Origin of the sequence: Helicobacter ibis, assembly GCF_027859255.1 — a bacterium.
In the GTDB taxonomy this organism is placed as follows: Bacteria; Campylobacterota; Campylobacteria; order Campylobacterales; family Helicobacteraceae; genus Helicobacter_D; species Helicobacter_D ibis.
On record NZ_JAQHXR010000001.1, the window covers coordinates 342,968 to 458,310 of the forward strand.

Below are 115,343 nucleotides of genomic sequence, written 5' to 3' on the forward strand. Positions count from 1 at the left end.
GGGATTGTTGCATTTTTTGTTGTAAGACCAATTATTGCTAAAGCATTGGAAAAACTAGAAAATAAAAAAGAACATATAAATAGCCTCTTTACCATACCGCTTATTTTTGCTGCTGCATTATTAAGCTTCGCACATGGTGCAAATGATGTAGCAAATGCAATAGGACCGCTAGCTGCTATAAATGATGCATTAAAAGAAGGCTTTGTAATTGGGAAGAGTGCAGGAGTGCCATTTTGGATCATGCTTATAGGTGGACTTGGAATCTCTATTGGACTTGCACTTTATGGTCCTAGATTAATAAGAACAGTTGGTAGTGAGATAACAGAATTAGATCAGATTCGTGCATTTTGTATTGCTATGAGTGCTGCTTTAACGGTGCTTGTAGCTTCAGAGCTTGGTATGCCGGTTAGTTCAACTCATATTGCAGTTGGTGCGGTTTTTGGTGTTGGATTTTTAAGGGAATACTTAAAAAAGCGTTATAAAGAAATGGAAAATAAGATATTAGAAGCACACAAAAATGATGATGCACAAGCATTAAGGGAGTTTTTAGACAAGTTTAGAAGGTCTTCTGTTAGAAAAAAGGCAGCAATGATAAAAATACTAGAAAGAAAAGAAGAAAAAGAATTTGGAATCCCAGAGATGAAGAAGAAGGGTAAAAAGCAACTAAAGAAGGTATATCAAGAAGAGCTAGTTAAGCGTTCAGCAATAAATAAAATAGTAGCAGCATGGCTAATTACCGTTCCGGTATCTGCTATTTTTGGTGCATTTTGTTTTTATGTGTTAAGGTTTTTTTATTAGGATATTTAGATGGTTTATATAATAGGAGATGTGCATGGTTGCTATGATACTTTATGTAGATTAATAGAGAGCCTTCCAGATTCTTATAATAGTGATATTATTTTTGTTGGAGATGTGATAGATAGGGGTGCGAAGTCTTGTGAGGTTATTGATTTAATAATAAAATATAATTATAGATGTCTGCTTGGAAATCATGAAGAGCTAATGCTTAGATATTATAAGAGACTTCAAGGTAGTGGAGTGCATTGGCTTGAGCATGGTGGATATGAGACTTTGCAAAGTTATGAAAGAAATGGTGGGTTTGAGAAAATAGTAGAGCATTTAAATTGGCTTATGGAGTTGCCTTATTACTTGGATTTGCCTATATATGATGAATCTAATAGGAGACTATTTGTTACTCATGGATTTGGACTGCAGTATTATTCTCTAAGAGATACAAGCAAAGATGAGATAATATGGAATAGACTGCATAAGAGTGATGAGGTTTGTAGTTTAGATTCGAGTGTTTTTAATGTGTTTGGTCATGATGTGCAAAAAGATGTGTATTTTGGCAAGAGTTTTGCTGCTATTGATACTGGCTGTGTATATTATGCAAAATTAGAGAGTGCATCTCTTAGTGCATTAGAGTATCCAAGCAAGAGAGTTTTTAAGGTTAGATATTGTGGATAGTCTTTAAGGATAGATTGTAAAGCTTGGTGATTTATTGCTTGAGTGATAAATTGTTGTGTTGTAGTTTTTTGAAAAATATTGCATAAGCAGTTTTTGTAGTGTAGGCTGTATGCTAGGGTAAAACCACGCATTATTGCTAATTGCAATTAGTAATTTTGGGTCATTTTTATAAAATTCATCTCTTGTTGCTTCATAACATATTGCTATATTAAAGTTTTTATTATTTATTGTTGTAGTATTGATTGTATTTGTGTTGTTTGAAGCAAAATCAACAGCACCATTAAAGAAATATTTATTAATCAAATCAACTAGAATCTTAGGTAGCGGTATTTGTTCTCCAAATGGCACTAGGATTATTTTGTTAAAAATTTTTACATCACCATTTTCAAATATATATGCACTATTATAGAAGTTATTATCTTCTTGGTTTATACCGCCACTTATAATTGTTATTTGTTTGCTTTTTTCTTTTAGTGTTTCAATTAGGTTTTCGTATCTATTTAGAGGCAGTGGAAATGCAGTCTCTGGGAGAATTACAATATTGTATTTTTCATTTATTGCTTGTGAGATTTCATTCATATTGCTAATTACTATTTGTTCTAGTTCATTTTTATCCCATCTTAAGTCTTGGTCTATGTTTGTTTGTATTGTTTTTATTTTTAATGTGTCATTTGTGTTTGTTTGTTTTTGTTGTGTGGTTAAAGATATTGATAGTAATGCTACAAAACACACTATTGCCATACTTTTGTAATATTTTTGCCTTAATGCATATATGCAAAATGAACTAAGAGTTAGAATTAAAAATAAAGTTAGTTTTGTTGGTGGAAAATAGCTATTTATTAGCATTGCTTCAGGTATAAACCAATTAAACGAAAATGGGTGAATAAATGATGCTAGTAGTAAAGTTGAGATTCTGTATATATGGCTATCAAAAAAGCATAAAGCTACAAATAAGATTCCATAAACAAATGCTACAAACAAAATAACAAATGGTATTAGATATGTAGCATCATAATATCTAAAGCTAAGAGAAATCCAATAAAACCATAAAATTCCAACCAATGCTCCGCATATAAATGCACTTTTTTTGGTTAGATTCAAGTATAAAAATAAAGCAACAAATGCACAAATGCTAGGAATAATTCTTTGGTGTATGTCAAAATGCTCTACATAAATAAAAGCACTAAAGCTTAAGGCGCATAATATTGCATAAACTATATTTTTCATTAGTTAAAGTTACTAAAACTCACTGCAACTTCAAGCTCCATTCCTTTTATGTGGGCTATTATTTTTTGTAACTCATCTATACTCTTTGACTTTACTCGAATCTCGCTTCCTTGTATCTGTGTTGTAGCTTTGAAATTTTGTACTTTAATCTCTGCAGTTATTTTTTTAGCATTTTTATCATCTAAAACATCGTTGATTGTGTATGTTAGCTTGAGGTTACCGCCACTTGCGTTTTCTTTTGATTTTTCTTTTAGAACCTTTATTGATAGATTTCTTTTTATTAGTTTTGAATCTAAAATATCTTTAATTGTTTTTGCTTTATTTTCGCTTGTGGCAAGTATGTATATTGATTTTTCTTTTTCATTTAGAGATATTTCTTTTGCTTTATCATCTTTAAAATCAAATCTAGTAGAAATTTCCTTTTTTGCTTGTTCTAGTGCATTTTTAAATTCTTGCATGTCTATTTTTGCAGAAATATCAAAACTATGTTCTTTTGTTGCCATCAATTATCCTTGTAAAATTTTGCAATAATTTTATTATAATTTTTGGAAAATTAGGCTTTTTTTGGGTAGAATATTGTCTTTTATTGTGTTTTTATAATTATTTAAGGTTTTTTATATGTCTATGTCTAGTTTTTCTTACTTCGATATTATATTGTTCGTTTTAATATTACTTTTTGGATTCAAAGGTGTTATAAACGGATTTATAAGAGAGTTTTTTGGCTTGGTTGGGATAGTTGGTGGTGTATATATTGCTTCTTTATATTCTGATAGTTTTGGTGGTTGGATTAGTGATAATATTTATAGATTCGACAATCAGTCTGCAATTTCACTTGTAGGGTTTTTTGTTGCTTTGGTTGGTTTTTGGATTCTTTCAGTGTTATTATCTGGAATATTCCAAAAATTAGTTGCATTAAGTTATTTGGGCATTGCAAATAGAATCTTTGGTTTTTGTTTTGGTGCATTAAAGATTTTTATGATATTTGCTATTATTTTTTATGCTTTATCAGGGTTTCAACTCGCTCAATCATTTATAGATAAATATACAAATAATAGCCATTTATACCCAGTGTTAGTAAAGACAGGTGTGGCTATTGTTAAGCTAGATTCAGTTCAGGGGATTGCTGATACTGCTAGTAAAGCTATAGAAAATAATCCTACATTTTAATAAAGGTGCGATAGTTGTTTGAGGGTGATATTTATATACAACAAAGAATACAAAAGTCAGATAAGTTAAGAGAAATTGGTGTTAATCCATATACAAATGGGCTAACTAAGGATTTATCAAATAAAGAGTTTATCCAGAAGTTTGCCTATGTCTTAGACTATGAAGAAGATAATAAAAAAGATATAAGCAAAGTAGTAAAAGTAAGTGGTAGAATTAAATTTGTAAGACTTATGGGCAAGGCTGCATTTATAAAAATAGAGGATAATAGCGGAATCTTACAAGGGTATCTATCTAAAAATGACATAGATGAAGACTTTGAGCTATTTAAAAAATATATTGAAGTTGGAGATATAGTATTATTAAGTGGATATCCTTTTGTTACTAAAACAGGTGAGCTTAGCATACATACTTTAGAATTCAAGCTTCTTACAAAGTCAATAATCCCATTGCCAGAGAAGTATCATGGGTTGGTTGATATTGAAATGAGATATAGACAAAGATACTTAGATTTGATAATGAATAGCGAGGTTAGAGACACTTTTGTTTTGCGTTCAAAGATAATATCTTCAATTAGAAGCTTCTTTGAAGATAAAGGATTCTTAGAAGTAGAAACGCCAATGATGCACCCAATACCGGGTGGAGCCAATGCTAGACCATTTGTTACATTTCACAATGCATTAAATATAGAAAGATATTTAAGAATCGCACCAGAACTTTATTTAAAGAGACTGATTGTTGGTGGGTTTGAAGCTATTTTTGAGATTAATCGTAATTTTAGAAATGAGGGCATGGATCATTCTCATAACCCAGAATTTACAATGATAGAGTTTTATTGGGCGTATAAAGATTATAAGGATTTAATAGAGCTTACAAAGAAGCTATTTAGACATCTTTTTAACACACTTAATCTTCCAAATGTGCTAAAGGTTGGTGATAAAGAAATAGATTTTGGAATCTTTAGAGAGATTAGTTATATAGATTCGATTGTTGAGATAGGTAATGTTCCTAGAGATGTAGTTAATGATTATGATAAGTTATATGAATATCTAAAAAATAGCGGAGTAAAGCTTGAGGGAGATATGGATTTAGGCAAGTTGCAAAGTGAAGCATTTGATGTATTTGTTGAAGATAAGCTTATTAATCCGACCTTTATAACAGAGTTCCCAATATCAATAAGCCCTCTTGCGAGGAGAAATGATAATAACCCAGATATTGCTGATAGATTCGAGCTATTTATTGGTGGTAGTGAAATTGCAAATGGTTTTAGTGAATTAAATGATCCGCTTGATCAATATGAGAGATTCAAGGCTCAAGTTGCTGCAAAAGAGGCAGGAGATGAGGAAGCACAATATATGGACGAGGATTATATCACAGCACTTGGCTATGGTATGCCACCTACTGCAGGGGAGGGGATAGGTATAGATAGGCTTGTTATGCTTCTTAGCGGACATAGTATAATTAAAGATGTAATTTTGTTTCCCGCACTTAGACCACAAAAGCACAATATAGATAAAGGATAGAAAATGGGATATTTAGAGAGTTTGGATAAAGAGATTTTTGATTATATAAATAAAGAGCTAGATAGGCAAAATACGCATTTAGAAATGATTGCTAGTGAGAATTTTACATTTCCTAGTGTTATGGAGGCTATGGGAAGTGTTTTGACCAATAAATATGCAGAGGGCTATCCATACAAGCGATATTATGGTGGTTGTGAATTTGTAGATAAGATAGAAGAAATAGCCATAAATAGAGCAAAGCAACTCTTTGGTTGTGAGTTTGCAAATGTGCAACCACATGCGGGTTCTCAAGCAAATACTGCTGTTTATGCTGCACTGCTTAAGCCTTATGATAAGATCTTGGGTATGGATTTAAGTCATGGAGGGCATTTAACGCATGGTGCTAAGGTTAGTTTTACTGGGCAAATGTATCAAAGCTTTTTTTATGGGGTTGAACTAGATGGCTATATAAATTATGATAAAGTAGCCGAAATTGCACAAGCAACAAAGCCAAATTTGATAGTATGTGGATTTAGTGCATATTCAAGGGAGCTTGATTTTAAGAGATTTAGAGAAATTGCAGATAGTGTTGGGGCTATTTTAATGGCTGATATAGCACATGTAGCTGGACTTGTAGTTGCAGGTGAATATCCTAATCCTTTCCCTTATGCAGATGTGGTTACAACAACTACACACAAAACATTAAGAGGTCCAAGAGGAGGGCTTATACTAACAAACAACGAAGAATATGCTCTAAAGATTAATAAGGCTGTCTTTCCGGGTATGCAAGGAGGACCTCTTATGCATGTAATAGCTGGTAAGGCAGTTGGATTTGGTGAGAATCTAAAGCCATCATGGAAAGAGTATGCAAAGCAAGTAAAGTTAAATGCTAAAGAAATGTCTAAGGTATTACAAGAGAGAGGATATGATATTGTAAGTGGTGGGACAGATAATCATCTCATCTTGCTTTCTTTGTTAAGCAAAGATTTTAGTGGTAAAGATGCTGATTTAGCACTTGGTAATGCTGGTATAACTGTTAATAAAAACACAGTTCCGGGTGAAATTCGAAGTCCTTTTGTAACAAGTGGTGTAAGGATAGGCTCACCAGCACTTACAGCAAGAGGATTTAAAGAAAAGGAATTTAATATTGTTGCAAACAAAATAGCAGATGTCTTAGATGATATAAATAATACTAAAAAGCAAGAGCAAATAAAAAGAGAATTAAAGGATATTGCGTTACAATTTCCTGTATATAATCAGGCGATATTTTAAGGTAGAGGGATTTTATAATGATAACTGATATGGATTTGAAACTAATCAAGATAATAAGCGATCATTATTGGATAAAGGAGGCTGGTATTGGGCAGAAGATACATCACAATGGCAGAATCTTTTATGATAAATTTAAAAGAGTTAATGAACCGCTAAATAGGAATATAATCCAAAGTCATTTAAAAAAAGAAATATTAGTAGCGCATTCTTTGATTAATGATAGAGATAAGGTTGAGAATATCGTGTTTGATTACAATGGCTTTAATGCAGAGAGATTCTGGCATAAGGCACAATTAATGCTGCGAGATGAAGGGTTTATTAATTTTACAGCGTATGAGACTAAAACGCCCGGACATTTACATTTATATATACATAAAGGACATACTACTTTTCAAGAGGCTTGTCAGTTAGCAAAAATGCTAAGTATGAAATTATCACAAAAAATGGCTACTGAATGGAAAGTGTTCCCAAGTGTTGATATACCAAGAAATTTCAATATATTGACCATACCATATAAAGTTTATAAAAAAGAGCGTGGTGCATCTTGGTCAAAACATATGTAAAGGAGTGATTTATGAATGAATTAGATAAAGAGAAAGATTTAGAGCTTGATGATTTGCTAATTAGTAATTCAGATGAGGAAGAAACTAAGGGTTCTCAGGGCAAGAAAATAATTTTGCTTGGTGCTGTGGCTATTGTTTTATTTGCTATTATTATAGTTGTGTTTTATATGTTGCAAGATGATAAAAAGCCTGTGCACAACGCGGTATTGGAGACTGCAAAACCAATAGAAAAAGTAGAGGTAAATACACCTGTTAGCTCACTACCTAAAGAACCAAGCGATTTTGGTCAAATGCCAATTGATAATCAAAATCAAAGTTCTGATGAGCAGTTTCAAAAGATAATAGACCAAATAAAAGCACAACAAAAGGAACAAGCAAAAACTCCTGTTGCCTCTAATGAAACACAAAAACCAAAAGAGCCAGTAAGACAAGAGCAAACCATACAAACTCCAAAGCAAGATAAGCCTGTTCAGAATATACAAAAGCCTGCAACTCCTTCTGAAAGCTTCAAGGATATACAAACAAATGATCCTAAGATTCAAGGCAGTGAAGCTACAACAGGATTTTATGTTCAAGTTGGTTCTTTTTCTAAGTTTTCTCCAAATAAGCAATTATTAGAGACAATTACTCAATCAAACTTTAGTTATCGTATGCAAAAGGCTGGTGATAACAATAGATTATTAATAGGGCCATTTGCAACAAAAAAAGAAGCACAAGATAAGCTTAGTGAAATTAAAGATAGAATAAACAAAGATGCATTTATTAAAGAGATAAAATAACAGAGGTTTTTTAGCCTTTGTTATTAAAACTCTATTAAAAATCCTCTATCAAGTCCTGCCAAGTCTTTATAGAATTCTATTTTTTTATGTTTGTATCCTTTTATAAAATTACTTATTTGTTCTTTTTGATCATATCCCATCTCACATAGCAAGAATCTTGCTTGTTGCTTTATGCTCACTTTTATTATCTCTTTTAGTATTTCGTCTCCTATATTTCCACCAAATAATGCTTTTTGTGGCTCAAATGATAATTCCTTTGGTAGAATTTCGTCATTTTTTATATATGGTGGATTTGATATTATAAGATCAAATTTATACTCTTTATTGAAGTCTAAAAGATTACTTTTGTGAAGCGTTATATTGTGTGTTTTGAATCTTTGTATATTCACATATGCGTTAAATAGTGCTTCTGGCGATATATCACTTGCATGTATATTTAGCTGTTTATCTGATAGCTTTGATATCATTATGCTTAAAATCCCACTACCTATACCTATTTCAGCTATGTTTTTTATATCATGTTTTGATATTAAATCTATTGCAATATATACTAGAATCTCGCTTTCAGGACGCGGTATTAAAGCACCATTGCTGATATAAAAATCATATCCATAAAAGCTAACACTATTTGTTATATATTCTATTGGTTCATGATTTTTTCTTTTTTGTATAAAGCTTTTATATAGCTGTATGTAGAAATTTTCTAGTTTTTTATTATAGTTTGTGTGCAAGTAGATTCTATCTTTATTTAGTGCAAATGATAATAGAATCTCACTCTCTAATAGCGGTCTTTCAAATTGACCTAAGCTATCAAAGCCAAAATTTAGTGCATCTTTAATTGTCATTTTTGGCTAATTCTTTATATCCTAATGCTTCTAGTCTTGCTAATAGTGGCGGGTGAGTGAAGTAGAACTTTGCATAAAGTGGGTGTGATAGTGGAAATGATTTATTTTCTTTAACTAGCACTAATAGTGCGTCTGCTAAATCTTTTTTGCTTGTTAGAGAAGCACTAAATTCATCTGCTTTATACTCTTGTTTGCAACTAAAATAGCTAATAATTGGAGTAAATACAAAACCAACTAAATTACTAAGCAATATTAGGAAAATTATTGTAAAGTGCGGTGTTTGAGAGATGTTTGCTTGTGTAAATATTTCACTTGGCATATTTGCTATTACAAATAATAAAATAGCTATTAAGCATAGCACTAAAGACATCATTTTATATATGTCATTATGTCTGAAGTGTCCTAATTCATGTCCTAAAACTGCTAAAAGAGAATTTTTAGATATTTTTTCTAGTAGAGTGTCAAATAATATCACCCTTTTTGATTTTCCAAACCCTCCAAAATACGCATTTAATCTACCATCTCTCCTTGAAGCGTCCATTACAAATACGCCATTTGAGTTAAATCCAGCCCTTTGTAGTAGATTATTAATTGAATCTTGTAAATCATTATCTTTTAATGGCGTAAATTTATTAAACATTGGAGCAATGATTGTTGGATATAGTAAGTTTGTACCAACGATAAAAATAGCAGTTAGCAAAAACGCATATAAGCTCCAAAATTCTATGTTTATCAAAATCCATGAAAATGCAAGTATAAACAATCCGCCAATTATAATTAGTAACGCTAGAGACTTTAGTTTATCTACTATAAATAATGATAGCCCACTTTTTGTAAAGCCAAATTTTTTATCTACAACTAGCGATGAATAAGCTTCTAGTGGTATTGAAACTAGAGAGCTAATAATTAAAAATAAAAGAACGATTAAAACACTATTAATAAGCTCTCCAAAAGAAAATAGAGATTCTAAAAGTTTTAATCCAAGTGTTATCCAAAATGCAAACATAATAAAATCTATAATCGTGGATATTATTGATAGCTTTTCTTTGATAATTGCGTAGTTGCCTGCATTTTTGAATTCTTCTTTGTTTAGTATGTAAGATTCTTTGTTTTTTTTGTCTTTTAGAAAATTAATTTGAATTAGTGAAAGATAAACTTTTGGAATACTAAAAAGTAAAGCATATATAATTATAAGATACATGGATTCTCCTAATTTTTTGCAATTATACTAAAAGTTAATTATAATTTAATATTTATTTTTTATATATGGATTATTTATGATTTTTAGCAGAAATGATATAGCTATAGATTTAGGAACTGTAAATACAATAGTTCGCAATCAAGATGAAATTTTATTTAATGAACCAACTTGTATAGCCTTAGATAGCCGCAATAGAGAAAGAATTATATGTCTTGGAAGCAAAGCAAAACAAATGATAGGTAGAACACCGCTTGAAATAGAGGTTATAAATCCTTTGCTAAATGGTGCAATTAGTGATTTTGAAACTACAAAATTATTTATGCATGCACTAATAGAATCAGCAAAAACAAGCTCTCTATCTCCAAGAGTTGGTATAAGCATACCGCAGAATCTAACGCAAGTTGAGAGACATTCACTGCATGAAGCAACCATGTTTGCTGGGGCTAAGGAAGTATTTTTAATAGAAGACCCATTTAGTGCTAGTGTTGGTGCTGGGATTGATATTTCTAAAGCAAAGGCTAGAATGGTTATTGATGCTGGTGGAGGGCTTGTTGAAGTTAGTATTATATCGCTTGGAGGGCTTGTTGTTAGCACTTTTACAAAAGAGGCTGGAGATTTTATTGATTATGCCATTGTTGATTATTGTAAATATAATAAAAATATAGGCATAAGCAAAGAAATGGCAGAAAGTATCAAACGGAAGATAAATTTATTTGGCGAGAGTGAGATAATAAATGTTGGTGCTAAGAATCTAATAAATGGTATGCCAATCCACTTTGAACTAAATTTAAATGAATTAAAAAGCGTCTTAATTTCTGGGTTGTATAAGATTAAAGATTCAGTTCTTCTTGCGATAGATAAATCATCACCTGATATGGCAGCAGACTTGATAGAAGAAGGTGCTATTCTAACTGGTGGAATGGCGCTTATAGATGGCACTAGAGAGTTTTTAGAAGAAGAGTTGAATATGAAAATAACTCTATCGAATGATCCTTTGTTAGATATTTCAAAAGGTGCTAGTTTGATTATGCAAGATTATGAATCTTATAGCCTAGAGTGGGGCGGAGGGATTGATTAGTGGCATTGGATTATTGGTTGAGTGAAAGTGGGGTAAATGTAGCCTTCCATGCAGGTTTGGATACAGAATCTAAAGTTATACAAAATAGAAAAGATTCGTTAAAAAATTATCATATAGACAATCTTGCCTATTTAAATCAGATTCATAGCAATATCGTTCTTAAAGGCACTAGTGGTGGGTTAATAGGGAATGGAGATGGGATAATTTTGGATAAAAAGGGGATTGTGGGACTTATAATGACTGCTGATTGCAATCCTGTGCTTTTATATGACAAAAGAAATGATGTCTTAGCAATGCTTCATGTAGGGAGGCTTGGCGTTGAATCTAGAATTGTCTTTGAGGGATTTAAGATTCTATCTTTAGAGTATGGCACAAGAGCTAGTGATGTATTTGTGTATGTAGGACCTTCTATTAGAGCTTGTTGTTATGAAGTTAGAAGTGATGTTTTTTGCGGAGATTCATTAAGTCTAGGCAAAATAATGCGTAAGGATTCTATATATTTGGATTTAATTAAAGTCTTACAAGCACAATTTTTGGAGTTAGGTTTTAGTGATATTGTTATAGATAAAAATTGCACTTGTTGTTCTAGAGAGTATTTTTCTTATAGAAGAGATAAGGATTGTGGCAGGTTAGGATTATTTGCCACAATTATTTAAGATACTTAGTGTAGATTCTATTGTCTCTGTGTTTTGAGAACCATCAAGCATGTTTTTTAGTGTTAGAGTATTTGTTTTCTCTTCTTCTTCTCCTAATATAATTGCCCATTTATAATTTTTATTATTTGCATATTGGAGAGATTTTTTTGGTTTTACTACTTCTCCATATACTTCTATATTTAGTCCATTTTCGCGTAAATTTTTAGCAATTTTATATGCATATTTTAGGTTATTTAGCGGGATTATTATTGCATTTGCTGGATTGTTTGCTTTTATTAATTGTAGAGATTCTAGCCCTGCTAGAAGCCTATCTAGTCCTATACTTGCTCCAACCCCACTTATATTATCACTTGAGAAATTAGAAATTAAATTATCATATCTTCCGCCAGAACATACAGAGCCTAAATCTTGTAAATCATCTAGTGTTGTTTCATAAATTATACCTGTATAATATCCAAGTCCTCTAGCTATAGATAAGTTTATTTTGTAGTTTTTGCTAGGTATTATATTTTCTAATAAATTACATAGTTCCTCTAATTCAGCGATTCCTTCTTGTAGCTTTGAATCTAGAATTTTATATTTTTCTAATTTTGTAAAGATTCCATTTGTGCAACCTTCTTGCTTGATATTTAGAAAATCAATTAAAAATTCTATATCTTTGTCGTTTAGTTTGAGTTTTTCGCTTAGTTCTAGCTTTACAGAATCTAGTCCTATTTTGTCTATTTTGTCTATTATCCTTAGAATCTCAACTACTTGATTTTCTAAGCTTAAATAACTACATAGACCATTAAATATTTTTCTATTATTTATGTTTATTGTAAAGTTTTCTAAGCCAAGATTCTTTAATGAAGCATATATAACTTGTATGATTTCACAATCAGCACCAATGCTATTTGTGCCTAATATATCAAAATCACATTGTGTAAATTCCCTATATCTGCCTCTTTGAGCCCTCTCTCCTCTAAATACATTCCCTATGCAATATCGTTTAAAAGGTAATCCAAGCTCGTTTTTGTATTGTGCTAGGAATCTAGCTAGAGGGACGGTTAAGTCAAATCTCAATGCAACTTCCCTATCTCCGTGGTCTTTAAAGTGATACATTTCTTTTTGTATTTCATCGCTACCTTGTTTTTTGAGTATTTCTGCATATTCTAAGTGTGGTGTTTCAATCGGTGGGAATCCAAAACTCTCAAAGCTTTCTATTAGGCTTTTTATCATTTTTGATTTTGCATATGCTTCATGTGGTAATTTGTCTTTAAAACCGCTTAATGTTCGTGGAGTTATTGGCATTTTTATTCCTTGAAGTAATATAGTTTTTACAATTTTATTATATTTTATGTTTTGTTTTGGTAAAATGGCAACTTTTAATTTTAGAATTTTTGAGGTTTTAATTATGAAAAAGGGAATTCATCCAGAGTATGTTCCATGTAAGGTTACTTGCGTTACAAGCGGTAAGGAAATTGAAGTTATGAGCATTAAGCCAGAGCTAAGAATAGATATTTCTTCTTTTTGTCATCCATTTTACACAGGTTCTGATAAAGTTGTAGATACAGCAGGTAGAGTTGAGAAATTTAAGCAAAGATATAATCTAAATAAATGATCACATTTTTAGCGACACCTATTGGTAATTTAGAAGACATTACCATAAGGACGCTAAATGTGTTGAAAATTAGTGATATCATTCTTTGTGAAGACACGAGAATTGCTAAGAAATTAATACTTCTTCTTATTGATAAGGGGTTTTTGGATATCAAAGAGTATAAATATATCCCATATCACACTCACAATGAAACAGAGTTTCTAAAAAACATAGATAAAGAATTTTTTAATCAAAACATAGTCTTTTTAAGTGATGCAGGTATGCCATGCATTAGCGATCCGGGGGTTATGCTTATTAGGTATTTGCAAGAAAACAATATTAATTATGATGTTTTTGGTGGCATTAGTGCTTCTACTTTAGCAGTTGCATTTAGCGGAATAGTTGAGAAAGAATTTTTATTTTTAGGATTCTTGCCACACAAGCTTCAAGAAAAAACAATATTTTTAAGAAAGATAGTTAATTATTCCTATCCTATTGTTATTTACGAATCTCCGCATAGATTATTAGAGACTTTAGAGATTTTATGTGAGATTGATTCTTCTTTAGAAATATTTTTAGCAAAAGAATTAACTAAAAAATTCCAAGCAACCTATAAAGATAGTGTGCAAAATATATACAATATGTTACAGGATTCTATAATCAAAGGCGAGTGGGTCATGGTGATAAAACCATGCTTTAGAGAGCAAAACACAATAGGAGAGGGTGAGGTGCTATTAATGGATATTCCTCCAAAGATAAAGGCAAAAATACTTGCAAAAATAAATGGCAAGTCTGTAAAAGAAAATTATGATTTATTGTGTGATTAGGGATTTGTTATGATTGTGTATGGTAGGCGTATAGTCGAACTTGTGGTAAAAAGGCACAAAGAGTTAATAAAAACAATTTATCTATCCAAAGAAATTGATAAAAAATTTTTTCATTCCTTAAAGTTACTTAATAAACCAATTATAAAATTAGATTCCAAAAAAGCCCAAAGCCTTGCTAGAGGTGGGAATCATCAAGGATATCTATTAGAGATAGAATCTTTAAAGCAAACATCGCTAAAAGAAGTTTGTCAAATGGAATTTGTACTTGTATTGTGTGGTGTAAGTGATGTTGGTAATATTGGTTCTATTTTTAGAACCGCTTACGCACTTGGTGTATCTAGTATAGTTATTTGTGGTGTTAATAATTTTAAGCAAGAGGGTGCGATTCGTGCATCGGCTGGAGCTATGTTTGATATGCAGTTTTGCGTAGAGAAAAATGCATTAGATGTCATTAATGTTTTAAAGAATTCGCAATTTATTTTGTTCGGAACTAGCATTAATGGTGAAATTTTGGATAATATACCAAGACAAGAAAAGATAGCCTTATTTTTGGGTAATGAAGAAGTTGGGCTTACAAATAAGGTTATATCAAAAATGGATCATGTTCTGACAATCCCATTTAAGCGTGATTTTGACTCTCTTAATGTAGGTATTGCAGGTGGAATTTTAATAGATAGGATAAACTCATGGAAGAATTAGAAAGCTTAAAAAAAATAGGTGCAAAAGAAATATCAAAACATACTCACATGGCATTAAATAAAATTTCTTCTATATTAGAGTGTGATTATGCAGAATTAAAGGATAGGGCTACAACTATAGGGCTTATTAAAATTTTAGAACGAGAGTATGAGGTAAATTTAGAAAAATGGCTTAGTGAGTATGATGAATATTGGAATAGCCATGAAAAAGACGAAGAAGAGTTAGAGAAGTTAATAAATTTCAAAGTAACACATGAGGCAACACAGCAAAAAGATTCCACAGGCTTTGTGGTTATAGCTACTATATTGGCAGTTATTATTGGGGTTGGATTTTATGTTTATTTTAATTTTAGTAATGTTGCTACAAATTTGGACAATCAAATACAAGAACTAGAAGTAAAAACAATAGCTCCAAAAGAATCAAACAAAACAGGAGCATTAGATTCCAATGTAAGCTTAGAAGTTGAAAGACAAATTACAGATATAAACTCTACCATACCAGTTACTACCACTTTAGATTCGTCTGCTTCAACTCCGATAAATGAAGAACCAAAAACAGAAGAAAAAGCAGAAAATAAGCTTACGCTAAAACCACTAGAAAATGTATGGGTTGGAATTATATATCTAGACACCAAAGAAAAAACTTCACTAGTAACTAATGAGCCATTGGAGATAGATACTAAAAGAGAGCAGACGATAATAACAGGTCATGGAATGATTGAAATAGCTACAAAAAATAAAACACTAGGTAGCAAGATGGCTGATAGAATGCGATTTTATGTAGATTCTACTGGAGAGATAAAAGAAATCACTAGTGCAGAATACAACAAATATAATGGAGGAATAGGGTGGTAATAAAATCATTATTTCTCTTCTTTGTCATTTTTAGTCATATAATTTTTGCAAATGAAGTAAATAAAGCCATAGTGTCGTTTATAGGTGATGATAATTATAAAATCAATCAAAAGTTTATAGAGCGTATTTTTGCTAACGAACATGAGTTTTTATATCCTAATAGCAAGGCTAATTTACAAAAAATAGCACAAACCTTAAAACAAAATGGACTTTTGAATCTATCGTTTAACTCCCCAATGGAGCTTGAAGTAGCATTTTATGTATCGCATAATCCAAGTGCATTTATAGGTAGTCTTTATGATATTTTGCAAAGTATGGGATATTATTATTTTTTGGTAAAGCAAAGTGTATTAGAAGGAGATAGGTTTAGATTCGTCCTATCAATGAATACAGAATATGCAATAGACCCAGTATTGTTGCAAGGAAAGCTAAGAGATTATGGCTATGTGGTATCTGATATAGAAAGACGAAGCATAAGTCAATGGATATATAACATTAATGCTACTACTTTTGCAATGCCAAAGTCCATACCATTAATCCCAAATGTAAAATCAAGTGAAGCTAGTTTGCAGGGTGAATATTGGTATAACATAAATGTAGGTTCAAAAATATCTTTGAGTGCTAATTATGGAGTATTATGGTATCCAGAAGTTGTATTTTATGATAAAGACTTGAGGATTTTAGAGATTTTTACTTCACAAAAGCAAACAAGAGCTATAGATATAGATATACCAAAAGATACGAAATTTATCAAAATTAGCGATACATATTTACCAATTATAATTAAAAATGGTCTATCAGTAGTGCTTGAGTAATTTTGGGAGGTAGTTATGTTTAGTGAAATAGAGTTTGATAAGATTAAAAGGTTGCCAAAGTATGTTTTTGCTTCTATTAATGAAATAAAGTTGCAAATGAGACAAAATGGAGAAGATGTAATTGACTTTAGTATGGGGAATCCAGATGGTGCTACGCCTCAACATATAATAGACAAATTAACAGAATCAGCACAAAAACCAAAAAATCACGGATATTCTGCTAGTAAGGGAATCTACAAATTGCGTCTAGCAATAGCTGATATGTATAAGCGAAAATATAATGTAAGTTTAGATCCTGATTTAGAAGTATGTGTTAGTCTTGGTTCAAAAGAAGGCTATGCACATTTAATACAAGCTATCGCAAACTATGGAGATACCGCAATAGTTGCAGAACCAGCATATCCTATACATTACTACGCTTTTATTTTGGCAGGTGCAAATGTAGCTACATTTGGGCTAAAATGGAATGATAATTACGAATTAGATGTTGAATCTTATTTTAATTCACTACAAGAAGCATTAAATAATACAATGCCAAAGCCGAAGTTTGTCGTTACTAACTTCCCGCATAATCCAACAACAATAGTGGTGTATAAGGAATTTTATGAGCGTTTGGTAAAGCTTGCAAAAAAAGAGAGATTCTACATTATTAATGATATTGCATATGCTGATTTGAGCTTTGATGGATATGTAGCACCATCTATTTTAGAAGTAGAAGGCGCAAAAGATGTTGCAGTTGAAAGCTATACGCTATCTAAAAGCTATAATATGGCAGGTTGGAGAGTTGGGTGCATTGTGGGCAATCAAAGATTAGTAGGTGCATTGCAAAAAATAAAAAGTTGGCTTGATTATGGGATATATACTCCTATACAAATTGCATCAACGATAGCTTTAAACGAAGATCAAAGTTGCGTAAAAGAAATATCAGATAAATACGAAAAAAGAGCAGAAGTTTTAATTGATAGCTTTAAAGCTGCAGGTTGGGAAATGAAAAAACCAAGAGCTAGTATGTTTATATGGGCGAAGATTCCAAAATGTGTAGAACATTTGGGTAGTATGGAGTTTTCTACTAGATTATTAAAGGAAGCAAAAATCGCAGTAAGTCCCGGGGTTGGGTTTGGGAATCATGGGGATTTGTATGTGAGGATTGCATTAATTGAAAATGAAAATAGAATCCGTCAAGCTAGTAGGAATCTAAAGCAATTTTTAAAGCAATTTTCATAAGTTATAAATTATGAGAAAATGTGATCATTGTCATTTAGAGTTTGATGATGATTCTTTGCATATTGCAAATATAAATGGTAAAGATAAGTATTTTTGTTGCAATGGATGTGAGGGTGTGTATAGACTTTTAGATAGTGAGGATTTAGGTGGGTTTTATGATAAGCTTGGGAGTAATACGCTAAGTCCGGTATCTAAAAATACAAGCTCACTTAATCAATATGACACAGAAGCATTTATAGAAAAGTATGTTAGCAAAGATGGTGATAAATGTAGCATTTCGCTTGTTTTAGAGAAGATTCATTGTGTTGCTTGTATTTGGCTTAATGAGAGGATATTATTAAAGCAAAATGGAATCTTTAGCGTTAATATAAACTACACAAACAATAAAGCAAATATTGTATTTGATATAACAAAAATAAAACCATCACAAATAGTAAAAATAGTGCGACTAATAGGCTATGATGCACATGTTTATGACGCATCGTTGCAAGAAAATTATGCAAGAAAAGAAAAAAGAGATTATTACATAAAGTTAAGTGTTGGAATCTTTTGTGTAATGAATATTATGTGGATTGCCGTTGCACAATATGCAGGATATTTTAGTGGAATCTCAAATGATATGAGAGATATACTAAATGTAGCTGGGTTTGTGCTATCTACGCCTGTGTTGTTTTTTAGTGGGATTATTTTTTGGCGTGGTGCTATTGCTGCTTTTAGGCATAAAATGCCAAATATGGATTTGCTTGTCATTAGTGGTGCGACTTTGGCTTATGTTTATTCGATATATGCAAGTTTTACTGGTGGAGAGACTTATTTTGAATCTGTTGCTATGATTATTACTTTTGTTTTGTTTGGGAAATTTTTAGAAATAAGGGGTAAAAATAGTGCTGCTGATAGCCTTGATAGGCTGAATTCTCAAATGCCACTTGATGTTAATGTTATAAGAGATTCTAAGAGTGTTCGTGTGCCTGTTAGGGAAGTAGAAGTAGGTGAGATAGTATCTGTGTGTGCAGGTGAGAGGATAGCATTAGATGGTGAGTTAATATCTGAAGTTGCATTATGCGATGAAAGCTCTATAAGTGGTGAATCTGAATTAGTAGAGAAAGCAAATGGAGATAGAATCTATTCTGGGACTATGGCTATTAATTTTGCTTTTAATTATAAAATAGGTAAACAATTTAAAAATTCTATTATGACTTCGATTGTAAATATGGTAGAAGATTCTCTAAACACTCGCCCAAAGATAGAAAATCTAGCTACAAATATTTCTAGGTATTTTTCTCTTGTGATGTTTGTCGTGGCTGGTATTGCATTTTGTGTTTGGTATTTTGCATTAGGTTCATCATTTGATAGAAGTTTAATGGTGGCTATATCTGTTATTATTATCGCATGTCCTTGTGCATTAGCACTTGCTACACCACTTGCATTGCTAGTTGGGATAGGTGAGGCGATAAATAAAAAAATACTCTTTAAAGAATCTAAAATGTTAGAGACTATATCTCATGCTACAACTCTAGTTTTAGATAAGACTGGAACAATTACTAAAGGTGCTTTATCTATTAAGTTTATGAAAAGTTTTATGAATCTTAAAGATTCTAACTATGAATTACAAGTCTTAATACAAATTATAAACCAAAATTCACACCCAATATCTTTGGCATTAAGAAATGAATTTAGTTGTCATTATGAGTTTTTAGAATTTACATCTATAGAAGAAATAAGCACAAAAGGAGTGGTGGCAAAAATAAATAATGATTTATTTTTGGCTGGGAATTTTGATCTTTTATTGGAGTATGGAGTTGGCATTAGTAGTGAAATTTTAGATAATGATTATGAGGGCAGTATTTTTTGCTTTGCCAAAAATGACAAGTTGCTTTTATTTTGTGTATTAGAAGATGAAATAAAAGAAGAAGCATATGAATCTATAAGTAGGTTAAAGGGATTAGGCTTAAGAATCGTGCTTTTAAGCGGGGATAACAAAAGAGCCTGTGAAAAAGTAGCTAATAGCCTAAAAATAGATGAATATTATTATAAACAAACTCCGCTAGACAAGGCAAATTTTATAGATAGATTACATAAGGAAGGCGAAGTTGTTGTTATGGCTGGTGATGGAATAAATGATTCTGTTGCACTTAGCAAGAGTGATATTGCGATTGCTATGGGTGGTGGGATAGATTTAGCAATAAGTGTAAGTGATGTGGTTGTGCTAGATTCTAAGATGAGTGGAGTTTTAGATTCTTTTATAATAGGAAAAAATACATATAAGTTTATAAAGCAAAATTTAGCAATTTCTCTTATTTATAATGCTTTTACAATCCCTCTTGCGATGGTTGGATTTGTTATACCTCTTATTGCTGCATTATCTATGTCGCTTAGTTCTTTAGTGGTTGTTTTAAATAGTTTGAGGTTAAAAAATATATAAACTTTTTAAGTTGTTACAAAGACATTATAATTATAATAATGTTTCTTAATTTTATGACAAGGAATTTTAATGAAATTTAAAATGCTTTTGGTATCACTTTTTAGTGTTGGTTTTTTATTTTCACAAGAATTGACTATTTATTCTCATCGTCATTATGATACGGACAAGGGGATATTTAAGCTTTTTTCCGATGAGACTGGTATTAAGATTAATGTTGTTCAAGCAAAGGCAAATGAATTAGCAAAGAGATTAGAAGTTGAGGGTAAAAACTCAAAAGCAGATTTATTTATGACTGCTGATGCTGGTAATTTGGAGCAAGTTAGGGTGAATGATTTGTTTGTTCCTGTTACCTCTAAAACATTAGATGAGTTATCTCCTAAAGAATTAAGAGGTAAAGATAATACATGGTATGCTTTTACAACTAGAGCTAGAATCATAGTAGCCTCAAAAGATAGAGTAAAAGATGGTGCTATAAAAACTTATGAAGACTTAACTAAGCCAGAATGGAAAGGCAAAGTGCTAGTTAGAAGTTCGAACAATGTTTATAACATCTCTCTACTTAGCTCTATGATAGATTCTATAGGTGAAGAAAAGGCTAGAGAATGGGCAAGTGGCATAGTTAAGAATCTAGCTAGAACACCAAAGGGTGCAGATAGAGATCAAGTGCGTGCAATTTATGCTAAAGAAGGTGATGTTGCTATTTCTAATAGTTATTATTTAGGACATCTTGCTAATTCTAAGAATGAAAAAGATGTAGAGGCTTTTAATTCTGTTAAAGTTATTTTCCCAAATCAAGATGATAGGGGCACTCATATAAATGTAAGTGGAATTGGTGTGTTAAAAACCTCTAAAAACAAAGAAGTAGCAGTTAGATTCATAGAATTTATGCTAAGTCCTAAAGCACAAGAAATGCTAACTAACCAAAACTATGAATATCCTGTAAATAAAAGTGTAAAACCTAATAAACTTCTACAAAGCTGGGGCGAGTTTAAAATAGAAAAGCCAAACTTTGAAGCATATTATGGTAATGCTAAAGAATCTTTAAAGATATTTGATGAAGTTCAATGGAAATAGGAAATAGCATTTGAAATTTTTAACTAAAAAATGGTCTGTTGTTGCTATTTTTGTGTGCATTTTGGTGCTATTGCCAATATTTGCCATAATATTGCATGTGCCATTTATTGATATTAATACCTTAGTGCATTTATCCAAAAATGTGTTGCCTAGATATATTTTAGGTAGCACATTTATTTTGTTTGGGACATTATTGTTATGTCTTGTTTTTGGGCTTTTGAGTGCTTATTTGATTGCTTTTTATGATTTTTTTGCTTCTAGATTCTTTGAATGGTTGCTTATATTACCATTGGCTATTCCTTCTTATGTTATGGGATTTATTTGGGTTGATTTGTTTGAATTTGGTGGAGTTATACCAGAGTTATTTGGGGTTGATAAGCGTATTGATATAATGAATCCTTATGGTGCAATTATTATTTTATCTTTTGCATTATATCCATATGTTTATTTCTTTGCTAAAAATACATTTTCATATGGGCTTGGCAATATATTACTTAGTGCAAAATCTCTAAAAGTATCTAATTTAAAAATATTTTTTAAGATAGTTTTGCCTTTTTGTAGAGTTGGTATTGTAGGTGCATTATTACTTGTTGCTATGGAGACTTTGAGCGATTATGGTCTTGTGGCGTATTTTGGTGTGGATACATTTAGTGCCGGTATTTTTAGGACTTGGGGGAGTGGTGGAGATAGCACTAGTGCTGTTGCTTTAAGCGTTGGGTTATTGATATTTATCGCAGTTTTGATGTTGTTAGAGTATTACCAAAGAGGAAATAGGGCATATACGCAAAATACATTCATACAAACCCCAAGAGATAAATTAAAGGGAATAAAATCATTTTTAGCATTTTTATGGTGCTTTTCTATGGTGTTTGTTGCATTTATTGTGCCTATATGGTGGCTTTTGTATTGGGTTAAGTTTGATTTTTTGATAAATTTAGATAATGCAATGTTGCCTGCATTTTATAGCTTTTTTGTATCGATTGTTAGTGCTATTTTGATTGTGTGTGTATCTTATTATTTATGCTTTGTTGTGCGTATGAATGATAACAAACTATCTAAAATAATAATATGGATAACAACTCTTGGATATTCTCTGCCCGGTGCTGTTGTTGCTGTTGGAATCTTAGTTATACTTGGTGTTTTAAATTATGTGTTAGATTTTTTATCTTTTGAATATGCTGTTGGTGGTGGGTTTTTGGTTTTATTTTTTGGCTATTTTGTGAGATTTTTGGCTTCTGGTATTTTTTCTGTGCAAAGTGGATATGCAAGAATCTTAAAAAATATAGATTATGCTAGTTTATCACTCAAAGTCAAGCCATTTTGTATTTTTAAAAATATACACTTTCCTTTAATAAAAAATTATTTAGCATTATCAATCGTTATTATTTGCATAGACATACTAAAAGAATTGCCTATTTCAACTATATTATCTCCAAGTGGATTTCAAACTCTATCATCGTTGGTGTTTGCATATAGCGAAAACGAGCTAATTTATAATGTATCTTTACCATCGTTAATTATTGTTTTATTTGGAATCATTCCTGTACTTTTAATGAATTATTTGCAAAATAAGAATAATCAAAAGGAAATAAATGGCGATTTTAAAAATTAATAATATATATAAATCATTTGGTAAGACAGATGTCCTAAATGGTGTGAATCTATCTTTAGAGCATGGAGAGATAATTAGTATTTTAGGTGAGAGTGGATGTGGTAAGAGTTCGTTTCTTGGTGCTATTTCTGGATTTTTTAGCATTGATGGTGGTGAGATTTATATAAAAGATTGTCTAGTTTCAAGCAAAGATAGATGTATATCTCCACAAAATAGAAATGTTGGAATCTTATTTCAAGACTATGCTTTATTTCCACATTTAAGCGTTAGAGATAATATCTGCTTTGGTATCTTGCAACTAACCAAGCAAGAACAGAAAAAAAGACTAGATGAGGTTATAGATATTTTGCAGATAAGTTCTCTTTTGGATAGATATCCAAATGAGCTTAGCGGTGGTCAAGCACAAAGAGTAGCATTGGCTAGAACTATAGTGTTTAGACCAACAATTATTTTGTTTGATGAACCATTTTCGAATCTAAATCATACCTTAAGTGTTCAAATGAGAAGAGACATAAAAGCTATAATAAGGGATCATAACTTAAGTGCGATATTTGTTACACATGATAAAGATGATGCATTTTTCTTATCGGATAATATTGCACTTATGAAAAATGGCAAAATAATAGACACAGGTAGTCCTAATACCCTATACCACAACCCAAAGACAATGGAAGTAGCATTATTTTTAGGGAATGCTAGTTTTATACATAATTGTGAGAATATGCCATATGAACTTGTGAAATTTTTAGAGAAGAAGAATTTTATTGTTCGAACTTGTGATTTTTGTCTATCTACAAGTAAAACAGATATACCAGTAGAGGTTATTGAGAGCGTGTTTTATGGTGATTATTATGAGATTACTTTGAATCTTTTTGGAAACATAATTAGCATAAATAGCTCTAAAGATGTAAAAAGCGGAGAGATTTTATATTTGAAATTGGCTAACTAAATGGGGTGGGCGATGGGAATCGAACCCACGACCCTCAGGACCACAATCTGATGCTCTAACCGACTGAGCTACGCCCACCATTTGAAGTTGAAAATTAAGAAGTGGTCGGGGCGAAAGGATTCGAACCTTCGACCCCTTGGTCCCAAACCAAGTGCGCTAACCAGACTGCGCTACGCCCCGACAAGTAAAAAGATAAGTCGAAATTATATTTTATAAAACTTAAAAAGTCAAGAATCCTTTTATAAAAGGATTCTTAAAACTATAATGTATTTTCTATTATTTTGTTGATTCTAGCTACAAAAGAGTTTATATCCTTTATTTTTCCGCCTTCTAGTAGCTTTGCTTGTTCTAATAATAAATAAGCCATATCTTCATCATTGTTCTTGCTATCTATTAGCTTTTGTATTATGTTGTGATTTGGATTTAGCTCTAGTATTGGTTTTTCTTCTGGTAGATTATTATTCATACCCATTTGTTTCATCATTTTCATCATTGCAGCATTTGGATTATCACTATCCTCCATTAAGCAGCATGGATTATTTACAAGTCTGCTACTTAGTCTTACTTCTTTTACCTCATTTTGAAGTATTTTGCCAATTCTTTCTAATACATTTTTGTATTTTTCTTTTGTTTCATCATTTATTTCATCTGTGCCTACTTCTTCCATCGCTTCTTTGCTTGTAATGCTTCTAAGAGGAGTTTTATCAAACTCATGCACCATAGGCATTACGATTCCATCTATTTCATCACTAAAGAATAGCACTTCAATATCTTTTTGCTTATAACTCTCTAGTAGTGGAGAGTTTTTAAGAAGCTCTAAATCCTCACCTTGCAAGAAATAAATTGACTTTTGATTTTCTTTCATTCTTTCTTTATAGGTTTTAAAAGAAATTTCTTTGTCATCACTCTTGCTTGAGGTAAATCTTAAAAGCTCTAGTAGTTTTTCTTTGTTTTCAAAATCGCTGTAAACACCTTCTTTTAGGCATCTTCCAAATTCTTTATAGAACTTTGAATATTTTTCGTCATTTTTTTGCAAAGATTCAATTTCGCTTAATATTTTCTTTGTAGAAGCAGATTTAATAGTTGCTAAAATCTTGTTTTGCTGTAAGATTTCCCTACTTACATTAAGTGGTAAGTCTTCACTATCTATAATACCCCTTACAAAGCGTAAATATGGAGGTAAAAGCTCTTTGTCATCATCTGTGATAAACACTCTTTTTACATAAAGTTTTACACCAGATTTATAATCTACTCTATAAAGATCAAAAGGTGAATTTTGTGGGATATAAAAGAGTGTTGTATATTCTAAGCTACCTTCTACTTTTGTATGAATCCAAGCTAGTGGATCAGCACTATCATAGCTTAGAGATTTGTAGAACTCTTTATATTCTTCTTCTTTTAAATCCTTTTTGGCAACTCTCCAAAGGGCTGAAGCTTTGTTGATTTGCTCGTTTTTTTCTTCTATGATTTCCTTTTTAGAATCTCCCTCTCCTTCTGTTTTTGTTTCTGTGTAGTGCAAAAAAATAGGGAATGGAATGTGATCTGAATATTTTTTAACTATTTCTTCAATTCTCCAGCGACTTGTAAATTCTTTTTCGTCTTCTTTTAGATAGAGCTTTATTTCGCTTCCATGTGAATCTTTTGTGCATTTTTCAATCTCAAACTCACCGCTTCCATCACTAATCCAAGCATAAGCTTCTTCTTCCCCTGCTTTTTTTGTAGTAACAATAATCTTGTTAGCTACCATAAATGCTGAATAAAATCCAACACCAAATTGTCCAATAAGTGCAGAATCTTTTTTCTTGTCTCCACTTAGTTTTGATAAGAAGTTTTTTGTGCCACTTTTTGCGATTGTTCCTAGATTTTCTATTAAATCTTGTTCATTCATTCCTATACCACTATCACTTATTGTTAGAGTATTTTTCTCGCTATCAAAGCTAATATCAATTTTTGGGGTAAAAGAAAATGATTTTAATTTTTCATCTGTTAGTGTTAGATATTGTAGTTTATCAAGTGCGTCAGAAGCGTTGCTTACAAGTTCACGCAAGAAAATTTCTTTATTAGAATATAGAGAATGAATCATTAAGTCCAGTATTTGATTGACTTCTGTTTGAAAAGTATGTTTTGCCATATTTACTCCTTAATTTTTGACCAAAATTGTATCAAAGTGTGTAATAAAAATCAATAAAGTTTATATTAATGGACTAAAGTATATTTATATATTTACAATAAAGACATAGTAGCAATGTGATATTAACTATATAGTTTTAAAAATTGTTCAGCCAATATTAAATCTTCTATACTATCACAATCTAGACTATCTATATCATTCATAACAAAACATTTTGTATTAACAGGACATAGGTTATTTGTTTGTAAAAATGAATCTTTTTTGATTATATATATGGCACCATTACTTAAATATACTTTTGGCAATTTTTGTCTTGGTAGAAAAGGATATGTATTGTTACAAATTCCAGTTAAGCCGTTTTCGTTTATTATAAATGCTTTTAATATTTTATTGTCGTGTTGAGTGACGCTAATTAGTGCATTTGCGTTTGATTTTGTGAATATTTTAAATGCTTTATTTATATGTTTTGTGGTTCTTAGTGGGGATGTTGGTTGTAGAATCATAAAATTATCAAAATTATTATTGTTTTTTATGGTATGAAGTAATACAGACTCGGTTGAGCTATTATCTTGTGCTAGTTTTTTTGGTCTTTTTAATGTATCTATACCGCAGTCATTTCCAAACTTTAGTATTTTGTCATCATCGCTACTTAGGACTATCTTATCTATATACTTAGATTCTTTGGCTGCTTTAATAGTCCAAAAAATCAAAGGCTCATTATTTATAATATACATATTTTTATTTTTAACACCTTTTGAGCCGCCTCTAGCTGGTATCAGTGCCAAAGTCATATTATATCTTTAAATGTTTTTTGTTTTTCAATATCAAATATCGTTTTTCTAGTAAGTAGTTTTTTAAATCTCAAGGAGCTATTTACTGTAATTTTTGAATTTTTTTGTATAGTCTTATTTTTTATTTTTGCAATCGAATCTAATATACTATTGTATTTTATTTCTGTTTTGATTGTTAAGTTTTCCCCAACTCTACCTTGTTGTCTGCTTCCAAGCAATATGGCAGGAATTGATAGCATAGGAGCTTCTTTTAAAAGACAGCTTGAATTTCCTATTATAAATTGTGAATGTTTAAGTAACGTTATAAAATATTCAAATCTTAGCGATGGAAAGATTCGAAAATTATCTAACTTTTTTAATTTCTCATAATTTTCTAAAATAAATTCAAATCCTAAATCATTGTTTGGATATATTATTATATAATTTTTTCTACTAGCTTTTAAAGCTTTTACCAATACTTCACTTTGTCTTTTTATATCTAAAATTTCAGTGGTTACTGGATGAAAAAGAACTATTGAATATTCTTTGTATGGAATATTGTAATAAGATTTTGCCATTTCTATACTAATTTTATTGTTATATAGTATTTCTAGGTCTGGTGATCCTATTATAAAAATGCTGTTACTATGCTCTCCCATTTGTATTAGACGCTTTCTGGCTATTTTGTCATTTACTAAATGTATATGTGCTAATTTTGATATAGAATGCCTTATGCTATTGTCGATTGTCCCAGATATTTCTCCTCCTTCAATATGTGCTACTAGTATATTATTGAAGCTACCTACGATAGCGGCTGCTAGAGATTCTAGTCTATCTCCATGGACTATTATTAGGTCTGGTTTTTCTTCTGCTACATACCTTGAAAAGCCAGCAATGGTAGATGAAATGGCTAAATCCATATTGTAATATTTGTCGTGATTTATAAATTCAAATACATTTTTAAAGCCTTCTTTGTATATTTCTTTAATGGTGTATCCAAATTTTTTACTTAGATGCATTCCGGTTGCAAAAATCATAGTTTTGTATGAATTTAGGCTGTTTGACACATGAATTAATGATTTTATTTTAGAAAAATCAGCCCTTGTGCCTGTTATAAAAACTATCTTTTTCATTGAAAATCTTCTAGATGTATTTGTGTATTTTTATTTATATCTTTAGTTGCCATTTTTCCTATTATTATATCAAACCATTCTGCACCCAACCCACCTTTTAAAGGTCTTTTTACCCAGATATTATCACTACTAAATATTTCACCCTTTTTAATATCTTTTATGCTAACCACACTAGCAAATGCAAAATCAATAGTAATTTGTTCCTCTTTCAATGCCTCTTTTTTGCCACCCCTCATTTTGTATAAAATTTCACTTGAATATATTAGCTCTTTAAGTTGAAATTCGTCCATGGAACAACAAATATCTGGTCCAACTCTAGTGTATGTATCTGTAAAATGTCGTTCTATTATACATGCCCCAAGCGATATAGCTCCAAATGCTGCCAAGTTATTTATACTATGATCACTTAATCCAACTAAACAATCAAATTCTTTTTTAAGTTCTAGCATAGCATTAAGTCTAATTAAATGCGGAGGTGTCGGGTATAAATTTGTAGTGTGTAATAGTGCAAAGCTTATTTCATAGTCAAGCATAATTTTAACTGTCTTTTTTATGCTTTCTATATCATTCATGCCAGTGCTGACTATCATTGGTTTTTTGAAGCTTGCTATATGTTTAATTAATGGATAGTTACTCGCTTCACCAGATCCTATTTTATAAGCACATACCCCTATGTCTTCCAAGAAGTTTGCAGCTTCTTTTGAAAATGGGGTGCTAAGGTATGTAAGTCCTAATTTTTCAGCGTATTCTTTTAATTTTATCTCATCATTTTTACTAAGAGCACAATTTTTCATAATATCATAAATACTGATATCCGCATTTCCAGGAATTACTTGTTTTGCTAATGGTATCATTTCGCTATCTACTATATGTGTTTGATGTTTTATTATTTTTGCACCAGCTCTTTTTGCACTATCTACCATAATTTTTGCAATTTCTAGGCTACCATTGTGGTTTATTCCTATTTCTGGCACAATAAGTGGTGTATGTGAATCTGATATTACTAAATTATTAATTATTAGTTTTTTCATTGTTGTGTTATCGCTATTGTTTGTGTTTTTGACCAAATCCTTTTTTGATAGCTTTGTTGGTTTGGTATTAATATATCATTTGTATAGTTAGAAGGCTTATTCTCTATTTTTATTTTATTTTGTTTATTTTTTGGAGCTAATGGTATATATTTTGTTATTGGACTATCATCACATATGCTGAAAATCTTTATTCCATAATTATTTTGCAGTATCTGTAACATTTGTATATCAATTTCTTTTGTATGCAAAGAGCCATTAGGCTTATTATTGTGACTAAATTCTGGCACTAGTTTGATTATATTTGGTTGTTGTTTATTAAATGCGTATTGATATCCATTTTGATATAAATCAATACCAGCTAAATATATTTCTTTATATCCTAATGCAGTTGCAATGGCACACATGTATGTTCCACTTGTTACTCTTTGTTGTTTGTATATTTCATTGAACTTCATAAATATATCAATTTCTTTTAAGTTTTGTTTTATGTATTTATATCCTAGTTGTGCAGCTGGAAAAAATTCGTTAAATGTATTAATAAAGTGTTTTTGTAAACTATCTATTCCTAAATTTGCACAAAATATATTTTGTATTTCGTATTCTTGGTTTGAATTTAACATTAACGCAGTATAGTATTGCTCAAAAAATATTTCTGATATAAAAAATGCTATTGATACTCTTTTTCCTAAGTAATATTTATCTTCAAAATAAAATTGATTGCATCTAAATGTGTCAAAATCATCCGGCAGTCTATTGTAATTTATTTTTAGAATAGAGCCACCATTTCCAGCTATAACAACCTTATTGCTCATAGCAAACTTGCTCCATAATTTTTTTAGAATGATACTCAAAAAAAAAAAAACAAAAGCAAGGGCTAAAATTTAGTTTTGATATAATTTTGTAATTTTAACTTTGGGGATTTACTGGTGAAAAAACAGCATTCGGCACTTGATTATATAATCATTACAAACGCAAAAGAAAATAATCTAAAAAATCTAAACTTAAACATACCAAAGAATAAATTGGTGGTATTAACTGGTCTTAGTGGCAGTGGGAAAAGCACATTAGCGTTTGATACTCTATATGCAGAAGGTCAAAGGCGATATATTGAGAGTTTATCTAGTTATGCTAGGCAGTTTTTGGACAAGATAGGAAAGCCAGATGTAGATAAGATAGAGGGTTTAACACCAGCTATTGCAATTGATCAAAAAACAACAAGCAAGAATCCTAGATCGACGGTTGGGACAATTACAGAGATTTATGATTATTTGAGATTGCTTTTTGCTAGAGTTGGCACTCAACATTGCCATTTGTGCGGTAAGACTATTTCTAAAATGAATGCAAGTGATATTATCTCTGAAGTGCAAAAAATAGAAGAAGGAAGCAAGATTTTAATCCTATCTCCATTAATAAGAGAAAAAAAAGGGACATTTACTGATAAGTTAGAATCTTTAAGACAAAAGGGATATGTAAGAGCCCAAATAGATGGGATTCTAACTAGGCTTGATGAGAATATAGAATTGTCTAAGACAAAAAAACACACAATAAAGGTTGTAATTGATAGGCTTGTGGTGAGTGTTGATAATAAAGATAGAATAGCACAAGCAATAGAAAAGGCACTAAAAGAATCTTATGGTGAGGTCGAAGTTGAGATTTTAGGTGATAGTAAAAGTGAAGTAGTACATTTTAGCGAACATTTAGCTTGCTTTGATTGCAAGGTGTCGTTTAATCCATTGGAACCCCTTAGTTTTTCGTTTAACTCACCAAAGGGTGCATGTCCAAAATGCGATGGACTTGGGATTAGATATAGCATAGATGTAAAAAAGATTCTAGATTCTAGTCTTCCTTTGTGTGAGGGTGGGATAAAGATTATTTATGGATTTAATAAAAGTTATTATAATGAGTTATTTTGCACAATGTGTAAGGTTTATGGAATAGATAAAAATGCACTATTTGAAGAGTTAGATTCAAGAGAGCAGAAAATTATCCTCTATGGTAGTGGTGAGGAAGTTGAATTTTTGTGGAAAGGCACAAAATTAAAGCGACCTTGGAGTGGGATAATATCCATTGCTTATGATATGTTTAAGGATAATAAAGAGCTAAGCGATTATATGAGTGAGAAGGTGTGTGAGGATTGTAATGGACATAGATTGCTTCCTCAAAGCCTATCTGTTAAGGTATCAAATAAAGGCATTGGAGATATTTTAGATATGCCAATTTCTGAATGCTATGGGTTTTTTGCAAATGCTAATAATTTTGAATATTTTTCTTCACAAGATTCCATGATAGCAGAGCCGATTTTAAAAGAAATTTGCGAGAGATTATACTTTTTATATGATGTTGGGCTTGGGTATTTATCACTAGGAAGAGATGCACGAAGTATAAGCGGTGGTGAATCACAAAGGATTCGTATTGCAAGTCAAATAGGAAGTGGATTAACTGGCGTTATGTATGTGCTAGATGAGCCAAGTATAGGTCTGCATGAGAGAGATACGCTAAAGCTTATTAAAACACTAAGGAGTTTGCAACAAAAGGGTAATTCTGTGATTGTTGTAGAGCATGATAAAGAAACAATAGAGCATGCTGATTTTATAGTTGATATTGGTCCGGGTGCTGGTAAATATGGTGGAGAGGTTGTATTTAGCGGGAATCTAACACAACTTCTAAAGAGTAATACTCAAACTGCACAATATTTGAGTGGAAAGAAGAAAATAGAATACTTTCATCGCAGAAACCAAGAAAAATGGATACAAATAAATAATGTAAATATAAATAATATACATAATCTAAGTGTGGAGATTCCGCTTGGGAATTTCGTATGTATCACTGGCGTTAGTGGGAGTGGTAAGAGTTCTTTAGTGTTGCAAACTCTACTACCAGTTGCACAAGAATTACTAAATAATAGAAAAAAAGTAAAAAAGGTAGATGGAGTTGAGATATTAGGATTAGAACAACTAGATAAGGTAATATATTTAGACCAAAGTCCAATAGGTAGAACGCCAAGATCAAATCCAGTAACATACACAGGTGCAATGGACGAGATAAGGCAGATATTTGCACAAACAAAAGAAGCACAAATAAGGAATTATTCTATAAGTCGCTTTAGTTTCAATGTAAAGGGTGGTAGATGTGAGAAGTGTCAAGGTGAGGGTGAGATAAAAATCGAAATGCACTTTTTGCCAGACATCATGGTGAAATGCGATTGTTGTCATGGCACTAGATATAATGCTCAAACGCTAGAAGTAGAATATAAAGGGAAAAATATCGCACAAATTTTAGAGATGAGTGTCGATGAAGCATGTGAATTTTTTTCTAAGATTCCAAAGATTTATCAAAAGTTAAGAACACTAAAAGATGTTGGGCTTGGTTATATAACTCTTGGACAAAATGCAATAACCCTAAGTGGTGGTGAGGCTCAAAGAATAAAATTAGCAAAAGAGTTAAGCAGAAAAGATACTGGAAATACATTATATATACTAGATGAGCCAACGACAGGGTTGCATTTTGCTGATGTAGATAGGCTTGTAAATGTATTGCATCATTTAACAGAGCTCGGTAATAGTGTGATTGTAATTGAACATAATTTAGATATGATAAAGAACGCTGATTTTATAATCGATATAGGACCTGAAGGTGGTAGTCAAGGTGGAAATATAGTGGATATGGGCTCACCAGAAAGAATTTCTAAAAGATATAAAAAAACAGGAAGTCATACTGGGAGATTCTTAGCAAAAGAGTTAGGGATTGACAAGTGATAATTTGCCTAAAAAATCTTCTAGTGTTTTTAAGGCTAAGTTTTCTTGTATCCCTACTAGGCATTTACTGATTTTAGAATCATTACAACCAGCTCTATGGCATGGGATACAAGATAGGGATTCTTGATATATTGTGTGCTTTCCTATTCTTTGAATCCCAAAATCATTGTCATATCCACTAGCTATATCATTATCCCACACTCCCCATTCTCTAACTGAGCTAGGACCAAAGAAAGCAAAAGAAGGTATGTTGTTTGCCCCACTTAAATGCATAATGGCAGTATCTACCCCTACAAATGCTAATGCTTTTTTGTTTAATAGTGATACTTCAGGTAGGCTTAGATTGTTAAAATATGTGATTTCTTTTTTGTATATTTTTTGTATATTTGCTAGCTTTTGTGCTTCTTTTTGTGCGTTTGATAGGGTTAGGATACATTTTGTTTTGTATTTTTCTTCTATTAATTTTATTATTGTGGCACAAAATTCATCGCTAAGACACTTAAAAAACCAATTGCTAAAAAAATGACAATGTATGAATCTTTGTGGTAGTTTGATTTCATTTTTAAAGCTATCTGCGGTATTTGAGATTACTTTTTTGCTTATTATTGGTATGTTTAGGATTCTTAGTGAATCTAAATTGCTCTCTATTGTGTGCTGATGTTTGTATGTTAAGTTATGAGTATAGAAGTATTTTGACCATAGATTCTTAGGTGTAAATCCAACTCTTATTTTAGCTTTACTAATAAAGCTTAAAAATGCAGTTCTATCACCATTTGTAAGCCCTAAGACAATGTCATATTTTGCATTTTTTATGTCTTTTAGCAGAGTTAATTCTCTCTTTAATCTCTCTAATTTACTTCCTTTTTTATCTAGTGTTAATATTTTGTTTATCGGCTCTCTTGGCAATATGTCTTTTGTGTTAGAATTCACTAAGCAGTCTATTTGGCAATTTGGAAAATGTGCTTTTAGATTCTCAAATAATGGAGTTATTAATAATACATCACCTATATTTCTTAGCTTAATTATTAGTATTTTCACACTTTACCTCATATAATTTTATATATTTCCAAAATGAACATTGTGAATTATAAACACTAATGATAAATCCCTCATATCCTTGCAAGAATCCTTTCTTTAAAAGATAGCTTTTTATAAATGCCCATATAGAGTGAGTTAGTGCTTTTGTGATACTGCTTTTTTTATGTTTGTTGCCATTTGCATATAGTGTAGAGTATTTTTGCATTTTGTCTAAAAAAGATTCTATGTTTTCATATGGATAGTGGGATATATGTCCTTTTAGTGCTATTGTTTTTTGTGTGTTTTTTAGTGGAATTATTCTCTCATGCACTTTTGCGTCATTAAATTCATAATATTCTTTATTATAAAGCCCTATACATCTATCATCACCCCAGCCACAACTATAAATATGCTTATCATTGAAGTAATTTTTTACATCATAGCTATAACAAGTATCGTTTTTTAGGTTTAGATTTAGTATTTCATCTATTAGTGTGCTTGATGCAATTTCATCGCTATCTATTGTTAGTATCCAGTCATTCTTAGCGAGTCGGCTTCCAAGTGCCTTTAGCTCACCAAATCCTATAAAGTCATTGTAATGTATGGAAGTATTTTGAAAACTTTTGGCTATATTTATAGTCTCATCATTTGAGCCATTATCTAAGATTACTACCTCATCTAGCTTGACTAGAGATTCTAATACTTCTTTTAATAGCCTTTGTGAGTTTTTAGTGAGAATTACAGCTGAAATTTTGTTCATCTATAAATCTCCTCATATTGATTTTTGAATTTTCTATGAAACCATAGCCATTCTTTTGGATTTTCTTTTATTATTTGTTCTAGTATTGTGCTTTGTATTTGTGTTAGATTTTGTATATCTTCTTCTGTGTTATTTGTTTTTTGGAATTCTATTGGAGGAAGAATCTTTATTTTTAATCTTTTGTAATCACTTGAATAGTAGGAGAAAAAATGCACAATTTTTGCATTATATTTTATAGCTAAGAGTGAGGCAATCGGCGTGTGTCGCACCTTTTTAGAGAAAAATTCTACCAATCTTCCTTCATTATCTGCAGTGTTTTGGTCTGTTACTATTCCTACTACTCTATCTTTCTTTAGTGCTTTTATAAGTGGTATTGCAGCACCTTTTTTATCTAATATTTCTATATTGAATCTTGACCTAACAAATTTTAGATATTTGTTTATTATTTGATATTTTGTCATTCTAGCAACTGCGGTTATTTTGTGGTTGAAATAGCAACTAAAAGCCGGTGTTGCATATTCCCAATTCCCATAATGTGCAGTTACAAAGACTATGTATTCATCATTGTCTAGTAGATTTTGTATTATTTGTGGATTTTCTATATCTATCATATTTAAGATTCTTTGCTTACTGTTTACTGCTAATACAAAAAATAATATTGTGTTATAGACTAAGTTTAGATAGTTTGTTTTTATTATCTCTTGCTTTGTGTGTTCATCTAGCGTGTTGTTATATGCAAAGTTTAGGTTTGCTATTAAATCCTTTTTGCGTCTTTTATCTAGTGTGCATAAAATAAAGGCAATAAGCTTTGCAATACCTAGCCTTAGAAAATGAGGCATGTATAAAAATAAATATCCAAGAGAGTTAAAAAATATAAAACATATTTTAGCTTTCATTGTTGCCTTTCATTTAGAATCTTTAGTGATAAATCAAAAATCTCTCTTGGCAGTATATCATTTATGCTAAAGTCATTTTTGTCATAGTTGGCATTTTTATTGGCTTGTATGTGGAGATTTTTAGGAGTTGTGAGTGAAAATCGACTAGATGGTGTAGCTCCAAAGAGAGTAATTGATGGGATATTTAATGCCCAAGCTAGATGCACAATACCCGTATCTCCACCTATTACTAGATTCATTTGGGATATTAGGGATTTTATACTTTCTAGCTTTGGTGCGTGTATGTTGTAGTAGTTGTCGCTTGAATCTATCTTTGTCTCATAGCTTAGTAGTATTGGTTTTATATTTATTTGGTTGAATAATTGCACTAGTTTTAAATAAGATTCTAAGTTGTATGTTTTGTTTTTTTTAGAAGTTTCTAATGCTAGCAGAATCTTTGTGTCTTCATTTATATTAAAGTTATGTTCTTTAAAGCCTAAAAATGGTTTTGTTTTAAGTAGCACTTCCAAGCTTGGTGGAGTTAGATTAAATGCTCTAAAGGCTAATGTGGCATTTCTTAATAGAATGTGTTTTTCATATGGTATATCTATTTTTTTGGTATAAAAAATTGATGCGATAGGCTCTTTTATGCTATTTTTGTTGAATCCTACAAATTCTTTGCTTTGCAATATTTTTCCTATTAGTGCTGATTTTATTAGTCCTTGAAAATCAAGCACGACATCGTATTTGTGTGATTTTAATTCTTTGTAGATTTTGTATAGTTCTTTTATATTTTTGTCTTTTATGCATTGTTTTAGCGGGATTTTTATTAGTGTATTTATATTAGGTGAATCTTCTAAAATATCACTAAAGGCAGAATCTACATACCATGAAATGTGTATTTGTTTATGTTGTTTGACTAAGCCTTCCAATAAATGAGGCAAGATACTTACACTATGTATTATATCTCCCATCGCACTTAAGCGGATTATCGCAATTCTTAGCATAGGTTAATTTTAAAAAATGGTGGTATGTTTAGTTTGTTTAGTTTTTCTTTTGTGATATATGAATCTTCCATTTGTATATTAATTGTAGTGCTTAGGCTATCTTCATTTGTTGTTATATTGATTAGTTTTGGGTTTTTTGCATAGCTTAAAACATCGCTAAGAGATAGCAAAAATACTAAAATATTTAAAATCTTAGATGATGGGAGTAATTCTTCATATTCTAATATGCTTGGTATTTTTTTGTTTATATACTTTATTAGTGTTGCAATTAGTAGTCTATCTTGGTGGCTTAGTGCGTAATTTAGGGCGTTAAATACAATATATCCACCATGATGATTTTTTTCATAGAAGTTTAGCGAGATTCCTATATCACTTAATTCACTTGCTATGAACAGATGTTTGTAGAATGGTTGTATTTCCGTGTTTTGCATTGTTTTTAGTAATTTTGTCATTATTAGTTTTGTGTGTTTTGATTTTTCTTTATTTTTTATGAATCTATCTTTTATATTTCGCACACTTGGGTTAAAGTTCTTTGGGAATCGTCCATCGCTATTGCGTAAAAGATCATTTAAAAATACCCCCTCTCTTATACCAACGCCGCTTGTTATGACTTCTATTGCTCCAAATTTATTTAATGCAAGATGAAATATCAAAGTTCCGCCTTGTATTGAATCTAGTCTATCTTCTTTAATTCCTAGCTTTGTTAAGTTTTTTTGTGAACTCGTGCATATGCTCTCAAAAAACAAATGATGCTCTAAAAATGGATATGAAAATCCATGTAGGCTATTTAGTGGATATTTTGTATGCTTTAAGATGGCTTTGCTTAGTGCCCTTGCAGTTCCACCTATGGCAAAGACTCTTTTGTGTTTAAAATGTTCTGGTAATTGCGATAAGGAATCTTTTACAAACTTATATGCTCCATTATAATCTAGCTTATCAAAAAACAATTCTTTTAATCTTATTGTACCTAGATTAAGAGAGATTTTGTCTATTATCTTGCCTTCTTTTATTAATGCGCATTCTGTGCTACCACCACCTATATCAATTGTGATACCATCGTTAAAATGCAATAAGTTTAATGCGGCTATCGCTCCAAAGTATGCTTCAGATTCACCATTTATGACTTTTATGTTTAGTCCTATTTTCCTTGCTTCTGCTAATAGTATATTTTTGTTTGGTGCATCTCTTACAGCAGAGGTTGCAACGCAAAATATTTTTCTTGCTTTGTGATATTTGGCAATATTTAGGAAGTCTTGTAGTGCATCTATAGTCCTAGATATTGGTTCTTTTTGTAGGTAGCCATTGTTTTGATAGCTATTTTCAGAGATTCTAACTTTGCTTTTTGTTTCATAAATTAAATGGAAACCAAAATGACTGGTTTTCTCGAAAATAGCCATTCTAGCTGAATTGGAGCCTATATCAATTACGGCAGTAATTTTAGCCATTAATTGTCTTTGTTTAGTTGAGAATGTTTGAATTTTAATTCTTCTAGTGTTTCTACATTATCTGGGTCTGGTACAATTGAATCTACAGGACACACAGATAAACATGCCGGTTCATCGTAATATCCATAGCATTCTGTGCAACACTCTGGATCTATCATGTAATATGGATCTCCCTCCTCAATAGCATCATTTGGACATTCTTCTCTGCATGCATCACATGCGATACATTCTTCGTTTATCATTAACGACATAAATCTCCTAGTTTTCTAATAAAATAGAGTTTGTAGCCAAATATAATTTAAATAAAGCTTAAATTATATTTGTGTCAATGCTATTATCATTGATGGTTGATGATATGATTATTTTATTGTTTGGTATTAGTTCTATTAGATTTTCATTTTCTACTAGCAGTATATCACTTTTTGCAAAAATGGCTTTTGTTAAATCATTCTTTGAATTTATTTTGAATATTCTCTCTAATCCAAGTTTTAGTGCAAAATCACTTAAGTTTTTTAATTCTTTTTGGTTTAGTATATCAGCTCTCAATACTATTGCATCAGAACCATACACAAGAGATTCTAGTATTTGATATTCATCAATTATTATGAAGTCATAAATTAGAGGAATATTGGTATATCGTCTTATGTATGCTAGATTATCCAAGCTTTCTAACATAAATGCACTTACTACTTGTTCTTTGCTCTTTGCTATATTTAAAAAATCATCATCTAGTAGTTTTATAATTTGTTTTGGTGTAAAGGTTTGTGTTTTTTTAAAGGAATCTTTTAGCTCTCTTGGCTGATATGGAGTGTATGCTAGGCTTCTGCCTAGCCACTCCATTGGATAACTTTTCTTTTTTTTATCTATCCTGTTTTGCAGTGTTTTTAGATTCATTATAGAGTTATTTCTTTTATATCAGCAATGTTGAAAAACGCCATGTATATTTGTGCTATTAGATTCTTTCTATTTGTTTTTAATGTTTCATCTGGAGCATTTACCAATACCTTATCAAAGAATCTTGATAATACTTGATTTAGTGAGAGTAAATAATCAATTCTTCCTTTAAAGTCACTATTATCAAAAGTTTTATTCTTATACTTTACAAATTCGTTGTATAGCTCTATTTCTTCAGTTGCAATTAGTTTATCTTCTTGTATATTTAAGTTATCAAAATTGACATCTTTTATAATATTAGCAAGTCGTTTGAAAGTTTGCATTAGCATTGTTTTGTCTTGGCTTTGAAGCGATGATTCTAGTGCTTCTGCTTTTAAGTATATGTTTAACAAATCATCTTCATTTGAGGCAAGTATTGCACGAATTATTGATGGATTGTATGGCAGTGTGGATTCAAGTCTTTCTAAGATGAATTCTTCAAGCATTTTTAGCTCAAAGTTTTTATATAGATACCTTAGATTATTAAACACTTCTTTTAATTTGAAGTTTAAATTAAAGTGAATTATTATTTTTATAACTCCATTTGCTGCCCTTCTTAAAGCAAATGGATCTTTAGAGCCACTTGGAATTTTATTTATACTAAATAACCCAAAAAGATTGTCAAGTTTATGTGATAGGGCAATAATTGCAGAGATTAAATTGCTTGGCAACTCACTATCTTCAGAGTTTGGTAGATATTGTTCTTTTATTGCAAGTGCTACTCTATCATCATATCTTAACTCTTTTGCATAGTAATAGCCCATTATCCCTTGTAATTCTGTAAATTCATACACCATCTCACTTGTTAAATCTGTCTTTGATAATGTTGTGGCTTGTATTATTAGTTCTTGTATTAATCCAAAATCATTAGATTCTTTTAATAGCTCTTCTTTAAATATATCGCATAGTATCTTTGCGATTTCCACTTCTCTTTTTGTTTTATCTAGCATACTTCCTAGATTTTCGACAAAAGTTATGTTTACTAATTTATTCTCATCTAACCCAGCCTTTAAGTCATTATGATAGAAAAATAGGGCGTCTTCTAATCTTGCGTGTAATACTTTTAAGTTTCCTTCGATTATTGTTTTAGGATTCTCACTAAGGCTATTTTGCACCATGACAAACCCATTGTATAGCTTTGAATCTTTATAGGTTGCAAAATATCTTTGATTTACCTTCATAGAAGTAATAATGCAAGGTGCTGGAATCTCTAAAAAATGCTCACTAAAATTACCAAAAAGTGCTGTTGGATATTCTGTGATACTTACTATTTCATCTAGCAATTCTTTGTCTATTTCTACTTTTATGTTGTTTTCTTTTTCTATTATTGCAATTTCATTTAGGATTTTTTCTTCTCTTTTTTGTTGGTTTAGGATCACTTTGCCATTTTGTAGAGTTTGTAGGTATGAATCTATACTACTCACATGTTTAGATTCGTATGAAATATTTCTATGCACATAAGTTACTTGTGATGATTTTATGCCAAAGATTTCTAGAGGGACTAGTTTGTTATCAATCATACATAAAATCCATTTAATAGGTCTAATAAAGCTCTCCGTATTGCTTCCCCAACGCATTGCTTTACCAAAGTTTAATGAATCTAAAAATTCTTTTAATATTTCTTGTATTAATTCATTACTATTTTTGCTAATTGCCTCTTTTTTGCAATATAGGACTTCTTTATTATCCTTTGTTGTTCTTTGTGTTTCATTTTCGCTAATTCCACATTTTTTAAAAAAACCCAGTGCTGCTTGTGTTGGGTTTCCATCTTTATAGGCTATATCAATAGGGGGACCAAAAAATTCTAAAATCTCTTCTTTTTGTGAAGTTGGGAAGTTATCTGAAATTAGCACTAACCTTCTTGGGGTATAAAAAAATTCAACTTCACAATCTAGTCTATGGCTTTTTAGTATTTGTTTAAACTTGTTTTTTATGTTTGGAAGTTCTTTAAGAAGCGGTATTGCTGGTAATTCTTCTGTTCCTATTTCCATTAAAAAAGAAGACATAATATTCCCTTTAGCTATCAAAATAAAAGCAAATATTCTAACAAAACTAACTGCAAATAAAGCTTTAAGACTAATTAAACTTATGTATCGTAAAATGATTTTAAAAACAAAAGAGTATATATGAGTGGTTTGGAGTTTATATTATTAGTGTTTTTGTTGATTTTGTTGTCATTATGTGTTTATGTTTTTATTTTGTATAGCAAGACATTAAAGGCATTAAAACAGCAATATGTTGTAAATTCTGATATATTACAAAAACAACAGAAACTGCAACATTTAAGCCAAGAGTTAGCAGAACAAATGGAACTTGAGATATCAAATAGGCTTGCAAGCGAGTTGGCTTATAATAATTTGTTTGACAATTCTTTGAATTCTGTTTTGGTTGTATCTATTGATGATTTGAGAATAGAGCGTTGCAATAGGGCTTCTAAAAAGATGTTTAATATGGAGTTGGAGGGCTATAATTTATTGGAATTATTTGATGATAAAGAGCCAAAAAAAATTCTATTTTCAAATATAAATGATATAAAGCAAGATAGGCAACGAAAATTTTTTAAATTAGAGTTATCAATTAATGGTAATCCAGTTTTTGTCCTAGTATCAATTCACATGTTCATGTTTGGTGATAATAGTGCCATGTATGTTTTATTTGTTGATATTTCTGAAATAATAAAATTGGAAAGAGAATTAGAATATAGCAGAATTATGTTAAACCAAAAGAGTAAAATGGAGAAAATGGGTGAGATGATGAGTAATATAACTCATCAATGGAAACAACCATTAAACTCATTGTATCTATTAAGTCAGAATCTAAAAGAAATGATTGATTTTGATGAACTAAATAAGGAAAATTTAGAAAAATATATACAAATAATGCAAGGGCAAATTTCCTTTATGTCAGGTACAATAGATGAGTTTAGGTCATTTTATAATCCAAATAAAAATAGTGAAATATTTGAAGCTGATAAAGTAGTTAGAAGAACTTTGGACTTATTCTATAAGCTTGTAGATAAAAGAATAGTTATTGAATGCGAAGTAGAAAAGAACAAACCATTGAGTATATATGCTAGTAAAAATGAATTTCAGCAAGTTTTAATTTCACTTTTAGATAATGCAATAGAGGCTGTTACAATTAGGCTTAAAGAGAAAAAAATAGAGTGTGGCAATATATCTATAAAATTGCATAATGAAAATAATATAGCAAATACTAATGTTTGTGTAATGACTATAGAAGATAATGGTGGTGGCATTGATTCTAGTATTACAAACAATATCTTTGAATCTTATTTTACGACAAAGGAAAATGGCAGTGGTATTGGTTTATCAATAGTAAGTGAAGTGCTTAAGAAGATGGATGGAAGAATCTCATTTTTAAATACCCAATATGGAGTTGAGTTTAGAGTGGAGATACCTTTATTTGTTAGTTTGGATTAAATGAACTTAATTTATAATATTAGGTAAATAAAGGAGTTTCATGTTGAAGAGTATTAGAACTAAAATTATAATTATGGTTGTTAGCATATTGACCATATTGCTAATTGTTGCTTATTTGAATTTTCAAAATGGTTTTGGAGATATAGCAAGAGAGAGTTCTACTGATGAGTTAAATAAATTAAACGCATTACTTTATGAGGGTTTAAAAGTTGCAATGAATACTGGTGATCCAAATGTTATAGGTGGTTTTATCGAAAGTGCTGAAAACATAGAAGGAATCTCCGCAATGGAAGTTTTTCCAGCACAATCAGTTATAGATATAATGACTAACAAAAAAGAATTTACAAAAAGAGAAGACATACTTCAAGTTTTTGAAACCAAAAAAGAAACTATAAAGCCATATATTACAAATGATGATCAAGGCTATGTAATGGCAAAACCAATAGTAGCTGGAGAAGCATGTGTTATGTGTCATGCTACAAATAATGTTGGAGATATACTTGGTGTTGTTGAGATGAAGATTTCTAATTTTGAATTAATGAAGCATTCAAATGATATAAAAAATCAAACAGCATTTTATATGGGTATTGTAAGTATTGTTGCACTTTCTGCACTTTTATTTTTGTTTAATTTATGGGTGTTTAATCCAATTAAAAGACTTTCAAATATTGCTTATGAACTATCTCAAGGTGATGGGGATTTGACAAAAAGATTGCCTACCAAAAATGGAAATGAAATATCAATAGCCAATTCTCATATAAATAATTTCATACAAAAAATAGCAAATATGGTTTCAAGTGCAAAGAAGCTAAGCTATGAAAACATAATTCAAGCAAATCAGCTCACAAATGCTTCAAGCGAGATTCAAGATAGAATTGGAAGATCTGTTCAAGTGGTCCAAAATAGTGCTGCTTTGGGCAAGAGTGTTGAGGTATTGTTAAATGATTCTATGGAATTAGTGCAAAAAAGCACAAAAGATATAGCAGAATCTTCAGAGCAACTATCTAAGACTAGAGACTTATTGATGCAAGTTGTAAATAATGTTCAAAATAATGTAAGCGTAGAGCATGACATAGCCAATAGATTATCAGAGTGTGTAAAAGAAGCTGATAGGATCAAGGAAGTCTTAACAATAATTGCTGATATTGCAGATCAAACGAATCTTTTAGCATTAAACGCCAATATAGAAGCAGCAAGGGCAGGTGAGGCCGGAAGAGGATTTGCTGTTGTTGCAGATGAAGTTAGAAAGTTAGCCGAAAGGACACAAAATAGCCTAAGTGAGATAGATGCAACGATAAATGCAGTGGTTCAATCAATTTCTGATACAAATACTGCTATGGGTAGTAATATTACCAATATAACAAGTGTTGCAGATGATTCTAAAGCCGGAATTGATGTTTTAGAATATAGCGTTAAATGCTTAGATGATGCTGTTAGTGCGTCTAATAATTCTTTGCATAAGATAAATGAATTATTTAATGCAACAAGAGAAATTTTAAATCAAATTTCTGAAGTTGAAGGGCTAACTAACGCAAATAATACAAGCGTAAATGAAATTGATGGAATCTCAAAAGATATAGCCACAAAAGCAAATAGCTTAAATAATCAATTAGATTCGTTTAAGTGCTAAGGATTTCCTTGGCTTGTGGTTGTAAAATTTGTCTTTGAAAAAAACTCTAAAATAGCCTCTCTCATTAGCTCTTTATCACTTATGTAATTTATTTTATTGCGAAACTCACTAGCACCATTTAAGCCTTTGGTATATGCATGTAGATTCTTCCTAAAGACTATTACTCCATAATCTCCTTTAAACTTTAAAATACTATTAAAATGCTCTAAGACAACCTCTTTTCTTAGTTGTATGGAATCTTGATTTATGCCACTTTTTATTTGTTGAAAAATCCATGGTTTCTCGATTGCAGCTCTACCTATCATTACCCCATTTGCGCCAGTTAGATTCATTACTTCTTGTGCTTTTTTTGCATCTGTTATTTCTCCATTTGCAATTAGTGGGACTTTTAGAATCTTTTTCATAAGTGCTATTGATTCATAGTCAATTTTGTCCTTTTTGTATCCATCACTTTTTGTTCTTCCATGCACTACCACATAGTCTATTGGAGTTTCTTTTAGTGCATTTGCAATTTCTAGTGGTATTTTTTTATCAAATCCAAGCCTAACTTTAACGCTTAAAAATGGATAGTTGCTAACTTCTCTTAAAAGTTTTAATATGCTTACTAATTTATCCAAATCTTTAAGCAATGAACTTCCACTTCCGTGATGTGATACTTTTGGAGCAGGGCAACCACAATTTAAATCTAATATTTGCACATCTTTTATTGTATTTAGTAGCTCTACTGCCTTTTTTATTATTTCTAAATCATTCCCAGCTATTTGCAGAGCAAATGGGTTTTCAAGTGGCGATTTTTCTACCATTTGCAGTGTTTTTTTGTTTTTATATGCTAGAGCATGTACGCTAATCATCTCACTAACTGTAATATCAGCACCGAACTTTTTTACAACTTCTCTAAATGGTAAATCACTATATCCGGCTAGTGGAGCTAACATTAATGTATTATCTTTGATTATTTGATTCAAGTTATACCTTACATTTTTTGCGAATCTTAACAAAAAATTCACACTTTTTATTTACAATGCATTCAAATAAATTTTAAAGGATAGTTTATGAAAATAAAAAAATTACTTGTTTTATCTTTGTTGGCTTTGGGGCTTGGTTCTTCTGCGTATGCAGATATGGATATGTATGGTCAAATAACCGCAGTTGATAATGCTGCTAAGACAATTACTTTATCTGGCAATGGTGGTGCTAGTATAGTAGTTCAAGTGTTTCCATATACTGAATTAAAGGGTGATGATTGTGGTGCATTTGGTGCTTATGATACACATGAAAAATTCACAGCATTAAAGCCCGGAATGTTCATTCAAGTAGATGGTATGCCAAGTGCTAATGGCGTATTTGGTGCTAGAGAAATAGAGTGGCAATGTGGTAGATGAGCAACTAAAGATCTTCTTTAGTTGCTCATCTCATTGCATAGTTTTTTGTTATTTTTATTGTTTTTTATTTGATTGTTTATAATAAAATTAAGATCCCCAGTTTTTCTAATTCTTTGTTGTAGCGTGCTTTGCGTTGTATAAAGTATATATCGCATTTGAAGTTGTTTATTTTTTCTAGTTTTGGTAATAGGTTTTTATGTTTAAATCTTGGGAACACCAAAATTAAAGCTTGGATTCTTTTATTGTTTTCTAGCAACGATATTGTGCAGTTTATCGAAGATTCGACATTTATTGAATCAATCACACTAAATTGTGTTAATAGCTTTTTAGGTATCAATTTTAGTGCTTTTTTGGAGTTAAAAATTATCATTTATTATCTTTGCTACTTCATTTATCGTTAGTTTTTCATTCTCTAGTAGTTTATCTTTTAGCTTTTCTAATAAAAGTTTGTGATTTTTAAAAAAGTCAAATCTGTCTTTTTTACACATCTCAAGTATCTTTAGTGTATCTTCTTCTTTTCCTATTAGATACTCTCCCATGCCGTATGATTCGACCATTTTGTATGCTATGTTTTTTGCATCTTTTAGATCGTTTTTGCAATGAGAGTAAGATTCTTCATATATTAGCTCTAGTGCAGCAATTCCAGATAGATGAATCTTTATTTTATTTTCTAGTTCATTTTTTCCTAAAAATTCTTTATCTATATATTTTATTCCATCATTCATTAGTGTCACTTTCTCAAAAGGCACTTCAAGCCAATAAGCACTAAAGGCTTTTGCACTTTGATAATATGCAAGAATTTCTTTTTCTTTATCATTTAGGCTTAGTTTTTTTCTAACGCCCATCATTACTTTATCTTTTACAGCTAGGATATCTTCTTTTTCTATTACTTTTGATTTTCTTTTGATTGCATTTAGGGCTGCTTCATTAATTAGTGAAGCAATAGCGGCTCCACTAAAACTAACGCATAGCTTTGCTACTTCTTCATAGTCAAAATTACAATTTTTATTTTTTGTATGCACTTCTAAAATCTTTATTCTTTCTTGTAAATTTGGTAGTTCTACAAATATTTTTCTATCAAATCTACCACTTCTAAGCAATGCTTCGTCCATAGATTCAATGTTATTTGTAGCACCTATTACTATTACTCCATTGCTATCTTCAAAGCCGTCCATTTCTGTTAGCAGTTGATTTAGAGTTGCTTCTCTTTCTTCATTTCTTCCTCCACCTCTTATTTTTCCTACAGCGTCAATTTCATCGATAAATATTATTGATGGAGCATTTAGCTTTGCCTTTGTGAAGAGATCATTTACTCTCTTGGCACCCATTCCTACATATATTTGGACAAAACTTGCTCCGCTTTGATAGAAAAATGGCACATTTGCTTCACTTGCTAGAGCTTTTGCTATTAGTGTTTTACCAACTCCTGGAGGTCCAATTAATAGCACTCCTTTTGGAAGTTTTATCCCAAATTCTTGATATTTTTGTGGTTCTTTTAGATAGCTAATTATTTCTTCCAGCTCATCTTTTGCTTCACTAATACCTGCTACATCATCAAATGTGATATTTGATTGTATTGGCTTTATTCTGTGTAGATCAAAAGCGTTATTTGCTAATTCCTTTGCTTCTTCTATTTTTTTATTATTTGGTCTTATTTGTTTTATTTCTAGATTCTGTTGTTTTTGGTTTAGTTTTGCAATTATGTATAAAATTACAATAACAACAAAAACAATGGCTAAAATTTCAACGATAGTATTTTGAAATGAGCTTGTTTGTTGTATTTCTATTGGCACTTGTTGTCCGATTTCTTTTAAGTCTATGCTATCTTTTGCGACTTTATAGTTGTGAGAATTTAGTGAGAAATATATATAATCTCCCTTTATTATTGCTTCACTTGGGGACTTTTCTTGCAGAATTGTTGTGGCTTCTTTTGCACTTATTAGTATTGATCTATCCTTTGATGATATATATAAAAGTAAGATACCAGCGATTATTGATAGGACTATACCTATTGTTAGAAGTTTATATTTCTGCATAATTTCCCTCATTTTTAGCTACAAAGTCATTTATGGTTATCCATTTATCTAGCTTGTTTTTTGATGTTATTTCTATTTTATTGTAATACTCATCAAATCCATGTGAGATATAAGAATCTCCATTTTCTTTGCTTGTTTCTATTAGCACTTTTAGTGGTTTTTTTAAAGTTTGTATATCTTTTCTGAAGTTGTAATTATTTTGATTTACTATTTCTTCTATTTGTTTTTTGCGTTCTTTTGAGATATTGCCATTTATTGTATCTTTTAGAGTGCTTGAGCGTGTGCCATCTCTTTTACTATATATGAAGCTGTGTATGTGAGTTAGATTTAAAAGTTTGAAATTTGTCATGGCTTCATTCCATATCTCTTCACTCTCTCCAGGGTGTCCCACTATATAATCACTCCCTAGTGCAAAACCCATTTTTTGTAGTTTTGTAAATAATTCTAAGTCATTTTTAAATATATTTTGGCGATTCATTATCTTTAGCATTGTTGGTGAAGTGTGTTGTAATGCTATGTGTAGATGTCTTTCAATTTTTTGGTTTTGTAATGCTGAAAGAAAACTAGAATCTATTTGCGAAGGCTCTAAACTCCCAAGTCTCAATCTTTTTACTTCATCTATATCGCATATACTTTCTATTAATTGTGATAATTTTTCATTTTTATCTATTCCCCAGCTTCCCATGTTTGTCCCTGTTAGGACAAATTCGCTAAATCCATTATCGCATAGTATTTTTATTTGTTCTATTATTTTTGTTAGCTCAAAGCTTCTAGCTTTTCCTCTAACTTGTGGGATAATGCAATACGAACAAGCAAAGTTACAACCTTCTTGTATCTTTATAAAAGCTCTACTTTTACCGCTAAAATCAGATACTATGTTTGAATCTAAGCTTTCATTGTCGCCTTTGAAAAAAAAGTTGTGTTGTTTTTTCAATAAATCATTTATGCTTTCTTTTAAAGAATGTCCAAAAACTCCAAATACAAGCCCTTTATCAAAGAGATTCTTGCCTTGTGTATCCACTCCACAACCAGTGAAGTATATTTTTTTGCCTTCATTTTGGAGTCTGTTTATGTAGTTTCTAACGCCACTATCAGCACCATTTGTAACTGTGCAAGAATTAACCACCACAATATCTGAATCTTCTTCATAATTTGTTTTATGAAAATCTTTTAGTGAGTTTATCATTACTTGAGTATCAAATAAATTAGTCCTACAACCAAATGTTTTAAAATATACTTTAGGTTTTTGCATAATATTTCCTATATTTTTATATGTTGGGTATTATCCCATCTGTTATTTGTTTTGAATCTTTAAGTGCATCTCCATGATATATAGTTGTGCTTGGATATGCGATCTTTATGTTTGGCTCTTTTATTATTTCACTTATTATTTCACTGCTTATACTACTTCTAATTGCAAGTGTGGAGAATGCATCAGTTAGATACCATACAGAGATTCTAATTCCATTTGGCTCTAAGAAGCTAAATACTCTTGGCTCTACGCTTGTGTTTTTTATTGTGTATTTATCTCTTAGTTTATTGAATTGTTTTTTTGTAGATTCGGTGTATCCTTTGGCATATTTTTTTGCACATTCTCTTGCTATATGACATGCTTTTATATGATCAGAGTTAAAAGTGATTGTAAAGTCAATCCCGTCCCATACGCTTTTTAGTCCACTATGAGAATAATTTGAAAACATTGTTGTAAAAATGAAATTATTTGGTATAAAAATAACCCTTCCAGCACGCCTATTATCCATATATGTAGTTAGTGTTATATCCTCATATAGCGTTGTTCTAAGGATTGATATATCTAAGACGTCACCGACATATACTGCACCATCTTTTATTACCTTTATCCTATCTCCTGCATGCACAGCACCGCTTACTACTATTACAATCCAGCCAAGAATTGACATAAATAAGTCTTTCATGGCAATAGCCAAACCAGCAGAAGCAAAGCCAAGCACGGTTACAAGATATGTAACATTATCTAAATATGCAAAAAGTAAAATAAGTATGATTAGTGTTATGTTTAGGAAGTTTATTATTTTGTTTGTTGTGTAGATTCTTTCATTGTCATGTATGTATTTTTTAACTGCTAATTTTATAGATAATGCAATGCCAAATAAAATAAGAATCGTAATTCCTATATACGCTCCTTTTATTATTTGGGCTTTTACTTGTGATTTTATTAGTTCATTACTATCTGCTATATCTTTTTCTAAAAACTCTAAGGTTGTAACAAACACATTTCTAGTTGCCTCTAAAACTCTAAATGCTCCTAGTGTGTCGTTTAGCTGCATTTGTATTTTGTATGTATTTTCAAAAAGACAAGAATTTAGCTTGCAAAATGCGATAATATTATCTTTATCTTTATCATAAATCTCTAGTAATTCTTTTAGTAATCTATCTTTTTGTTTTAGGTATTCTATGTTTTCTAATAGAGACTGATAGTTTTTTTGTAGTGTTTTTAGTGTTTCGTTTGATTGTTTCATGTATGATAGGGCTTTTACTATTAGAAATATATTGGTTACATTTGGGGTCTTACCTAAATCTTGCGGTGTAGTTAGATCAATAAATGGACTATCTTTGTAGTTTGATAATATATCTTTTTGTTTTTGTAATGTGTCTAAATTTCTTTGTAGATTATTTATTTGGTTTTGTATATCAATGGTTATTTTTTCTTTTTGCAGACTTTCTATTTTTTCTTGCGTTTTGATTATGTTAAATTCTACTTGTTGATATGTTTTATAGCTTTTATATCTTTTTATCCATGGGTTGTTGTGGTTGTTTAGAAAGTTATCTATTTTTTTTATTTGTGAATCTATTTTTGGTATATTTTGGTTTGAGAAAAGTGGCAAAAAAAATAATAATACAACAATAAAGATTTTCATGCAAATTCTCTTAAAACCTCATCTAATATTAAATCTGATACATCATCATTAAGTGCAAAAGAACCTATGCCTTTTGGCAGGACAAATTTTATTTTATTGTTTTGTGATTTTTTATCTAAAAGCATTAGGCTTTTAAAATTATTTATATTGTTTATTTTATAAGTTGTAGGTAAATTGAATGCTTCTAGTAAGTTTTTTATATTTTGAGATTCTTCATTGCTTATCAGGTTTAGTTTTAAAGCTAGGCTATTTGCCATTACCATACCTATACTTACAGCCTCTCCATGTAGAAGCTTTTTGTAGTTTGTTTCTAGCTCTATTGCATGTGCAAATGTATGTCCATAGTTTAGTGCAGCTCTTATTCCGTTTTCTTTTTCGTCTTCTTTTACTATCTTTGCTTTTATTCTTACTGCCATTTTTATTGTATCAAGAAGATTTTTATCATCATATTTGTGTAGTTGTAAGAAGAATTCTTTGTCAAAGCATACAGCCATTTTGATTATTTCTGCAAATCCTGAATTAAATTCTCTACTAGGCAGTGTCTTTAAAAAAGATTCATCGATAAACACTTCTTTTGGTTGATTAAAAAGTCCTATTAGATTCTTGCCATAATTATTATTGATACCAACTTTACCACCAATGCTCGAATCCACTTGCGAAAGAAGTGTGGTTGGAATTTGGATAAATGGTATCCCACGCATAAAGATTCCAGCACTAAAGCCTACAATATCTCCAATAACTCCACCTCCAAATGCAATAAAAAGTGATTTTCTATCTAGCTTGTGATTAAAGGCACTTTGGAGTATGGATTCTACACTTGCCATTGTTTTGTATTCCTCGCCATCATCTATCGTGCATATATATATTTCTCGTGCTTGTATGTTTTTTAGCAACTTTTGCATATGAAGTCCGCTTATTTTTGGGTTACTAATTATTAATACTTTGCCATCGTGAGTGATTTTTGGTAGTGTGCCGAAATTTATGGAGTAATCAAAAAGTTCTATTCTATACATGATATAAAAATAAAAAATCCTTAAAATAATCTACTAAATATTATCAATTAACTTTAAACAGATTCTAAATTCTAGCAATTTTTTATTTATTTATCCTTTATGATATAATCTGTAGTTTGATTTTTACAATATTTTATGGGATTTAGTGAGGTTTTTGATGCTTAAGGCATGGATTTTTTTATTGTTAGCTATTGTTTGTGAAGTCTTTGGCGTATCTGTTATGAACTATACTGGGGAAGATGACAAAATAATGATTTATGGATTTATGTTTTTGATGATTGGGATTGCTTATTATTTCATGTCATTAGCCATACGCAAGATAAATGTAGGCACAGCATATGCCATATGGGAGATAGTTGGTCTTAGCCTTATTACAATTATTGCAGTTTTTATATTTGATACTAGTCTTAAGATTCAAGAATATATCGGTCTTGCACTAGCTTTGCTCGGGATTATTTTGGTAAATCTTGGCGAATACCATGAAGATTCTACGAAAGCTTAATTTGGGGTTAATTATATGTTTAATATTTATTTATTTTATGTAATTTTAGCAGCTATACTCGATATTATTGCTAATCTAACGCTTAATAAATCAGATGGTTTTAGGAATTTAAAGTGGGGATTTTTATCTATTTTTCTTGTTTGGGGAGCTTTTTATTTGTTGGCACTTAGTGTTGAAGGTGGGATGAAGCTTGCCATTGCCTATACACTTTGGGGTTCTATTGGTATATTAGGAACTACAATTGGTGGGTGGTATTTTTTTAAACAAAAGCTAAAGCCTATAGGTTGGGTTGGAATTATTATTATTGTATTGGCTGTTATTACTTTAAAGACTGCATGAATCTTTATTTAATTTTTAGTATTTTGTCCTATAATTTTTGAACTTTAATTCGGCGGAGTGGTGCATGGAAAATAGAAGCAAGGTAGCAAAAATAAGTGGTGTTAAATATTTAAAAAAACGATATTTTGTCTATCTCGTGGCGTCTTTTATATTGCTAATTATTCCTTTTTTAAAAATTAATGGAAATCAGATATTTTTGCTATCTTTTGATCATAAGCAGTTGCATTTACTAGGTGTGGTATTTGATATGCAAGAGCTATATTTAATGCCTTTTTTGCTTATTTTGATGTTTTTAGCGATATTTTTCTTAACAACTCTAGCAGGTAGAATATGGTGTGGGTGGGCATGTCCGCAGACTATATTTAGAGTAATTTATAGAGATTTGATAGAAACTAAAATTCTAAAATTAAGAAAAAGAAGAGAAAACAAGCAGTTAGAGCCAAATATGGAGCTTGGGATCAATAAACTAAAGAAATTTGTAGCAATTTGTATTTGGTCTGTTTTAGCCTTTGTTGCTGCATCGAATCTTATGTGGTATTTTGTTCCTCCACATGATTTTTTTGCCTATTTACAAGAGCCATTAGAGCATAAATATTTAATGATTTTCTTGCTTGGATTTACTATATTTTTGATTTTTGATGTTGTATTTTTAAAAGAGAATTTCTGTATTTATATGTGTCCTTATAGCCGTGTGCAAAGCGTATTGTATGATAATGATACGATTATGACTACTTATGATTATAAAAGGGGTGGAGAGGTATTTAACGCACAAGGTGTGAAGCTATGGAAAAAGCCAGAGACTTTAAATGCCGAATGCACAGGCTGTGAAGCATGTGTAAAGGTGTGTCCAACTCACATAGATATAAGAAAAGGTATGCAACTAGAATGTATAAATTGCTTAGAATGTGCAGATGAATGCACAAAGGTAATGGGTAATTTGGGTAAGCAAACACTTATTTCATGGACTAGCCCTCAAGCCATAGAAGATAGACTAAAGGTTAGGTATTTTAGGTTTAAGACTATTGCTTATATTGTTGCTTTGTGTGCTGTATTTATCGGGCTTATAATCATGGGTTCTACAAAAGAGAGTATGCTACTTAATATAAATCGTGGTGAGCTTTATACTATAAGAGATAATGGTGTTGTTGAGAATTCTTATGTATTTTTATTCCAAAATACAGATAAGTTAGAGCATGAATTTTACTTTGAAGTGGTAGGTAATCCAAATATCACAATAAAGCGCCCTAGTAAAACATTCAAAATAAAATCAGGTGAAAAGTATAAGCAAATAGTGGTATTACAAACTACTAATAACCTAGCACAAAGCGATATAAAAGATACTCACATACCTATACAGATTCGTGCTTATGCAGTGGACAATAAGGCAATAGAGGTGTTTAGAAAAAGTGTATTTATGTATCCTTCTAGGACACAATAGTGATAGATAAGAGTAAAGGGGGCAGAATCTTCTTTTTGGGGATTTTACTTTTAGTCTTTTTAGCTATTTTAAAGCTTTATTCTCCGTTTTTAATGAATCTCTTAATAGCGTTTTTGTTGTTTTTATCTACTCAAGAGATTTATTTTCTTATAAATAAAAGACTTAACAATAGATTCTTCTCTTCAAGCATTATGATTCTTTTGCTTTTGTTGTTATGTTTTGTGCCATTGCTTTATGTAGTTATCAATTTAGCCAATATGGCAAGTTCAATTGATTTTGCAAATTTACAAAAATTTGCAACACATATAAATGTGAGTATAACAAGCGTTGTAATGGAGGCATTAGAATATCTGCCAAATAAAATATCAAATGAGATAGTAAATTTATTACACAAAATAAACGAAATTGATATAGGCTCTGTTGTCAATAAGGCTTTAGCTATATTTACAGAGGCAAGCAAGAGTGGAATCTTCTTTATAAATGATATGTTTTTTATTATGGTGTTTTTGTTCTTTTTTTACTACTATGGTGCTAGTTTTGGAAGATATATCTTGGAGTTAATACCACTTAATTCTACGCAGACTAGGGAAATATATAACGAAGTTAGTGCAGTAATTGGGGTAGTTTTTTATAGTTCGATAGTCTCAATGGTATTGCAAGGATTCTTGTTTGGAATCTTTGTTTATTTCTATGGATATAATGCCTTTTTGTTTGGTGTTTTTTATGGTTTTGCTTCATTAGTTCCAGTTGTTGGAGGGACTTTAGTTTGGCTACCAGTTGCATTATATGAGCTATATTTAGGGAATTTAAGTAATGCAATTATTGTTTCTTTGTATTCTATTGTAGTAATTGCTACATTGGCAGATAATGGCCTAAAACCAATTATTATCGCATTTATAAATAGGGTGCTAATAAAAGCAGAGCTAAAGATAAATGAAATGCTGATATTTTTTGCCATTATTGCTGGGCTTACTTCTTTTGGATTTTGGGGGATTGTCTTAGGTCCTGCTATTACAGCTTTATTTATTGCATTACTTAGGATTTATAAGAGTTTTGATAGGGATTTGTTGTAGGGGTTATGTTGTTAAGTGAAGCAGATACAAGAGTAAAGTTTATTGATACAAAGTTAAAAGAGTCTCATTGGAATGAGGATTGTATAAAGCGAGAGTATTATTTTACCGATGGTAGAAAGCTACCTGGTAATAAAAGGGGAGTGAAAAAATTTGCAGATTACCTGCTTAGCTTTCAAAATAATAATCTAGCCATCATTGAAGCTAAAAGATTAGATAAAGATTCTTTCTCTGGGCTATCACAAGCCATAGAATATGCCAAAATCTTAAATATCCGCTTTGTATATGCGACAAATGGTAAGCAGATTTTTGAATATGATATGTATTATTTAAAGGGTGAGTATATAGAGGAATTTCCAAGCCCAGAGATTTTATTTGCTAGGACTTTTGGAAATCTACTAGAGTGGCAATACAAGCTTTTAACCCAAAGAGAATACCAAATCCCACAAAAAGAATTGCGTTATTATCAAAAAATCGCAGTAGATAGAGTGGTGCAAGCCCTAATTAATAACAAAGATAGAATCTTACTTACTCTAGCCACTGGCACAGGTAAGACTGCCATAGCCTTTGCACTCTGCTATCGCCTCCTTGAAGCTAGGTGGAATTTAGAGAATGCTAATAGAAAGCCAAAGATTTTATTTCTTTGTGATCGTGTTACTTTGCGTAATCAAGCTTTAAGTGAGTTTAACTATATAGAAAGTGATTGTAAAGAAATCAGTGCAGAGGAGCTAAAGAAAAATGGAGGCAGAGTGCCTACAAGTGGTGATGTGTTTTTTGGAATCTATCAGAGTTTAAGTAGTGCGGATAAATCCCAAGAGAGAGAAGAAAAAGGGAGCACACAAGAGAAGATAGAGAGTAAGTTTTATTTGCAGTATCCTAAAGACTTCTTTGATCTTATTATCATTGATGAGTGCCACAGAGGTGGGGCAAATGATGAGGGTAGCTGGAGGGCTGTGCTAGAGTATTTTAAAAGTGCGGTGCATTTGGGGCTTACTGCCACGCCAAAGCGAAGCGATAATGTAGATACTTATAAATACTTTGGTGATGCAGTGTATGAGTATAGTCTAAAAGAGGGCATAGAAGATGGCTTTTTAACACCTTATAAAGTCAAGCGTATCATAACCTCTTTAAATGATGGCTATACGCACAATCCTGATGATTTGGTGCAAGGAAAGCTAGAAAAAGAGTATTATGAGCTAGGCGAGTTTGAACGCACTATCACACTTCCAAAATATAATGAATTTATCGCTAAAAAGATTCTAGAGCTTATTAATCCTATGGATAAAACAATTATCTTTTGTGCCAATCAAGCCCATGCAAGTGCCATGAAAGTGGCTATTGATAAGTTTAAGAAAATACCAAGAGAGGATTATTGTGTGAGGGTTACAAGCGATGAGGGGGTTATCGGGCTAAATTATCTAAAAGCATTTCAAGATAATGATAAAGAATATCCAGTAATCCTTACAAGCTCCAAAATGCTAACAGCTGGTGTAGATGCAAGAAATGTGCGAAATATCGTGCTTTTAGCAAATATAGGCTCGATGATAGAGTTTAAGCAAATCATAGGGCGAGGCACGAGAATCTATGAGGGTAAGGACTTTTTTATAATCTTAGATTTCTTTGGGGTTACAAAGCTCTTTTATGATCCAAAATGGGATGGGGAGAGTAATGTTATAAGCGGAGATGATAGGGAAGATTCTAAGTCTATAAGGGAGGGTAAAAGTGGTAGTAAAGGTAGCGACACTCCAAAAGAAAAGGTAATAATCCACCTAAAAGGTACAAAGCTAAAAGTGCTAGATATAGAGACACGCTACATAGGAGGAGATGGCAAACCACTAGGCACAAAGGAGTTTTTAGAATTCTTAATCGGTAAGCTTGGGAGCTTCTATAATAATGAAAAGAAATTGCAAGAGATGTGGAGCAATGCAGAAAATAGAGACACTTTTTTAAAAAGTCTTGCAAATGAGGGTATAGATAGTGAGGTGTTAGAGAATCTAAAAGAGATTTTTGAGCGAAAAGATTGCGATATTTATGATATTTTTGCACATATTAGCTTTAATAGCGAGATAGTCTCACGCAGTGAGCGGGTGCCAAGTGTGAAAAATAGTGGCTTTTTATCAAAATTCCACAAAGAAAGGGCAATAAAGCTTATAGAATTTTTGCTTGGATATTATAAAGAGCATGGGATTAATGATTTTAACAATCTTGGCAGACTGCTGGAGCTTAGCTCACTTGGTAAGGCATATGAGATAACAGAGGACTTTGGCGGAATCCCTATGCTAAGAAGTAGTATAGAGGAGTTGCAGAGGAAAATCTACGCAGGGTAAAAATATGGAAAAAGAAATGATAAATACTTATGTAAAAAATCCTGACAATGATAATTTTGTTATGATTTTGGATGAAACTCTATGTCATCAATATCATCATTTTTTACTATCTATTTCAAATCAATTTGAAAGCAAAAAATGGAAAATGAAAAATTTTAGAAATTTTATTATTACTAATTTAAAAGAATGTGCTCTAACAGAACAAGAAAGGCAAAGTTTAGCAGGCAAAGAAGGCGAAATTTTAGATAAAGCTATCTCAAAACTAAAAATAGATTACAAAAGTGGAGAGATAGGAGAAATTTTCCTCCATGGTATTATGAGGGAATATTATAATGCTCTACCTATTGTGCCTAAGATTTTTCATAAACAAAATCGCAATATGGAAGTATTCGGATTTGATAGCGTTCATCTAACTATAGAAAACCAAGAATGCCATTTGTGGCTAGGCGAATCAAAGCTATACGATAATTTAAATGGAGCTATAACAAATGTTATAAAATCTATAAAAGATAATTTAAGTGACGAAATTATTCTTAATGAAGCTAGAATAATTGCAAATCCACATGAATTAGATAATCTAGCAGAACATCATAACATTCAGACAAGCACATTGACAAGTTTCAAGCAAATTATTAATGGGAATATTAAACTTGATAGATTAAAAGGCATTTTGCATGTGCCAATATCTATTATTTACGATTGTGATCATACAAAAAGCATCGAGGAAATTACCGATGATTATAAGACAATGATAAAAAACTTTCATAAGAAAAAGGGGAATAAAATATCAGAGGAAATTAAAAAACTTTCAAATGAAATTGCATATATCGATAGAATAAAATTTCACATAATTTTATTTCCTGTTCCTGACAAGAAGGAAATTGTGAGCAAAATAAATCAAATTTTTGAGAGTTACAAAAACGCTAGCTAACGAACAAATTTTTGATAAATGTGTAAAGATATATGAAAATCTAAATGATAACAACAATGAAGCAGAAGCTAAGGAAAAGCTTTTGTATTTACTTAATGAAATTCAAGATAAAGCTTTATATCCGCCTATACTAAATCATCTTATCAGACAATTTGGATTATATCCTTATATGAATCAAGCCACTTCAATTTTAACAGATAGATTCTTGCTAGAATGCTTTAAAACAGATATTGGAGAAAGTGAACCAATGGTTTTACATAGAGAGCAATCAAGGGTTTTAAAAAGACTTCTAAGTAATGAAAGCCTTATTCTTTCTGCTCCAACAAGTTTTGGCAAAAGCTTCATTATCGATGCCCTAATAGCCATGAAAAAACCAAAAAATATATTAATTATTGTCCCTACTATTTCTTTATTGGATGAAGCTAGAAGAAGACTAATAAGGAAATTTTATAACTATAACATAATCACAACTACCCAGCAAACCAATTTAAGAAATAACAATATCTTTATTTTTTCTCCAGAAAGAGCAGTTGAATATTTTCCATTTATTAACAAAGAAAATATAAAGCTTGATTTTTTTATTGTTGATGAGTTTTATAAAATATCAAAGGAATACGAAAATGAAAGATTTGCTCCATTGCAAAATGCCATTTTAAAATATACAGGTATTTCTAATCAAAGATATTATATTTGCCCTAATATAGATAAGATAAAAAATGAAAATAGTATTCTTTGCAAAGGAATGGAATTTGAATGCCTTAACTTCAACACTGTTTTTATTCATATTAATAAATGCTATAAGGATGAGGACTTTAAAAAAGAAGAAAAAATTCTAGAGATAATAAAAAAAGATGAAAAAACTCTAGTTTATACCCAAAGTCAAAGCAATATAAAGAAAGTTTGCGAAATCTTGGTGGAAAACGCCATTATAGAAAATTCAAATGCTTTATTGGAAAATTTTGCAAAATGGTTATCAAAACATTATGGAGAACACTACCTTAATGATACACTAAAAATTAGCGTGGGAATACATCATGGAAAGCTTCATAGATGTCTATCACAATTGCAAGTAAGATTATTTGAAGAAAAAGATTTACTAAAAACCATTGTTTCTACATCTTCTTTAATAGAGGGGGTTAATATTCCAGCAAAAAATCTTATTTTATGGGATAAAAAAATGGAACAAAAAATATAAATCATTTTACTTATAAAAATATTATAGGTAGAAGCGGAAGAATGTTTAAATATTTTATAGGTGAGGTATATTTATTTGAATCTCTAAATGAAGATAATAATCAAGAAAAGATACTAGATGTAGAAATTAAATCAGAATCCCTATCTATTAACGATGAGATAAATAATGAAATTCCTCATAATATACAGGTGGAAGTTGAGAATAATCAACTAGAAATAATAAAATTAATAGGAAGGGATAAATTCAATTTACTCAAAAAAGAAGCATTATTAAAAAACGATTTAAAAGTTATTAAAAAAATAATTCAGGTATTGCAAAGCGAAGATTTTAATAGTGAAATTTTTACACATTTATTTAATGATGAACCAAATAAATGGTAAATAATAACTTTCAAGGAAGTGTGCTAAGTCGTTTGAAAGACAATGAATCTAGTATTGTAATACTAATGCAAAGGTTGGGCGATGAGGATTTATGTGGGTATTTGCTAAATGAAAGAAATGTAAGTAAGAGCATAATAGAATCCTGGAGAATCTTAAAACTACAAGCTATAAACGAAAAGGAAGAAATTTACAAAATAGGAAGCTTTAGCTATAAAAGAGAGGCAAGAGAACCACTCTTTAAAGATAGACACACGCTTGAAGAGCTAGAGATATTGAAACAAGAAATGGGAGAAGATGACTTCCAAACACAAATGCAACAAGAGCCACAAGCAAGGGAGAGTGGATACTTTGATATATCTAACTTCACTCCTATTGCGTCATATGAGCTAGATGGGTGTAATGACTATATCTTTATTGACAATGCCGAATCTCTAAGTCTAAAGGCAGATGATAGAGCTATTGTTGTTGTTGGAGTTGATAGCTTTGATTCTCTACCAAGATATACTCTTAAAGACTGCATAGCAGGAATCTTTGATGAAGAGGCAATGTGCAATAATATAATTGAAATGGCATTAAAGTATAGAGATTCTAAAATATTTATAGAAGGTGCTGGTGGTGGGCTAATGCTATATCGACTATTGCAAAAAGAAGTGCTAAAGGTAAATGAGAGACTAAAAAGAGATAGCAAATCTCCAATAACAAACCAAATAGAAACATATCCAACAATAAAAGAAATCTCCAAAATGCAAAAAATATCAAGTATGAAACCATATCTAAATACTGGCTATCTAAGATACCTAAGCACTGCACTAGGAGTAGATAAGGTAAAAAAGCAACTAGCTTCCTTTAACCCAGAGAAACCACATAGGAAAAACGACTGCATAGACGCACTAAGCACAGCATTATATTTCAAAGAATGCAAACCAAAAATAACAAGCAAGATAGAAAATGGTCAAAGAATTCCACAAAGAATGCTAAAAGCACAAGGTAGAATTTGGAGGATATAATCTTGTATTTAAATATGCTAAAAATCACTGCTTAAGGAAAATCTCCTTAAGCCACCTTTAATAAATAGGTGTTGATATCAAGCAAATTAATGCTATAATCAAAATGATTTTGAACATAAAGAAAATCCTCCTTTCGTGGAGCGATTCTCTTAGTGAAGCCTCGAACTCTTCACTAAGAGTTACAAACTTCACGGCAAATTATAATCAAATCTTACTTAGAGTGCCTTAGAATCGTGGTTTGTTGCTTATAATTTAAACTCTTTAGCAGAAGCTGATATTTTTAGAGAAGCTATTTCTTTGTTCTTTCTAGCTTCTAAATTTACTAATTCTTCTTTTAGCTTTTCTATCTCTTCTCTATTTGCTTTTGACTCTTCAACCCTCCTCCTTTCTGCCTTGTCTAGTGCGTCGTCTTTTTGTTTTATCTCTCTTAGTTTGCTTTGCAATTCTTTGTCCTTGTGTCTTCCCATAAGAAATACACCAATAATACTCCCAATAACAACGCCAAAACCAAAATTCCCATCGCTAAGCATAAGATTTATAAATTCTACATGGTCCATAATAACTCCTAAAAATATCACCTTAATTATAGCCTTTTGGTGGAGTGGCAAAAAAGGGGGAAATTATCCCTTACAACCTATCTTTAAAACTCCTAAAATGCAAAGCAAAAAGGAGCAAGTAATGAAAGAAACAATAGAAAAAATAATAGAGCATACAGCAATAAGCGAAGGGTTTGTCGAGCATGTGTATAAATGCCCTGCTGGATATGATACGATAGGATATGGTAGGAACATAGAAGCAAACCCACTAAGCGAAGATGAAAAGAAAATGCTAGAGAACGGCAAAGTAAGTAAGGAAGTAGCAAAAGAGTGGCTAAGAAGTGAGCTAGAGAGATGTTATAAGCAGTTAGATTCTAATTTTGCTTGGTTTAAGAGCTTAGATACTGCAAGAAAAGGTGCATTATGTGATATGGTGTATAATCTAGGCTTTAGAGGGTTTTGCACTTTTAAAAACACAATTAAAGCAATAGAAGCTAGAAACTGGAATAAAGTAGCACAAGGGCTAGAGAGTAGCAAATGGTATAGACAAGTAGGCGTTAGAAGCAGAAAAATAGTAGAAATAATTAAAAGTGGAGAGATAAAATGACTGCTTGGCAAAAGAGCAAAAGCACCTTAGGCTATGGTGGTGCAACGCTAAATAGCGGAATAACTCCTATTCAAAACTATATAAATGGCGGTTGGCAAGATACATTAAAAGGAGTTAGCACACTTGATACAGCAAAAAGTGGTGGTCTCTTTAGCAATATTTATGGGAATCTAAAAGGATTTAACGACAAGCTTGGAGGACTAGGAAATATAGGTAGCACAATAGGAGGTGTGGCAAATATTGCTGGTGGTATTGCTGGGTTTTACAACGCTAGAAAATCACTAAAAGAACAAAAAAGAGCAAATAACTTACTAGAACAACAATGGAGAGAACAAAGTGCAATGTATAAAGAAGATAGAGCTAGAGAGCAAGAAGCACACAAGGCTATAAATGATTCTGCAAAGCACTTTGTATTGTGAAATAGATTATCCATATGAATCTAATGACTGCTATGTTGTTGATAAATATGATAATAAACACAGAAAGCTAAAGCTACAAAGAGGGATTAACTTGCTTAGAGTTTTGGAGAGTGGGCTATTTTACAAAGATAGCTTAGGAAATAAATTTTTAGTTTATCCTTGTGAAGGTAGCTTAAGTTTTGAGATTGCCAAGAAGTGCTTGGACTTTAGTGAGCTTGATGTGAGTTTTTTGGATTATTTTTGTGCTAAGCTAGAGCACGATAAAAATGCAACCAATAAAGACAGAAAGCTAGTAGAATTGTTCTTAGAATGCTTTGAGCTTGGAGTGTATCCAAATGGTTTTTTAAGACTGCAAAGAGAACTTTTAGGAGTAGAAGATGAGACGACACAACAATGATGGTGGGCAATATCTAGCATTAATGGCTCAAAATATGCAAAATATAGCTAAAGAGAGGGATAGGGCTACTAGTTCTCTTTTTGGTGGGTTTGCCTCCTTTGGAGAAGCGTTAGAAAAAATAGATGAAAGATCTAGGCTAAAGGAAAATGATGAATTCCAAAAGCAAAGAGCACTAGAACAACAAAAAATGCAACAAGAAGCATTTAAGCTCCAAAGAGAATCCTTTGACTTCCAAAAAGAACAAGAGAAAAACAGGCTAAAACAACAAGAGTGGCAAAACAACTTCGTTTTAAAGCAGTTTAACGCTAGAAATGAACTAAATCCACTGCAAAGAGAACAATATAGAAGTATGAAACTAGATAATGATATACTCCAAAGAGGCTATGAGGAGTATATGGGATTACAAAGTAGTAGCAACTCACCTATCTCTAGCTATATATCACAGCAGGAAAATGTAAGCGATACAACAGAGGCTAACACAACTACACAAAGAGAGCCACTTGCTAGAAATGAACATATAGCACAAAGCACACAAAGAGATACACAAAATGCAATGGAGAAAATGTGGAGCAATACACCAAAGATAAAAAATAAAAATCTTAAAACTAATAGTGGATATGAGGGGGAAGCAGGTAAAAGTAATACACTAAGTGTATTGCAAAATACGCAAGTAATACAGCCTCAAAAACCACAACCTAGTTTTTTTATGCAACATTTTATGAATAATTATAAATTAAATAATGAAATAAATACCAAACAAACACATGAAAATATAACTTCACAAAATAAGACTTTAATTAGTACAGAGGTAGCATTTAGAAATATCCTATCTTTTATGCCACTGCTCGAAGAAAATAGTGGAGTAACTCCAGGCTTGAATAGATTTATAGCTAACCTAACTGGTGATATTATTGATTTGGAAACTCAAGAAGAATACTTTAAGAATAGAAATAATGCTGTTATCATAGGTTTGGCAAAAATGTTTTACAATAGTGATACTGGGGGCAAAAAAATACCAAATCTTGAAAAAGATTATCTTTTAAAGTATGGTGATTATGCAGCGAATATAGGAAAAGTAAAGGGTATGGTAACGCAGGTATACCATGAATATGTCACTAATCTTTCTAAATTGCAAGGTGGTGATCCAAGCCAAAGAGCAATGCTAAATAACATAAAAGCACTCAAAGATTATTTAGAGAAAACACCAGCAGAAGAGCTGCAATTAGCGGAGGTATCAGAAGAAATAGCAAAAAAAATTGAACCATTTTAACAGAATAGTAAATAATCTTTACAGAAAATGCCAGTATTGTTATAATATGGCTTTTGTGAGAGGGGCTATATTGAAGTTTATTTACTTTTTAAATGTTGTTATTTTGGTTTTTGTGTTTTTTATTTTTAATAGATTTGATTCCTATGATGATAAATTTAAAACACTTATTAGTGAAGGAAGAATAAATAAAAATGTTGAGATTTTTATGCGTGCGGAATGGAGTGAATTAGATAACATTCGCTTTGATGTATTCAATATTGAAAGTTCTTTACACGCTCAAGATAATGTATTAAAAAATCTAGAACGCTATCATAGTTTTACAAATACGATAAGGAGAAACTTAGAAAAGCGTGGAATAGTAGAAATTTCAGAGTTTAATAATGCATTTTTAAACGCACATTTTGCCTCTTTGGATGCCATATTGAAGGATGGTTGGTATAATTATTATGAACAATATGATTTGACTAGAAGCAAAGCTGAGAATATAGCACAGGTGATATTAGTTAGAGAGGAAATGTTGTCTAAGCTGGAAGACTACACGAAAAGATTAGAAAAATATAAAGAAAATACAGTGCTACAAAAGGCTTTAGAGTTACAAATACATTATAGGTGGTCACTTGTATACTTAGCAAAACATAGAAATAATTTTGATTATGATGAATATGAAAAGTTTTTTAAAAATTTTTACGGGATAGAGTAAATGGGTATTTTGGTTTGATTTTCTATTGTATTTTTTATTGGGTTTTTTGTAGTTAAGTATTTTAGAAAAGATTTGACAATAACAACGGCATTGATACATTATTTTTATTCTTCTATGCTAGTTTTTGTAATGATTACGCTAAACAATACAAACAATGAAATAGAAAATTATTTTGCAAAACAAATGGCTTATCTAAAAAATCATGATGGATATTTAGAAAATTCACTTACTAGAGATAAAGAATCATTGCTATCTGGTGGGAAAGAGATATTGGGAGCTATTGACAAAATAAATACGGGTTTTAAGATGTATGATGATGTATCTAGTTTGTCAAGTAGAATAGATATGTTGTTGTATTTGACATTTGATTTTTGGAAACCAAACGAAAAAATTTCAGACTTTGTATGGATTAATGCTTCGGTAAAAAAAATTATGAGAGCAAATAAATACAGAGATATGTATTTAGATGCATATGATTTTACTAAATGGCAGTCTAGTGACAAAATGCTTAGAAAAATGATAAGTGCTAAACTTGCATTAACGGAAATGTTTATCAAAAATGGTTTAGAGTTATTGCCATATTCAAATAAAGAGCAAATAGAAGCTTTTGAGCTATTCAAAGATTTATTATTGGAACAAGATTCATATTTAACTTTAAATAATTTTGATTCTAGTGAATATAAGCTGCTTTTGGATAGATTGGAACAAGAATTTATAGAAGAAATTAGTTAATTTGTTGGATTATTATAATGGGTTTTTCGTTTTTGCTTTCTGTGTGGGAATTAGCTAGTGTAGTTTTTTGGTTTTCTATTGTATTTTTTGCTGGGTTTTTTATAGCTAGATTCTTTAAAAAGAATCTAGTCTTTAGAGATGGTTTGAAGCCATATTGCTTTAGTTTAATAGTAGTTTTGTTGGTAAAAATATATTTTGTGGCTATAAATGTTGGAAATGAAATCTTGGTTGACATGGAACATATAAGGAAGCAGATCAAAAATACCTTTAGAGAGACAAACAAGGAATGGGCTTTTGTGGATATAGAATTTGAATTAAGGAGATATGATAACTTTATACAAGCACAAAATAATTCATTGAAGCATATGAAAGAATATAGTGGATTTTTTAGTGGGTTAGATAGATTTTTATATCGTGCTACTGATGGATTTTGGGGGTTAGATAGTGAAGCTGTGGAGTATATGGCAGATAGTTTTGATGCCATATTTCCTATGTATGATTTGGTAGATTATGAATATTTCTATGATACTGGATTATTTGCGTCATATAAAACCAATCTAAGAAGAGTAGTTTTTGCTAGACAAAGGTTGCTAAGAAATTATGCAGACTTTATAATGGATATGGAGAACTATGAATACTATGCTGATGATAAAGCATATACGCAAAAAGCACTAGCGTGTGCTAAAACAAAGTATCTTTTTTATGCTGAACAACTGGAATATTTAAAAGACAAAATTATGAATAAAAATGTAGATTTTGATTATAATGAATATGAGGAATTTATAGAAGTAGGCAAAAAATATATCAATGTAAATAGGGGTGGTAAATGAGTATTTTGGTTTGGTTCTCTATTGTATTTTTTGCTGGGTTTTTTGTAGTTAGATTCTTTAAAAAGAATCTAGTTTTTAGAGATAGTTTGAAGCCATACTTTTGTGGGCTTGTAGTTGTGTTGTTGTTGCAAATATACTATAAAATAGATGAAAGCAAAGAAGCTATAGCATCTGATATAGAGTATGCAAGAGAAGAGATGAGGGGCTATTTTAGAGATATAAATCCTGCTATGGGATTCTTTGAAATGGATAAAAAGGCACAAAGATATAAATTTGCAATGGAAGCACAAAATAGACTATTGCAACACATGAAAGAATATAGTGGATTCTTTAGTGGATTAGATAGGCTTTTGAGTAACTTGACTTATGAAGCTTGGAGCTTAGATGCTAAACATGTAACATATAAGATAGATAGCATGAATGCACTAGATGGAATAGATAGTCGCTTCTATAACAGAAAATCTTATGACACTACTCTTTTTGGTTCATATGATACGAATTTTAATTCTGTAATTTTCGCTAGAGAAATATTGCTTAGGCAATATGTTGAGACAATAGAAACAATGAGAGAATATGCTCTTAGAATTGGCGAACCTAATGTTACTAATAATTTCATAAACTATCATATTAGACAGCATAATATCTATATGGAACAATTGCAATATTTAGAAAAACATAGAAATAATTTTGATTATGATGAATATGAAAAGTTTCTTAAAAATTTTTACGGGATAGAGTAAATGAGTATTTTGGTTTGGTTCTCTATGATATTTTTTATTTCTACTATATTTTTTATTGGGTTTTTTTGAATAGATAAAAAGGCAAACTAGGTAATATTTTTTAAAATCATTGTGATAAGTTCTTGCAATGTGTTTATGAATTTTTGAAACTCACTCATTTTTAAGCTTTTTTAATAATTCATCCATCTCTTCATCGTTTAGCTTAGGAGAAGTAAGCTTGTCATTTTGATATTTAGAATCTGCAAAATCGTTATATGCTTTTGCCTCTCCTTTGACTTTTAGATAGTTAGCTTGTATTTACTGCCAAAACATGATTAGCAAGGAAGCTAGTTTAGATCTACAATAAAGACACAACCTACACAACATGAAAGAGGACATGAATCTGCCCCATGAAAGGCACGACATGAAAAGGTGTGTAACTATGCAAGAAAAACAAAGCACGACATGAAATGGGTGCTAGATTTGTAGCTTTGTCTGTGTGTAGCGGTCCTTTTAAAAGAAATTGTGTTGCAAAAATTGGTCTTAAAATTGCAGGGAAATTCTAAAAAATATAGCGTTGCAAATTTGCAATGTGCAAAAGTTGTGATTTAAGCAAATGATTTTTTGGATTATGAATGTGTGTTTTGTAGCGTATTATAGGCGTTAGAGTTAAATTATTTAGTGTTTGACAAGAGATAAAAAAAATGGTTTAATTTTGTCTATAAATTTGGCACAAAATGATATGTTTTTGCAAATTTATGCGTTATTTAACAAAAACAATAGCAATTTTAAAGAGAATTTTTGCGAATTATCAATTTTCTTATAAGCTATAAATGCCTATTTAATAGAGTTTCTTTCCAAATTATTAATTATTCCTTAAAAAAGTATATAAATGGTAAATATTATCTAAAATTGCAACTATAGGAGAATTTCATTGTAAAAATATTGGCAATAATAGCAATATAAATAATGTTGAGTTGGTAAAAAAATATCGCAAAACTGGACTGAATCGCTACCAGAACTTATTAGAGATATGAAAATTGATTTAGATGATTTTTTTAAATTTGAAAATCATGTAGCTTTTAAAATTGCATCACTATTTTCTGATATTAACACTTTGCAAAAGATACTCTATCCTGAAAAAGGGATTGATATTTCAAGTTTTGTTACAAAACTTTCAAATGCCTTTTTGCCATCTGTAGTTTATACTCTTGAAGAATTTGGACTACCTAGAATCATTTCAAAAAAACTTCATAAATGTGGATTTATTAATTTTGAAAATAAAGAATTAACGTTAGAGCAAGTATTAGATAAATTTAAAGAACATACGGCTAATGACATAATCAACATATTAAAAGAAAAAAATCTTTACGATGATTTTGAAGATTATATATTAAATTGTTTTTATGAAGGTTTAGGGCAATAAAATGACAAATTTACCGCAAGGGTGGGAAGTTAAAACGCTTGGTGAGATATTATCTAACGATAAATATTCCATAAAAAGAGGACCATTTGGAAGTGCTTTAAAAAAGCTTTTTTGTAGAAAAGGGCATTAGAGTTTTTGAGCAATATAATCCCATAAACAATGATCCATATTGGAAAATATATTTTATTTCTTATGAAAAATTTAAAGAATTGGAAGCATTTAAGGCAACAGAAGGTGATTTATTAATTAGCTGTTCTAGAACATTGGGGAAAATAGTGGAGTTGCCTAAAAATACAGAGATGGGGATTATAAATCAAGCACTTTTGAAAATAAGACTTGATAATACACAAATCTTGCGCACGAAGTACAACTCCTTGAATCTCGCCTACTTCGTGGTGCGGAAGCGTTGGAAGAAGCTAGCAGTAGTGCTAGCGTAACGCGTAAGCTAGAAGCAGATATAGCGAGGCTCTCCCCTGATTGCAAAAAAGTGGCGACTTTTTTGGTTAAAGGGGAGTGTGGAGGGAAAAAGATTTTTTGCGATAAAAAAGAAAATAGCATAAAAGAAAGCAAAACCTTCTATCCACTTCCGTAAGGGTGGGAAGTAAAAAAGCTTGGTAAGATAGGTTTTTTATAAGGGGTGTTTCATATAAAAAAGAGCAACTATTATCTACAAAGAATGAAAACTCTGTTTATTTATTAAGAGCAAATAATATTCAAAATGAATTGAATTTAGATGAGCTACAAATAATTCCTAAAGAATTAGCAGTTGATAAGATTGTTCAAAATAATGATATATTATTTGCAATGAGTAGTGGCATTAAGAATATCGTAGGTAAAAATATACTTTTAAACAATTTAAATGATTTTACTTTTGGGGCTTTTTGTGGATTGTTTAGAATTAGTAATTTAAATATTTGTCATAAATTTATAGCTTATTATTTAAGAAGTGATTTTTATAAAAAATATATTTTTAATATTTCTAAAGGTTCTAATATAAATAATTTAAGATTTGCGGATTTAGAAAAATTGCAAATCTTTATGCCACAAGATATAAAAGAGCAAGAGCAAATTGCAAAGCATTTAGATTCTATCTTCTCTAAAATAAAAAAGTTAAAAGAGCTTTATAACACACAATTAAAAGACTATGAAGAATTAAAGAAATCCTTGCTGGATAAGGCTTTTAGTGGAAGGTTATAAATGTTAAAAATTTTTAGAAATTTTAACATATGGAAAAATTATGAAATAATTCATACCTCCAAAACTACCATTAAATATAGATTTAAATACACATATTTATAATCTTATCATTAAAGCTACAAGAAAATTAGGAGAGCTAAATGGGCGAAGCAAAATTATCCCAAATCCAAATATTTTAATCAATGCTTTAATCTTGCAAGAAGCAAAAGATTCAAGCGAGATAGAAAATATCATCACAACACATGATGAACTCTTTTTATCCTAGATTGATGAAAGCAAACTCACAAGAGCGGCAAAAGAAGTAAAAGATTATAGTAGTGCGTTAAAAAAGGGGTATGAACTTTAAAAAAAGAGCAATTATTGAGAAACGCACATATTTTGGAAATCCAAAAAACACTAGAAGAGAATAATGCAGGCTTTAGAAAGCAAAGTGGAACAATGCTTAAAAATTCTATCACAGGAGAAATCAAGCATATACCCCCCACAAAATCCAAGTGATATACAAGAACTTATGGTGAATTTAGAACAATACATTAATAATGATAGTTTAGATGAGCTTGATGTTTTGTAAAAATGGCAGTTATCCATTATCAATTTGAAAGCATTCATCCATTTTATGATGGTAATGGCAGAACAGGCAGGATTATAAATATACTTTATTTAGTGTATATAAAGAACTTTTGGACGCACCTATTTTGTATTTAAGTGCTTATATTGTAAAAAACAAAGAAGAATATTATATGCTTTTACAAAAAGTGCGTGATGAGGGAGCTATTATAGAATGGATAGAATATATATTAAAAGGTGTAGAGCAGACAGCTATAAAAACGATTGAAACTATTACTATAATAGAAAAAATGATGTTTGATGTGGGTGAAATTTTGCAAAATAAAACGAATTTTTATAGCAAAGATTTTGTGGAAATTTTATTTGCTCACCCTTATACTAAGATAGATTTTTTAACGCAAATATTGGGTATTTCTAGGCAAAGTGCTTCAAAATACCTCAAAACTTGCAAAAAATTAAAGATATTAGAATGTATTAAAATAGGTAGAAATCATTATTATGTAAATAGAGAACTTTTAAGACTTTTTAGAAAAGGAATTTTTTAAATGCAAAGTAAAATAGATAGGATCACAGATATACTAAGACGCGATGATGGTATAAGTGGTGCGATGCATTATAGTGAGCAGATTAGCTGGATATTGTTTTTGAAGTTTTTAGACGATTATGAGCGTGAGCTTGAAGCTATCTCTATGCTTGAGGCTAAGCCTTATAAAAGCATTTTAGATTCTAAGTTTAGCTGGAAAGTGTGGGCAGCACCCAAAAGAGATGGCAAACTAGATGTGAAAAATGCACTAAGTGGAAGTGATTTGCTAGAGTTTGTAAATAGTGAGCTTTTTCCTTACTTTAAAGGCTTTAAGAATAATGAAGATTTTAAAAGTATAGAGTATAAAATTGGTGGTATTTTTGAGTTTATTGACAATAGAGTGGCAAACGGACACACGCTAAGAGAAGTGATAAATCTCATAGATGAGCTAAGCTTCAATAAAGAAAGTGATGTATTTGCACTAGGTGATGTGTATGAAAAGCTCCTTAAAGATATGGGGAGTGATGGGGGAAATAGTGGGGGGTTTACACACCAAGGGCATTAATAAAAGCTATGGTAGAAGTGATAGATCCTAAGGTAAAAGAGAGGATTTATGATCCTGCGTGTGAGAGTTGTGGCTTTTTAGTAGAGAGCTTTTTGCATATTTTGTATAAAGATAGAGCAAAGGGAGAAAAGGCAAATTTAAGTGCTAGTGAGCTAGAGTTTTTACAAAAAGATGCACTCTTTGGCAAAGAAAAGACACCACTTAGCTATGCTATGGGGGTTATGAATATGATTTTACATGAGATAAAATCCCCAAATATCATAAAAACAAACATTCTAAGTAAGAAAATCACAGATATAACAGAAAGTGAGAAATATGAAGTAATCCTTGCAAATCCACCCTTTGGCGGTAAGGCAAAAGAGCAGATTCAAAATAATTTCTTAGTAGCTTCCAATGCCACAGAACTCCTATTTTTACAACATATTTTAAAATCGCTAAAAAGCAATGGTAGATGTGCCATTATCGTACCTGAATTGGTGCTATTTCAAAATTTAAATGCTTTTGTGAGTGTGAAACAAGATTTGGTAGAAAATTATAATTTAGAATGTGTGCTAGTTTGCCTTATAGTGCGGTAAAGACTAATGTGCTATTTTTCTCTAAAGGAGTAAGGAGTATTCTAAATGGGCAAGATTCTAGCGTGTATTATTATGAGCTTATCCCACCTTATAAACTTATTAAAAATAAGCCTTTAGAATATGCACATTTTAAAGAGTTTTTAGAATGCTATAAGGAGGAAAAATCACGCCTCATTCTTATCTAGTAAGCCTTGAAAGCCTAAGAGCTAGGAATTATGATCTAAGTGCTAAAAATCCTAGTGTAAAGGAAGAGAAAGCTTTGCGTGAAGTAGGAGAGATTTTGCAATCTCTAAAGTATAATCAAAAAGAAGCGGATAAGCTTTTAAAAGAATTAGAACTAGAGATAAGCTAGACTTAGCAAAGTCTATGCTTGTAGTTTTTGTAGCTCCTCATTTATTCTCTCTAGTTTGCCATTTTGCTCATCTAGTGCTTTTTGGTTTGTCTCTAGCACTTCTTTAGGTGCATTTTGGACGAATTTTGCATTTTTGAGCATATTATTTAGTTTATCTATTTCTTTTTGTGTTTTTTCTTTTTGTCTGTTTAGTTTGTTTATTGCTTGAGATAGATCTATGGAATCTGTAGGGATTAGGCTTTGGACTTTTTCTGTTATGTCTGCTATGCAGTTAGATACTTTGCTTTCTACTATTTCTATTTCTTCTGTTTTTGATAGTTTTGATACATATTTTATAAATAATTCTTGTTGTTTGGATTCCAGCTTAGCATTTGGCAGTATATATACTTTTGGTATTTTTTGGTTTGCTAAGTCTATTGTGGTTTTTAGGCGTCTTATTGATACTATTGAATCTAAGATTAATTCAAATAATTGATAATTTTTAGAATCTGTGTAGTTTATGCTTGGATAGTTTTTTACCATTATAGATTCTTTGCTATCTTCTAGTGTGCTTTTATTTAGTCTATGCCATAGATATTCACTAATAAAAGGCATGTATGGGTGAAGCAGGAGCATAGATTCTTTAAAAATTGCTCCAAGCTCTATAATTGAATCTTTATTTGCCTTGCTTAGCTCTATACCCCAATCGCAGAATTCACCCCATAGATACCTATATAGTGTATTAGCACCATCATTAAATCTATATTGCTCTAAGTTGCTTCTTACTTCTTTTGTTGTCTTAGAGAATACTTCTAGCATGTATTTTCCTAGCTCTGTTTTTATCTCTATGTCTTGTAGGTTAGGGAATTGTTCGCAATTTAGCAGTAAAAAGTTAGTAGCGTTATATAGTTTGTTTGTAAAATTTTTACTTATTTCTAGTTGGCTTTGAGACATTCTTACATCTCTTCCTTGAGCACAAAGAATAGCTAGTGTAAATCGCAAAACATCAGCACTATAAGTATCTATCAAGTTTAGTGGATCTACTACATTGCCTTTAGATTTGCTCATCTTTTGACCATGCTCATCTCTTACTAGTGCGTGTAGGTATATATCTGGGAATGGCAGTTCTTTTAGGAAGAATTCTCCCATCATAAGCATTCTAGCAACCCAAAAGAATAATATATCAAACCCTGTAATCATAAGTGAGTTTGGATAGAATTCTCTCAAGTCAGATTCATTCCATAGTGTGTTTTTACCTATATCACCATTACCCCAACCAAGAGTGCTAAAAGGCCATAGTGCAGAGCTAAACCAAGTATCAAGCACATCTGGATCTTGATGTATTTCATTTCCACCACATTTTGGGCAGTTAGTAGGAGTAGTTTTACTGGCCCATTGATGTTTGCATTTGCAATAAAATACAGGTATTTTATGTCCCCACCAAAGTTGCCTTGATATGCACCAATCTCTTAGTTCTTTCATCCAAGCGTTATAGTTATTTTTCCATTGTGGTGGATAGAAATTACTTTCATCTTTGTTTATTTTGTCAATCGCACTTTTTACAACTTCTTTTTTTAAAAACCATTGCTTGGATATGTATGGTTCTACTACATTGCCACATCTATAGCAGTGCCCAACTTGATTTTTATAATCTTCTATTTTTTCTACGAATCCTAAAGATTCTAGCTTTTTTATTATTATCTCTCTTGCTTCTAGTCTCTCTAGTCCTTGAAATTCAGTTGCATTTTCATTTAAGATTCCATATTTATCAAATGCTACTATTTGTTCTAAATTATGTCTTTTACCAACTTCATAGTCATTTACATCATGTGCTGGAGTTACTTTTACAGCTCCAGTTCCAAACTCCATATCAACATGCAAATCTGCAATTATTTTTACTTTTCTGTTTATTATAGGAAGGATTACATTTTTGCCTATTAGATGCTTATACTTTTCATCATTTGGATTTACCATAACAGCAGTATCGCCAAAATAAGTCTCTGGCCTAGTAGTAGCTACAACTATAAACTCTTTAGAATCTTCTAAAAAATATCTAAGATAATATAGTTTTCCATTATTTTCTTTGTAATCTACCTCTATATCGCTTAATGCTCCATCGTGTGTGCACCAATTTACTAAATACTTGCCTTGTACTATATGTCCTTTATTATATAACTCTACAAAGGCTTCTTTAACAGATTCTTGCAATCCCTCATCCATTGTGAATCTTGATCTACTCCACGCAGGTGAGCTACCAAGTTTTCTCATTTGTTTTAGTATTGTTCCACCGCTTTTTTCTTTCCATTCCCATACTTTTTTTACAAATTCTTCTCTACCTAGATCTTCTTTTTTGATACCTTGCTCTAGCAGTTGTTTTTCTACTACATTTTGGGTTGCGATACCTGCGTGGTCTAAGCCGGCTTGCCATAGTGTTTTATAGCCATCCATTCTTTTGTATCTAGTTATTATGTCAATTAAAGTGTGATTTAGGGCATGTCCTATATGAAGGCTTCCTGTTACATTTGGTGGAGGTAGCATGATGCAGAATTTTTTGCCTTCTTTTTGAATTTCTTTATTTCCTTCTATTTCAAAAAAGCCATTTTCTTCCCAAATTTTATAAAACTTATCTTCTATTTCCTTGGGATTGTATGTATTTTTGGTTTCTTTTTGGTTGTTTTCTTGCATAATTAACCTTTGTGGAATACTTTTTGCTAAAGTTAAGTAAAATTTTCGAAATTCTACCAAAATACAGCAAAAATCTTAAGTGGAATTCATGGAAATTAAAAGGAAAAACAAATAAAGGAGTGTGTTATGAAGGGCGAGAGATTTTTGGTTAAGTCTCCTATTTTAGGATTTGAAGATGTAAATGAGGTTGATTGTGCTGAAGTTGATGATGGTGCATTGGCGTTTTTATCAATGATAGGAAAAGATGCAGAATTATTGCTTGTAAATCCATATAAGGTTAGAGAATATTCATTTGAAGTGCCAGTTGGGATTCAAACATTGCTTGATATTAAGCCTAGCTCTAATGTCAAAGTATTTTGTGTGTTTATAAGAGAAAAACAAACAGAGATTTTTATCAATTTCTTAGCACCAATTGTCCTTAATTGTGATAATAATACGTTAGCTCAAGTTGTATTAGATTCAAAAGATTATCCTAATTTTGGGGTTGCAGAATCTATTAAAAGCTATATTAAAGAGTAAAGTTGCCACTTTCTGACTTAAACTTAAAGCAAAGAGAGGCTTGTCTTGCTCCTAGTGGCTATAATTTAGTTATAGCGTCTGCTGGGACAGGCAAGACTTCTACTATTGTTGGGAGAATTTCTTCTTTGTTAAATTTAGGGATTAATCCTAAAGATATTTTACTTCTTACATTTACAAATAAAGCTGCAAAGGAAATGCTAACTAGATTGGAGAAGAAGTTTGATAGTTCTTTGGTAAAAAATATCGAAGCAGGGACATTTCATGCTGTTGCATATAGATATTTACGAGAAAATACACTGATCAACCTAAAACAGCCATCAGAGCTAAAAGCTCTATTTAGAAGCATTTATGATTCAAAAGATATTTTAAGAAATTCAAAAGACGCCTATAAAGCTTCGTATTTATATGATTTGTATTCTTTATTTTATAACTCTAGTATTAGCGGTGATTTTGGCGAGTGGGTCAGTAGAAAAAATGAAGAACAATTGTATTTTACTAGTTTATATAAAGAAGTATGGGAGGAGTTTTGCAAGTTAAAGCAAGATTATAATTATGTAGATTACAACGATTTGCTCTTTATGTATAGGAATCTAGTAGTGCAAAATAATGTCCGATATAGTGAGATTTTAGTTGATGAATATCAAGATACAAATCCGCTTCAAGATTCAATTCTACAAGCATTTAAGCCAGAGTCTTTATTTTGTGTTGGTGATTATGATCAGAGTATTTACGCTTTTAATGGTGCTGATATTAGCATTATTGCAGGTTTCAAAGATAGATACAAAAATAGCAATATTTTTACACTAAGTGATAATTATAGATCTACAAAATCAATTTTGAATCTAGCAAATAAAGTAATAGAAAAAAACCCACGAATCTATCCAAAAAAGCTAGAGGTAGTAAAGCAAGAAGACTATGGTGAACCAAAATTATATGAGTATGAAGATACATTCTCACAATATCAAGGGGTTGCAAATAAAATAAAACTCTCTAATATACCATATGAAAATATCGCTGTTATTTTTAGGAATAACTCTAGTGGCGATGGATTAGAGGCGGTCTTTAGAGAGAATGGAATCCCAACAAAGAGAAAAGGTGGGCTTAGCTTTTTTGATTCAAAAGAAATTAAATACATATTGAATCTTTGCACTATTTTATCTAATCCAAAGGATATGATGGCATTTATCCATACTCTTGGCTATGCAAGAGGTATAGGAGATAGCGTAGCAAAGGAGATTTATGAGGCATTATTATTGCTTGGAGATGGAGATATTATAGAAGGAATGCTAAATCCAAAAGATGATATTCCAAATCCATATCAAAAAAAGGGTCAAACAATTTTACATTCTTTGTTTGAGGAAGAAAAGAGGGTAGCTTTTGTAAATTTAAGAGATGATTTTAAAGAACATAAAATATTAAATAATCTTAGAATCGAGCAAGATGGTGCAGAGTTTTTAAACTCACTTTTTGCGTTTTTAAAGGAATTAAAAGATGTGCAAAAACCATATACCCTAATATCAAAAATATATACAATGCCTATTTTTACCATTGTCGCACAGAAGTTAGCAAAAGATAGAGCTATAAATAAAAATGGAAAATTCGATAAAGAAAAATATGAATTAAGTTTAGAAAGAATAGAGAGGAAGGTGTCCTTGCTTTTAGGATTAGCAGAGCAACATAGTGTATTAGAGAGATTCTTAAATGCCATGCTTTTGGGTTCTAGTGAGATGAGTGAAGGAAGTGGTGTAAATTTACTTAGCATTCATGCAAGTAAGGGGCTAGAGTTTTCTTGTGTTTATATTGTTGATTTAATGGAGGGTAGATTCCCAAATAAAAAGCTAATAGGTCGTGGTGGGAATTTAGAAGAAGAAAGAAGATTGTTTTATGTTGCAGTAACTAGAGCTAAGGATATTTTGCATCTAAGTTATGCAAAGCAAGATAGCATAAGAAATGTAAAATATGAACCTTCTATTTTTCTATATGAGGGAGAATTATTAGAGAACTAAGCCTCTAATAATTGTATTGTTTGCTTTGATTTATCCTCAATATCTTTAAAGTAGCCAATTATTTCTTCTACTATTTCTTTGCTAAGTGCTTTATCTAGCATATCTAGTGCTTTTAGTGTGTCATTTAGCAATATTTGCTTGTTATTATTTAGTTGTGCTAGGTCTATATTGCCTATTTGTTGTATTTTCTCATTATCTTCTATGTATTTTGATATAGGATTTGTGTGTTCAAAATCGCAAGTTTTTTCTTTTATATTAAATGTTAGATACAAATTAGATTTATAGACTATGTGCTCTAGCTTTGAGACATTGAGAAGTAGTTTGCTAACTAGTTTATAAAACACATCTTTTAGATTCATGGTTGTTTCTTCCATGTTTGTAAATATGGCATTAAATGCAACTATATTGTCGTTTGTTTGTTCTGCAAATTTTGATACTTCATTGAAATTGTCTTGTATTAGAGATATTTCTTGTTGCATTGTCTGCACCATTATTGAGATATTATTTGTAGCTTTGTGTGTTTTTTCTGCTAGTTGTCTTACTTCATCGGCTACTACTGCAAATCCTCTGCCATGCTCACCAGCTCTTGCTGCTTCTATACTTGCATTTAGTGCTAGGAGATTTGTTTGGTTTGCTATTTCTGTGATTATCTCTACTATTGAAGTTATCTCTCTTGATTTTTGCACAAAGCTTTGTATAGTATCTACATTGTCTCTTACGATTCCTGTTAGGTTATCCATTGAGCTTGTCATTGTTCTTACATTATCTTGGGATTGTTGTGTGCTTTTTGTTATGCTATCTACTTCATTGCTCACAATGCCCATGTATTCTATATTTTCATCTAAATCATTCGAGATTTTTTTGAGATTTGTATTTTGTGAGTCTAAATTTATATTCATAAGTGATTTTGCAAGTAGATTTGTGAGGTTATCTTTTGCATTTTCTTCTATTTTGATTAATGCTTCATTTATGCTAAGTATATTTTGGTAGAACATCCCCTTTAGTCCTTGAGGAAGCGCTAATCGGTAATATTTGCCTTCTTGAGAATATTTAATGGCAGTTGATATTTCACGCATAAATGCTTCTATATTATCTATGGTGGAGTTTATGTTGTTTGCCATATTTACTAGGTCTAAATCAGCATTTAGATTCAAGATTCTTGGCTCAAATTGTCCTGCTTCATAGTGATTTGTGATATTTATAATCCCTTGAATGAATCTTTCCCTGTTTTTTATTTTAATAATTGCTAATACAATTAAGATTATAGAAACAGAAATTAGCCCTACATTTAGCCAAATATTAAACATAAATACATTTAGTATAAGTGTTGCTAAAAGCAATATTACACAACTTATAAGTAAAGTCCAACTTCTCATCTATAGCCACCTTCTTTGCCTTGATTTTGTAGATCTATCATTAGTTTGTCCCACTGGAGATTGTTGTTTGTAAGAAAATCAACTAGATATTTTTCAGAAGCCGACATTCCCCCATTTTTTTCTAGTTCTACTAGCTTTGCATATATTTGTGATAATGTTTCAACTCCAGCTTTGCTGGGTCTCCTCCTTACAGAGTAGTAGCCTATTATATTGCCATTACTATCAAATGATGCTGTTATATTTGCAAATACCCAATATGTTTCTTTTTGTTTGTTTAAATTACAAACAAAAGCAAAAAATTCCTTCTTTGCTACAACTGTGTCCCATAATGCCTTAAACGCAATTTTTGGCATATTTGGGTGTCTTATTATGTTATGTGGCTTTCTTAGTAGTTCTTTTTCGTTATATTTGCTATATCTCATAAAGTCCTTATTGCAATATGTGATATGTCCTTTTAAATCTGTTTTAGAAGTAATTAGAGTGTCATCTTCTAAAAAAATTTCATTGCTTATCCTCATTTATTTCCCCTATTACAAAATGTAATACATTATAATAAGTTCAATTACAAAATTATTAAAATGATTTATGTATAATTTAGGATTTTAAAAATTATAAGGTTTAATTTATGATTAATTTTGAAGAAGCATTAAAATTATATGACTTGGATATTTATACTTTAGGAAACATGGCAAATGAAATTAGAGAAAAGTATTTTGATAAAAAGGTGTTTTTTAACTCCAATAGACATATAAATCCTACGAATGAATGTGTTGATTTTTGTAGGTTTTGTGGATTTTCATCTCATAGAAAGAATCCAAATCCATACACGAGAAATAAAGAAGAAGTGCTAAAAGAAGCAGAAGATTCGATTAATAATGGTGCATTAGAACTTCATATAGTAGGAGCACATAATCCAAAGCTGAATCTTGCTTGGTATTGTGATGTATTTTTAGAGTTAAAAAATAGATTCCCACAAATACATCTAAAAGCACTAACAGCAGCAGAAGTAAATTATCTAGCAAATTTAGAAAATATATCTTATAAAAAAGTGTTAGAAAAAATGGCAGAAAATGGTGTTGATTCAATGCCGGGAGGAGGGGCAGAGATATTTGATGAACAAGTTAGAGAATATGTTTGTAAAGGTAAGGTGGATTCAAAGACTTGGCTAGAGATTCATGGATATTGGCACTCTTTGGGAAAGAAATCAAATGCCACAATGCTATTTGGTCATGTTGAATCTAGAGAACATAGAATCGACCATTTATTTAGACTTTATGCTCAACAAGAAAAAAGCGGTGGTTTTAATGCTTTTATACCTCTTGTGTATCAAAAGCATAATAATTTTTTGAATGTTAAAGAGTTTCCAACTGGGCAGGAAATTTTAAAGACAATTTCAATTTCTAGAATCATTTTATCAAATATACCTCATATTAAGGCTTATTGGGCTACATTGGGTATAAATATGGCACTACTAGCACAAGAGTTTGGTGCTGATGATATAGATGGAACTATTCAAAGAGAATCCATACAGAGTGCAAGCGGGAGCAAAAGCTTAAATGGAATCTCCAAAAGAGAGCTTGTGTCATTTATATGCGATAGTGGTTTTATACCTGTTGAGAGAGATAGCTTGTATAATGAGATACATACATATTCTAGGGAGGAAATAAATGCAATATTATAGTTATGATGAGTTTAGAGATGATATTAAAAGGCTACTAGAAAATATAGACTTTCAACCTGAAGCAATTGTTGCTATATCTCGTGGCGGGCTTACTATAGCACATTTTCTAGGAATCGCACTTGATATAAGGAAAGTATATACGATAAATGTTACCTCTTATACAAATAAAACAAAGCAAAGTTTAGAAGTATCGCATATACCAGAGATAAGCGGGATAGATAAGATATTGCTAGTTGATGAAATAGTTGATAGTGGTCTTAGTATGCAAAAGGTATTTAAGATACTAAAAGAAATTAATTCAGATTCAGTAATTAAGACAGCTAGCATATTCTATAAAGAAACTTCGTGCTTTAAGCCTGACTATTATATAAGAGAGGCTAAGTCTTGGATTGAATTTTTTTGGGAAGTGGATATTTCAAAAGAGGCTAAAGTTTAGCTACTTTTGATTCTTTAGACATGATTTGCACACTACATAAAGTAGCATATCATGTCCTACTAATTTTGCTTCATGGTCGTTTGTAACTTCTATTTGTAGCTTTTCTATTTCTTCATTGCAGAACTCTTCTATCCTGCCACACTCTACGCATATTATATGGTCATGGTGCAATCCACTTGCTATTTCATATTTTTTGCCACTTTTATCTACTTCTATTGAATTTACAAAACCTTCTTTTTCAAGGAAAGATAGGATTCTATACACAGATGATATGCTACTACTTTTGCATACTTTTCGTGCTAGGGTAAATATTTCTTCTGGGCTTAGATGACCACCATTTTCATAAATTACCTTTAGTATTATTTCTCTTTGTTTGGAATTTTTTAGATTGTTTTTTTTAACTGATAGTTGCAATCTATCCAAAATTGTATTTATTGATTCTTTGTATTTTTTCATATCTTCTCCTTAGAGTTAGTCTGTGGGCAAAATAAGAATCCTAAATTCTTGAAACAGCGAGTATTTAAAGGTATTTTAAAAAGTATTATAATAAAAAAAATAACATTTCACAATGTATTTTGGTAAATAGTTTTTCAAATTTAGATAAATTGAGAATGATTTTTATTTATCATTAAGTTAATAACCATTATCATTTTATAAAAATATATAATTTATAAATTTGGAGGATTATATGTCAGTTCTAGTGATCGGTGGAGATGAGATTGTTCCAATTAAAGCAGTATTGAAAAATTTTGGTTGTAGTAGCATTATGCATTGGAATGGTAGAAGAGAGAGTGTGAATCATAAGGATTTGCCACAAAACATAGAATGTTTAGTTATGCTAACTAATTTTTTAAATCACAATACAATGAGAAAATTTAGAAATGAAGCAAAGAAAAAAGATATACCAGTTATCTGCACAAAAAGAAGTGTAAGTTGCCTTTATTGTGAGTTTATGAAGGTTTTTGGTAAGGAATGTCCTTGTAAATAATTTTAAATTTATTTTTACATAAATTTTAATACAATCCCTACTTATTTTACATTAAAAATACGAGGGGATCTAATGTTGGTTGATTTATTAGAGCCACTAAAAAATGTCAGTGTTTTAATCGTGGAAGATGATGTGGTGGCACTTGATTTATTAAAACTTCCTTTGGAAAGAAAATGCAAAAAAGTATTTATAGCCAATAGGGGTGAGCTTGGATTGAAGGTTTTTAAAAAAGAGGCTATTGATGTTGTAATTACTGATGTTAATTTGGAGGGCAATATCGATGGCATATCTATGGTTAAGGCCATGAGAAGCATAGACCCAAAAATCCCTGTTATTTTTATGACTGCATATAGCGATGAACAAAAAATATCAGAAATGATAAAGTTAAATGCTTGTTCTTTAATTAAAAAAGAGGTTGATTTAGAGGAACTTTATGTATTACTTTTAGGGCTTTATAAGCAATTACATAAAGATGAAGTGGTTGATTTGGGTAATGGCTGTTTGTATAAAAGGCTTGAAAATTCTATCTCAAAAGGTTATGCAGTATATGAGCTAACCGATAGAGAGCGTCAAATACTAGAGTTATTGATTGGTGCTAATGGATATCCTGTAACTTATGATGAGTTTCATAAAGAAGTTTGGAAAGATTCTCCTATGACTATGGATTCTTTAAGAATGCATATAAATAGCTTAAGGAGAAAGACTTATTATGATTTAATTAAAAATCACTCAAGGCTTGGCTACAAATTAATTAAGGAAAATTAAATTTTATATGAGTAATTTTTTTAGAATTTTTGTTACATTTTGTATTATTGCTGGAATTACTATTATTTTTTTTGTTAGTCAGCTTTATTCTGAAGTTCGAGATGATACAGATAAAATAGTACATTACAAGCCACCAATTGCAACGCAAATATTTGATAAAAAAAATAGATTGGTTGCAAATTTGTTTGAAGAAGAATTTAGATTCTATGCTTCATTTGAAGAGATTCCACCAAGGTTAATAGAGGCTTTATTGGCTATTGAAGATACTTTGTTTTTTGAGCATCCGGGAGTTAATTTAGATGCGATAGTTAGGGCCATGATAAAGAATATAAAAAACGCTAGATATGCTGAAGGTGGTAGCACAATAACGCAACAATTAATTAAAAATGTAGCATTAACTAGAGATAAAACAATAGAAAGAAAAATAAAAGAAATGTTGCTTGCATTACAAATAGAAACCATATTAAGTAAAGAAGAGATATTAGAAAGATATTTAAACCACACATATTTTGGGCATGGATTTTATGGAATCAAGACAGCTTCTATTGGGTATTTTAGAAAAGATATGGACGAGCTTAGTTTAAAAGAGATGGCAATGCTAGTTTCTTTGCCTAGAGCACCTAGCTTTTATGATCCTACTAAAAATTATGATTTCTCATTAGGTAGGGCAAATAATGTATTGCAAAGAATGTATGAGCTAGGCTGGATTGATAAAGATGAGTATGATTTATCAATGGCAGAAAAACCAATTGTATATAATGATACTCTAACTAAAAATGTAGCACCATATGTTGTAGATGAGGTGCAAAGACAGCTAAGTGGGATATCTGATTTAAAAAAAGGTGGATATAAGATATATTTAAATATTGATTTAGATTACCAAGCATTAGCAGAAGAAGCACTATACTTTGGGTATGAGCAGATTCTAGCAAGACATAAAAAAGATGAAACTCTGCAAGATAAGTTAAATGGTGCATTTGTTGTATTAGAGAGTGGGACTGGGAATATTTTGGCACTAGTTGGTGGTGTGGATTATAAAAAAAGCAATTTCAATAGAGCCACACAAAGTAAGCGACAAATAGGAAGTAGTGTTAAACCATATTTATATCTTACAGCGGTTAATTCTGGGTTGGGACAAAATTATGAGATTCCAGATATTGCTAGAACATATGAATACAGAGTTAATGGTGAGAGAAAGAAATGGCAACCAAAAAACTATACTAGTTCGCTTAAGGGATTCGTAACTCTTAGGGAATCTTTAACTAAGTCTTTAAACTTGGCAACTATCAACCTAGTAGAAGAAGTCGGTTTTGATAGAATGTATAGCGGAATTTTGAATTATGGCTTTAGCAATGTGCCAAAGGATTTAACTATTTCTCTTGGTAGCTTTGTTGCCTCTCCACTTGAGATGGCTAGGAATTTTATGGTGTTTTCAAATTATGGTGTTGTAATTGATCCCCAATTAATGAACAAAATAGAAGACATTAATGGCAATGTCGCTTATTTTAAACCCGATACACATGAGCTTACAGAATCTAAGCAGAGTTATTTGATAGTTGATATTTTACAAAATGTAATAAACAATGGAAGTGGTAGGAGAGCTAAAGTAGAGGGCTTGGAAGTAGCTGGTAAAACAGGGACTACAAATGATAATGTCGATGCGTGGTTTTGTGGTTTCTCACCAAGCATTGAGGCTATAGTATGGTATGGTAAAGATGACAATACTCCTATGGGTTATAGTGAGACAGGTGGTGTAGCACCAGCACCTGCGTTTTCTTATTTTTTTACAAAATTATTAGAGCTTGAGCCGGGATTGCCTAGGAAGTTTAAAAAACCAGAAGGAGTTGGAGATAAGGTCATAAATGGCGAGAGATTCCTCTATACTGATAGAAGTCCTTTGAAATATAAGGAAAGAGAGACTAGTAGCGAGATATTATTTTGAAGCAGTTTTTTATTAGATTCTTCCCATATATTAAAGAATATAAAGCGTGTTTTATATATGCAATTATAGGTGCTTTACTAGTTGCACTAGCAAGTGCTGCTGCGGCATATTTAGTAAAGCCAGTTTTAGATGATATTTTTATCAAAAAAGATGAAACAATGCTAAAGATTCTGCCATTTTTGGTTGTTTTGGCGTATTTTGCAAAAGGACTTGGCACATACATACAGACATATTATATGAGCTTTGTTGGTAATGATATTGTTCGTCGTTTGAAGGATAATTTGCTATCAAAGATTCTTAGCTTTGAGATAGGGTTTTTTAATTCTAATCGAAATGGTGAGATAATTTCGCGTGTTATGAATGATATAAATGCAATTCAAGGTGCTGTGTCAAATCATTTTATGGAATCTTTTAGAGAGTCTGCTACTATTGTTGCTTTAATTTGTGTTGTAATCTACCAAAGCCCAGAGTTAGCATTTTATGGGCTTGTTGTTATGCCTCTTGTTTTGTATCCAATAATTGTAATTGCAAAGAAAATGCGTAAATTCTCCAAAAAGATTCAAGAAAAAAATGCTGATTTATCTTCTAAGTTAGTCGAGATTTTTAATAATGTAGAACTTGTAAAGATAAGCTCTAGCGATAAAATGGAGATATCGCAATTTGCAAGTCGTAATAGAGAGCTTTTTAATGCTATTATGAAATCAGTTAAATTATCAGAATTGTATTCTCCAATAATGGAGACAATAGGTGCTATTGCAGTTGCTGTTGTTATTGTTGTTGGTGGATACAAGGTAATAGATGGTGAGCTTAGCACGGGTGCATTTTTTTCATTTGTTACTGCACTTTTTATGCTTTATACTCCTATTAAGCGTGTTAGTGGGCTTTATTTGAAGTTCCAAGTTGCATTTGTGGCAGGGGATAGAATCTATGAGCTACTAAATAGAGAGAGTGGCTTTAAAAGTGGAAGCGAGATTTTAGAGAAGGTGACTAGTGTTGAATTTAGCAATGTTGGCTTGAAGTATGATGATAAAGAGGCTTTAAGGGACATTAATTTAAAGCTAAATTATGGAGATACAATCGCATTGGTTGGAAGTAGTGGTGGTGGTAAAAGTTCTTTGGTGAATCTTTTATTAAGACTATATGAGCCTACAAGTGGTGAAGTGCTGATAAATGGTAAGAAAATAGAAAGTTATGATTATAAAAGTCTAACTAGTAAAATAGGTGTTGTAACTCAAAGAATCTTTATATTTAATGATAGTGTTGCAAATAATATTGCATATGGTGATGTTGTTGATGAAAATAGAGTAATAGAATCTCTAAAGAGTGCTATGATTTATGATTATATAGAATCTCTACCAAATGGAATTTATACTAATTTAGATGAATTTGGTGCGAATCTAAGCGGTGGTCAAAGACAGAGAATCGCCATTGCTAGAGCATTATATAAAAATCCAGAAATATTAATATTAGATGAGGCTACTAGTGCATTAGATAACAAAACTGAAGAAGGATTTAAAGAATCTCTAAGGCAAATTATAAAATATAAGATTGTGATAATAGTTGCACATAGACCTTCTACGCTATCTTTAGCTGATACACTTTATTTTCTAAAAGATGGAAAAATAATAGATAGTGGCAACCTAGATAATCTGCTTAAAACTTGTGAAACTTTTAGGGAATATTATAAAAGTGTGTAGAAAATAATGTTATAATTTTCAAAATTTCTACTTTAAGGTTTCTATAATGTCGAATTTATCAAATGTTGATCAAATTACCAATTTGCACAGGAACAATGAGTTACAACTTCTGTGTTTTAGATTAGAAAAAGACAAGGATTTATATGCGGTAAATGTCTTTAAGATTCGTGAAGTTGTTAAATATAGGGGAGAGATAACTGTTGTCGCACATGAGGGAAGTTCTTTGGTTGAAGGATTGATAACGATTAGAGAGCTTACAATACCTTTAATAGATTTAAAGAAGTGGTTTTATTATGATTCTGCAAATAAGACAAAAAACTTGGATCCTTATGGTATTGTTAGGGATCCTGGTGATGATGAAGTGGTTATGATATGTGAGTTTTCTAAATGGACAGTGGGGGTTAGAATCTATGAAGCAGATAGAATCTTAAATAAAAAATGGACCGATATTGAGCAGAGTGCTGGTATTGGTAACTCTGGGCTTAATACAAAACTTGTAAGTAGAACGAGATATTTTGATGGGCGTTTGGTGCAAGTAGTTGATATTGAAAAAATGCTAATTGATGTATTCCCATGGATTGAAGATGAGAAAAATGATGAGATGAATAGGATACAGGAGATTGAAACTGATAAGGAAGTGCTATTAGCAGATGATTCTCCAAGTGTTATTAAAACAATGCAACACATATTAACAAAGCTTGGGCTTGTATATCATACATTTACTAATGGACAGCAGTTGCTTGATTATGCCTTTGATGAGAATACTGATATATCTAAGATAGGTATTATAATTACAGACTTAGAAATGCCAGAGGCAAGTGGATTTGAGGTTATTAAGCAAATTAAAGCAAATCCAAAAACAGCCCACTTGCCAATCGTCGTAAATTCATCTATGAGTGGTAGTAGCAATGAAGATATGGCAAGATCACTAAATGCAAACGAGTTTATCTCAAAATCAAACCCTATAGAGGTAGAAGAAGCTTTAAGAAAATTTATGATTAAGTAGCTTTTGCTACTTAACAAACAAAATTCAAAATCACATTACTATCAATACCAATTTAATACTTTTTATAATTTTTTTGGCTTTTTGTTTATGTTGCTTTATGTATCTAATTTTATAGTAAAGATGGATATAATTTTTTATGATTAAAATCTTTTGATAATTAGTTAAAAATTTTGAATCTTATTGCTAGATTACTAGAGAAAAAGTTTAAGCAGATTATAAAATGTAAATAAGCCATAATGTAAAAGTAGATATAGCTTGTTTTGTAGGATAAAAATAATTGGAAGTGATAATTTGTAGGTTAATTGTAATATGAATATTTTTATAGGACAAATTAGTAAATTCTAATAGAATATAACACTAATTGTAGCAACTACTGACATCATTTTCATTGATGTTTCTGCGCCTAAAATAGTTGTTTTAGGTTTTGTATATCCAGCATCGATACCTATTGTCATAAAAGGAATCATAGGCATGTCAAATTTGGCACCAACATTTAGAGCGTAAGTATTGTCAAAGTCTCCAAATAAATATAGAATAGCTAGCACCAACATAAGGGGTTAATCCAAATGAAGTATTATATCCAACTAATGCTCCAAATTGAATATTTGCATCGCTAAAACTGCTATATTTCATATATTTGATTTGTGGAGCTACTACAAATCTTGAATTAACAGAACCAAGCCATACTCTACCATATCCACCATAGAAGTTCTCACTAGCGCTTTCACTAGCAGAAGCACTACCATAACTTGCTTCAATATCAGCCTTTGTTAGGCCAACCATTAAACCAGCTTCAGGCTTCACTTTTAGAGAGCAAACTTCCATAGCCATTGTAGCATGAACAAGCAAAATCAATGATAACATGATTTTTTCATACCAAATCTTCTCCTTATAAATAATTTTGTATGCCCATAAAATATTTTATTTAAATATTGTTGGCGTTGCATTTTACAAAAAAATAAAGTCAAGGATAAAATTTAAAAAACAATTTTGTTTTAACTATATATAAAATTTTGTATATTGCAAAAATGTGTTGTTGTAAATATAATTATGTTTCATTTTTTATAAGGAGGTTTTATGCCAATAAATAGAAGAGATTTTCTAAAAACAGCAGCTGCTGCAAGTGCAGCAAGTGCGGTTGGTATTTCTGTGCCAAGTAGTGCATTGGCACAAGCTAGAGAAGCTGAAAATACATGGAAATGGGATAAATCTGTATGTAGATTCTGTGGAACTGGCTGTGGGATAATGGTCGCTACAAAAGATGAGCAAATAGTAGCAGTAAAAGGTGATCCAGCTGCTCCTGTAAATAGAGGACTAAATTGTATTAAAGGCTATTTTAATGCAAAGATTATGTATGGAGATGATAGATTAACACAACCTCTATTGCGTGTTAATTCTAGTGGAGAGTTTGATAAAAAAGGTAAATTTCAGCCTGTCTCTTGGCAGAGAGCGTTTGATATTATGGCAGAGAAGTTTAAAGAGGCATACAATGAGCTTGGACCAACTGGTATTGGTGTATTTGGCTCAGGTCAATACACGATTCAAGAAGGATATGCAGCAGCTAAACTTATAAAGGGTGGATTTAGAAGTAATAATATAGATCCAAATGCTAGACATTGTATGGCTAGTGCTGTTGTAGGTTTCATGGAGACATTTGGAATTGATGAGCCAGCTGGTTGTTATGATGATATTGAGCTAACAGATACTATTGTTACTTGGGGAGCAAATATGGCAGAAATGCACCCTATACTATGGGCAAGAGTAACTGATAGAAAGCTATCAAATAGCGATAAAGTTAAGGTTATAAATTTAACTCCATATTCAAATAGAACTTCTGATTTAGCAGATATAGAAATTGTTTTTGCTCCTCATACTGATTTGGCTATTTGGAATTTTATTGCAAGAGAGATAGTTTATAACAATGAATCTGCAATTGATTGGAAATTTGTAAAGAATAACTGTATCTTTACTACAGGATATGCAGATATTGGCTATGGTATGAGAACTGATATAAAACATGCTAAATACGATAAAAAAGAGCTTGATATAGCAGCTAAAGAGAAATCAAAAGTATTAAGTGAGAATGAGGGTGTAACTCTTCAATATTTAGGATTAAAAGCTGGCGATGTTATGGAAAATAAACATAATGCACAAGCTGGGAATCACTGGGAGATTAGCTTTGATGAGTTTAAAAAAGCACTAGCACCTTATACGCTTGATTTTGTAGCAAAGATCGCTAAGGGTGATAGCAAAGAATCTTTAGAATCTTTTAAAGAAAAATTACAAGCTTTGGCTAATTATTATATTGAGAAAAACAGAAAAGTAGTTAGTTTTTGGACTATGGGTATGAATCAGCATACAAGAGGAACTTGGGTGAATGAGCAAAGCTATATGGTTCATATGCTTCTTGGCAAACAAGCAAAGCCTGGAAGTGGAGCATTCTCTCTAACTGGGCAACCAAGTGCATGTGGAACCGCAAGAGAAGTTGGGACATTTGCACATAGACTTCCTGCTGATATGGTTGTTGGCAACAAAAAGCATAGAGATATAACAGAAAAAATTTGGAAACTACCTAGCGGAACAATAAATCCACAAATTGGTGACCACTTTATGCAAATTATGCGTAACTTAGAAGATGGGAAAATTAAGTGGGCGTGGGTGCAAGTAAATAATCCATGGCAAAATACCGCAAATGCAAACCACTGGATAAGTGCTGCAAGAGATATGGATAACTTTATAGTTGTATCGGATTCTTATCCTGGGATTAGTGCTAAGGTTGCTGATTTAATTTTACCTGCTGCTATGATATATGAAAAGTGGGGTGCGTATGGAAATGCTGAACGAAGAACGCAGCATTGGAAGCAACAAGTATTGCCTCAAGGAAATGCTATGAGTGATATTTGGCATATTTTGGAATTCTCTAAGAGATTTACACTAAAAGAAGTTTGGGGTGAGAAAAAAGTAAATGACAAACTAACATTACCTAGCGTTTTAGACAAGGCTAAAGCTATGGGATATAGCGAAGATTCTACTTTGTTTGAAGTATTGTTTGCAAATAAAGAAGCACTATCATATAGCACAAAAGATGCAATGCTAGATAAAGAGTTAAACTCTGAAGTTTTTGGCGATAAAAGAGCTGTGGTCGGTAGTGATGGTGAGGTGTTTAATGGTTATGGATTCTTTGTTCAGAAATATCTTTGGGAAGAATATAGGAAGTTTGGCGTAGGTCATGGACATGATTTGGCTGACTTTGATACATATCATAGGGTTAGAGGACTAAGATGGCCTGTTGTAGATGGCAAAGAAACTCAATGGAGATTCAACTCCAAATATGATTTCTATGCAAGAAAAGCAAATAATGGAGAATTTGCATTCTATGGTGATTTTGGCAAAGAACTTCCAAGAGGGGATTTAATCTCACCAAAAACAGATAAGAAATATTCTCTAAAAAATAAGGCAAAAATATTCTTCCGCCCTTATATGGATCCACCAGAAATGCCAAATGATGAGTATCCATTCTGGTTAAGCACTGGTAGGGTGTTGGAGCATTGGCATAGTGGAACTATGACTATGAGAGTGCCTGAACTTTATCGTGCTGTGCCTGAAGCATTGTGCTATATGAATCCAGAAGATGCAAACAAGCTTGGCGTAAAGCAAAATGATGCAGTATGGGTTGAATCAAGAAGAGGTAAAGTTAAAGCTAGAGTTGATACTAGAGGTAGAAATAGACCACCTTTGGGGCTTGTTTATGTGCCTTGGTTTGATGAGAAAGTATATATAAATAAGGTTTGTTTAGATGCTACTTGTCCTATTTCTAAGCAGACAGATTTCAAAAAGTGTGCGGTAAAAATATATAAGGCATAGTTAATATGGATAATCAAAGAAGGAATTTCTTGCTTACAAGCTCAAAAGCAATGGCTTTAGCTAGTGTGGGTGGTATTATTTGGGGCGCGTTTTTAACAGGCACAAGAGCGAATGAGTTTATTTTGCGACCACCTGCTGCACTAGATGAAGATGAGTTTTTGAGGCATTGCATTAGATGTGGTCTTTGCGTTGAAGCTTGTCCATTTGATACGCTAAAGTTGGCTAGTGCTGGTAGCAAAATTCCTGTTGGAACGCCTTATTTTATACCTAGGGATATTCCATGTGAGATGTGTAGCGATATACCTTGTGTGCCTATATGTCCGACAAATGCTTTGGATAAGAATTTGGTTTTGAGTGGAGATTCTTTGGATATTAACAAAGCAAGAATGGGTGTTGCAATAGTTGATAATCAAAATTGTGTAGCTTATTGGGGAATCCAATGTGATGCATGTTATAGAGCATGTCCATTAATTGGTGAGGCAATAAAGCTAGAATATAAAAGAAATGACAGAACAGGGAAGCATTCATATTTGCTGCCTGTTGTTGATAGTGAAGTATGCACTGGCTGTGGTAAGTGTGAGAAGGCATGTATTACCAAAAAAGCAGCAATTATTGTTATGCCTAGAGATATGGTGCTAGGAGAAGTTGGGACGAATTATATTAAAGGCTGGGATAGTGGCGATGAAGCAAGACTAAAAGATGCAAAGACTAAGAATCTAAAAGAAAATACAAAAGGTGTAGAGAGTTATCTAAATGGGGAGTTTTAGATGAGAAAATATAGATTTTTAATTTTACGAAGATTCATTCAGTGCTTGATTTTATCTTTATATATGCTTGGTAGCTATTATGGGGTTAAGATTTTGCAAGGTAATTTAAGTGGGTCTTTGTTGTTTGAGACTATACCCCTTAGTGATCCTTTTGCGCTTTTGCAATTATTCTTTAGCGGTGCTATAGTTGGCTTAAATTCACTTCTAGGTGGTCTTATTATAATTTTGTTTTATGGAATCTTTTTTGGCAGAGCATTTTGTTCTTTTGTGTGTCCTATGAATCTAATTAGCGATCTTGCGTCTTTTGTTAGAAAAACTCTAAAAATTCGTGGTTCTCTTTTTGTGATTAGCAGAAATACTAGGTATGTTGTTTTTGGTTTATCATTAGTGCTGTCATTTATATTTGGTATCCCAGCTTTTGAGAATATTAGTCCAATTACTCATATTCACAGAGGTCTAGTCTTTGGTATTGGATTTGGTGGCTTTATAGTTTTGTCTGTATTTTTGTTTGATATAGCTATAAAGCATGGTTTTTGTGGACATGTTTGTCCTCTTGGGGCTTTTTATTCTCTTGTTTCTAAATTTTCTATTTTAAGGGTTAAGTATGATTTAGAATCTTGTACAAAATGTATGGAATGCAAAAATATATGTCCTGAAAATCAAGTTCTAGACTTAATTACTCATCATAGCGGAAGAGTAACTAGTGGAGAGTGCATATTATGTGGTAGGTGTATAGAGGTTTGCGGTGATAACGCTTTGGAATTTAGTATTATAAAGGAGAAGTAATGAAAGTTATGAAAATTAGTATTTTTTTATCTATGCTTATCTTTGTTGGTTGTAGTGTAGGTGGTGTTAGTGATAATGATATTGGTTTGCGAAAAAGCTCACTTTTTAGTGAAGATTCTGCAATTAAAGCCTATGATTATAATCTTAAAGCAGCAGGAGAATCTACTCTAATTGATAGAGCATTTGAAAATGCACCACCTATGATTCCACATAATTTAGATGATATGTTACCTATAACAAAGGAGAACAATTCTTGCACATCATGTCATTTGCCAGATATTGCAGAGGCTGTAAATGCTACTCCTATGCCAAAATCACATTTTTATAGCTTTAGAGAAAATGTAGATTTAAAGGGTGCTATGGACGAGAGTAGATTTAATTGTGTTGCTTGTCATGCAACTCAAGTTAATGCACAACCTTTAGTTGGTAATAAATTTATGCCTAATTTTAGAGAAGCTGATTCAAATAAAAAATCTAATTTATTAGATGTTCTAAATGAAGGTGTTAATTAGTGGCTAGTAGGAGAGAATTCTTAAGAGGAATCTTTAAAGGAAGTAAAGAGGGGCAGAGTTTTGTCCCATTACCTCCTTATAATCAAGATAGAGAATTGTTTTCTAGTTGTAATTCATGTCAAGGTGAGTGTATTAGTGCTTGTGCTCTAGAACTTCAGAGTGTTGGTGGTATTGGAGTATTAAAGCATAACGGAAAGATTTCATACATTGACTTTGGTGTTAATGGTTGTTTGTTGTGTGGTAAGTGTGCTAGTGCTTGTCCTAGTGGTGTTTTGCTTGAAGATTGTGAAGCCAACTTTAACTTTATGGTAAAAATAGATGAACTAAATTGTTTAGCATATAATAAAACTATGTGTTATACATGCAAAGATATGTGTGTTAGTCAAATGGGAAATAAAGGTGCAATAGAGTTTTTAGGTATGTTTTATCCTAAAATAAATAATGAGTGTGTATCGTGTGGGTTTTGCATTAGCGTGTGTCCAACTAATGCGATAGTATTGGAGGAAATACATGCTTAGAATCTTTATGTATGTTATGTTAGCTTGTGTATCTTTATTGGCGATAGAACCTTATAAAAAGGTTAGTTTAGATAACAATTTAGTAAGCTCAAATGTTGTGAAGAATAAGCTACTTGTTGGTAGTGATTTTGGCGAAGTAATAGAGATTTTCTTTGATGATGAATTTTTTAAAATAGAATCAAAAAGATTAATGCAACTCCCTAAGGTAAAGACTTATTTTGGCGATTCTTATCCTAGAGTATTTTTTGTAGATGTATTTTATGATTCCATGCTTGTCTTAAGCGAGGGAGATTATGGTGGGAAGAATCTTCTTATCATTAAAGATGGTGCGATAGAAAATATCCTAAAAAACCACGAAGCTTTGAATATAAAAAAGGCTGCTTTTGTTAATAAAGATTCAATCTTTATTGCATTAGCTAGTAATGAAATTATGCTCTATAGTCTAAAAGATGATGAGTTTAAATATAAAAAGCAAATATCAAGTGCTAGTTTTTCTGACTTTTCTTTAAACGAAAATAAAGACAAATATGTATTGTCTTGTGAATCTGGTATTGTGTATTATGGAGATGTAAAAAATGGAGAGATAATAACTACCTTTGAAGGTGCAAATAAGGATAATGTATATAGGGCATTAATATCTGATAATGAGATTATAATTACCGCAGGGCAAGATAGAAAAGCTGGAATCTACAAAGGTAGAGAGTATGATTTTATACAAACTGATTTTTTGGTATATAGTGTAGGCATTAGCAAAAATGGAAAATATGGCGCATATATGAAAAACGAATCAAGTGATATAGCTGTGTTTTCTTTTTTGGATAAAAAGGAGATTGTGGTATTACAAGGACATACTAATGTATTAAACTCTATCTTTTTTGTTAGCGATAATAAAATTATTAGCACAGAAGATGGAAAAGATATTTTATTTTGGAAACTTGATAAATAAATGCAGATAGAAGAAATAATTAACATATTGCAAGATAAATATAGTGGCATTGTTTTAAGAGAAATTTATGGAGAAAAAGCTTTGTTTTATAATCCACACAATTATTTTAAAAATGGTGTCTATTTTTGCACTATTAAAGAAACTGATGGTCCAAATGACAATATATCTAAATTAAATAGAGAAGGTATATATAGGTTAAGTTGTAGTATAGATTATATTTGTTACGAACGATTATTTGGCAAAAAGCCATCTAGACCTAAGAGAGGAGAATATGTAAAAATTGGTTGTGATATAAAGTTTGAATGTTTAAATATAATCATGCCTCATCCTATATATGCTTATTTGTATTGGATATGTATAAACTCTCCAAACAAAGAGAAGTTTTATGAATTTTTAGAATTTATTGATATTAGTTATAATAAGGCAAAGAGCAAATATGATAAGAAATTTCGTATATAAACATAGTTTCAATAATAACAAGGAATTAATATGTCTAGTGATAATTTTAGTGTTTCAAGTGTTGTTGTAATGTGCATGGCTAGTGATGTTGATAGACTATGTGAAGAGTTAAATAATATAGAAAGCGTAGAGTGGCATTACAAAGATGATAATGGAAAGATAGTAATAACAATGGAGTCTTCTAGCATAGATGAAGAAATAAAAATACTAAAACAAGTAGAAAGCCTAAAAGGCGTAATATCTGCACAGATGATGTATTCATATAGTGAGCAAGAATTACAAAAAATGCGAGAAAATATAGATATTGGTGAGATTCCAGAGATATTACAAAATGATAAATTAAAAGCAGAGGATATTGTGTATTATGGAGATGTATCAAACAATATAGATAATATTTTAAAAAAATAATATTTCTATATAAATTTGATACAAAAAGTAATAGTAAATTTAACTTTTTTACTTTAATGAAATTAGAAAATGTCTAAAAATAAAGGCTTTTATCTCTAAAGCAAAAAACTTCTTTATAATTTTTAAGAAAAGTTTGATAAGATTAAGTAATAATTTTTATCAAAGCTTGTTAAGGAGATATCATGTCTCATATGGATGTCGCTCACCCATATTTTGGAATCTTTGCAATTTTTATATTCACATTTGTTGCTTTTTTGGCAACTACATTTCTTTCTAGGTTTGTTGGAAAAAGTTTAGCAAACAAAAACACTCAAAAGTTAAAACTAGCTCCGTATGAATGCGGTCTAGCTCCGACAAAACAACCAAATAGAATCTCATCACAATTTTATTTAATGGCTTTGCTGTTTATATTATTTGATGTAGAAGTTATTTTTATGTTTCCGTGGGCTGTTGATTTTAAGATTCTTGGTATGTTTGGTTTTATTGAGATGATTTTGTTTGTTTTCTTATTATTTTTAGGCTTTATATATGCATGGAGAAAAGGGGCGCTACAATGGCAGAGCATGAAGTAAAATATCTAAAAGATTCTGGTCTTCCAATAATGCTTACAAGTGTTGATAAGCTTGTAAATTGGGGCAGAAGTAATTCATTATGGGCTATGACTTATGGTCTTGCATGTTGCGCTATTGAGATGATGGCAACAGGTGCTTCAAGGTATGACTTTGATAGGTTTGGGACTATTTTTAGAGCGAGTCCTAGACAGAGTGATGTTATGATTGTTGCAGGGACGGTTACTAAAAAACATGCACAATTTGTAAGGCGACTATATGATCAAATGCCAGAGCCAAAATGGGTCATATCAATGGGTAGTTGTGCAAATACTGGTGGTATGTTTAATACTTATGCAACGGTTCAAGGTGTAGATAGGATTATTCCAGTTGATATTTATCTTCCGGGGTGTTCTCCTAGACCAGAGACTTTGCAGTATGCTTTAATGGTGTTGCAACAAAAAATAAGAAAACAAAAATCATCGCGTAAGATAGAACCAAAACGACTTATCTAGGGAGGATATAAGTGAGAGAATATAAACCAAAGGCAAATGCACAAAAAGAGGTATATTACAAAGATAGATTCTATGTTTCTCCTAGAGTGCCTAGATATGAAGTTAGCAACGAAATTGACTTGCAAGTTATTAGGGATTTAGAAGGATTTGTATGTGAAACTTATATCGAGCGTGATACTTGTGTTGTGTGGATTGGCAAGGATAATATAGTTGAAGCATTAAAAATAATAAAAGCAAATGGCTATGAAACATTAAGCGAGATGAGTGCTATTGATTATTTAGAGAGAGATGGTGGATTTGAGATTTTTTATCAGTTGCTATCTTTTACACATAAAAGAAGACTAAGAGTTAAGACATTTTTGAAAGAAAATGAAGAAATAGAATCAGTTAGCTCCATTTTTAGCAGTGCTAATTGGAGTGAGAGGGAAATGTATGATATGTTTGGAATCATGCCTTTGCACCACCCATATCCAAAGAGGATTTTGATGCCTGATGATTGGGTTGGACATCCATTGTTAAAAAGCTATCCTCTGCAAGGCGATGAGAGTGCTAGATGGTATGAGGTTGATACTATTTTTGGCAGAGAATATAGAGAGGTTGTAGGTGAAGAACAAAGAGATTCTGCAAGGGTAGATAGATATGATAGCACTCGTTTTTCAAGGCTTGGTTATGAGGTTAAATATGGCGAAGTGATAGATAAAGATAATGAAGTAAAAAAACCAATTATGTATCAAGAAGAAGATGGCGTGTTGTTTGTAACAAAGCTAACAATAAATAATCAAAAGCAATTAGACAAGAGGAAATAAAATGCAACAACCAAACAAATTAATGCCGTTTTATGAAAATATTGCTTTTGATAGGATTAGCGATAATGCTATGGTGCTAAACTTTGGACCGCAACACCCAAGTGCTCATGGTCAATTAAGGCTTATTTTAGAGCTAGAAGGCGAGAAGGTAATTAAAGCTACTCCAGATGTTGGATACTTGCATCGTGGTATGGAAAAAATGGCTGAAAATATGATTTATAATGAGTTTTTGCCAACAACAGATAGAATGGATTATATTGCTGCTAGTTCAAATAATTATGCCTTTGCTTTAAGTGTTGAGAGATTGCTTGGAGTTGAAGTTCCAAGAAGGGCTAAGGTTATAAGAACTATGCTTTTGGAATTAAATAGAATCATTTCTCATTTATTTTGGCTTGCTACACACGCACTTGATGTTGGTGCTATGAGTATTTTTCTTTATTGTTTTAGAGAAAGAGAATTTGCTATTGACTTAATAGAAGACTATTGTGGTGCTAGACTTACGCATTCTAGTGTTAGAATAGGTGGTGTGCCACTTGACTTACCTCCTAGTTGGTGCGATAAATTAAAGGCATTTTTAGATGAATTACCAAGTAGGATTGAGCTATATGAGGGGATATTGAGTGAAAATCGTATATGGAGAATGCGTTTAGAAAATGTAGGGATTGTAACTCCGCAAATGGCTAAAAGTTGGGGTCTAAGCGGTGTTATGCTAAGAGGTAGTGGTATAGAATGGGATATAAGAAAAGAAGAGCCATATGAATTGTATGATGAGCTAGAATTTGATGTGCCAATTAGTGCTAGTAATGATAGCTATGGGAGATATTTATTATATATGGAGGAGATGAGACAGAGCATTAGAATCTTATATCAACTAATAGAAAAATATAAAGATACAGATAGTCTTTTGATGTGTGAGGATACTAGGTATTTTTCAGCGCCAAAAGAGCAAATAATGACTCAAAATTATTCTTTGATGCAACATTTTGTGCTTGTAACTCAAGGTATGCGTCCGCCTATAGGAGAGATATATGTCCCAACGGAATCTCCAAAAGGTGAGCTTGGATTTTTTATCAAATCAGAAGGTGAGCCATATCCATATAGACTAAAAATGAGAACACCAAGCTTCTTTCATACTGGAGTTTTGCAGGATTTATTGCCCGGTCATTATTTAGCAGATGTTGTAACTATTATTGGTAATACAAATATAGTTTTTGGGGAAATAGATAGATGAAGCGAATTGATTTGAGACATTTAAAAAATGATTTTGAAGGTAGATTAAAAGATGCCATTAACAATGACTTAGATATTGGAGAGGTTGGAATCTTTTTGTTTGAAGTTATTGATTTTTCTAAGGTTCAAAGTAGTGCAGATGTAGTTGAGAGTTGTGGTGCTATGCTTATGAATTCTTTGAGATTCAACGAAGTTGATTGGACAATAGTTGTAAAGAGGCTGAAATGATTAAAGAATCACCAGAAATTTCAAATTATGATAATTTAATTTTATTTGGCGGATTTATAGATGATTTTTATAATAGATTCCCAAATATAAAGTCTTTTGATAAGAATATTTTTCTAATAAGCCCTATAAATTTTGACTATCACCCAAATATAACTCATTTTTCTTATGAGGTTTTATATGATGAGTATGTTGCTTGTTTATTGGCTTATTTCTTAAGTCCTACATTTAAGACTAAGTATGCAAGTTTGGATATAGGCTATCTGTCTTCTGAATCAAATCTATCTGAAGAGGAGTTAGAGCAAATATCACTAAGCACTAATGGTAAAAACAGCTTAATTATACTTGGAAGCGATATTTATAAAAGCAATGTTGCAGATAATATTATTAGGGCATTTAATTTTATTTTGAGTGAAGAGAATTTTGATGTTGCTTTTTTGGATTCTAAAAAAGCAAATAATAATGAGCAAACAATCGATGAAATAACAGAAATACAAGATGATATTAATGGGTTGGTAGCTTATATAAGATATGATGATAAAATGAGGCTTGAAGGCTCAAATCAGTTTGCTTTGGTTGGTAAGGTAACTAATGGAGATATGATTTCTTTAAATATGGATACTAAAGAATTAAAGGTTAAATTCGTGCTAAATCCTAAGTTAAAAGGATTAATAGGTATGTTATTTTCTGATATTAAGTTTGAATCTTGCTATTACAAAACAACTATAAAAAGGTAGCAAATGGAGAAGATAAAAGTAATAATCGATGGTTGCGAAGTATTGTGCGATGATGGTAAGAGTATATTAAATGTAGCTAGGGCAAATAATATTTTTATCCCTGCTATTTGCTATCTCTCCTGTTGCTCTCCAACTCTAGCATGTAAGATGTGTATGGTAGAAGCAGATGGCAAGAGAGTATATGCTTGTAATGCAAAAGTCAAAGATGGCATGAATGTTGTTGTCCATACAGAGGAGATAGAGTTAGAAAGAAAAGCCATAATGCAAGCCTATGATGTAAATCACCCTTTGCAATGTGGTGTATGTGATAAAAGTGGTGAGTGTGAATTACAAAATTACACGCATTATGTTGGCGTAAATACGCAAGAATATGCACTAAAAGATGATTATAAGGAATTTAACTCATGGGGTGCAACTGTATATGACCCAAATTTGTGCATAGTGTGTGAGAGATGCGTTACTGTGTGTAAAGATAAAATAGGAAAATCATATATAAAAACAATTAAGAGAGATGGAGATATGCCATCAAAAGAATATAAAGATACTATGCCAAAAGATGCCTTTGGCGTATGGACTAAGTTCAAAAAATCCCTAATAGGTCCTAGTGGGTTAGGTGATTGTGGAGATTGTGGGGAGTGCTCTAGCGTGTGTCCTGTTGGTGCTTTAAGCATTGCTCACTTCCAATATACTTCAAATGCGTGGGAATTGAAAAAAATTCCTAGTAGTTGCACACATTGTGCTAATGGATGTGCTATCACTTATGAGGTAAAGCAAAGTAAAATAGGCGGTAAAGAAAAGAAGGTATATAGGGTAAGCAGTGATTGGAATTTTTCTACACTATGTCCAGCTGGCAGATTAGCATTTGAGACTAATAATCAAAATGTGCAAAAAAATGTAGTTGCCTTTAATGCGACAATAGCTGCCTTTAAAGAAGCACAAAGCATCAGATTCTTAGGAAACATAAGCAATGAAGAGGCAATGATACTTCAAAGCCTAAAAGAAAAGCATGGGTATAAGTTAGTATGTGATGAAGTGTGGGATTTTAAAGAATTTATACATAATTTTAGTTTGGTGTGCGGTAACTTTGGTAGTGCAACAGAGGAGGATATAGTTTCTAGCTCTTTTGTAATGTGCTTTGGCGGGGCTATGAGCTATGATATGCCAGTGATTACGCATAGTATAAATAATGCACTAAAGCAAAATAAAGGTGCTATGTTGGCTTATTTTCATACTATGAGTGATTGTGTTGCTAATTCTTTTGTAAAGGCTACGAATCTAATAGAGGGCATCTATAAGCCTCAAAGTGAAGAGGCATTTGTATTGCTTTTGGCAAGTGTGCTAATACCGCAAGATAAATGGATAGATTCTCTAAAAGCAGAAATAGCAAAATATGAAATCACAATAAAAAAAGAGACAGAAAAAGAAGTTGTAAATAAAATAAAAGTTCCTATATTAGACGAGAATGGCAAGGAAGTGCTAGATGAAAGTGGGGAAGTCAAATTTGAAGAAAAAGATGAAGTTGTAAAACACAAAGAAATTATAGATGTAAAATCAAGTAAGTTATTAGAGTATTGTTCAGATAGTATGTTAGAGGCTTTTGAAGTATTAAAGGTTTCTATGCAAAAGGCAAAAAATCCTGTGCTTGTTGTTGGGTTTGATGTATATGGCACTAAAAACTCAAGCAATATAGCCAAGATTCTTGGATTGATTGAAGAGTATTCTGAAGTTAAAATTATGTTACTTCCGCCTACTACAAATGCTATTGGAATCTCTTTACTATGTAGTTTGGATAGAACTAGTGAAGGTTATAGCATAGGCTATAACACTACAGGTAGCTACACAATAGGGACACATTCTGCTAATTTACTTATGCCTTATTTGAATGAGCAGGAAGGGACTTTTGTGAATGTGAATAAACGGGTTGTGCCTTTTAGTCCTGCTACCCCTTATTATGGTTACGAGTTAAATGATATAGCTAAAATGCTTGGGACAAATTTGGAGCATACTATTGATTATACGCAGATATTGCCTACATATAAAGGCTTTAAAGAAATTATGTATGATGATTTGAAGTATGGATTTTTAAATAATGGTAAAGAGATTCGCGGATATTTATTAGAACTTTGTATATCTAAAAGTGATATAGAAATTGATAGTGTTACTTTAGAACCATTAGAAGAATTTAATTTGTATGTTAGAAATCCTGTTGCTCATTTTTCAAAACAAACACTTAGGTCATCTCTAATAAAATCAAAAAATGGACTTCAATTATCTGCAACTTTAGCCACCAAACTAAACTTAGCTCAAGATGATAGGGTTGTTGTTTCTTTTATGGATTCTAGTAGTATAGAGACAAAGGTAATAATAGATAATGGTATGGAAGGAGAGTATGTAGCACTTGGTAATTGTGAGTTTGATATGTATAGCATAATTGGTAATTTCAGATATGCTAAAGTTGATATAAAGGTTGCAAAATGACACTTTATGTAATTGAAACGCTTATTAAAATATTATTAGTTGTGCTTGTTTTTTCTGCATTGGCTGGATTTGCTACTTATGTTGAGAGGCGAATCTTGGCTAAATTTCAACGAAGAATTGGACCGAATTTAGTAGGTCCATTTGGAGTATTGCAGATTCTAGCTGATGGTATTAAACTATTTACAAAAGAAGATATTGTTCCAAGCGGTGCTAATGAGATTATATTTAGAATTGCGCCTGTAATTACTGCTGCTACTGCATTTATAGCTATGGCACCTATACCATTTTTCCCCGAGTTTGAAGCATTTGGCATGGTGATAAGACCTATCATTTCTGATATTAATGTTGGAATCTTGTTTGTGCTTGGGGTTGGTGCTGCTGGTATTTATGGACCTCTTTTAGCTGGGATTAGTGCAAATAGTAAGTATTCAATTTTAGGTGCTGCAAGGGCTGCTGTGCAATTGCTTAGTTTTGAAGTAGTATCTGGGTTGTCTCTCTTAGCACCAATTATTCTTGTTGGTTCTCTATCGTTAATTGATATTAATAATTATCAATCAGGTGGTATAGCTAGCTGGCTTATTTTTTCGCAACCTATAGCATTTTTATTATTTTTGTTTGCTGGTTATGCAGAGTTAAATAGAACTCCATTTGACTTATTGGAGCATGAAGCTGAAGTTGTGGCTGGATTTGCTACTGAATACTCTGGTATGAGATGGGGTATGTTTTTTATAGGTGAATATGCAAGTATGATTTCATTGTCATTTTTGGTATCAATTTTATTTTTGGGTGGATTTAATCCGTTGGGATTTATACCGGGTGGAATCGCTATTGTTTTAAAGGTTATGTTTTTTATATTTTTGTTTATGTGGGCTAGGGCTGCATATCCTCATGTAAGACCAGATCAGCTAATGGGACTTTGTTGGAGAGTTTTATTCCCATTGGCGTTATTAAATGTTCTAGTTACTGGTTTTGTAAATTTAGGAGGTAATTAATGGCGTATATAAAAATTGTTGATGAAACTACTCCTAAAAGCAATGCTCAAAAGTTTGTTCAATTTTGGAATCGTGCTTTAAGTGGAGAAATGTTTGTTGGATTGTGGCTTGTTTTTAAGGAGTTTTGTAGCTCTAAGATTCATACTGTGCAATATCCGTTAGAAAAATTACCGCTAAGCCCTAGATATAGAGCTGTGCATGAGTTAAAAAGATTGCTTGATAGTGGTAATGAGAGATGTATTGGTTGTGGGCTGTGTGAAAAAATATGCGTAGCCAACTGCATAAGAATGGAAACTAGATATGGAGAAGATAAACGAAAGAAGGTAACGGAATATACAATTAATTTTGGAAGATGTATTTATTGTGGATTATGTGCTGAAGTATGTCCTGAACTTGCTATTGTCCATGGCAATAGGTATGAAAATGCAAGTGAGCAGAGGGCTTCTTTTTCTTTAAAGCAAGACATGTTGACTCCTATTGACAAGGTATTAAGCGGTAATGATTGTGAATATGAAGGTGTTGGTAGCGTTAGCTATGATGCGGATTTGAAAATAAAGCAAACCCCTCTTATGTATTTAACCAAAGAAGAAAGTAAAGCTGATGAAAGTGGGGTAAAACAAGATGTTTGAGGCAATAGCATTTTATACTTTTTGTGGTTTAAGTTTGGCTATGTTTTTAATTGTCGTAACTACAAATAATATCTTATATGCATTAAGCTCACTAGCGGCAGGAATGATATTTGTATCTGCATTTTTCTTTTTGCTTGGGGCTGAATTTTTAGGTGTTATACAGATAGTTGTTTATACTGGTGCTGTAATTGCGTTGTATGCATTTGCTATGATGTTTTTTGATACTCAAAACCTACAAAATGAGAAGGTTGAAAATTCAAAAATATTATTTTTGCTAAGTGGTATTGGTGCTATTTTGTTGGTTGTAATTTTAGTTGCACCTATTATAAGCGAAAACTTACTTCAAATGCAACCTCAATTACCACCAAAAGATGGAGTTGGTAATGTGCAAATGATAGGTTATGTTTTATTTACAAAATTCTTAATACCTTTTGAGATTGCTGCAATAATGCTACTTGTAGCGATGATTGCTGGAATTATTTTGGCAAGTAATGGCATGAAATATTCTCTAACTCTTGGTGAAAAAGAAATGAATATCAATGAAAACTCCAACACAAAGGAAGCAAAATGATAACTTTAAATCATTATTTGATTTTGTCTGCACTTATGTTTGCAATAGGTGTTTTTGGTATTTTGAAGCGTAAAAATTTGTTGATGTTATTTTTTTCTACCGAGATTGTCCTTAGTGCTGCAAGTATTGGGTTTGCTGCTGTTGGATATTATTTAAATGATTTGCAAGGACAAATTTTTGCATTTTTTATCATTGCTATTGCAGCTAGTGAGGTTGCTTTGGGTATTGGGCTTTTAATATTGTGGTATAAAAAATATCATTCGTTAGATTTGGATAAATTACAAACAATGAAAGGCTGATGATGGAACTTATATTTTATACTGCATTTTTTGCTCCATTAATTGGATCTGTTTTTGGAATTCCATTTTCTTCTAAGAGCAAGTTTGTGAGTGTTGGAATCTTTGCTTCATTGATGGTTGGTATTTCATTATTTGCTTCTACTTTACTTCTTGTTTATACTTATCAGGGCGGAATCTTGTCCATCGAGCTTATGGATTGGATTGTTGTTGGCAGTTTGCATATACCTTTTGGATTCTTGGTTGATCCTGTTAGTGCTACTATGGCATTTGTTGTTACTTTGGTATCTTTTTGTGTGCATGTGTATGCAATTGGTTATATGAGCCATGATGAGAGCTTTAATAGGTTTTTTGTATATTTGAGTGCATTTGTGTTTTCTATGCTTATTTTGGTTTTAAGCGATAATTTTGCTGGATTATTTATAGGCTGGGAAGGTGTTGGATTATGCTCTTGGATGTTAATAGGATTTTGGTATCATAAAGATTCCGCGTCTTTTGCTGCTAATGAAGCATTTATTATGAATAGAATTGCTGATTTAGGAATGCTTCTTGGAATCTTTTTGATATATTGGGTGTTTGGTAGCTTGAAGTATGAATTTGTGTTTAGCTATGTTTTTGAAGCACCAAAAGAATTATTAGTTGCAATTGGTATTTTATTATTTATTGGTGCTATGGGTAAGAGTGCTCAATTCCCACTTCATACTTGGCTTGCAGATGCTATGGAGGGGCCTACGCCGGTATCAGCATTAATCCATGCTGCAACAATGGTTACTGCTGGTGTATATTTGGTAATTAGGGCGAATCCAATTTATTCTTTGATACCAGAATTCAGTGTATTTATAGCTTTCTTGGGTGCATTTGTAGCCATATTTGCTGCATGTATGGCACTTGTAAATAAGGATCTAAAAAGAATTATTGCTTATTCTACTCTATCTCAACTTGGATATATGTTTGTGGCTGCTGGACTTGGTGCATACTGGATAGCATTATTTCATTTAGCTACACATGCGTTTTTTAAGTCATTATTATTCTTGGGTGCCGGAAATGTAATGCATGCAATGAATGATAAGCTAGATATTACCAAAATGGGTGCTTTATATAAGCCTCTTAAGATTACGGCTGTTTTAATGATTTTAGCTTCCATTGCTCTTGCTGGTGTGTATCCGTTTGCTGGGTTTTTCTCAAAAGATAAGATATTAGAAGCCACATTTGGAAGTGGATATTATGTATTATGGGGTGCATTGTTGCTTGGTGCGTTTTTGACTGCATTTTATAGCTTTAGACTTATTATGCTCGTATTCTTTGGTGAGAAAAAACACAATGAACACCCACATGAAGCTTATAATTACATGCTTTATGCAATGATACCTTTAGGATTTTTAGCAGTGTTTGCTGGTTTTAGCGAATCTTATTTTCATCATTTTGTATTGCAAGTTTTACCTGATTTTAGTAGCCATTTGACAATTGCTACCATTTTAAAACTAATCGCACTTACTACATGTGTTGTGCTATGCGGTATTTTATTTGCTGTTTTTAAGTATAAAAATGGAGGATTCTCTAAGTCTTTGGAGAATACATTTATTTATAAATTGCTACGCAATGAATATTATGTACCTTTGCTATATGAGAAATTATTTATAAATAACTATATGCGAATCTCTAAGGTTGTTTGGGTTTATATAGAACAAAAAACAATTGATTTTGTAGTTGATTTAATCGCAAATATATTAAATGGTAGTGGAAATAGACTAAGAGTGATTCAAAGTGGCAATTTATCAAAAATGTTACGAGTTATGTTTTTTGGTGTAGTATTGCTATTGCTATTGATTTTTGTGTAGGGGCAACGTCATGGAATTTATTTTAAGCTTGATAATATTTTTTCCTCTTTTAGGGGCTATTTTTGCAATAGGTATAAAGGAGAATCTAAAGACTTATGCTATCGTAATTAGCGGTATCGAGTTAGCACTAACTTGTTTGTTGTGGTTTTTATTTGATACACAAGCTTATGATTATCAATTTATTGCTTCCTTTCCACTAGTGTCTGATTTTGGTATTAATTACATTGTGGGTGTTGATGGAGTATCGTTATTTTTGGTTATCCTCTCTTCGTTTATTGCTTTTGTTGGGTTTATATATTTAAATGAACAAAATGAGACAAAAAAGTTGATTATTTCTTTATTGTGTCTTTTAAGTATAATGATTGGTGTTTTTTGTGCTTTAGATATGATTTTGTTTTATATTTTTTGGGAGTTATCATTAGTGCCTATGCTATATATAATAGGTGCTTGGGGTAGTGGTAGCAGAATCTATGCTGCAGTTAAATTTTTCTTATACACATTTGTTGGTTCTATTATTATGCTTGTTGGAATCTTGTATCTTGCTTATTATTATTTTGTTGAGACTGGCATTTGGAGCTTCTCTCTTATTGATTGGTATAACTCTGTTCCTATTCCATTTGAGATTCAAATATGGTTATTTTTAGCCTTTTTCTGTGGGTTGGCTGTGAAAGTCCCTATGTTTCCATTTCATACTTGGCTACCATATGCACATGGTCAAGCCCCTACGATAGGTTCCATAATACTTGCAGCTGTGCTTTTGAAAATGGGGACTTATGGGTTTGTTAGATTTTCTCTGCCTTTATTTCCTGATGCTAGTGTTTATTTTTTAATACCTATCGCAGTTTTGTCATTGATTATGATTATTTATGGTGCATTAGTTGCATTTATACAAAATGATATAAAACAAGTAATTGCTTATAGCTCTATTTCTCATATGGGTGTTATTATGATTGGTATTTTTTCGCTCAATGTTGAGGGCTTATCGGGTTCTGTGTTTTTTATGCTAAGTCATGGGATTATTAGTGGAGCACTATTTATGCTTGTGGGTATGATTTATGAGAGAAAGCACACAAAACAAATTGATGAATTTGGAGGTATAGCTAAAGTTATGCCTAATTATTCTGCGATTTTTGGGCTTATGATGATGGCTTCTGCTGGATTGCCTCTTACTATGGGGTTTGTTGGAGAGTTTTTGTCTCTTTTAGGATTCTTTGAGGTTGCTCCAATTATGGCTGGTATTGCAGGAATTAGTATTATTGTTGGTGCTATTTATATGCTTAATTTATATAGAAAAGTTTTTTATGGCGAGTTAGATTTTAAAAATGCTAAGCTAAGTGATATAGATGGTAGAGAATGGACTGCTTTATTGCCTCTTGTAATAGTGGTTATATGGCTTGGTGTGTATCCAAAGCCGATTTTAGAACCTATTAATAAGGGTATTGAAAATACATTATCTATAATGCATTATAAATCTGTCAAACAAGAAACGCTAGATTTCTTTGGTATTGAATCAGAGTTGGAAGGAGAATAGTATGCTAGAGAGTTTTAGTATTTCTTTTGAGAGTTTGAATTTTTTTAGCATAGTGCCTATGCTTATTGCAATTATTGGAGCTATTATTATTCTAATAGCAGATATGTGTATCAAAAAAAATAATAAACAAATGTATACAATGCTTACTATTTTATTTTTATTTTTAGATTTTGGTTATTTGATAGCATTTTCTCATCATTGGGAGAGTAGGGCATTTTTTGACCTTATTTTAGTAGATGGAATCTCTCTTGTATCGCAGTTTATAATACTAATAGGTGCTATTTTATTTGTGCCACTAACCCTTAGCTACAATAGATTCCATGAGTTTCAGTATCCTGAATATTATGCTTTGTTTTTATTTATGTGTGCTGGTTTCCAGTTTATGGTTAGTAGCGATCATTTGATGGTTATTTTCTTGGGATTAGAGACTGCATCTTTAGTATTATATACCCTTATAGCTATGCATAATAGGCAGACAGCTTTTGAGGCTGCTATTAAATACTTCACTATGGGTGCATTGTCGGCTGGTTGTTTTGCTTTTGGTGCTATGTTGTTGTATGCCTCTACTGGACATTTGGAGTTATATGGTGTTAAGTCGTATATGGAAGCTAATGATTATCAGACATCTAATATACTTTTGGCAAGCATTGTCTTTTTTATCGCTTCTATTGGCTTTAAGTCATCTATTGTGCCATTTCATACATGGACACCTGATGTATATGAAGGCTCAAATTCGTTTTTGGCTGGATTTATGTCGATAATTCCAAAGATTGCAGCTCTTGTTGTGGCTTTAAGATTCTTTAGTATATTTATGGATATACCTTTTGTGCATAATGTCTTTTATGCATTGGTAGTTATTACAATTACTTTGCCAAATTTAGTTGCATTGATTCAAAAAGATGTAAAGCGAATGTTGGCTTATAGCTCTATTTCTCACGCTGGATTTGCATTTAGTGCTATCCTTATAAACAATCCACAATCTTATAGCGCACTTTTTGCGTATTGGATTTTATTTCTTTTTACTAATTTAGGAATCTTTTCTATGCTATGGATTAGCAGAACTAAAGAGCAAATATGGGATAGCAGATATGATCACTCATATGATAAGTTTTCTGGCTTAATTAAGCTATGTCCTATGGCAGCTATTATTATTGGTCTTTTTATGTTGTCTTTAGCTGGGATTCCACCTTTTTCGATATTTTGGGGCAAAATATATCTAATGAGTGCAGTGATAAATCAAGGCTATATTTATCTAGCATTGATTATGGCTATAAATAGTGCCATTGCTGTTTATTATTATTTGAAACTTATAGTGTATATGTTTTTAAAAGAACCTATATTAAAAGATGGAAGAATCTACTTGCAAAATGCAACTTTACCACTAAAGATAGTGGTTGGCATAGCAACACTATATGTTTCATTGTCAATATTTTTTGTAGATGGATTATTAATTAGCATTTATGAGATAATTAATTCAAGCTTATAACTAGCCAATTGGCTAGTTTGTCTTAAAATTTGTAATAGCTTCGTTTGTTGCAGCATTTATTGCATTTAGAATAGTTTGTCTTACTTCTTGTGGGAGTAGTGTTGCTTCTTTGCCTAGTGTAAAATATTGATTGTTAGAATTTTCTATTGTCGCTTTTCCGCTAAATACTCTAAATTCATTTTGATTGCTAAAAGCCATCTGTAACTCGATTATCCCAGCATTTTGCGAAGTTGATTGTAGCCAGTCTCCTCTATTTGACTTTATGTTTATGCTACCATATACTACTTCTAACAGATACTCTCCATTATGTCCTAAAACATCAGTTGATACAAAACAACCGCTTTGAGATAGAGTGTTTTCTAGCATTGTCTTTATAGCATTTTCATCAATATTTAGCTGATTATACTCACCACTTTTGATACTACCCATTTTGTATGCAACAATTGGTTTATCGCATTGTTTATTTACTTTTATATTTGGTAAAACACTTGGTGGCTTGGAACATGCTACAAACATTGCACCAAGAATCAAAGTCATTAATTTTAATGTGAGATTTTTTGTATTCATTTATAACCCCTTTTGCATAAATGCTCTATTATATTGATAATTCTTTTTAACTTTGATAAAATCATAAATTTTATTAATGGATATTCATTTGGTTGGGGTTTTTTCAAAAAAATTAATTTTATTTCAATTAGTATTATTGTTGTTTACAATTGTTGCGTGTTTGTTTCAATACAATCAAGTTGTTACAACTTCAAAAAAGCAAGATGTATTGACATATTATATAAACATTAGTGGCAAACAGAGGATTCTAGCACAAAGAATCGTGTTTCTATCTCAAGTTATAGCTACAAATCAAGTCTTACATAGAGATAATTTTATTGCATTATCGGAGCTTAGGGATTGTATTATTCAGTTAAATTCAATACATGAAGTTTTACAAAACTTTGTTGTTTCTGTTGTGCTTACAAAAAAGGAAGTCTCAACCTTAAGTGATATTTACTTTGGTAGCGGGAATCTATCTTTAAAAATCCCAGAATTTTTAGAAGAAGCAAACAAGATTTTAATAGCAAATGATACAAACATTATTTTGCAAATAAACCAAAATTTACTATATCTATTAGAGGGAGATAATGGGTTGTTAAATACATTAGAGTTAGCCACACTTAGTAATCAGCTTTATGCACAAAACTATATAAAGCTTACTGCATTTAATAATAAGCTATTTTTGTCTTTTATAGGTATTTTGATTTTAATAGAATTTTTTATTCTGCTTAGAATATTTTTAAAAAAGGATTAATGGGTTAAGCAGATAGCTATCTGTATTGATTGTATATTCTATGATTTTTAGGATTATAAGCCCAAGTAGTCCAGCAAAGAAACCCGCCAATAAATCATCTCCTACAACGCCAAGTCCACCTTTTATATTTTTATCTACTTTGTTTATTATAGATGGTTTCCATATATCAAAGATTCTAAAAAGTATAAATGATAGAAATAATGATATGATGCTTAACCCAAGCATTGAAATTGCAATCCATACTCCTGTTAATTCATCTATTACAATTTCTTTTCTATCATGTGATAATCCATTTTGTTCATAGGAATCTATTATTCTAATTGCAAATACACCCAACAAAAGAGCTAGTAAAAATAATGTGCTAAGCGAATATGAACCAACTAAAAAGCCAAATGGCATAGCTACAAGCGTCCCTATTGTTCCGGGTGCTTTTTTTGATAATCCACTAAAAAAGAGTGTTAGATAGCACTTTTTAATAAAGTCATTTTTGTCTTTAAAGTCTAAAAAAAAGTTCTTTTCCATTGTTATTACCTAGTTTAAATTATCCATTTTGTATAAATCTGCAATTTTGATATAGAAATCTTCTTCATTTATATCCTCTATGATTCCTCTATTTGCAAATAATGCACTATACTTTTTGATAAACGAACTAAACCTATCGGGGAATATATGACTTAGAATCTTAGCTGATACCTCCTTTCTTACTAGTAAAGTAGGTGGTATCAGCCCAGATTTTAGCATACCTTGTATAAAGCCAGAATCATAAGTTATATGATGATGTTGTCCATGTGGGCATGTTTTATTGCTTACTATCCCATAGCATTCATTGCAATAGAAAAACTCATTAACTATTTTTACTTTTATCTTTATATCTTTAGCAGTGTCAAAAATAGAATGTATTTTTTGATTGTCATAATATAGTGTTAGGTTTGGGTAGTTTTGTCCTATCATTATTTTATCGCAACCCATATTTTGAGAGATAATAGATTCTAATATAATGCCATGAGCACCAGCAAATAGATATATATCATCAAGTGGAACTATTAGGACTTTATTTTTTGGCAGGAAGTTTTCTATTACATATTCTAAGCATTTTTTTCTTATTTCAAAGTCAAGGAATTCTTCATTTTGCTCTCTTAGTAACATTAAGACTAATAATTCATTATTATCTAAGATTAGCCTAAAAATTTGTTCATGGATTCTTGTAACTGGTGATGCATTTAGCACCATAGATGTTGCTTTTTTTATTTTTAGGGATTTTTTTAGTAGCGGTATTTTTGATTTTGAGATTCTATCATGAAATATGTCGTCTTGGCTTATTATGATTTCATAATCCCCGCATATAGCATAATTACCAAGTCTATGCAGGATTTGTTTTGCTTTGGGTGAGTATATATCGCCACTCATGATTTTAAATAATCTTTCTTGCTTGTTGATTTTGAAAGTTTGACTTGTTTTTATGTATCCATATACTTTGCGTTCGCATATTATGTTGATAATTTCGCCTTCTTTTGCATTTTTTATTACTTCTTCATTTCTTCTTCCAGATGGTGCTAATATAAACGAAAATGGAAAGCTTTTTTGTTTGTATAATCCAGTGCTATCAACTTCATTCATTTCAGCTTCATTCATTAAGTGTGTTACTGGATATAGCAATCCCTCTTGACACAATAATAGTGCAAAAATTGCTTCTTTATCAATAAAAATAGACTTATTTCTTTTTAGATATTCCATATTTTTTTCTTTTCTCCCAAAGGCTTTTTCTTGACATACCAAGTCGTTTGCTAAGCTCTGTATCTGTATATTTGTCTTCAAATTTTAATATCATTGTTTTTGTGTATTCGTCTACGCTTAATATATCGTTTTGGTAGTCTTGTTCTGTGTTTGTTTGGACTTCATAAATGTTGCTAAACCCTTCTAAATCGCCACTAAGTGAAGATAGAATTACAGGAGTATTTTTTAGCATTTTTATACATTGTTCTTTATCCTCTCTTTTTAGTGTTTCAAATCCTATAACATAGGTTAGTCGTTGTCTTGGCAGATTCTTTAGAGCATGTTCATAATTTTTGTTTTTATAAAGAGAGATAAAGCTAATTGGTAGTTTTTTAAAGATTGCATAATTTACTACACATATATCTATTATTTTTTGTGAGATTCCTTTTATTATTAGCGGATATGAGACTTTTGTGTTTATTGTGTAGTTTGCACTTAATAAAGAATTGCAAAAATAATCTCTATAAAATGCAATTTCATTTTGTAATTGTCTATATGATGAATAATGTTCTATTTTTCTTATTAGTTCATCAATCATAAATGGCTTTACTATATAGTCGCTAGCACCAGCTTTTAGTGGTTTTGTAACTGTGTCATCATTTATATAAGGTATCATTAAAATTATTATTGAATCTTTGAAGTTTTCTATTAGAGGATAGAAGTTTTGACCTGATATGCTAGTAGATAGTAAAATTATATCCGCCTTATCGTGCTGCAATGCCTCTTTTGTGCTTGATGCTACTTCGCAGTTAAACCCAAAATAGCTTAGCTTAGATGATATGCTTTGTGCTAGATAAACTTCATTTTCTATTATCAGAATCTTCATAGATACCCCCTAGATGATTTTTCCAATCAAAATATTCCAATACCACATTACATTGAACCAATATGCCTTCAGCTCTGCCGATAAAGCCTAATTTTTCTGTTGTTGTTGCTTTTATATTTATGTGTGTTAGTGGTACATTTAAGAGATTGGCTATATTTTTTTCCATATCTCTTTTGTGTTGTGATAATTTTGGTTTTTGAGCAAATATCACTATATCCGCTTGTCTTATCTTGTATCCAACATTTATACTAAATTCGACTATTTTGGTTAATAAAATTGCAGAATCTGCATCTTTATAAGATTCGTCGGTATCACTAAACCACTCTCCAATATCACCAGCACCAATAGCACCTAATATAGCATCGCTAACAGCATGTAATACAATATCTCCATCGCTATGTGCAATTATTTCAAATTCACATGGTATTTTAATTCCACCTAAGATTATTTCATTACCCTCTCTTAGAGCATGTATATCGCTTCCAAACCCAACAAGAATCTTTTTGCTAGGAGGTTCTAGTGTTAATTTATGTATATCTTCTATTGTTGTAATTTTGTGAGATTGTTTATCTCCTTTTATGTATAGAATCTCACCATTGTTTGCTTGGATAGCACTACTTTCATCTGTGTATAAACCAAGTTTGATTGCTTCTTTTAGCTTTGAGGTTTTACTTAGTTGTGGTGTTTGTATTAGTTTTATATCCTCTCTTTTTAGATATTTATTATTGTATTGTGCAGTATCATTTATAGGTAAATATGGCACAACACAATCGTGTTTTCCTATATTTTGTAATATTTCATTAAATATATTTTTTGGAATATTGCTTCTTGCGATGTCGCTTACTAATATATATTCACTCTTTATTGTGCTTATTGCATTTTGCAAAGATTCTTGTCTTGTGCTTCCGCCACCTATTAGAGTGAAGTTTAGGCTATAAGAATCTAAAAATTTTTGCATATAAAATAGTTCATCATCAGATCCAACAATTATCATTTCGTTGAAATTGTAGTATGTGGCAATATTTTTTGCTACAACTAGCCATAATGGTAGCTCATCAATTCTAAGCCATTGTTTTTTTGGGGCTTGCAGACTTTCTTTAAATCTGCTACTCTTCCCAGCACCAAGTAATACTAATGCAACGCTATACAACCTCTTACCCTTTTAATTTTATATTTTAAAGTATTCCATGTGTTTTTTGAGTTGATTAGAAATGTCTTGTAGATTATTAGCTGCATTCGTTGAATCTTCCATTAGTTTTGAAGTATTTTTGGAATCTGTTGAAATATCTGTCATTTCAGATGATATGTGTTGCATACTATCTTGCTGTTCTTGTGTTGATTGTGCAACTTCTCTTGCTTTTTCTAATGAATCTTCAGCTTGAGTATTTATTTGCTCTAAGATTTCATTTGCTTCATTTGCTAGCCTCATTCCTTTTTCTACTTGAGGGATAGCCTCTCTTATTGCGTCTACTGCAGTTTGAGTTTCTTTTTGGATTATTTCTATCATTTTTGTAATTTCAGAAGTAGCCTCTCCAGTGCTTTCTGCTAGTTTTCTTATTTCATCTGCTACTACTGCAAATCCTCGTCCAGCCTCACCAGCTCTTGCTGCTTCTATTGCTGCATTTAGTGCTAGAAGATTCGTTTGATCTGTGATTTCTTTGATTAATTCTGCACTTCCGCTAATTTCTTGTGAATATTTTTCTAGTGCTCTTATGTGGTCTGCTGAATTAGAGACAGTTTGTGTGATTGCTTCTATTTCTTTTATTGTGGTTAGCATAGCCACTTTGCCTTGTTGCGATAGTTTTGTAGTTTGTTCTGAATTATCCTCTGTTTGTTGTGCTATTTGTGCTACTTGAGCAATTGTTATTACACAGCTATTTATATTTTTTGTTGCTTCTTCTGATTTGTCTAATTGTCTATATGATGAGCTTTGAGCCTCTTTTGAGCATTTTGACACTTCATTGGCCTTAATTCCTAGTTCATCGGAGCATCTTGAAACTTCAGAGACTATGTCTCTTAATTTATTTTGCATATGCACCATGCTTGATAGCATACTATTTTGGAATTGCACTTTTATGTTTGTATTTAGATTTCCATTTGCTATGCTAAGAACAGCTTTTATAGCTTCTCTTGGCTCACCACCTAGAGATGAGACTATCAATCTTGCAATATATCCAGCAATCAAAACTGCAAGAATAAAAGCTATTGCGGTAAGAATCATATTTAGTGTTAGATAATCTTTAATAGAAGAACTAGCCAACTCTGATAAATTTTTATTTTTAGCTTCTTGATAATCTATGAACTCATTAATAACAGCAAGCCATTCAGTAAAATATGGTCTAGCTAATTCTAGCAATAAATCATGTGCTTGTTCAGTTTGGTTTGATAATCTAAGTTCTATTATTTTATGAATTATAGGAGCAGTTTTTTCTTTTGTTTTGATGATTTTTTGCAATATTTCTTTATCTTTGTCATCTAGCATATTTGGCATTGTTGCCATTTCATTCATTTTCATAGCAGATTCACTGTAGAAAGCTTCTAGTTTCTTTAT

The 115,343-nt window shown here is 31.4% G+C and carries 113 protein-coding genes, 2 tRNA genes and 2 pseudogenes (2 of these 117 running past the window's edge); 78 read left to right on the forward strand and 39 right to left on the reverse strand.

What is annotated here, in order from left to right; genetic code table 11:
* Both PF021_RS01935 and PF021_RS01940 read left to right on the forward strand, forming a co-directional pair.
* A protein-coding gene (locus tag PF021_RS01935) for an inorganic phosphate transporter (protein ID WP_407081399.1) crosses the window boundary here: on the forward strand, positions 1-798 show its 3' portion. Its footprint begins 780 nt before the window's first position; the window shows 798 of its 1,578 coding nt (coding positions 781-1,578); the start codon falls outside the window, past its left edge; it ends in the stop codon at positions 796-798.
* Between the two features lie 9 nt (positions 799-807).
* The gene (locus PF021_RS01940; protein WP_271020722.1) at positions 808-1,467 is read left to right on the forward strand and encodes a metallophosphoesterase family protein; all 660 of its coding nucleotides are present in this window, start codon (positions 808-810) and stop codon (positions 1,465-1,467) included.
* Positions 1,468-1,470: 3 nt separating this feature from the next.
* On the opposite strand, the gene PF021_RS01945 is transcribed toward PF021_RS01940, so the two are convergent.
* Positions 1,471-2,694, reverse strand: coding sequence for an apolipoprotein N-acyltransferase (locus PF021_RS01945; protein WP_271020723.1), 1,224 nt, complete (start codon positions 2,692-2,694; stop codon positions 1,471-1,473).
* Positions 2,694-3,197: a YajQ family cyclic di-GMP-binding protein gene (locus tag PF021_RS01950; RefSeq protein ID WP_271020724.1), complete on the reverse strand. Its 504-nt coding sequence runs from the start codon at positions 3,195-3,197 to the stop codon at positions 2,694-2,696. The genes PF021_RS01945 and PF021_RS01950 overlap by 1 nt, the downstream gene beginning before the upstream one ends.
* Positions 3,198-3,312: 115 nt before the next feature.
* Between PF021_RS01950 and PF021_RS01955 the strand changes: the two genes are divergently transcribed.
* The 5 genes from PF021_RS01955 to PF021_RS01975 are packed head-to-tail and all read left to right on the forward strand — an operon-like array spanning position 3,313 to position 7,974.
* The gene (locus tag PF021_RS01955) at positions 3,313-3,861 is read left to right on the forward strand and encodes a CvpA family protein (RefSeq protein WP_271020725.1); all 549 of its coding nucleotides are present in this window, start codon (positions 3,313-3,315) and stop codon (positions 3,859-3,861) included.
* A 14-nt stretch (positions 3,862-3,875) separates the two neighbouring features.
* Positions 3,876-5,381 (forward strand): lysine--tRNA ligase, encoded by a 1,506-nt coding sequence (lysS, locus tag PF021_RS01960; protein ID WP_271020726.1) that lies wholly within the window; start codon positions 3,876-3,878, stop codon positions 5,379-5,381.
* Between the two features lie 3 nt (positions 5,382-5,384).
* Positions 5,385-6,632, forward strand: coding sequence for a serine hydroxymethyltransferase (locus tag PF021_RS01965; RefSeq protein ID WP_271020727.1), 1,248 nt, complete (start codon positions 5,385-5,387; stop codon positions 6,630-6,632).
* Between the two features lie 17 nt (positions 6,633-6,649).
* Positions 6,650-7,195: a DUF1882 domain-containing protein gene (locus PF021_RS01970; protein WP_271020728.1), complete on the forward strand. Its 546-nt coding sequence runs from the start codon at positions 6,650-6,652 to the stop codon at positions 7,193-7,195.
* A gap of 11 nt (positions 7,196-7,206) precedes the next feature.
* Positions 7,207-7,974 (forward strand): SPOR domain-containing protein, encoded by a 768-nt coding sequence (locus PF021_RS01975; RefSeq protein WP_271020729.1) that lies wholly within the window; start codon positions 7,207-7,209, stop codon positions 7,972-7,974.
* A 23-nt stretch (positions 7,975-7,997) separates the two neighbouring features.
* Here PF021_RS01975 and prmC read toward each other — a convergent pair whose 3' ends face one another.
* The gene (prmC, locus tag PF021_RS01980; protein ID WP_271020730.1) at positions 7,998-8,819 is read right to left on the reverse strand and encodes a peptide chain release factor N(5)-glutamine methyltransferase; all 822 of its coding nucleotides are present in this window, start codon (positions 8,817-8,819) and stop codon (positions 7,998-8,000) included.
* Positions 8,809-10,020, reverse strand: coding sequence for a M48 family metallopeptidase (locus tag PF021_RS01985; protein WP_271020731.1), 1,212 nt, complete (start codon positions 10,018-10,020; stop codon positions 8,809-8,811). Before PF021_RS01985 ends, prmC begins: the two co-directional genes overlap by 11 nt.
* 76 nt (positions 10,021-10,096) lie before the next feature.
* On the opposite strand from PF021_RS01985, the gene PF021_RS01990 reads away from it, so the two are divergent.
* Together PF021_RS01990 and PF021_RS01995 are read left to right on the forward strand one after the other, a co-directional pair.
* Entirely contained in the window at positions 10,097-11,098 is a 1,002-nt protein-coding gene (locus tag PF021_RS01990; protein WP_271020732.1) for a rod shape-determining protein, read from the forward strand.
* The gene (locus tag PF021_RS01995; RefSeq protein WP_271020733.1) at positions 11,098-11,754 is read left to right on the forward strand and encodes a polyphenol oxidase family protein; all 657 of its coding nucleotides are present in this window, start codon (positions 11,098-11,100) and stop codon (positions 11,752-11,754) included. The genes PF021_RS01990 and PF021_RS01995 overlap by 1 nt, the downstream gene beginning before the upstream one ends.
* On the opposite strand, the gene hisS is transcribed toward PF021_RS01995, so the two are convergent.
* Entirely contained in the window at positions 11,734-13,044 is a 1,311-nt protein-coding gene (gene hisS / locus PF021_RS02000; protein ID WP_271020734.1) for a histidine--tRNA ligase, read from the reverse strand. The two genes, PF021_RS01995 and hisS, sit on opposite strands and share 21 nt — an antisense overlap.
* Before the next feature lie 103 nt (positions 13,045-13,147).
* Here hisS and rpmE point away from each other — a divergent pair, with 103 nt between their 5' ends.
* The 10 genes from rpmE (at position 13,148) to PF021_RS02050 (ending at position 23,809) form a co-directional block, all read left to right on the forward strand.
* Complete coding sequence (gene rpmE, locus PF021_RS02005) at positions 13,148-13,354, forward strand: 50S ribosomal protein L31 (RefSeq protein ID WP_271020735.1); 207 nt, start codon at positions 13,148-13,150, stop codon at positions 13,352-13,354.
* Positions 13,351-14,160, forward strand: coding sequence for a 16S rRNA (cytidine(1402)-2'-O)-methyltransferase (rsmI, locus tag PF021_RS02010; RefSeq protein WP_271020736.1), 810 nt, complete (start codon positions 13,351-13,353; stop codon positions 14,158-14,160). The genes rpmE and rsmI overlap by 4 nt, the downstream gene beginning before the upstream one ends.
* Before the next feature lie 9 nt (positions 14,161-14,169).
* Complete coding sequence (gene rlmB / locus PF021_RS02015) at positions 14,170-14,859, forward strand: 23S rRNA (guanosine(2251)-2'-O)-methyltransferase RlmB (protein ID WP_271020737.1); 690 nt, start codon at positions 14,170-14,172, stop codon at positions 14,857-14,859.
* Positions 14,847-15,713: a hypothetical protein gene (locus PF021_RS02020; protein ID WP_271020738.1), complete on the forward strand. Its 867-nt coding sequence runs from the start codon at positions 14,847-14,849 to the stop codon at positions 15,711-15,713. Before rlmB ends, PF021_RS02020 begins: the two co-directional genes overlap by 13 nt.
* Entirely contained in the window at positions 15,707-16,528 is an 822-nt protein-coding gene (locus PF021_RS02025; RefSeq protein WP_271020739.1) for a hypothetical protein, read from the forward strand. Before PF021_RS02020 ends, PF021_RS02025 begins: the two co-directional genes overlap by 7 nt.
* A gap of 15 nt (positions 16,529-16,543) precedes the next feature.
* Complete coding sequence (locus PF021_RS02030; protein WP_271020740.1) at positions 16,544-17,752, forward strand: LL-diaminopimelate aminotransferase; 1,209 nt, start codon at positions 16,544-16,546, stop codon at positions 17,750-17,752.
* Positions 17,753-17,762: 10 nt separating this feature from the next.
* Positions 17,763-20,174, forward strand: coding sequence for a heavy metal translocating P-type ATPase (locus tag PF021_RS02035; RefSeq protein WP_271020741.1), 2,412 nt, complete (start codon positions 17,763-17,765; stop codon positions 20,172-20,174).
* Between the two features lie 69 nt (positions 20,175-20,243).
* Positions 20,244-21,248 carry a Fe(3+) ABC transporter substrate-binding protein gene (locus tag PF021_RS02040; protein WP_271020742.1) on the forward strand — a complete coding sequence of 335 codons (1,005 nt, stop codon included), beginning with the start codon at positions 20,244-20,246 and terminating at the stop codon, positions 21,246-21,248.
* Positions 21,249-21,258: 10 nt separating this feature from the next.
* Positions 21,259-22,860, forward strand: a complete 1,602-nt coding sequence (locus PF021_RS02045; protein ID WP_271020743.1) for an ABC transporter permease — start codon at positions 21,259-21,261, stop codon at positions 22,858-22,860.
* Positions 22,841-23,809, forward strand: coding sequence for an ABC transporter ATP-binding protein (locus tag PF021_RS02050; RefSeq protein ID WP_271020744.1), 969 nt, complete (start codon positions 22,841-22,843; stop codon positions 23,807-23,809). The genes PF021_RS02045 and PF021_RS02050 overlap by 20 nt, the downstream gene beginning before the upstream one ends.
* 1 nt (position 23,810) lies before the next feature.
* On the opposite strand, the gene PF021_RS02055 is transcribed toward PF021_RS02050, so the two are convergent.
* The 7 genes from PF021_RS02055 to PF021_RS02085 all read right to left on the reverse strand — a co-directional run bounded on the left by PF021_RS02055 (position 23,811) and on the right by PF021_RS02085 (position 29,686).
* A tRNA-His gene (locus PF021_RS02055) sits at positions 23,811-23,887 on the reverse strand.
* Positions 23,888-23,911: 24 nt separating this feature from the next.
* Positions 23,912-23,989, reverse strand: a tRNA-Pro gene (locus PF021_RS02060).
* A gap of 79 nt (positions 23,990-24,068) precedes the next feature.
* Positions 24,069-25,940: a molecular chaperone HtpG gene (gene htpG, locus PF021_RS02065; RefSeq protein WP_271020745.1), complete on the reverse strand. Its 1,872-nt coding sequence runs from the start codon at positions 25,938-25,940 to the stop codon at positions 24,069-24,071.
* A 122-nt stretch (positions 25,941-26,062) separates the two neighbouring features.
* Positions 26,063-26,731, reverse strand: coding sequence for an acylneuraminate cytidylyltransferase family protein (locus PF021_RS02070; RefSeq protein ID WP_271020746.1), 669 nt, complete (start codon positions 26,729-26,731; stop codon positions 26,063-26,065).
* Positions 26,728-27,843, reverse strand: coding sequence for a UDP-N-acetylglucosamine 2-epimerase (neuC, locus tag PF021_RS02075; protein WP_271020747.1), 1,116 nt, complete (start codon positions 27,841-27,843; stop codon positions 26,728-26,730). Before neuC ends, PF021_RS02070 begins: the two co-directional genes overlap by 4 nt.
* Positions 27,840-28,874 (reverse strand): N-acetylneuraminate synthase family protein, encoded by a 1,035-nt coding sequence (locus PF021_RS02080; protein ID WP_271020991.1) that lies wholly within the window; start codon positions 28,872-28,874, stop codon positions 27,840-27,842. Before PF021_RS02080 ends, neuC begins: the two co-directional genes overlap by 4 nt.
* On the reverse strand, positions 28,871-29,686 hold the full coding sequence (locus PF021_RS02085) for an alpha-2,3-sialyltransferase (RefSeq protein WP_271020748.1): 816 nt from the start codon (positions 29,684-29,686) through the stop codon (positions 28,871-28,873). The genes PF021_RS02080 and PF021_RS02085 overlap by 4 nt, the downstream gene beginning before the upstream one ends.
* A gap of 111 nt (positions 29,687-29,797) precedes the next feature.
* On the opposite strand from PF021_RS02085, the gene uvrA reads away from it, so the two are divergent.
* A complete protein-coding gene (gene uvrA, locus PF021_RS02090; protein WP_407081403.1) occupies positions 29,798-32,629 on the forward strand; it encodes an excinuclease ABC subunit UvrA in 2,832 nt (943 codons plus the stop codon).
* Here uvrA and PF021_RS02095 read toward each other — a convergent pair.
* Genes PF021_RS02095 through glyS form a run of 8 tightly spaced genes read right to left on the reverse strand, consistent with a single transcriptional unit; the run spans position 32,612 to position 40,672 of the window.
* Positions 32,612-33,667, reverse strand: coding sequence for a glycosyltransferase family 9 protein (locus tag PF021_RS02095; RefSeq protein ID WP_271020750.1), 1,056 nt, complete (start codon positions 33,665-33,667; stop codon positions 32,612-32,614). The genes uvrA and PF021_RS02095 overlap by 18 nt on opposite strands.
* Positions 33,648-34,406 carry a glycosyltransferase family 2 protein gene (locus PF021_RS02100; RefSeq protein WP_271020751.1) on the reverse strand — a complete coding sequence of 253 codons (759 nt, stop codon included), beginning with the start codon at positions 34,404-34,406 and terminating at the stop codon, positions 33,648-33,650. Before PF021_RS02100 ends, PF021_RS02095 begins: the two co-directional genes overlap by 20 nt.
* Positions 34,403-35,302: a lipid A biosynthesis lauroyl acyltransferase gene (locus tag PF021_RS02105; protein ID WP_271020752.1), complete on the reverse strand. Its 900-nt coding sequence runs from the start codon at positions 35,300-35,302 to the stop codon at positions 34,403-34,405. Before PF021_RS02105 ends, PF021_RS02100 begins: the two co-directional genes overlap by 4 nt.
* The gene (waaC, locus tag PF021_RS02110) at positions 35,299-36,288 is read right to left on the reverse strand and encodes a lipopolysaccharide heptosyltransferase I (RefSeq protein ID WP_271020753.1); all 990 of its coding nucleotides are present in this window, start codon (positions 36,286-36,288) and stop codon (positions 35,299-35,301) included. The genes PF021_RS02105 and waaC overlap by 4 nt, the downstream gene beginning before the upstream one ends.
* Positions 36,282-37,733, reverse strand: a complete 1,452-nt coding sequence (locus PF021_RS02115; protein ID WP_271020754.1) for a Ppx/GppA phosphatase family protein — start codon at positions 37,731-37,733, stop codon at positions 36,282-36,284. Before PF021_RS02115 ends, waaC begins: the two co-directional genes overlap by 7 nt.
* Positions 37,733-37,984, reverse strand: a complete 252-nt coding sequence (locus tag PF021_RS02120; protein ID WP_271020755.1) for a YfhL family 4Fe-4S dicluster ferredoxin — start codon at positions 37,982-37,984, stop codon at positions 37,733-37,735. Before PF021_RS02120 ends, PF021_RS02115 begins: the two co-directional genes overlap by 1 nt.
* A 58-nt stretch (positions 37,985-38,042) precedes the next feature.
* On the reverse strand, positions 38,043-38,627 hold the full coding sequence (locus PF021_RS02125; protein ID WP_271020756.1) for a beta/alpha barrel domain-containing protein: 585 nt from the start codon (positions 38,625-38,627) through the stop codon (positions 38,043-38,045).
* Positions 38,627-40,672: a glycine--tRNA ligase subunit beta gene (gene glyS / locus PF021_RS02130; protein WP_271020757.1), complete on the reverse strand. Its 2,046-nt coding sequence runs from the start codon at positions 40,670-40,672 to the stop codon at positions 38,627-38,629. Before glyS ends, PF021_RS02125 begins: the two co-directional genes overlap by 1 nt.
* Before the next feature lie 120 nt (positions 40,673-40,792).
* Between glyS and PF021_RS02135 the strand changes: the two genes are divergently transcribed.
* Both PF021_RS02135 and PF021_RS02140 read left to right on the forward strand, forming a co-directional pair.
* Positions 40,793-42,106 carry a two-component system sensor histidine kinase NtrB gene (locus PF021_RS02135; RefSeq protein ID WP_271020758.1) on the forward strand — a complete coding sequence of 438 codons (1,314 nt, stop codon included), beginning with the start codon at positions 40,793-40,795 and terminating at the stop codon, positions 42,104-42,106.
* Positions 42,107-42,146: 40 nt separating this feature from the next.
* Positions 42,147-43,736, forward strand: coding sequence for a methyl-accepting chemotaxis protein (locus PF021_RS02140; RefSeq protein WP_271020759.1), 1,590 nt, complete (start codon positions 42,147-42,149; stop codon positions 43,734-43,736).
* On the opposite strand, the gene PF021_RS02145 is transcribed toward PF021_RS02140, so the two are convergent.
* On the reverse strand, positions 43,733-44,671 hold the full coding sequence (locus PF021_RS02145) for a tRNA dihydrouridine synthase (protein WP_271020992.1): 939 nt from the start codon (positions 44,669-44,671) through the stop codon (positions 43,733-43,735). The genes PF021_RS02140 and PF021_RS02145 overlap by 4 nt on opposite strands.
* A gap of 117 nt (positions 44,672-44,788) precedes the next feature.
* Here PF021_RS02145 and PF021_RS02150 point away from each other — a divergent pair, with 117 nt between their 5' ends.
* Positions 44,789-45,118, forward strand: a complete 330-nt coding sequence (locus PF021_RS02150) for a DUF5666 domain-containing protein (protein ID WP_271020760.1) — start codon at positions 44,789-44,791, stop codon at positions 45,116-45,118.
* Positions 45,119-45,194: 76 nt separating this feature from the next.
* Here the strand turns inward: PF021_RS02150 and PF021_RS02155 are convergent, their stop codons facing one another.
* From PF021_RS02155 to aroB, 5 genes are read right to left on the reverse strand one after another with little or no spacing between them, the layout of a single operon-like run.
* The gene (locus tag PF021_RS02155) at positions 45,195-45,488 is read right to left on the reverse strand and encodes a hypothetical protein (protein ID WP_271020761.1); all 294 of its coding nucleotides are present in this window, start codon (positions 45,486-45,488) and stop codon (positions 45,195-45,197) included.
* Complete coding sequence (locus tag PF021_RS02160; RefSeq protein WP_271020762.1) at positions 45,475-47,154, reverse strand: ATP-dependent metallopeptidase FtsH/Yme1/Tma family protein; 1,680 nt, start codon at positions 47,152-47,154, stop codon at positions 45,475-45,477. The genes PF021_RS02155 and PF021_RS02160 overlap by 14 nt, the downstream gene beginning before the upstream one ends.
* Entirely contained in the window at positions 47,141-48,406 is a 1,266-nt protein-coding gene (gene mtaB / locus PF021_RS02165; protein WP_271020763.1) for a tRNA (N(6)-L-threonylcarbamoyladenosine(37)-C(2))-methylthiotransferase MtaB, read from the reverse strand. Before mtaB ends, PF021_RS02160 begins: the two co-directional genes overlap by 14 nt.
* 16 nt (positions 48,407-48,422) lie before the next feature.
* The gene (locus tag PF021_RS02170) at positions 48,423-50,051 is read right to left on the reverse strand and encodes a mechanosensitive ion channel domain-containing protein (protein ID WP_271020764.1); all 1,629 of its coding nucleotides are present in this window, start codon (positions 50,049-50,051) and stop codon (positions 48,423-48,425) included.
* Complete coding sequence (gene aroB, locus PF021_RS02175; RefSeq protein ID WP_271020765.1) at positions 50,048-51,064, reverse strand: 3-dehydroquinate synthase; 1,017 nt, start codon at positions 51,062-51,064, stop codon at positions 50,048-50,050. The genes PF021_RS02170 and aroB overlap by 4 nt, the downstream gene beginning before the upstream one ends.
* A gap of 157 nt (positions 51,065-51,221) precedes the next feature.
* On the opposite strand from aroB, the gene PF021_RS02180 reads away from it, so the two are divergent.
* From PF021_RS02180 to PF021_RS02220, 9 genes are all read left to right on the forward strand, one after another.
* Positions 51,222-51,566, forward strand: coding sequence for a DMT family transporter (locus PF021_RS02180; protein WP_271020766.1), 345 nt, complete (start codon positions 51,222-51,224; stop codon positions 51,564-51,566).
* Positions 51,567-51,581: 15 nt separating this feature from the next.
* Positions 51,582-51,905, forward strand: a complete 324-nt coding sequence (locus PF021_RS02185) for an SMR family transporter (protein ID WP_407081400.1) — start codon at positions 51,582-51,584, stop codon at positions 51,903-51,905.
* Positions 51,906-51,969: 64 nt separating this feature from the next.
* On the forward strand, positions 51,970-53,343 hold the full coding sequence (ccoG, locus tag PF021_RS02190; protein ID WP_271020767.1) for a cytochrome c oxidase accessory protein CcoG: 1,374 nt from the start codon (positions 51,970-51,972) through the stop codon (positions 53,341-53,343).
* Complete coding sequence (locus PF021_RS02195) at positions 53,343-54,416, forward strand: AI-2E family transporter (protein ID WP_271020768.1); 1,074 nt, start codon at positions 53,343-53,345, stop codon at positions 54,414-54,416. Before ccoG ends, PF021_RS02195 begins: the two co-directional genes overlap by 1 nt.
* 5 nt (positions 54,417-54,421) lie before the next feature.
* Positions 54,422-56,740 (forward strand): EcoAI/FtnUII family type I restriction enzme subunit R, encoded by a 2,319-nt coding sequence (gene hsdR / locus PF021_RS02200; protein ID WP_271020769.1) that lies wholly within the window; start codon positions 54,422-54,424, stop codon positions 56,738-56,740.
* Between the two features lie 4 nt (positions 56,741-56,744).
* Entirely contained in the window at positions 56,745-57,671 is a 927-nt protein-coding gene (locus tag PF021_RS02205) for a HamA C-terminal domain-containing protein (RefSeq protein WP_271020770.1), read from the forward strand.
* Complete coding sequence (locus PF021_RS02210; protein ID WP_271020771.1) at positions 57,646-58,866, forward strand: DEAD/DEAH box helicase; 1,221 nt, start codon at positions 57,646-57,648, stop codon at positions 58,864-58,866. Before PF021_RS02205 ends, PF021_RS02210 begins: the two co-directional genes overlap by 26 nt.
* A 41-nt stretch (positions 58,867-58,907) precedes the next feature.
* Positions 58,908-59,246 (forward strand): hypothetical protein, encoded by a 339-nt coding sequence (locus PF021_RS02215; protein ID WP_271020772.1) that lies wholly within the window; start codon positions 58,908-58,910, stop codon positions 59,244-59,246.
* On the forward strand, positions 59,240-60,253 hold the full coding sequence (locus PF021_RS02220; protein ID WP_271020773.1) for a hypothetical protein: 1,014 nt from the start codon (positions 59,240-59,242) through the stop codon (positions 60,251-60,253). Before PF021_RS02215 ends, PF021_RS02220 begins: the two co-directional genes overlap by 7 nt.
* A gap of 245 nt (positions 60,254-60,498) precedes the next feature.
* On the opposite strand, the gene PF021_RS02225 is transcribed toward PF021_RS02220, so the two are convergent.
* Entirely contained in the window at positions 60,499-60,810 is a 312-nt protein-coding gene (locus tag PF021_RS02225; protein WP_271020774.1) for a hypothetical protein, read from the reverse strand.
* 121 nt (positions 60,811-60,931) lie between these two features.
* On the opposite strand from PF021_RS02225, the gene PF021_RS02230 reads away from it, so the two are divergent.
* From PF021_RS02230 to PF021_RS02295, 14 genes and pseudogenes are all read left to right on the forward strand, one after another.
* Entirely contained in the window at positions 60,932-61,396 is a 465-nt protein-coding gene (locus PF021_RS02230; RefSeq protein ID WP_271020775.1) for a glycoside hydrolase family protein, read from the forward strand.
* Positions 61,393-61,815, forward strand: coding sequence for a hypothetical protein (locus PF021_RS02235; protein WP_271020776.1), 423 nt, complete (start codon positions 61,393-61,395; stop codon positions 61,813-61,815). Before PF021_RS02230 ends, PF021_RS02235 begins: the two co-directional genes overlap by 4 nt.
* Positions 61,787-62,212 (forward strand): hypothetical protein, encoded by a 426-nt coding sequence (locus tag PF021_RS02240; protein WP_271020777.1) that lies wholly within the window; start codon positions 61,787-61,789, stop codon positions 62,210-62,212. The genes PF021_RS02235 and PF021_RS02240 overlap by 29 nt, the downstream gene beginning before the upstream one ends.
* Positions 62,193-63,482, forward strand: coding sequence for a hypothetical protein (locus PF021_RS02245; RefSeq protein ID WP_271020778.1), 1,290 nt, complete (start codon positions 62,193-62,195; stop codon positions 63,480-63,482). The genes PF021_RS02240 and PF021_RS02245 overlap by 20 nt, the downstream gene beginning before the upstream one ends.
* 70 nt (positions 63,483-63,552) lie before the next feature.
* Complete coding sequence (locus PF021_RS02250; protein WP_271020779.1) at positions 63,553-64,182, forward strand: hypothetical protein; 630 nt, start codon at positions 63,553-63,555, stop codon at positions 64,180-64,182.
* 72 nt (positions 64,183-64,254) lie between these two features.
* Positions 64,255-64,914: a hypothetical protein gene (locus tag PF021_RS02255; protein WP_271020780.1), complete on the forward strand. Its 660-nt coding sequence runs from the start codon at positions 64,255-64,257 to the stop codon at positions 64,912-64,914.
* A gap of 17 nt (positions 64,915-64,931) precedes the next feature.
* Positions 64,932-65,744: a hypothetical protein gene (locus PF021_RS02260; RefSeq protein WP_271020781.1), complete on the forward strand. Its 813-nt coding sequence runs from the start codon at positions 64,932-64,934 to the stop codon at positions 65,742-65,744.
* Complete coding sequence (locus tag PF021_RS02265; protein WP_271020782.1) at positions 65,741-66,484, forward strand: hypothetical protein; 744 nt, start codon at positions 65,741-65,743, stop codon at positions 66,482-66,484. The genes PF021_RS02260 and PF021_RS02265 overlap by 4 nt, the downstream gene beginning before the upstream one ends.
* Positions 66,485-67,496: 1,012 nt before the next feature.
* A complete protein-coding gene (locus PF021_RS02270; protein WP_271020783.1) occupies positions 67,497-67,889 on the forward strand; it encodes a hypothetical protein in 393 nt (130 codons plus the stop codon).
* Position 67,890: 1 nt separating this feature from the next.
* Positions 67,891-68,019: a hypothetical protein gene (locus PF021_RS02275; RefSeq protein ID WP_271020784.1), complete on the forward strand. Its 129-nt coding sequence runs from the start codon at positions 67,891-67,893 to the stop codon at positions 68,017-68,019.
* A gap of 276 nt (positions 68,020-68,295) precedes the next feature.
* Positions 68,296-68,481 carry a hypothetical protein gene (locus tag PF021_RS02280; RefSeq protein ID WP_271020785.1) on the forward strand — a complete coding sequence of 62 codons (186 nt, stop codon included), beginning with the start codon at positions 68,296-68,298 and terminating at the stop codon, positions 68,479-68,481.
* 131 nt (positions 68,482-68,612) lie between these two features.
* On the forward strand, positions 68,613-69,086 hold the full coding sequence (locus PF021_RS02285; protein ID WP_407081401.1) for a restriction endonuclease subunit S: 474 nt from the start codon (positions 68,613-68,615) through the stop codon (positions 69,084-69,086).
* 52 nt (positions 69,087-69,138) lie between these two features.
* A pseudogene (locus tag PF021_RS02290) lies at positions 69,139-70,198 on the forward strand (Fic family protein).
* Positions 70,199-71,668, forward strand: a pseudogene (locus tag PF021_RS02295) (type I restriction-modification system subunit M).
* Between the two features lie 12 nt (positions 71,669-71,680).
* Here PF021_RS02295 and PF021_RS02300 read toward each other — a convergent pair.
* The gene (locus PF021_RS02300; RefSeq protein WP_271020786.1) at positions 71,681-74,332 is read right to left on the reverse strand and encodes a valine--tRNA ligase; all 2,652 of its coding nucleotides are present in this window, start codon (positions 74,330-74,332) and stop codon (positions 71,681-71,683) included.
* A 126-nt stretch (positions 74,333-74,458) separates the two neighbouring features.
* On the opposite strand from PF021_RS02300, the gene fliW reads away from it, so the two are divergent.
* A complete protein-coding gene (gene fliW, locus PF021_RS02305) occupies positions 74,459-74,851 on the forward strand; it encodes a flagellar assembly protein FliW (RefSeq protein ID WP_271020787.1) in 393 nt (130 codons plus the stop codon).
* Between the two features lie 2 nt (positions 74,852-74,853).
* Positions 74,854-76,857 (forward strand): ATP-dependent helicase, encoded by a 2,004-nt coding sequence (locus tag PF021_RS02310; RefSeq protein ID WP_271020788.1) that lies wholly within the window; start codon positions 74,854-74,856, stop codon positions 76,855-76,857.
* Here PF021_RS02310 and PF021_RS02315 read toward each other — a convergent pair.
* Together PF021_RS02315 and PF021_RS02320 are read right to left on the reverse strand one after the other, a co-directional pair.
* Entirely contained in the window at positions 76,854-78,233 is a 1,380-nt protein-coding gene (locus PF021_RS02315) for a methyl-accepting chemotaxis protein (protein ID WP_271020789.1), read from the reverse strand. The genes PF021_RS02310 and PF021_RS02315 overlap by 4 nt on opposite strands.
* Entirely contained in the window at positions 78,230-78,751 is a 522-nt protein-coding gene (locus PF021_RS02320) for a PAS domain-containing protein (RefSeq protein ID WP_271020790.1), read from the reverse strand. The genes PF021_RS02315 and PF021_RS02320 overlap by 4 nt, the downstream gene beginning before the upstream one ends.
* 107 nt (positions 78,752-78,858) lie before the next feature.
* Here PF021_RS02320 and mqnE point away from each other — a divergent pair, with 107 nt between their 5' ends.
* Both mqnE and PF021_RS02330 read left to right on the forward strand, forming a co-directional pair.
* On the forward strand, positions 78,859-79,914 hold the full coding sequence (gene mqnE, locus PF021_RS02325) for an aminofutalosine synthase MqnE (protein WP_271020791.1): 1,056 nt from the start codon (positions 78,859-78,861) through the stop codon (positions 79,912-79,914).
* Positions 79,901-80,350 carry a phosphoribosyltransferase gene (locus tag PF021_RS02330; protein WP_271020792.1) on the forward strand — a complete coding sequence of 150 codons (450 nt, stop codon included), beginning with the start codon at positions 79,901-79,903 and terminating at the stop codon, positions 80,348-80,350. Before mqnE ends, PF021_RS02330 begins: the two co-directional genes overlap by 14 nt.
* On the opposite strand, the gene fur is transcribed toward PF021_RS02330, so the two are convergent.
* On the reverse strand, positions 80,351-80,806 hold the full coding sequence (gene fur, locus PF021_RS02335) for a ferric iron uptake transcriptional regulator (protein ID WP_271020793.1): 456 nt from the start codon (positions 80,804-80,806) through the stop codon (positions 80,351-80,353).
* Between the two features lie 232 nt (positions 80,807-81,038).
* Between fur and PF021_RS02340 the strand changes: the two genes are divergently transcribed.
* The 5 genes from PF021_RS02340 (at position 81,039) to PF021_RS02360 (ending at position 86,748) form a co-directional block, all read left to right on the forward strand.
* Entirely contained in the window at positions 81,039-81,338 is a 300-nt protein-coding gene (locus tag PF021_RS02340) for a DUF2325 domain-containing protein (RefSeq protein WP_271020794.1), read from the forward strand.
* A 72-nt stretch (positions 81,339-81,410) separates the two neighbouring features.
* Positions 81,411-82,103, forward strand: coding sequence for a response regulator transcription factor (locus tag PF021_RS02345; RefSeq protein WP_271020795.1), 693 nt, complete (start codon positions 81,411-81,413; stop codon positions 82,101-82,103).
* 7 nt (positions 82,104-82,110) lie between these two features.
* Entirely contained in the window at positions 82,111-84,045 is a 1,935-nt protein-coding gene (locus tag PF021_RS02350; protein WP_271020796.1) for a transglycosylase domain-containing protein, read from the forward strand.
* Positions 84,042-85,742, forward strand: a complete 1,701-nt coding sequence (locus PF021_RS02355) for an ABC transporter ATP-binding protein (protein WP_271020797.1) — start codon at positions 84,042-84,044, stop codon at positions 85,740-85,742. Before PF021_RS02350 ends, PF021_RS02355 begins: the two co-directional genes overlap by 4 nt.
* Before the next feature lie 46 nt (positions 85,743-85,788).
* The gene (locus tag PF021_RS02360; protein WP_271020798.1) at positions 85,789-86,748 is read left to right on the forward strand and encodes a chemotaxis protein; all 960 of its coding nucleotides are present in this window, start codon (positions 85,789-85,791) and stop codon (positions 86,746-86,748) included.
* Positions 86,749-87,089: 341 nt separating this feature from the next.
* Here PF021_RS02360 and PF021_RS02365 read toward each other — a convergent pair whose 3' ends face one another.
* The gene (locus PF021_RS02365) at positions 87,090-87,299 is read right to left on the reverse strand and encodes a hypothetical protein (RefSeq protein WP_271020799.1); all 210 of its coding nucleotides are present in this window, start codon (positions 87,297-87,299) and stop codon (positions 87,090-87,092) included.
* Positions 87,259-87,612 (reverse strand): hypothetical protein, encoded by a 354-nt coding sequence (locus PF021_RS02370; RefSeq protein WP_271020800.1) that lies wholly within the window; start codon positions 87,610-87,612, stop codon positions 87,259-87,261. Before PF021_RS02370 ends, PF021_RS02365 begins: the two co-directional genes overlap by 41 nt.
* A gap of 219 nt (positions 87,613-87,831) precedes the next feature.
* On the opposite strand from PF021_RS02370, the gene napA reads away from it, so the two are divergent.
* From napA to nuoN, 22 genes are all read left to right on the forward strand, one after another.
* Complete coding sequence (gene napA / locus PF021_RS02375; RefSeq protein ID WP_271020995.1) at positions 87,832-90,612, forward strand: nitrate reductase catalytic subunit NapA; 2,781 nt, start codon at positions 87,832-87,834, stop codon at positions 90,610-90,612.
* Between the two features lie 5 nt (positions 90,613-90,617).
* Positions 90,618-91,379, forward strand: a complete 762-nt coding sequence (gene napG, locus PF021_RS02380; RefSeq protein WP_271020801.1) for a ferredoxin-type protein NapG — start codon at positions 90,618-90,620, stop codon at positions 91,377-91,379.
* Positions 91,380-92,165: a quinol dehydrogenase ferredoxin subunit NapH gene (napH, locus tag PF021_RS02385; protein WP_271020802.1), complete on the forward strand. Its 786-nt coding sequence runs from the start codon at positions 91,380-91,382 to the stop codon at positions 92,163-92,165.
* The gene (locus tag PF021_RS02390; RefSeq protein ID WP_271020803.1) at positions 92,165-92,677 is read left to right on the forward strand and encodes a nitrate reductase cytochrome c-type subunit; all 513 of its coding nucleotides are present in this window, start codon (positions 92,165-92,167) and stop codon (positions 92,675-92,677) included. Before napH ends, PF021_RS02390 begins: the two co-directional genes overlap by 1 nt.
* The gene (locus tag PF021_RS02395; RefSeq protein ID WP_271020804.1) at positions 92,677-93,195 is read left to right on the forward strand and encodes a 4Fe-4S dicluster domain-containing protein; all 519 of its coding nucleotides are present in this window, start codon (positions 92,677-92,679) and stop codon (positions 93,193-93,195) included. Before PF021_RS02390 ends, PF021_RS02395 begins: the two co-directional genes overlap by 1 nt.
* A complete protein-coding gene (locus tag PF021_RS02400; RefSeq protein ID WP_271020805.1) occupies positions 93,188-94,141 on the forward strand; it encodes a WD40 repeat domain-containing protein in 954 nt (317 codons plus the stop codon). Before PF021_RS02395 ends, PF021_RS02400 begins: the two co-directional genes overlap by 8 nt.
* Complete coding sequence (locus PF021_RS02405) at positions 94,142-94,600, forward strand: DUF6194 family protein (RefSeq protein WP_271020806.1); 459 nt, start codon at positions 94,142-94,144, stop codon at positions 94,598-94,600.
* Positions 94,601-94,630: 30 nt separating this feature from the next.
* A complete protein-coding gene (locus PF021_RS02410) occupies positions 94,631-95,008 on the forward strand; it encodes a chaperone NapD (protein WP_271020807.1) in 378 nt (125 codons plus the stop codon).
* A 182-nt stretch (positions 95,009-95,190) separates the two neighbouring features.
* Positions 95,191-95,580 carry an NAD(P)H-quinone oxidoreductase subunit 3 gene (locus tag PF021_RS02415; protein ID WP_271020808.1) on the forward strand — a complete coding sequence of 130 codons (390 nt, stop codon included), beginning with the start codon at positions 95,191-95,193 and terminating at the stop codon, positions 95,578-95,580.
* A complete protein-coding gene (locus PF021_RS02420; RefSeq protein ID WP_271020809.1) occupies positions 95,562-96,071 on the forward strand; it encodes a NuoB/complex I 20 kDa subunit family protein in 510 nt (169 codons plus the stop codon). Before PF021_RS02415 ends, PF021_RS02420 begins: the two co-directional genes overlap by 19 nt.
* 11 nt (positions 96,072-96,082) lie before the next feature.
* Entirely contained in the window at positions 96,083-96,877 is a 795-nt protein-coding gene (locus tag PF021_RS02425) for an NADH-quinone oxidoreductase subunit C (RefSeq protein WP_271020810.1), read from the forward strand.
* A gap of 1 nt (position 96,878) precedes the next feature.
* A complete protein-coding gene (nuoD, locus tag PF021_RS02430; RefSeq protein ID WP_271020811.1) occupies positions 96,879-98,108 on the forward strand; it encodes an NADH dehydrogenase (quinone) subunit D in 1,230 nt (409 codons plus the stop codon).
* Complete coding sequence (locus PF021_RS02435; protein WP_271020812.1) at positions 98,105-98,335, forward strand: NADH-ubiquinone oxidoreductase subunit E family protein; 231 nt, start codon at positions 98,105-98,107, stop codon at positions 98,333-98,335. Before nuoD ends, PF021_RS02435 begins: the two co-directional genes overlap by 4 nt.
* The gene (locus PF021_RS02440) at positions 98,332-99,069 is read left to right on the forward strand and encodes a hypothetical protein (protein WP_271020813.1); all 738 of its coding nucleotides are present in this window, start codon (positions 98,332-98,334) and stop codon (positions 99,067-99,069) included. Before PF021_RS02435 ends, PF021_RS02440 begins: the two co-directional genes overlap by 4 nt.
* 3 nt (positions 99,070-99,072) lie before the next feature.
* The gene (locus PF021_RS02445; protein WP_271020814.1) at positions 99,073-101,547 is read left to right on the forward strand and encodes an NADH-quinone oxidoreductase subunit G; all 2,475 of its coding nucleotides are present in this window, start codon (positions 99,073-99,075) and stop codon (positions 101,545-101,547) included.
* A complete protein-coding gene (nuoH, locus tag PF021_RS02450) occupies positions 101,544-102,539 on the forward strand; it encodes an NADH-quinone oxidoreductase subunit NuoH (protein WP_271020815.1) in 996 nt (331 codons plus the stop codon). Before PF021_RS02445 ends, nuoH begins: the two co-directional genes overlap by 4 nt.
* Positions 102,539-103,168 (forward strand): NADH-quinone oxidoreductase subunit NuoI, encoded by a 630-nt coding sequence (gene nuoI / locus PF021_RS02455; RefSeq protein WP_271020816.1) that lies wholly within the window; start codon positions 102,539-102,541, stop codon positions 103,166-103,168. Before nuoH ends, nuoI begins: the two co-directional genes overlap by 1 nt.
* Complete coding sequence (locus PF021_RS02460; RefSeq protein ID WP_271020817.1) at positions 103,161-103,739, forward strand: NADH-quinone oxidoreductase subunit J; 579 nt, start codon at positions 103,161-103,163, stop codon at positions 103,737-103,739. Before nuoI ends, PF021_RS02460 begins: the two co-directional genes overlap by 8 nt.
* Positions 103,736-104,038 (forward strand): NADH-quinone oxidoreductase subunit NuoK, encoded by a 303-nt coding sequence (gene nuoK / locus PF021_RS02465; RefSeq protein ID WP_271020818.1) that lies wholly within the window; start codon positions 103,736-103,738, stop codon positions 104,036-104,038. The genes PF021_RS02460 and nuoK overlap by 4 nt, the downstream gene beginning before the upstream one ends.
* Positions 104,039-104,040: 2 nt before the next feature.
* The gene (gene nuoL, locus PF021_RS02470; protein WP_271020819.1) at positions 104,041-105,873 is read left to right on the forward strand and encodes an NADH-quinone oxidoreductase subunit L; all 1,833 of its coding nucleotides are present in this window, start codon (positions 104,041-104,043) and stop codon (positions 105,871-105,873) included.
* Positions 105,874-105,883: 10 nt separating this feature from the next.
* Entirely contained in the window at positions 105,884-107,404 is a 1,521-nt protein-coding gene (locus PF021_RS02475; RefSeq protein ID WP_271020820.1) for an NADH-quinone oxidoreductase subunit M, read from the forward strand.
* A 1-nt stretch (position 107,405) separates the two neighbouring features.
* On the forward strand, positions 107,406-108,890 hold the full coding sequence (nuoN, locus tag PF021_RS02480) for an NADH-quinone oxidoreductase subunit NuoN (protein WP_271020821.1): 1,485 nt from the start codon (positions 107,406-107,408) through the stop codon (positions 108,888-108,890).
* A 12-nt stretch (positions 108,891-108,902) separates the two neighbouring features.
* Here nuoN and PF021_RS02485 read toward each other — a convergent pair whose 3' ends face one another.
* Positions 108,903-109,457, reverse strand: a complete 555-nt coding sequence (locus tag PF021_RS02485) for a hypothetical protein (RefSeq protein ID WP_271020822.1) — start codon at positions 109,455-109,457, stop codon at positions 108,903-108,905.
* A gap of 139 nt (positions 109,458-109,596) precedes the next feature.
* Between PF021_RS02485 and PF021_RS02490 the strand changes: the two genes are divergently transcribed.
* The gene (locus PF021_RS02490; RefSeq protein ID WP_271020823.1) at positions 109,597-110,193 is read left to right on the forward strand and encodes a hypothetical protein; all 597 of its coding nucleotides are present in this window, start codon (positions 109,597-109,599) and stop codon (positions 110,191-110,193) included.
* Here PF021_RS02490 and PF021_RS02495 read toward each other — a convergent pair.
* The 5 genes in view from PF021_RS02495 to PF021_RS02515 are tightly spaced (at most 18 nt apart) and all read right to left on the reverse strand, a layout consistent with a single transcriptional unit that may run on beyond the window.
* Positions 110,179-110,715: a phosphatidylglycerophosphatase A family protein gene (locus PF021_RS02495; RefSeq protein ID WP_271020824.1), complete on the reverse strand. Its 537-nt coding sequence runs from the start codon at positions 110,713-110,715 to the stop codon at positions 110,179-110,181. The two genes, PF021_RS02490 and PF021_RS02495, sit on opposite strands and share 15 nt — an antisense overlap.
* A gap of 9 nt (positions 110,716-110,724) precedes the next feature.
* On the reverse strand, positions 110,725-111,927 hold the full coding sequence (locus tag PF021_RS02500) for a sulfate adenylyltransferase (protein WP_271020825.1): 1,203 nt from the start codon (positions 111,925-111,927) through the stop codon (positions 110,725-110,727).
* Positions 111,905-112,792 carry a response regulator gene (locus tag PF021_RS02505; RefSeq protein ID WP_271020826.1) on the reverse strand — a complete coding sequence of 296 codons (888 nt, stop codon included), beginning with the start codon at positions 112,790-112,792 and terminating at the stop codon, positions 111,905-111,907. The genes PF021_RS02500 and PF021_RS02505 overlap by 23 nt, the downstream gene beginning before the upstream one ends.
* A complete protein-coding gene (locus tag PF021_RS02510; RefSeq protein ID WP_271020827.1) occupies positions 112,767-113,942 on the reverse strand; it encodes a bifunctional 2-C-methyl-D-erythritol 4-phosphate cytidylyltransferase/2-C-methyl-D-erythritol 2,4-cyclodiphosphate synthase in 1,176 nt (391 codons plus the stop codon). Before PF021_RS02510 ends, PF021_RS02505 begins: the two co-directional genes overlap by 26 nt.
* Positions 113,943-113,960: 18 nt before the next feature.
* Positions 113,961-115,343: the 3' portion of a methyl-accepting chemotaxis protein gene (locus tag PF021_RS02515; RefSeq protein ID WP_271020828.1), read on the reverse strand. 267 nt of this gene lie beyond the right edge of the window; only the last 1,383 of its 1,650 coding nucleotides appear in the window; its start codon lies beyond the right edge, outside the window; it ends in the stop codon at positions 113,961-113,963.

What these genes read in the sequence shown, in the direction of transcription:
- PF021_RS01940 (WP_271020722.1), top strand. Translation starts at nt 808, where the DNA reads ATGGTTTATATAATAGGAGATGTGCATGGTTGCTATGATACTTTATGT.
- PF021_RS01945 (WP_271020723.1), bottom strand. Translation starts at nt 2,694, where the DNA reads ATGAAAAATATAGTTTATGCAATATTATGCGCCTTAAGCTTTAGTGCT.
- PF021_RS01950 (WP_271020724.1), bottom strand. Translation starts at nt 3,197, where the DNA reads ATGGCAACAAAAGAACATAGTTTTGATATTTCTGCAAAAATAGACATG.
- PF021_RS01955 (WP_271020725.1), top strand. Translation starts at nt 3,313, where the DNA reads ATGTCTATGTCTAGTTTTTCTTACTTCGATATTATATTGTTCGTTTTA.
- PF021_RS01965 (WP_271020727.1), top strand. Translation starts at nt 5,385, where the DNA reads ATGGGATATTTAGAGAGTTTGGATAAAGAGATTTTTGATTATATAAAT.
- PF021_RS01970 (WP_271020728.1), top strand. Translation starts at nt 6,650, where the DNA reads ATGATAACTGATATGGATTTGAAACTAATCAAGATAATAAGCGATCAT.
- PF021_RS01975 (WP_271020729.1), top strand. Translation starts at nt 7,207, where the DNA reads ATGAATGAATTAGATAAAGAGAAAGATTTAGAGCTTGATGATTTGCTA.
- prmC (WP_271020730.1), bottom strand. Translation starts at nt 8,819, where the DNA reads ATGACAATTAAAGATGCACTAAATTTTGGCTTTGATAGCTTAGGTCAA.
- PF021_RS01985 (WP_271020731.1), bottom strand. Translation starts at nt 10,020, where the DNA reads ATGTATCTTATAATTATATATGCTTTACTTTTTAGTATTCCAAAAGTT.
- PF021_RS01990 (WP_271020732.1), top strand. Translation starts at nt 10,097, where the DNA reads ATGATTTTTAGCAGAAATGATATAGCTATAGATTTAGGAACTGTAAAT.
- hisS (WP_271020734.1), bottom strand. Translation starts at nt 13,044, where the DNA reads ATGCCAATAACTCCACGAACATTAAGCGGTTTTAAAGACAAATTACCA.
- rpmE (WP_271020735.1), top strand. Translation starts at nt 13,148, where the DNA reads ATGAAAAAGGGAATTCATCCAGAGTATGTTCCATGTAAGGTTACTTGC.
- rsmI (WP_271020736.1), top strand. Translation starts at nt 13,351, where the DNA reads ATGATCACATTTTTAGCGACACCTATTGGTAATTTAGAAGACATTACC.
- rlmB (WP_271020737.1), top strand. Translation starts at nt 14,170, where the DNA reads ATGATTGTGTATGGTAGGCGTATAGTCGAACTTGTGGTAAAAAGGCAC.
- PF021_RS02020 (WP_271020738.1), top strand. Translation starts at nt 14,847, where the DNA reads ATGGAAGAATTAGAAAGCTTAAAAAAAATAGGTGCAAAAGAAATATCA.
- PF021_RS02030 (WP_271020740.1), top strand. Translation starts at nt 16,544, where the DNA reads ATGTTTAGTGAAATAGAGTTTGATAAGATTAAAAGGTTGCCAAAGTAT.
- PF021_RS02035 (WP_271020741.1), top strand. Translation starts at nt 17,763, where the DNA reads ATGAGAAAATGTGATCATTGTCATTTAGAGTTTGATGATGATTCTTTG.
- PF021_RS02040 (WP_271020742.1), top strand. Translation starts at nt 20,244, where the DNA reads ATGAAATTTAAAATGCTTTTGGTATCACTTTTTAGTGTTGGTTTTTTA.
- PF021_RS02050 (WP_271020744.1), top strand. Translation starts at nt 22,841, where the DNA reads ATGGCGATTTTAAAAATTAATAATATATATAAATCATTTGGTAAGACA.
- htpG (WP_271020745.1), bottom strand. Translation starts at nt 25,940, where the DNA reads ATGGCAAAACATACTTTTCAAACAGAAGTCAATCAAATACTGGACTTA.
- PF021_RS02070 (WP_271020746.1), bottom strand. Translation starts at nt 26,731, where the DNA reads ATGACTTTGGCACTGATACCAGCTAGAGGCGGCTCAAAAGGTGTTAAA.
- neuC (WP_271020747.1), bottom strand. Translation starts at nt 27,843, where the DNA reads ATGAAAAAGATAGTTTTTATAACAGGCACAAGGGCTGATTTTTCTAAA.
- PF021_RS02080 (WP_271020991.1), bottom strand. Translation starts at nt 28,874, where the DNA reads ATGAAAAAACTAATAATTAATAATTTAGTAATATCAGATTCACATACA.
- PF021_RS02085 (WP_271020748.1), bottom strand. Translation starts at nt 29,686, where the DNA reads ATGAGCAATAAGGTTGTTATAGCTGGAAATGGTGGCTCTATTCTAAAA.
- PF021_RS02100 (WP_271020751.1), bottom strand. Translation starts at nt 34,406, where the DNA reads ATGAACAAAATTTCAGCTGTAATTCTCACTAAAAACTCACAAAGGCTA.
- PF021_RS02105 (WP_271020752.1), bottom strand. Translation starts at nt 35,302, where the DNA reads ATGAAAGCTAAAATATGTTTTATATTTTTTAACTCTCTTGGATATTTA.
- waaC (WP_271020753.1), bottom strand. Translation starts at nt 36,288, where the DNA reads ATGCTAAGAATTGCGATAATCCGCTTAAGTGCGATGGGAGATATAATA.
- PF021_RS02115 (WP_271020754.1), bottom strand. Translation starts at nt 37,733, where the DNA reads ATGGCTAAAATTACTGCCGTAATTGATATAGGCTCCAATTCAGCTAGA.
- PF021_RS02120 (WP_271020755.1), bottom strand. Translation starts at nt 37,984, where the DNA reads ATGTCGTTAATGATAAACGAAGAATGTATCGCATGTGATGCATGCAGA.
- PF021_RS02125 (WP_271020756.1), bottom strand. Translation starts at nt 38,627, where the DNA reads ATGAATCTAAAAACACTGCAAAACAGGATAGATAAAAAAAAGAAAAGT.
- glyS (WP_271020757.1), bottom strand. Translation starts at nt 40,672, where the DNA reads ATGTCTTCTTTTTTAATGGAAATAGGAACAGAAGAATTACCAGCAATA.
- PF021_RS02135 (WP_271020758.1), top strand. Translation starts at nt 40,793, where the DNA reads ATGAGTGGTTTGGAGTTTATATTATTAGTGTTTTTGTTGATTTTGTTG.
- PF021_RS02140 (WP_271020759.1), top strand. Translation starts at nt 42,147, where the DNA reads ATGTTGAAGAGTATTAGAACTAAAATTATAATTATGGTTGTTAGCATA.
- PF021_RS02145 (WP_271020992.1), bottom strand. Translation starts at nt 44,671, where the DNA reads ATGTTAGCTCCACTAGCCGGATATAGTGATTTACCATTTAGAGAAGTT.
- PF021_RS02150 (WP_271020760.1), top strand. Translation starts at nt 44,789, where the DNA reads ATGAAAATAAAAAAATTACTTGTTTTATCTTTGTTGGCTTTGGGGCTT.
- PF021_RS02155 (WP_271020761.1), bottom strand. Translation starts at nt 45,488, where the DNA reads ATGATAATTTTTAACTCCAAAAAAGCACTAAAATTGATACCTAAAAAG.
- PF021_RS02160 (WP_271020762.1), bottom strand. Translation starts at nt 47,154, where the DNA reads ATGCAGAAATATAAACTTCTAACAATAGGTATAGTCCTATCAATAATC.
- mtaB (WP_271020763.1), bottom strand. Translation starts at nt 48,406, where the DNA reads ATGCAAAAACCTAAAGTATATTTTAAAACATTTGGTTGTAGGACTAAT.
- PF021_RS02170 (WP_271020764.1), bottom strand. Translation starts at nt 50,051, where the DNA reads ATGAAAATCTTTATTGTTGTATTATTATTTTTTTTGCCACTTTTCTCA.
- aroB (WP_271020765.1), bottom strand. Translation starts at nt 51,064, where the DNA reads ATGTATAGAATAGAACTTTTTGATTACTCCATAAATTTCGGCACACTA.
- PF021_RS02180 (WP_271020766.1), top strand. Translation starts at nt 51,222, where the DNA reads ATGCTTAAGGCATGGATTTTTTTATTGTTAGCTATTGTTTGTGAAGTC.
- PF021_RS02185 (WP_407081400.1), top strand. Translation starts at nt 51,582, where the DNA reads ATGTTTAATATTTATTTATTTTATGTAATTTTAGCAGCTATACTCGAT.
- ccoG (WP_271020767.1), top strand. Translation starts at nt 51,970, where the DNA reads ATGGAAAATAGAAGCAAGGTAGCAAAAATAAGTGGTGTTAAATATTTA.
- hsdR (WP_271020769.1), top strand. Translation starts at nt 54,422, where the DNA reads ATGTTGTTAAGTGAAGCAGATACAAGAGTAAAGTTTATTGATACAAAG.
- PF021_RS02205 (WP_271020770.1), top strand. Translation starts at nt 56,745, where the DNA reads ATGGAAAAAGAAATGATAAATACTTATGTAAAAAATCCTGACAATGAT.
- PF021_RS02215 (WP_271020772.1), top strand. Translation starts at nt 58,908, where the DNA reads ATGTTTAAATATTTTATAGGTGAGGTATATTTATTTGAATCTCTAAAT.
- PF021_RS02220 (WP_271020773.1), top strand. Translation starts at nt 59,240, where the DNA reads ATGGTAAATAATAACTTTCAAGGAAGTGTGCTAAGTCGTTTGAAAGAC.
- PF021_RS02225 (WP_271020774.1), bottom strand. Translation starts at nt 60,810, where the DNA reads ATGGACCATGTAGAATTTATAAATCTTATGCTTAGCGATGGGAATTTT.
- PF021_RS02230 (WP_271020775.1), top strand. Translation starts at nt 60,932, where the DNA reads ATGAAAGAAACAATAGAAAAAATAATAGAGCATACAGCAATAAGCGAA.
- PF021_RS02235 (WP_271020776.1), top strand. Translation starts at nt 61,393, where the DNA reads ATGACTGCTTGGCAAAAGAGCAAAAGCACCTTAGGCTATGGTGGTGCA.
- PF021_RS02240 (WP_271020777.1), top strand. Translation starts at nt 61,787, where the DNA reads ATGATTCTGCAAAGCACTTTGTATTGTGAAATAGATTATCCATATGAA.
- PF021_RS02245 (WP_271020778.1), top strand. Translation starts at nt 62,193, where the DNA reads ATGAGACGACACAACAATGATGGTGGGCAATATCTAGCATTAATGGCT.
- PF021_RS02260 (WP_271020781.1), top strand. Translation starts at nt 64,932, where the DNA reads ATGGGTTTTTCGTTTTTGCTTTCTGTGTGGGAATTAGCTAGTGTAGTT.
- PF021_RS02265 (WP_271020782.1), top strand. Translation starts at nt 65,741, where the DNA reads ATGAGTATTTTGGTTTGGTTCTCTATTGTATTTTTTGCTGGGTTTTTT.
- PF021_RS02270 (WP_271020783.1), top strand. Translation starts at nt 67,497, where the DNA reads ATGAAAATTGATTTAGATGATTTTTTTAAATTTGAAAATCATGTAGCT.
- PF021_RS02275 (WP_271020784.1), top strand. Translation starts at nt 67,891, where the DNA reads ATGACAAATTTACCGCAAGGGTGGGAAGTTAAAACGCTTGGTGAGATA.
- PF021_RS02300 (WP_271020786.1), bottom strand. Translation starts at nt 74,332, where the DNA reads ATGCAAGAAAACAACCAAAAAGAAACCAAAAATACATACAATCCCAAG.
- fliW (WP_271020787.1), top strand. Translation starts at nt 74,459, where the DNA reads ATGAAGGGCGAGAGATTTTTGGTTAAGTCTCCTATTTTAGGATTTGAA.
- PF021_RS02315 (WP_271020789.1), bottom strand. Translation starts at nt 78,233, where the DNA reads ATGAGAAGTTGGACTTTACTTATAAGTTGTGTAATATTGCTTTTAGCA.
- PF021_RS02320 (WP_271020790.1), bottom strand. Translation starts at nt 78,751, where the DNA reads ATGAGGATAAGCAATGAAATTTTTTTAGAAGATGACACTCTAATTACT.
- mqnE (WP_271020791.1), top strand. Translation starts at nt 78,859, where the DNA reads ATGATTAATTTTGAAGAAGCATTAAAATTATATGACTTGGATATTTAT.
- PF021_RS02330 (WP_271020792.1), top strand. Translation starts at nt 79,901, where the DNA reads ATGCAATATTATAGTTATGATGAGTTTAGAGATGATATTAAAAGGCTA.
- fur (WP_271020793.1), bottom strand. Translation starts at nt 80,806, where the DNA reads ATGAAAAAATACAAAGAATCAATAAATACAATTTTGGATAGATTGCAA.
- PF021_RS02340 (WP_271020794.1), top strand. Translation starts at nt 81,039, where the DNA reads ATGTCAGTTCTAGTGATCGGTGGAGATGAGATTGTTCCAATTAAAGCA.
- PF021_RS02345 (WP_271020795.1), top strand. Translation starts at nt 81,411, where the DNA reads ATGTTGGTTGATTTATTAGAGCCACTAAAAAATGTCAGTGTTTTAATC.
- PF021_RS02350 (WP_271020796.1), top strand. Translation starts at nt 82,111, where the DNA reads ATGAGTAATTTTTTTAGAATTTTTGTTACATTTTGTATTATTGCTGGA.
- PF021_RS02360 (WP_271020798.1), top strand. Translation starts at nt 85,789, where the DNA reads ATGTCGAATTTATCAAATGTTGATCAAATTACCAATTTGCACAGGAAC.
- PF021_RS02365 (WP_271020799.1), bottom strand. Translation starts at nt 87,299, where the DNA reads ATGTTGGTGCTAGCTATTCTATATTTATTTGGAGACTTTGACAATACT.
- PF021_RS02370 (WP_271020800.1), bottom strand. Translation starts at nt 87,612, where the DNA reads ATGTTATCATTGATTTTGCTTGTTCATGCTACAATGGCTATGGAAGTT.
- napG (WP_271020801.1), top strand. Translation starts at nt 90,618, where the DNA reads ATGGATAATCAAAGAAGGAATTTCTTGCTTACAAGCTCAAAAGCAATG.
- napH (WP_271020802.1), top strand. Translation starts at nt 91,380, where the DNA reads ATGAGAAAATATAGATTTTTAATTTTACGAAGATTCATTCAGTGCTTG.
- PF021_RS02390 (WP_271020803.1), top strand. Translation starts at nt 92,165, where the DNA reads ATGAAAGTTATGAAAATTAGTATTTTTTTATCTATGCTTATCTTTGTT.
- PF021_RS02400 (WP_271020805.1), top strand. Translation starts at nt 93,188, where the DNA reads ATGCTTAGAATCTTTATGTATGTTATGTTAGCTTGTGTATCTTTATTG.
- PF021_RS02405 (WP_271020806.1), top strand. Translation starts at nt 94,142, where the DNA reads ATGCAGATAGAAGAAATAATTAACATATTGCAAGATAAATATAGTGGC.
- PF021_RS02410 (WP_271020807.1), top strand. Translation starts at nt 94,631, where the DNA reads ATGTCTAGTGATAATTTTAGTGTTTCAAGTGTTGTTGTAATGTGCATG.
- PF021_RS02415 (WP_271020808.1), top strand. Translation starts at nt 95,191, where the DNA reads ATGTCTCATATGGATGTCGCTCACCCATATTTTGGAATCTTTGCAATT.
- PF021_RS02420 (WP_271020809.1), top strand. Translation starts at nt 95,562, where the DNA reads ATGGCAGAGCATGAAGTAAAATATCTAAAAGATTCTGGTCTTCCAATA.
- nuoD (WP_271020811.1), top strand. Translation starts at nt 96,879, where the DNA reads ATGCAACAACCAAACAAATTAATGCCGTTTTATGAAAATATTGCTTTT.
- PF021_RS02435 (WP_271020812.1), top strand. Translation starts at nt 98,105, where the DNA reads ATGAAGCGAATTGATTTGAGACATTTAAAAAATGATTTTGAAGGTAGA.
- PF021_RS02440 (WP_271020813.1), top strand. Translation starts at nt 98,332, where the DNA reads ATGATTAAAGAATCACCAGAAATTTCAAATTATGATAATTTAATTTTA.
- PF021_RS02445 (WP_271020814.1), top strand. Translation starts at nt 99,073, where the DNA reads ATGGAGAAGATAAAAGTAATAATCGATGGTTGCGAAGTATTGTGCGAT.
- nuoH (WP_271020815.1), top strand. Translation starts at nt 101,544, where the DNA reads ATGACACTTTATGTAATTGAAACGCTTATTAAAATATTATTAGTTGTG.
- nuoI (WP_271020816.1), top strand. Translation starts at nt 102,539, where the DNA reads ATGGCGTATATAAAAATTGTTGATGAAACTACTCCTAAAAGCAATGCT.
- PF021_RS02460 (WP_271020817.1), top strand. Translation starts at nt 103,161, where the DNA reads ATGTTTGAGGCAATAGCATTTTATACTTTTTGTGGTTTAAGTTTGGCT.
- nuoK (WP_271020818.1), top strand. Translation starts at nt 103,736, where the DNA reads ATGATAACTTTAAATCATTATTTGATTTTGTCTGCACTTATGTTTGCA.
- nuoL (WP_271020819.1), top strand. Translation starts at nt 104,041, where the DNA reads ATGGAACTTATATTTTATACTGCATTTTTTGCTCCATTAATTGGATCT.
- PF021_RS02475 (WP_271020820.1), top strand. Translation starts at nt 105,884, where the DNA reads ATGGAATTTATTTTAAGCTTGATAATATTTTTTCCTCTTTTAGGGGCT.
- nuoN (WP_271020821.1), top strand. Translation starts at nt 107,406, where the DNA reads ATGCTAGAGAGTTTTAGTATTTCTTTTGAGAGTTTGAATTTTTTTAGC.
- PF021_RS02485 (WP_271020822.1), bottom strand. Translation starts at nt 109,457, where the DNA reads ATGAATACAAAAAATCTCACATTAAAATTAATGACTTTGATTCTTGGT.
- PF021_RS02495 (WP_271020824.1), bottom strand. Translation starts at nt 110,715, where the DNA reads ATGGAAAAGAACTTTTTTTTAGACTTTAAAGACAAAAATGACTTTATT.
- PF021_RS02500 (WP_271020825.1), bottom strand. Translation starts at nt 111,927, where the DNA reads ATGGAATATCTAAAAAGAAATAAGTCTATTTTTATTGATAAAGAAGCA.
- PF021_RS02505 (WP_271020826.1), bottom strand. Translation starts at nt 112,792, where the DNA reads ATGAAGATTCTGATAATAGAAAATGAAGTTTATCTAGCACAAAGCATA.